This window comes from Rhodococcus sp. OS5, from assembly GCF_056837585.1.
Genome location: NZ_CM166368.1, coordinates 5,729,665 through 5,843,077 on the forward strand (window position 1 = coordinate 5,729,665; position 113,413 = coordinate 5,843,077).

The following is a 113,413-nucleotide window of genomic DNA, read 5'->3' on the forward strand; positions in this document are numbered from 1 at the left end:
ACCCTCGAATGATTCCAGTCCGGGTAGCTGCGGGATGTACGGATTACTCAAGCCCCCTGAGCCGTTGACGACAACGGCCGCCGTCACTGATTCGCCGGATGCGAACTGGATGTTCCACCGGAGCCGGTCCTCGTCGAACCGCATTTCGGAGACCTCGACACCGAAGCGAATGTGCGGCAGCAAATCATACTGCGCAGCAACAGATCTGAGATAGTCGAGCAGTTCCGACCATGGCGGGAAGATACGGGTCCAGTTCGGGTTCTGAGCGAAGGAGTAGGAATACAACACGCTGGGCACATCGCAGGCTGCCCCTGGGTATGTGTTGTCGCGCCAGGTTCCGCCGACATCGTCGGCGCGTTCGTACAGGACGAAGTCGTCGATGCCCTTCTTCTTCAGTTCGATCGCCATGCACAGCCCGGAAAACCCGGTTCCGATGATCGCGATGTGGCCGTCGTTGACCCGTGATGACATGTGCTGTGCCTTTGTTCAGAGATGGATCCACGTCGACTTCGTCGACGTGAATTTGTCGAGTGCATGGATGCTCTTGTCCACACTGTGGCCTGAGAGTTTGCGACCGCCGAAGGGGACGGAGAGATCCCCTTCCTCGTAGCAGTTCACCCAGACAAGACCTGCGTCGATTTCGCGCGTGAGCCGGTGGGCTCGTGTGAGATTCGACGTCCACACCCCCGCTCCGAGACCGAACGGTGTGGCGTTAGCCAACCTGACGGCGTCAGCGTCGTCAGTGAAACGGGTGACTGCGAGGATCGGTCCGAAAACTTCTTCGATGAACAGGCGGTGCTCGGCCTGAACATCGGTGAACACGATCGGATCCAGGTACGCCCCCGAACCTGCTCGTTCCTGCAGCGAACCGTGGGCGAGCGTTGCGCCTTCTGTGTGAGCAGTTCTCGCGTGTTCGAGGACGTCCGCGCGATGCGCCCGACTCGCGACGGGCCCGATGTGGGTATCGGGATCGAAAGGGTCACCGACAGTGCAGCGCTTGATTTCCGAAACCACCTCGGCGACGAATTGATCCGCGATCGTTTCCTCGACCAACAAGCGAGCACCTGCAGTGCACATCTGTCCGGCGTTGAAGGTAATTGCCCACGCCACGGTGCGCGCTGCAACGGCGAGGTCCGGAGCATCGGCGAATACCAACTGTGGGCTCTTGCCGCCGAGTTCGAGATGAACGGGTTTCGCATTCGACTCACCCGCGTAGATCAGCAGCTGTTTGCCGACATCCGGTGATCCGGTGAAGGTGAGACAGTCGACGCCGTTGTGGCGAGCAAGGGCAGCTCCGGCCTGTCCACCGCTACCTGTGACAACTTGCAGCACGCCGTCGGGAAGTCCTGCAGCCGAACCCAGCTGAGCCAAGCGAAGCAAGGACAACGGTGACTGTGTAGCGGGCTTGATGACCATGCTGTTGCCTGCAAGCAACGCAGGGGCGATCTTCCAACTACTGAGAGTGAGTGGGAAGTTCCATGGGGTGATCGCCGCGACCACCCCCACCGGCTCACGGCTCACCAACGCGACCGCATCGATCAGGCCGCGTGGCGACTCGTCGTAGAGTTTGTCAGCCAGTTCTCCATACCAGCGGAAGGTGTTCTCGACGGCGCGCAGCTCGATATCACGTGCCACCTGGATCGGCTTACCCATCTCGAGTGTGATGAGCGCAGCGAGTTCGTCGCGGTGCTCGTAGACGAGCTCTGCCCACCGCTGCAGTACCGCACCACGCTCGTGCGCACTGATCCTCGCCCACCGGCCATCGAGAAACGCCGCGCGAGCACCTTCGACGGCTCTGTCGACGTCGGCGTGAGTGGCCAGCGGGACGCTGGTTACGACGGTGTCGTTATGCGGGGACAAGACATAGTGGCGCTCACTCCCGTCACCGTTGAACCATTGACCGTTCAGCCACATAGCCGATGGTGCTTCGATTGACGTCGCGAATCGTGTCCATTCCTCGCGGGTGTTCATGTGCGTTCCGTTTCCGAGTAGAGGGTCGGCATTTTTTCCGTTTCTGGGAGGAGCGGCTTGCCGGCATGAATCGGTGGGACGCGGCCTGCCCATGGGACGGCTTCCTCGAGTTGCGCGGCCACGGCAAGCAACAGATCGTCACGGCCGGGAGCTGCGGCGAGCTGCACTCCGATCGGCAGTCCGTCACACATTCCTGTGGGGATGGAGATAGCCGGTTGGCCCGTGACGTTGTAGATGGCAGTAAAGGGCGAGTACTTCGCCAAGGTGTCCACCCACTCGCCGGCGGTGATACCCCGCCGGTTGGAGTCGAGTTCGCCGACGTGCCAGGCGGTCGTCGGTGTGGTGGGCGTGAGAGTGAGGTCGAAGAATTCGAAGAAGCTCGCCGTGCCACGGGTCAGGTGATTCTGGTAGCGGCGGGCGCGGGCGATGTCCGCCCATTCCACGGTGAATCCGTGACGAACCATGGCGGCAGTCGAGCTCTCCAGCGAGGAGTACATGTCCTCGATGGCGCGTACTCCGGTCAGTGCGCGCATGGACTCTGCGATCGACGCAGACCAGAAAGTGAGATTGAGATCCCGAAACAGTTCGGGGTCAACATCTGGTGCCGCATTCTCGACGTGGCCGCCGAACTGTTCGAGCAAGCGCGCGATGCGCATCACCTCGGCTGTCACGGCGGGGTCCGCAGCGTGACGACTGCCGGGTGATTCGGTCGACACAGCGATCCGGAGGCCTTTCGGTCGCCGGCCGACTGCTCGGCTGTAGTGGCCGGGGCTTCGACGCGGCTGAAAGTACCGGTCCCCCGGTGCGCTGCCGTGCACTACGTCCATCAACGCGGCGGCGTCGCGAACTGTCCGGGTGACCGCGAACTCAGTCGTGAGGCCGAAGAGCGGTTCATCCGAATCCGGGCCGGGTGGAACGAGCCCGCGGGTCGGTTTGAGTCCCACCACCCCGCACAGTGCGGCAGGGATTCTTATGGATCCGCCGGCGTCGTTGGCGTGCGCCCACGGCAAGGCCCCGGCGGCAACGAGCGCCGCGGAGCCACCGCTGGATCCACCGGCGACCCGCTGTGGGTTCCAGGGGTTGCGGGTAGGACCGTTCACTGCCGATTCCGTCGTTGCGCTGAATCCGAATTCTGGTGTGGCAGTGCGACAGGTCACGGACAGTCCGGCAGCGCGCCACCTAGCCATCAGATCGGAGTCACGTGTGGCGATATAGCCTGCGGTTGCTGCGCTACCGTTCTCGTTCGCTATCCCCGCCGCAGTGCACAGGAGATCTTTGAGCGCGAACGGAACTCCGCTGAAAGGACCGGATGTGGAATACGTCGGTGGTGGGTCGAGTGGAGGACCGACGGTGGCACCGAGGTGCGTGTCGACGTGGGAGATTGCAGCTAGTGCGGCTTCGCGCACTTCAGCAGGGGTTACTTCTTTCCGGTCGAGTCGACATTTCAGATCCGTGGCGTCCATGTCCGAGTATTCATGCAACTCCATCGAGCACTTCCTTTCGCGCGAGAGCGACCTGGACCAACCATGCGAAGACGGGGTCCTTCCGGCGCCATTCCGGATGCCATTGGACGCCGACGATCGGTCTCCCGCGCATCTCCACCGCTTCGACGACACCGTCCGGAGCCCACCCGCTGGGAGTGAGGCCCGGGCCGAGCCGGTCCACTGCTTGGTGGTGCAAGGAGTTGACCTCTACGTGTGCGCCGTATATCTCGAACACCGTCGAATCAGTGGCGATCCGTACGGGGTGGGTCTCCTCGGCTATGCCCAGTCCTGGTGACTTGTGGTTGATGTCTATGGTCGGAAGATCAGGCACGAGCGTGCCTCCCAATGCCACATTCAGCATCTGCATCCCGCGACAGACACCCAGCAGTGGAGTACCGAGTTCTACTGCACCCGATATTAATTCGATCTCATACGCATCTCGACGCGGGTCACTGTCCGGGTCGGTGGGCGCGGCGTCGATACCCAGTGTTTCGGGGTGAACATCCTGCCCACCAGAGATGACTATTCCGTCGAGCCGCTCAATCAGGTCGATTCCGCTTGCCTCATAGGGAATTTGGACGACCAGGGCGCCTTCGGACGACAGCCGGGTGGGAAAATCAGAGTAGTGCATGTCGAACTCGAGAGGGCGGTACCGAGGTTCGACGGCCAGGCGTTCCGCGCTCGAGCGCCGACCGGTCACTCCGATCAATGGGCGACGCGCACGCTCAGGCGAATTCGACGACGACACGATTCACCCCTCCTTCACGAAGCGCTGCGATTCCTGTGTTGATCTCGCCGAAGGGGACTCGCAACGAGATCATCTCGTCGAGTTCGAGTCGGCCCTGGACGTACAGCTCGGCCAATCGCGGAATATCGGTCGGGAATTGGTTCGACCCGAGGAGGGAGCCTTGCAATCGCTTCTCCTGGAAAAACAATTCCGACGCTGTGATCCGCAGCGGCTCGTCATCAGGAACCATGCCGAGGACCGTGGCCACTCCGCCGGGAGCGAGCATCGAGAATGCCTGCTCGACAGTGACTCTGCGGCCGATCGCCTCGAATGAGTAGTCCACCCCACCCGGACACAACGCGCGTACGGCGTCGACTGGTTCGATCTCAGCCGCGTTCACTGACGCAGTCGCCCCGACTCGAAGAGCCTGATCGATACTTCGCTGGTCCACATCGATCGCGATGATCCGGGCCGCGCCGGCTAGCCGGGCGCCCTGAATTACCGAAAGCCCCACGCCTCCACAACCGATGACGGCAACCGACGACCCTGGTTCGATGCGAGCACTGTGCCAGACCGCCCCGACGCCAGTGATGGTGGCGCACCCGAGCAAACTCGCGCGATCGAGAGGTACCGAATCGTCGACGCGGACGACGCTGTTCTCGTGCACGAGCATCTGTTCGGCGAATCCACCGATGCCACCCATTCGTCCCACTGCGCGCCCGGCCTTGGTCGTCAACGCCGGCTGGGGCCGCGAGCGGAGGCGGGAATGATTGGAGCAGAGGGTGAGTCGACCTGCAATGCAGTATCGGCATCGGCCACAAAAAGCTGTCATGCACGTCACGACGTGGTCGCCAGGCGCTACAGCCGTGACGTCTGACCCAACCGATTCGACGATGCCCGATGCCTCGTGACCGAGCACCTCCGGAAGTTCTGTTCGCCAGAGCGCGTCCACGTAGTGCAGATCGGTATGACACAGCCCGACGGCTGCTGTACGTATGCGAACTTCTCGAGGTCCGGCCACGTCGATGTCGAGTTCTTCGAACTCGAGCCGACCAGGGGCAGCGTTCAGTATTGCTGCTTTCATCTTCAGACCTGTCCTCGTTGTCAGACGTGCTCGAAGTAGCGTTCGAGCTCCCAGTCGGAGACTCCTGCGGCCGGGTCTCCCCCAGTGGTGAAGAACTGCAACCATTCCCACCGGCGCGTGCCGATCCAGTACTCCACCAGCTCTCGCCCCAAAACCTCCGTCAGGTTTACATCGCCACTCAATTCCGCGATCGCTCGAGAGAGGCTGGCTGGCAACTTCGGGGTTCCCGGCGGCAATCCCCAGGCCATGACGGTGCATTCGAGGCCAGGATCGCTGTGATCGCGCAGACCGATCAGACCGCCGGCAAGGAACGATGCCATCGACAGATAGATGTTCACGTCCGCCGACGGGACGCGATACTCGACACGAGAGAGCTTCTCGGTCGTGCAGACGGCTCGAACGGCCGCACTCTTGTTGTCAACACCCCACGTGACGGTGGTGGGAGGTCCGTCGAATTCTGCGATTCTGCGGTATGAGTTCACGGTCGGATACTGGAAAGAACTGGCCGCCGCCATTGTGTCGAGGACGCCACCGATGAAGTTCCGCATCGTCTCCGACGGGCGCGAGGGCTCAACTTCATCGAAGAAGGCGTTCCGTCCGTCCTGTTGAAGCGAAAGGTTGATGTGAGCGCCCTGCCCGAACTGGTCCGGCGACCACCGAGCCATGAAGGTGATGGTGCGACCGTGCTCGTAGGCGACTTCCCGCATGATCTGCTTCGTTCGTACGTACCAGTCCGCTGCGGTGAGAATGTCGGTCGGTGGGAGATTTACTTCGATTTGGCCATGCGCGGACTCGTCTGCCCAGCCTTCCCAAGGGATTCCGGCCCGTTCGATGCGGTCAGCTATTGCGTCCATGAGCGTCGTGTAGTCCCGTGATCTGCTCAACAGGTAGATCGCGCCCTGGGTACCGCCGAGTGGATGCAGGTTCGTGAAACGCTGTTCGCGGGCCTGCTCGATCGACTCTTCGAACACCGTGGCCTCGATCTCCACGGCCGCCTTACCTGTAAATCCAAGCTCGGCAAGCTCTTTGACCACACGTGCGAGCGTGGATCGCGAACACACCGGAAGCGGTGCCCCGTGTTGATCGACCAGATCACACATCACCGTGGCGAGACCTGGTAGTGATGCGTCGGTTGACAGAGTCGTAAGGTCGGGACGAAGGAAGACGTCGTGCATCTCACCGCGCCAATCACCGAAATCGAATCCGAGCTGAGCGGTGTTCCCGAGATCGACTGCGAGGGCGATATCAGCGAATCCCCAGCCCGATTGCGCTCCGGACTCAAACTTTTTGGGTGACAGATGTTTTCCGACCAAGGCACCATCCAACGTCACGGTTTGTGCGCGAATCGTGCGAACGGAATTGTTGCCGATCCATTCACCGAGGTTCGTCGTGTCAGACATGGAGGACCGCCTTCATTGATGCTCCCGCGACGACCGACAATTGTCGGTTCGTGCCTTTGATGTAGAACTTCCCTGCGCGCAGGGAATAGACGAACAACTCGAAACCCGCTAGCAGTCGACGTAGATCCATCTCGAGGCCGTGAATTTCATACGCATCCGTTGTCGGCCCCACGTGCACGGCTGCGCCCGTGTCGAGAGCAGCCAATGACAATCCGGGCATTCCAGGCAGGCCCGAAGCTTTCTCCCAGAATTCACACGCTGCGATGTCCAGCGTCGGTGGCTCTGGTTCGATAAGAGGGGTTAACGGGGCAACATTCGCAGTGCCCGCCAGGGGCTGGTCCTCGGATATCGCCAGTTCGTCGACGCTGATTCCGACAACCGGAACTGTCGACCCCTCGGGGCTACTGACGTGCACGCCGGTTGCTGTTCGAGTCAATCGCGCGCTTTGCGGATCACTGGTCGACTGCAGGTCGACCTCGGGGGGCATTGCCTCGAGAGCTTTCCTGCCTGAGTCGGAATCGAGAGCAACGCGCAGGCGGGTCACGACAGCTCGTACCAACGGGGGTGGGTCGAACTCCATCGTGACGGCGACGTCGGGCGCACACCGGGTATGGGATTCATCGGGTCGCGGTGGATCTGTATCCACCCGCTCTCGGATGTCGGTCATGGGGTGGTCCCTCCAGTTTCGGGGCATGGGGCAAGCGATTTGGTTGCGCGTCAGAGAGGCGCGGTTTTGTGCGATGTCGCAGCTCTCGCCCTGGTGTGATCTGCCAAGCGCTATAGTCGAGCAATGAAGTCAGTCACATGACTAACTCATGTGACTGAGATTATGGCGGATCGGAGCTAGCGTCAATAGGCAAACTGCAAGAGATCCCGAAGAGCGGCAACGACGCACCCGGAACGCACCGGGCAGATATAAGGAACGACCAGGGTGTCACGCACGCTGAGTGACATCGATACGCTCGACCCCTGGAGGCCCACGACAACGAGAAGGTGAACGGTAAAGCGAATGGCGTATCTGACAGCATCCGAGCGGCGGACTGCGATCGTCAAGGCCGCCGCCCGAGTCATCATTCGCGACGGACTGGCCGCGGCGACCACCCGCCGCATCGCCGACGAAGCCGGAGTCAACCTCGCTGCGTTGCACTACAGTTTCGACGGCAAAGGAGAGATCTATACCGCCGTGGACGACATGTTTCGTGCCACCACGGTGGGATCACGCCTGGTACCGACAACTGGCTGGACACGTCAAGAGATCATCCGTTCATTGCTCGAACGCTTCCAAGATCTTCTCCACACCGATCGAGACGTCCCGATCGCCCAATACGAGCTGCTGCTGTGGGCGCTGCGCAATCCCGACAAGGCCGAACTCGCCAGAGCCAGCTACACGACGTACATATCCGCCTTCGCCGATGAGCTTCGGCACGCAACCGACATCGCCGGCAGCGACGCCACACTGCTCGCCCGCTACACGATCGGCGCAATCGACGGAATCTACATGCAAAATCTCGCAACTGGCGCGACCGGAGTGAGCGCACCCGAACTCGACGCCATCTCGTCCGCAATCGTCGGCATCATCGATTCGATCCACCCGCCCCGCTAGAGTTTTCCCGTTTCCCACCCGGCGTTGCAATCGACAGCGCCGGGCCACAGTCGTGCCCGTAATCATCCGAATCCCGCAGCTGCATCCAAGGAATTTTCCGGAACTCATTGACGAACAGCAAGGGCGAAGCTAATCTCAGTCGATCGACTCAGTCATGTGACTGACATCACCATCTCCTGAGGGCTATCCCGATCCTCACACGCGCGATCGCGGCCGATCCCGGCATATAGCCCCTGCCCGCACTCGACAGTGCACAAATTCAAGGACGCACATATGAATCACTCGTCGAATAATGCTGTAGCACAGACTGATACGGATTCCATCAACCTTGAATCCGGCCATCTCAGCCGCCTTCAACTGACCTCGCTGGCCATCTCGTCAATGATCCCTGCCGTCGGCATGGCGTCGTTTCCAATGCTGCTGGTACTCAACGCAGGACTCGGTGGTTGGGTCGCTGCTCTGCTCGCAGCGCTGACAGTCATCTGCGTCGGCAGAGCAGTAACCGTCTTCGCTAGCCGGTATGTCGCCTCCGGATCGCTCTACTCCTACGCCGGCGAAGTATTCGGGCGATGGGCACAGTCACTGATCGGAGCCTCGTTGTTCCTCGGGTATCTGGCGATGGTCGCAAGCATTTTGCTGGTCATCGGCGCGTACAGCGGTAGCTTTCTGCAATCTATCGGCATCGACGGCGGCCTCGATCGCCCTGCACAAATCGCGATCTACCTCGCCTCCGCAGCAATTGTCGCGGCGATCACCTGTCGCGGCCTAGATGTTTCGATCGTAATCGCGGTCCTACTCACCGCGATTTGTCTTCCACTGTTGCTGGCCATTACCGGGGCGAGTGCGATTCACACTGGTCTACATCTGCAGGAACAACTGACTCTTCAGGGCGCGTCCGTCAGCGGGATCGTGGCCGGCATCGCATCCGGAACTGCGTTCCTGGTCGGTTTCGAGGGGAGCGCGGCCCTGGCCGCGGAGACCCGCGACCCGAAGAAGAATGTGCCGGCCGCCGTGATGAGTGTTCCCATCGTGCTTGGAACCTTGTACGTGATCGCAACCTTCCTACAGGCACCAGGAATCACGGAGACGTCCGACCAAATCCTTTCCGGCACATCATCCCCCGCCGCCCTGGCCGAGAATGCGGGCTTACCGACCGCAATGGGACAAATGACGGACCTCGTTGTCGCCGTAGCGACCTTCGCCGCACTGATCGGATTCGTCAACTACGGATCCCGCTTCGTCGCCACTCTGTCAGCCGAAAAGCTTCTACCACAAAGGTTCACACGCATACACTCCCGATTTCACAGCCCTGTTTCCGCAATCCTGCTGATCATTCTCGGTGGCCTCTTCGGCATTTGCACTTTGGTGATCGGCGCCACGGGCCCACTTCCTTCCATCTATAACGCAGTGTCAACTCTGGTCGTCTATTTCTGGGTGAGCCCATACGTCGTCATCAGCATCGGCGCCGTGATGCTCCTCTTCCGCGAGCGCGCAGCCACCGCCGTGACAATCGCAGCACTGATCGCCGGTGCCGTCGCAACCTCATGGATCTATCTCAACGGAATCTTCTTCCCCGCACCGTCTCCAGTCAGTGCGATGTCCTACGTTGCGCTCGCAACCATCACGCCGGCCACTATCGCCTTTTACCTGATGGGGCGTCGAAGCCACGCTGACGCCTCCCAGCCGCCACCTCACCTGAACTCGGAACGAGCGACGGCCCGAGAGCAGTAGACGAACCTCAAATTCAAGCACCAAACCGGCTTCCCCGTCGCGAGGCACGGGCCCACCGGTGCATGAAGACCACGCCGCCTAACCTGCACTGGAACTAAAAGCGGAAGCGCCGTCGGCGCCAATTTGCTCGAGTTGGATCAGTGGGCCAAAGACATGGTCCTTGAAGCCGTCGCTACGTCGCGTACGCGTCATCCTTCGGGCACAACCCTTCGGCTACAACGCGTGCGCGGCAGCCAACAACGCTGTGGCGCATGGAATGCCCTTCGACCATGCACTCACTGACGGAGACCTTCGGATTGATACTGAGCGTTCCGGATTCCTGATCAACACCGAATTCGGAGTCCTCGGTATCAGTCCGACATCAGGACCCACATACTCGAACACCGGCCGACCTGGGCGGAAATACACACTATGCCCAGGCCTGCTGCCAGCCCTGGAATCCTGGGTCATGACTGACGCCGACGGCCATGATCCAATGTCGAGGCGTTCGACGCGGCTGATTCCGTACGCGGCAAAAGAATCGCAGGCATGTTCTCAACCGCTCAATATCGGAACGCCCTTTCTGGGAACTCGTGTTCGGGGTCATCGGCTCGCGAATGCTCGAGCGCGGTGCCCACGCCCGACATGCGAACATTCGCATACTCGACTTTGACAATCATTTACATTAAGCAGTAGATCTATACCCATGCACCTCAACACCCGCATGTCGCGGCGCCTCACCCTTGCCACATCAGTAGGCCTCTCACTCGCCCTCGTTACGGGTTGCTCGTCCGACAACAAGGACTCCGCCCAGTCCGAAACCACGACCACGACGTCGGCCGCACCAACCGAACAGGCCTCGGCAACACCACGTCTCGCCGTGTCGTACGACGGCGGCGTCCTGGTGCTGGATGCAACTTCCCTCGACGTGGTCGGCGAGACCGAGATCGCTGGCTTCACCCGACTCAACCCGGCCGGCGACGGTCGCCACGTCATGATCTCTGCCGGCGAAGCATTCAAGGTGCTCGACACCGGCACGTGGTCTTCGGCTCACGGTGATCATTCTCATTACTACACAGCCGATCCCGCGATGTCCGAGGTCGAGTTCGCAGCCAACGAACCCGGACACGTTGTACGCCATGCCGGAAAAACCGTTCTCTTCAACGACGGCTCGGGACTCGTCGAGATCTTCGATCCGGCGCAGTTGGCAAAACGCCAACCCCGCGTCGAGACGTACACCACGCCAGAACCCCATCACGGCGTTGCGGTCGCACTTGCCGATGGCAGCCTGTTGACGACCATCGGAAATTCTGAGTCCCGCAACGGCATTGCCATCCTCGATGCCGACCGCCGGGAAATCCTGCGCAACGAACAGTGCCCCGGTGTCCACGGCGAAGCAGTCGCTGCCGGCGAAGCCATCGTGCTGGGCTGCCAGGACGGGTTGCTCGTGTACAAGAACGGAGCGATCACCAAGGTCCAGAGTCCGGATGCATACGGCCGCATCGGAAATCAGGCAGGCTCGGAGGAGTCGGACATCGTGCTGGGTGATTACAAGACCGACAAGGACGCCGAACTCGAACGTCCGCAACGGGTCTCACTGACCAACACGACGACGTCCGAACTCAAGCTCGTCGACCTCGGCACCAGCTACACCTTCCGCTCACTCGGCCGCGGACCACACGGAGAGGCACTGGTGCTCGGCACCGACGGCGCCATCCACGTCATCGACCCGAACACCGGCGTCGTCACCAAGAAGATCGCCGTCATAGACGCATGGACCGAGCCCACCAAATGGCAAGAGCCCAGGCCCGCGCTCTTCGTAGAAGATCACACCGCTTACGTCACCGACCCAGCGTCGAAGAAGTTGATCGCAGTCGACCTCGAGGACGGCAGCATCCTGACCGAGACCACTCTCGATCACGCCCCCAACGAATTGACCGGTGTCACCGGCTGATTCAGATCCTCACCTCAGGCCCCCATCTCACACCGAGATGAGGGCCTGAGCCGTTCTCGTGCTTCGCCTACTGACCAGGGAATCTCATACCCAGGCAGTCCTCGAGGTGCTACGACGCGCGCCTCAGAGAATCGAAGCCGTTGTCGCCAGCTCTGCTGGAGCTGAGCGATGAGCAGGACCACGATTGACCGCGGCACAAGTCAGCATGGAATAACTCCGTGTGGAGGTTCGTTGGAGATGGTGTCGGTGTTCGGTTCTTTGCCCCGGGTACCACCCCAGAATTGCCACTTCGAGTGGCCACTTGCCGAGAGGCGCAAGACGGGCACCGACGCGCTGGAGCCGCTGGACACCTGCAGGTGTCCGGCGGCTTCGTCGTGTCCGGGGTCGGACCTCGGTCCGTGACGGTCGAGGTCCACGATGTCGACCGCCGAATCTGCAATAACCGAAAACGCGTGGTTTTCCTACCGGAGGGTGGACACTCGATCATGCGCCAAAGCAGCTATGACCGTCCCTCTGCCGACAGGGCACTCCGATGGCTACTGCTGACATGGGGCCTCGGCAACTCTGTGGTGTGGTGGATCCACCTTTCACGGCGAGGCAGTCGCGCAGTCGAGACGTCACCGATACAGCCGGGCCCGTTCGGGGAGGCCAACTGGCTCGATATGGGAGGTTTCCTCGCATATTCCTCGGCCGCAACCTTGTTGATCATCGCGATTTGGTACGTCGCGGCCCGCAGGTGATCCGCACCGATAGAGTCCATGACATGGACGCCCTTTCACAGTCCGAACGGGAGAATTCGCTAGAGACCGACCGACTGCTTCTGCGACCGTTCCGTGTGCCCGATGCCGTTGTCTTGCGGGAGCTCTGGGGTGAGCGCGATCCTCGTGTCCCACCGCATCGTCGGATCGATTCCGATGGTCGACCCTCCATCGGAGACATCGAGGACCAGATTCGCAGTCGCTCACACCAACCCGGTCTACTGGCGGTGGAGCGTAAAGGATCCCATGACGTCATCGGCTACTGCGGCCTGATCGAGACTGAGCACGGACCTGACGGAGAGCCTGAACTGGCATTCGAATTTCTCCGTAGGGCATGGTGTCAGGGATATGCGACTGAGGCCTCATGGGCGGTAATCCAATGGGCGCAGGCATCAGGCTATCGACGTCTGTGGGCCACGGTCCGTGACTGGAACGGCGCTTCTCGCCGTGTGCTGGAAAAACTCGTATTCGTGGCGACCGACCATGCGGAGCCTCACGAAATCCACGGGGACCTGCTGTTCACGACAAAGGCACTGTGACTGCCTCGGCGACACAGGACTCGATGCCGCAATGACGAAGGTGCTGCGACGCGGTGACTCGGAACGCGCGCCGCAGCACGGGGAGTAGCTAGGCCGGGTTTTCGCCGGCAGCGACGTCGAGGATCCACGTCACCCCGAACGCATCGGTGAGCATGCCGAAACCGGGGCTCCACGCCGCGGCGGCAAGACCCTCGATGATCGATGCACCAGCAGAGAGTTTGGCCCAGTAGTTCTGCACCTCTTCGAGGGTTTCACCGCGAACCGAGACGAAGAACGGTTGGTCAGTGATCGTGGTGCCGTTCTCGCGGTGTGTCGAGCCTGCGTTGCCGGCCGAGCCGCCCGACTGTCCAGGGATGTCGTATGCCATCACACAGAAGCCGTCCTCTGTCTCCACCTGGCCGAACACGACGTTCTCAGCGCCGGGCACCTCCTTGGGCATCCCGAAGTCGCCGTAGGTTGCGATCGTGACCTGGCCACCGAAGACGGACTGGTAGAACTCCAGAGCCGCGCGGGCGTCTCCGCGGAAGTTGAGGTGGGTCGTTGTCTTGATGCTCATGTCTGCTCCTGGTGCGAACGTCGCTCGGGTTTTCCCTGACGACGTCGACTCTCACAGCCGTATAGGACTGTTTTCGTCCTAGACTCGTCGTAGTCTCACCGCATGGCGACCACCACTCGACTCTTGAATCTGCTGTCCCTCTTGCAGACGAGACGCGACTGGCCGGGCGCTCTACTCGCCGAGCGGCTCGACATCAGCCATCGCACGGTCCGCCGCGATATCGACCGGCTCAGGGAGATGGGTTACCGCATTGCGGCGACCATGGGCCCGGACGGCGGATACCGACTCGACGCCGGCAGCGAGCTGCCACCCCTGCTGTTCGACGACGATCAGGTCATCGCACTGGCAGTTGCGCTGCAGGCGGCGACGCTGACCGGCGTCGGTATCGAAGAGGATGCGGTTCGAGCGTTGACCACTGTGCGGCAAGTGATGCCTTCGCGTCTGCGCCATCGCCTCGACGCGCTCACGTTCACCACGATTTCGGCCGGTTCCGGCGACGCAGACTCCGTGTCCCCAGAGGTGCTCGTAGCGATTTCCGCTGCAGTCCGCGGTCGCGAGGTGTTCCGCTTCGATTACTCGAACGACCAGTCAAACAACAGCGAAATAACACCCCCGCGCCGAGTGGAGCCGCATCATCTGGTGACCTCCAAGCGTCGCTGGTATCTCGTCGCGTGGGATCTCGCGCGAGACGACTGGCGAATCTTCCGCGCCGATCGCATCACCCCACGCACCCCGAACGGTCCCCGGTTCACGCCGAAGGAAATCCCCGGCGGCGACGTCAGCGAATACGTGTCCGCGCGCTTCAAAGGATCGGAACATATCAACAATTGGCCGTGCCATGGCAAGGTCGTTCTCCATCGACCAGCCAGTTATGTTCTTCCCTTTGTCGGGGAAGGCATCGTCGAAGATCGTGGCCCCGAGCAGTGCAGTCTCGAAGCCGGATCATGGTCTTGGACGGCGCTGGCAGCCTCCTTCAACCGATTCGACACCGACATCGATGTCGTCGGCCCGGCAGAACTTACCCACGCTTTCGCGCAACTCGCCGCCCGCAACGCCGCGACTGCTGAGAGTTAGTCAGTCGTCTCGAATGAGATCCAGGTCTCCAACGCAACCGTGCGCCCGCGGGTTCGTGATAACTTTCAAGTCCTCAGAGGACCTGAGGACTTGAAGACCTGAACGAAGGGATGCCCAAGGAGATGAAGAAGGGGCAAGTTGCATTTCTCACCGGCACACACGTCGTGAACGATCTGTACCAGGGGGCTGTGCCTGCGCTGTTGCCGTTCATGATGCTCGAACGCGGATATTCCTATTCCGCGGTCGCCGGAATCACGCTCGCCGCGACCGGACTATCCAGTGTCGTGCAACCTGCATTCGGCATGCTGGTCGATCGAAAGAGCCGAAACTGGCTGGTACCCACAGGTTTTGTGACGGCCGCAGCAGGCATTGTCGTGGCAGCGATGAGCACCACCTACATCGTCACTTGGCTGGCAATTGCCGTGGCCGGCATCGGCATCGCCGCATACCATCCTCCCGCCACAAATTTGGCACGCGCGGCTGGAGGTCATTCACAGAAAGCCATGAGCGTGTTCTCCGTGGGCGGTACGTTGGGCGCCTCGCTGGCGCCACCGTTTGTCACGCTCGTGGTTGGCTCACTCGGTTTGTCCGGCGGCTATCTACTCGCAGTTCCTGCAGTGGTGGCGGCTATTTGGTGGATGGTCGCCCAGTCGCGATCGGCCAACACGGGTGCGGCCGAGTCAGCCCAGTCGTTGAGTGCGCAACTGGCAGCGAACGGTCCCGTGTCAGACGATTGGCGCTCGTTCACACGACTCGTGCTGGTAACGGTCTGTTGGTCAATTCCGTACGTGACCACTCTGTCGTTGGTCTCACCGTTCGTGCTCAACGCACTGAACGGATCGTCCTCGAGCGCTGCAATCGTGTTGTCCTCCTTCACATTGGCAGGAGCGGCCGGAACGCTACTGGGAGGAGTCCTCGCGGACCGTCGTGGTCGACGCGCATCCATCCGACTCGGCTACCTGCTTGCGGTACCTTCACTGGCACTGCTCGCTGCCGCCCCGCACGTCGCAGTTGCCGAATTGGGAATCGTCTGTCTCGGATTTGCTATGTTCCTGCCCTTCGCGCCACAGGTGACATTGGCGCAGGACTACCTACCGAATCGCCCCGGCACAGCAAGTGGGGTGACGCTCGGACTCGCGATGTCCGTGGGGGGCATCGCATCTCCGCTGTTCGGCTACCTGGCAGATCACTTCGGACCGCGCATGGCGATCGGGGCGACAACTGCAGTGCTGTTCGTCGGCGCCGTCATCGCATTCACCTTGCGCGATCGACGACTCGACCCGGAAGACGAGACGGAGCGCGAACTGGACGTCATCGCCCTTCGATAAACCGAAAGACGGCCCCGTAGTCTGAAGATTCATCGGAGGACATGAAGTATTACTCGGTGAGCCGCTCCATTGCGGTTCACCGAGTCAGTCAGGAGCAGTCACATGGCAGTGCGCCAGATCAAGCAGCAGTCGCTGGTACAGAAAGCCGCGGACGAACTTGCGCGCCTCATCGGCGACGGCGAGTGGCCGGTCGGGACCAAAATCCCGAACGAACAGGCTCTGAGCACACTCCTCGGAGTCGGGCGTTCGACCGGCAGAGAGGCCGTTCGCGCACTGATTGCGTCAGGCCAGCTCTACTCGCATCAAGGGTCCGGCACCTACGTCATGTCCTCGACACCGGTCACAGAACTCGAGCGAGAACTCAAACGCTCGGACCGCCGCGAAGTCTACGAAGTACGCAGACTCCTGGAAGTGGAAGCGGGCCGCCTGGCTGCCATGCGCCGAACTTCGGCCGACGTCGATCTGTTACACGCAGCACTCGAAGCCCGTGAAAATGCCTCGACACCAACAGAATTTGTCGACGCTGACATGGAACTACATCGCGCCGTGGTGAATGCTGCGCACAACAGCGTGTTGTCGATGGTGTTCGATTCATTCATCGAAACGCTCCGCAACTCGGCCCTGGACGTGATCACCGACGTCGCGGCGCGAGACCCCGAATCGATCGACGACGAAGGCGCTGCCCACCGAGATCTAGTAGAAGCCATCGTCGCGGGTGATGCCGACGCCGCCAGCGCGGCAACGCGCAGGAACATGGACGGGCTCGACTGACCCTCTCTATCGTTGTCAGGCATGACGTCCACATCGCTCCCTCCACGGGGTCTCCGGATCGGTCTGTCCGCCATCGCGTGGCTAAACCTGCTCTCTGCGCTCGTAGGAATGGCGGGCCTGACGATCGGCGGCGGGATGGGCCTGCCTCCTGAGTGGATCGAGGGAACCGTCTTCCCTTCATATTTCTGGCCCGGAATCCTCCTCGGCGTTGTCGTCGGAGGCATCCAGGCCGCCGCGCTCTTCGCTCAGCACAACAGGTTCCGTCTGACGTGGGGCCTGCACGCGGCCGCCGGCCTGACCATGATGATCTGGATCTTCGTCGAGATCGCCATCGTTCTCGCCTGGTCGCCGCTGCAGGGCATCTTCTTCACCACCGGACTAGTCCAGACGATCCTCGCCGTTCTCGCACTCGGCGCCTGGCCTCGCCCCTTCCTCCAACGAGTCGAGTAATGACGGAACCTGTTCTCGAACAACAGAATCACGACGACCGGGCCCACCTCACCTTCTCGAAACAGCCCTTGACTCGAAAGCATGTTCGAGTATGATGGAAGGTGGAACGGGGGGTTCTCATGACGATCAACATCACCGAAGATACTGTCACCGACGTGGTCAACAGCTCCGCCGTGGGTGTGCGCGGACGATTGTGGCGGCTTCACCCCAGCGACGTCCGCGAGATCGCCATCACCGCGTCAGCGGAAATCCTTCGCCTGGAAGCCATTCGAGTGGCCGCCGTCGACACCCTGACGTTGAACCCGGACGAACAAGTACTCTGCTACCGCGGCACCGGACAATGGCTCGCGAACCACACCATGCTGCAGATCTCCACCGGCAGAAGAATCGCAGCCCTGGGAAAAGCGCTACGGTCGTTTCCCGAGATCGAAGACCAATTCGATGCCGGTGACCTCACTTTCGAGCACGCAGCACTGATCGTGGCGTTCTGCGAATCCCCACCCAAGGCAATGCCCGACGCCGCACTACCGTACTGCCGCGACACACTCCTCGCCGCAGCATCCGGAACCGAAGCAACCACCGTCAAACTGCGCTACGCCATCAGCGTCCTCGAGCACATGTTCGAATCCGACGACCCACCACCAAGCGAAGACACCGACCGCAACGAACTGCGCATCTCCCCCACCCTCAACGGAAGAGTCGCCGTCCGAGGCGATTTCGACGGAATGACCGGCGAAATGCTTCTCTCCGCCCTCTCCAACCTCTCCATGCCCACCCCCGCCGAAGACGGCACACCCGACAAACGACCCGCCGCCACACGCAACGCAGACGCCATGGCAGAACTCATCCGGCGCTACCTCGACAACGCTGCCACCGGCATCGACGGCGGCCAACGCCCACACCTGAACGTGCACATCAACGCCAAAGACCTGGCCTACCACCGTGAATGCGCCACAACGGGCGATGGCTCAACACCTGTCCCGTCCGAGGACGACGATCCCGGCATGCTCGATCTCGACTTCCAATATCTCGACAAACAAGATCTCGATGTCGGCCACATGCCCTGGATGGGACCACTGAGCATCGGCCGCACCCGCATGATCGCCTGCGACTGCATGCTCTCCAGCGTCCTCCTCGACGAAAACGGTGCCCCACTCGACGTCACCCCACTCAAAAGGCTTGTCACCGCAGCACAACGAACCGCACTGATCGCCCGCGACAAAGGATGCGCCTTCCCCGGCTGCGACTGCGTCCCCGCCTGGACCGACGCCCACCACATCAAACACTGGGCCAAAGGAGGACCAACCGTCATGGACAACCTGGTCCTGCTCTGCCGAACCCACCACACCCTGATGCACCGAAAACCCGGATTCACCGGCAAATGGGAAATCCGAATGGGCACCGATCACCTGCCCTGGTTCATCCCACCACCGGGCATCGACCCCGACCGGAAACCCCGCCGCTCCACCACACGACTCTGAACCCGGAGGTCACCGAGCACACGCCTCGGTGACCCATTCCGGAGTGCTTCGATAGCCGGAAAGGGCGGCACGGTGTCCCCTATTGCTAGCGTTGAGCGTGTGTTTGCACAGGGAACCAACGCGCTGACGGTAGACGGCCGACCGACGCTCGCGCATATCGATTTTGCCCTTATGGATTCCTATCGATTTCCCGACCGGCAGGGCTTCCCCGATTCATATCGCGCATTCATCAGGCACGCAGGTTGGGCGCGGACCTTCGGACTCTGGCTCATCTATCCGCCCGTCCTTCCCGGATTTGCGGACGGCTGGCAAGGGCGCGCCCGCAACCTCACCGCCCATCTTCATTCGGTCTACAGAGAAGGACAGGATGACGAGTTCGATTGGATGATCGAACCCGACGGCGATTGGTCACTCCCCGACTCGCTGCAGGTTTTCGGATGGAGCGAAAACGGTGACGCCCTCCTGTGGGACACAGCATCACGCGACACCGACGGAGAGTTTCCGGTTTGGGAATCACGCTCGTTCAACTCTCTCCACCGCCTCGGCGGGAGCATCCACGAAGCACTACCGTCCATTCGCACCCGGGCTATGGGCCTGTTCGGACCTCGCACCTCCGACATCGAGCCACTCCAGCCCACCCAACTCTGACGCGCGACCCAAATTATCGATAGGCCGCGGACACAGCCACGAATACGAAACCTACGACGACGACCAGGGACAGATAGCCGAGAACGAGTCCGGCCACTGCCAATCCGCGCCCACTTTCGCCGGAACGGCGAATCTGGTTCAACGACACATGCCCCACTGGAATAGCAAGAACTCCACCGAAGATTCCAAGTACAAGTGCGACGATGGCCAAGGCATTCGTGCCGACCGCTGGTCGCGCTGGATAGCGCGCTGCAAGTTGATCTGCAAGTACCGGAATCCCGTCCGATGTGAAGCCCACTTGTGCAAAAACGGGTTGGCCATCGGCGGTGTAGTCGACCACCCCAGGGAGCGGTGCCGCCACCTGCCTGACAGGCCCGAACGTCGAACGAAGGCTCCTCCCTAACAGCAGCGCCGCGGCCATATACAGCAACAGCCCCGCCACAGATCCGGCTATCCAGGCTCCACGAAACGCCGGCCCGTCGACGTCGAGGATCCTCCCCGCCGCCCTCACACCGGATCCTGCTGCACCGACCGCGATACTCAAATTCACTGCGCCAGGAATAACGGCAAGCATGGCAATGGCACCGACACCAAGCGACAATGCCGGGCCACCGCGTCGCCGCCACGCCAACGAACTCATCAGCGCTGCAAACAAAGTCACAGCGGTGCCCAGAAGCCCAGTCACAAATCCGACAACGACTCCCGTCTCGAAGTCCCCACCTAGATGACGAGCAACCCACTGTGCCCAGGCCCGCGCGAATGGCGGCCCGAGCGTCAGCGAGACAACGACCGTTGCAACCGCAGCGCACGCCACGACACTGATGACCCGCAGAATCCACCCCAGATAACCGAAATGCGAATTATTCTGCGCAACAGTAGTTTCCGAGTCAATCACCAGGATTCCTTCGTTCAGAGTGTGAGAACAGAACGGCTCTAGCCGTCACTCCACACAGAACCGTGGCCGGACCGGCTCACTCATCTGATCAAGTTCTGGCGCCTGTGTCTGTAGTTCGTTCGCACGACCAAACCGGCGATAGCAACGATTACATAGTTGTGTTAGCGTTGTTTTTGAGCTCGAGAGCAAAGATTCTGGCCGCGGCAACCGAGCTGCTCAACACCTCCCCCAACGGCGACATATCCACCCGCGCCGTGTGCGAGATGGCCGGCGTCGGCGCCCCCGCGCTCTACCGTCAGTTCGGCGACAAGGACGGTCTGCTCGCAGCCGTCGTCGAGGCGGGCTTCTTCGAATACCTCGAAGGTAAACGCGCTGCGACACCTTCCGATGACCCCGTTGCCGATCTACGGGCCGGCTGGGATGCGCACACCGCCTTCGCGCTCGCGCATCCCGCTCACTACCGCTTGATGCACTCACCTTCCGCCCAGAGCGCCGACACCGCCCTGCAGGCTCAGGCGCTACTTCGATCCGTTCTCCAACGATGCGCTGCGGCAGGTGTTCTGACCGTATCGGTCGACGTGGCTACGCAGATGGTGATGTCCGCCAATGCGGGCGTCGCTCTGATGCTCGTCGTCAGGCCGGAACAGTACCCCGATCCGACGCTGTCACAGCGAGTTCGCGACGGAATCTTCGCGTCCATCATCGACGAATCCGGCGCCCACCCGGAAACCTCACTCAACAGAGTTGCATCTACTCTCGACGCCCAACTGGCCGCCGCAGATTCAACTTCTCTCTCCGCCAACGAAGTCGGCCTACTACGAGAGTGGCTTCGCAAGCTGTCCGATGCAACCGAAACCAGTTCAGGAGTTACATCATGACTGACACCACCACCCGCGTCGCCATCGTCACCGGAGCTTCCGGCGGCATCGGGCGAGCGACTGCCGAGAAGCTCGCCGCCGACGGAATGGCTGTCGCCGTGCACTATTCAGGAAACATTCAACGCGCCCAGGAAACAGCTGACGCCATCGTCGCTGCGGGCGGTCGCGCCATAGCGGTGCATGCGGACGTCGCCGACGAAGGTGAAGTCGCCGCACTGTTCGATACGGTCGAGGAGGAGTTCGGGGGCATCGACGTCGTCGTTCACGCAGCCGGAATCATGATCCTCTCCACCGTCGCAGAACTGAACTTCGACGATTTCGATCGGATGCATCGGACCAACGTCCGAGGGACCTTCGTGGTCGACCAGCAGGCAGCCAGACGTGTCCGGCGCGGTGGTGCGATCATCAATTTCTCCACCTCCGTGAAGAAGCTGGCGTTTCCGACTTATGCCGCGTACGCCGCCACCAAAGGTGCTGTCGACGCGATCACTCTGGTTCTCGCGAAAGAGCTACGGGGACGCGATATCACGGTCAACGCCGTAGCCCCAGGCCCCACGGCCACCAATCTATTCCTTGACGGGAAAGACGAAGCTACAGTGGAGAACCTGTCCAAGCTGGCTCCCCTGGAACGCCTCGGCACACCGGCGGACATCGCGGAGGCTGTCGCGTTTCTCGCCGGCCCAGCTCGTTGGGTCAATGGCCAGGTCATCTACGTCAACGGCGGCGTGATTTAGCAAAACCATCGTCTAAGGAGCACACCTTGGCAATTCCGACAAAACAGTCAAACCAGTCGACTTTGGTTGTAATGTGCAAACAATGGATAACCAGGATCGAGGGTCCGCCCGGACGTCACGACGGCAGTTCATCAGCGTTGCAGGGCTGGCGGCAACCGCGGTCATAACCCTCGCGACCTCCTCGACCGCCGGCGCCGCCGGCCCCACTGCACCCAATCCAGGTTCGCGGGTCGGCGATCCTGCGGAAGCCCAAGCGGTACAGCGCGTCGCAGAGACACTGCTGAACAGCGGAGTCCCCGGTCTTGCCTTCGCCATCGTCAAACCGGATGAGAAGAACCGCAAGGCGAGTGTCACCACTACGTACCACTACGGCCAGGCCGACGTCGAAAACGGCGTGAGAGTCACTCCACGAACGCAATTCGAGATCGCCTCGGAGACCAAGACCTTCACCGCTGCACTACTGGCGAAACTGATCGCTCGGGGAGAAGTCGGATTGGACGACCTGGCGAGCAAGTATTCGGATGGCAACCCGCTGCCGAAAGGCATCGGCGGCGAGGAGATCACGCTTCGCCAACTGGTCACCCACCGTTCCGGCCTGAGCGACGACCCGCCCAATCTTTCGGCGGGGTGTGCCGATCGCACACGATCGTGCACGGACGAGAAGGCGAAGTACACCAGAAATATGCTCTGGAAAGGACTCCAAGACGCCGGCGCCTTGGAGTTCGCCCCCGGTAGCCACTGGCTGTACTCGGACTTCGGGTTCGGACTGCTCGGCACACTGATGGCCGACAAAATCATTCCGGGACAAGAGAAGCCACCATTCGCGGCGGCAGTCGCCCGCGAAATCACCGACCCGCTCGGGATGATGGGTACCGTGATCGAGACCAAAGCAACCGACCTTGCCGTTCCGTACCACCTCGACGGCACACGAGCGCCTCTGTGGAACAACACGGGTGCGATCGCAGGAGGGGGTGGGCTGGTCAGCACCGCCGAGGACATGTCGATTTGGGCTGCAACAACTCTCGGCTACGGAAACAACCCGCTCAAACCAGTCCTGACCTCGATGCTCGAGCAGATCGACACGCAAGCTCCGGAGAATCCTGCATTCGGAATGGGAATGGCGTGGCAGCTCCAACCCCCGACGCCGAACTTCCCACAACGGTTCGCCAAGAAAAACGGAGACAGCTCGGGATCCAACTGCATCACCCTGCTGGTTCCCGACAGCGGCTGGTCGATCACGATTCTGGCGAACGGTGGAAATGCGGCGATGATCGACCCTGCAGCCGTGAACCTGATGCATGATCTGGTTCCGAGACGACCCATATTCGGTAGCTCGACGGGAAGTTCGTCGGGCAGCGACGTCGGCTTCCAGACCGGGTCATTCGGATAGGCCCACTTGCCTACAGGCGCTACATCTTCGTCGAGCGCGCCATCACGAAGCAGTAGAGCCCGTAGGTGATGATGCCCAATCCGGCAAGGATCAGCAGCGCCACTCCGTACGGCTGCGCGCCCAGCGTCTTGAACGCTCCGTCGAGTCCGGAGGACTTGCCGGGTTCGGAACTGTTGACCGCAAGAAGAACCAGAATGCCGACTGCAGCGATGGCCAAGCCCTTGGCGACGTACCCGACGGTTCCGAGTCGGCGCACGAAGTTGCTGGGTGTGCCTTTCAGATCATCGAGGAAGTTCTGGCTCGCGCCCTTGTACACGTGGTACACACCAACGGCGATGATCGCGATCCCGCCGATCACCAATGCGATAGTTCCAAGCGTGTTCTCCATCAAACGCGCCGTGATCCCCGCACTCTGACCGCTGCTGGACTTCCCGCTACCGCGGGCGAATCCGAATGCAGTGAAAGCAAAACCGAAATAGACGAGCGAAATGCCCAGAGCCTTTGCGCGGTTGAAGAACTCTTTCTTCTTGTCGTCAGAGGACGGCGACGACGAGCTTCCCAACGCAGCTTCGGCCAATCTCCACAACGCCATGGCAAGGAAGGCCACGACGCCGACCCACAGAGCGAAGACACCCCCTGGCTTTCCTGCCAACTCGGCCATCGCACCCGATTGGTCCGCAGACCCGGATCCACCGAGAGCAAGGCGGATCGCGATATATCCGATCAGCAGATGAACCACACCGCTGACGACGAATCCGGCACGGGCAAAGCGCTCGAAGACATTGTTCTGTGCGACGTCAGCCGCCGTGGACGCGACGCTCTTCTGGTCGTGCGGTGACGATTCTTTATTCATCATGATCGTCGAACCATATACGGGCAGACGCTTCCCTCGAACGCCTGCATCAAGTGTTTCGAGATCAAGGGTTTCGAGGGTTCTGATCCGGCGTCGACCGCGGTTCTTCGGGGTTGGGAACCTTGGGGTCGATCGTGTCTGCATGATCTCGTTGCTGGTTCAGTTCCTCGCGAGAACTCGTCGCCTCTTTCCGATGCTGCGCTGCATGATGTTGCAGCGCAGACGCTTCCGCCGCTTTGGCGTCGGCCTCTGCCTGCACCATGCGCGCTTTGGCTGCTGTCTCCTCTGCCCGCGCCTCGCGCTCGCCTACTTGCAGTGACTTGTCTGCGACGTCTTCGCGGATCTGTTCTGCCTCGATGTGACGACGCTCGTCACGCCTGTTTCGCGCCACCCACAGGAGTGCGGCCACGATCGCTATCACCACGACCACGGCAACAATTATCCAGATAATGCTGCTGGTACTCATACTGCGAGAGGTACCCACCTGCGACTTTCTCACACGCAGGCAAACAAATACGCTGAAATTACAGGTCGGTCGGATGTGTGTTGGCTCCGCATAGAACCACGCACAGTTCACCGTCGGACGGCGGCGACACCGTTCCGTTCAGAACCGGAGCCAATGCTGCTGCGGTTCCCAACTCCACCAGAATCCGGAACTCCCGCCACAGGAATGCCCGCGCCTGTCGGATCGAATCATCTTCGACCACAACACTGTCTACCGAACTCTCATGCAGTGTCTCCCAGGCGATGGCACCAATTCGTGTAGCCCCCAACGAGTCTCCGGCGATACTGTTTACTTCGATATCCACCGGACGCCCCGCATCGAGCGAGGTGCGCAAGGTGGCAGCCCCGGTCGGCTCGACGGCTACCACGTGATCTTCGGGACGAGCCGCCGCGACGATTCCAGAGACCAATCCGCCGCCGCCGACTGCAACGCAATACGTGATCGGTCCGGATGCGTCGTCTTCGAGCTCGAGAGCGATGGTGCCGGCCCCACTGACGATGTCGGGCAGGTCGTAGGCGTGCAGTTCGAGCGCACCGCTGGTGCGTGCGATGTCCGCCGCAGCGGCAGCAGCGAGTGCATACCGGTCGCCTACCTTGTGAACGGTTGCACCCAACTCTCCGAGAGCCTTCACCTTGGCATCAGGCGCTGTCTCCGGCACCACCACTGTGCAGGTGAGTCCCTGTCGCCGCGCTGCCCACGCGGCCCCGATTGCAGCGTTGCCGCCAGACGCGATCACCACGCCGGCATCGGGCATGGTGCCGTCGGCGACCGCTCGTTCCACTGCATTGAGACTGCCGCGCACTTTGAAGGAACCGCCGTGCTGGAGGTACTCGAGCTTGAACAGAACCGGTACCTCACCCTGTGGCGTCGGTAGCGCAGTGCGAAAGATCGGAGTACGCCGCGCCAGTCCTGCGATACGAGTCCGCGCAGCTTCGACGTCCGAGCGCTCGATTGCCACTGGACCTGCATTGTTGTCGGCGGTGAGAGTCATGTACCAACCCTACGGTTCGCAACTTCGACCCGAAGCAGTCGGCCCATCGTCATCATGATGTCTGTTTTTCACCAAGGAATGCCCGCATCTGACCGAGACTATGCACCTCGGGGTGAATAAATTTACTACTACAAGCACAACGACGACATCAAGGAAAGGCACACCCCATGTCGAAGATCGCAGTATTCGGTGGAAACGGTTTTGCAGGAAGCGCAATCGCGAAAGAAGCCGCTTCACGCGGCCACGAGGTAACCGTCGTCGCTCGCAGCGCGCAGTCCGGAACCGACACGAATGTCGTGCAGGGTTCTGTTCACGACAACACGATCGTGGAGCAGATCACGGCAGACAACGACGTCGTTGTCGTTGCCATCCCCGCTCGCGAGATCGACGGCAAGCGCCTGCTCGACGCCGTCACTCCCCTCGCAGATGCCGCCGCACGCAACGGTGCTCGCATTGCCGTAGTCGGTGGCGCCGGCAGCCTGTTGGTCTCCGAGGGTGGGCCACGCGTCGTCGACACCCCCGACTTCCCGGACGCATACAAGGGTGAGGCACTCGCTCACGCCGACGTCCTCGATGCGCTCCGCGCGACCGACAGCAATGTCGACTGGTTCTACGTGAGCCCGGCCGCAGCGTTCGGTGCCCATGCCGGCGTCGCCCCGAAGGGATCGTTCCAGTTGGGTGGCGACATTCTCCTGACGGACGCCGAGGGCAACTCCGCCATCGCGGGCGAAGACTACGCCCACGCTTTTGTCGACGAGATCGAGACTCCGGCCCACCGTCGCCAGCGTTTCACCGTCGCACACTGAACATGAGCAACCTCCGTAGGCGCGCAGCCTGGATCACTGTTCCCGCTGCCGCCGCTCTCCTGCTCACCGCGTGCTCCAACGACGCGGAATCCGCAACGCCCAGCAGTTCTACGACGTCCACGAGCGTTGTTGCCGAACAGGGCGATCAACTCGAATCCAACAAGACCGTCGTCACGGACTTCTACGAACTGGCGTTCAACGGCCGTCAGGTACAGCAAGCCGCCGACCGGTACCTTGGCGACGTCTACATCCAGCACAACCCCACCGCCGCCGATGGGGCAGCCGGATTTGTCAGCGGCATAGGCGGTTACGTCGAGGCCACACCCGGATTGCATGCCGAGATCACTCGCGTTTTCGCCGAGGGCGATCTGGTTGCCCTCCAGTCCCACACCACGTCTGCACCCGGCGACCGCGGCCAGGCGGTATTCGACATCTTCCGCGTCGACAACGGCAAGATCGTCGAACACTGGGATGCCATTCAAGACGTGCCGGAAACGTCCGCGAATCCGAACACGATGTTCGACGGACCCACCTCGTCGCCGTCCAAGTCGTCAGAAGTCTTGGAGCGCAACACGGCCAACGCGTTGACGTTCCTGCAGCTCGCCTTCAACGAAGGCAAAGCCGCCGAGGCTGCCGACCAGCTGGTCGGTCCGACCTACACCCAGCACAACCCCTCGTTCGCTGACGGCAAGGACGCATTTGTCACCGCACTGGCCGGGATCGGACCCGTTACCGGAGACAAGGCCACCAAGTTTCCACGGACGGTAGCCGAGGGCGACTTCGTCTTTATTCAGACCTTCGCTTCGTCCGGTGAGGGAACGGCCGGCAGCGGCTCGATGGACATCTTCCGATTCGACGAGAACGGCAAAATCGTCGAGCATTGGGACGCCGTCCAGGACTACCCGTCGACGACTGCAAGCGGCAACACCGTGTGGGACGACGGTCGCTGAGACGACAACTCCGAACAGTTCAGAGAGGGATGCGGATCAGCCGACGTTGATTCGTTCTGTGTCGCCGTCGTAGTAGTCCAACAATCTCTGATCCATCACCCGGCGCCAGAGCGGTGGAATCCACGCGATCACGATCATCACTGCGTAGCCGGCCGGAAGTTGCGGCGCTTCGGCCGCGCTACGCAGACTTTGGTACCGCAGCTTCGGGTTGGCGTGGTGATCGCTGTGCCGCTGCAGTTGGTAGAGAAACAGATTGCTCACGACGTGATCGCTGTTCCAACTGTCAGCGGGGCTGCAGCGAACGTACGAGCCGTCGGCACGCTTGCCACGCAGCAGGCCGTAATGCTCGAGGTAGTTCGCGGCTTCGAGGAAGGTGAATCCGGCAACTGCCTGCAGCAGGAGCCAGGGCGCGACCTCCCAACCGAAGATACCGATCAGCGTCGCGAAAAGGACAACGCTTATCGCCCAAGCGTTGAGAATATTGTTCTCGAAGCTCCAGGTTCGTTTGCCTTTCCGCTGGAGTCGAGCGCTCTCGATCCGCCAGGCAGAACGCAGGCCGCCGAACACACTTCGTGGCAAGAACCTCCAGAAGCTCTCACCGAACCGCGAGCTGGCCGGGTCCTGCGGAGTCGCTACACGCACATGGTGGCCGAAATTATGTTCCACGTAGAAGTGCCCGTAGAGAGATTGCGCAAGCGCCACTTTCGCGAGCCACTGTTCGATCTTCTCGCTCTTGTGGCCGAGCTCGTGGGCCGCGTTGATACCGACGCCGGCGACGACGCCCACCGTGAACGACATCGCGATCTTCTCCGCGATTCCCATCGGAGCGTTGATCCAGCACCAGCAGGCGAAGGCCAGACCGGCGTATTGCAAGGGGAGGAACGCGTAAGTGCACCAGCGGTAGTAGCGGTCTTTCTGCAGTCGTGGGATCGCATCGTCCGGCGGACTTTCGCCGTCTTCACCGGCCAACATGTCGATGATCGGGATGACGATGACCAGTAGCCACGCGCCGGTCGCCCAGAACAATCCGAGACGAAGGTTGTCGACGAGAAACCAGGAGAGGAACGGGCTGAGTGGAATCAGCAATCCGAGCGGCCACAGGTACCTCTTGCGGTCGCGCCAGCGCGGATTTTCGCCGGACGGCGAGTCGGTGTTCTGGACAGCGTTCGATTCGGTACGCCGTGCGTCGGAAGTCGCTGTCATTCGCCGATCTCGCCTTTCGTCCCCTCGAACGATTCGTCCCACGCACCGTTCACGCTGAGCAAACCAGAACTATTGTCCGGACGGGTATGGTCCCGAAATCCAGAGCGCCCTGCTCGAAAGACGGCACGAGCGCTTGTACTCACCAAAAACTCCCCCGCACATCACTGCTCACCCCGACAGTAGATACGGACAAAATACCCCACGGATCTGCGGGGATGGCGACCACCTCCGCACGTCGCCGAGGATCGATGATCCCTGCCAAGGCAAGGTCGAACCGCGTCGCCCTCGTCGAAGTAACGGTAACCGGCAGTGACAGAAATCATAAGCAGAGGACAGGATTTCCGCTCGTAGTGGCGACCAAAAAGACTGCGCGCCCTCAACTGGTCAGTTGCGGGCACGCAGTAAAAAGGTGAGCAAGCGTCAGAGCGTTGCAAACACCTTCGTTTTCACTTCGTTCAGCCAACCGTTCGCGGTCACGAAGTCTGTGACGCTCGACTGCAATCCGAAGACGTGCCCGGCCTGCGCCGCCGGCAGCCTCGTGAAGAGGTTGTCGTCGAGGACCGCCTGAACCGCCGCACTGGTCGACCCGTCCGCGTTCAGCGGATACAGCACGACCGTCACGCCGTTCAGGATGTCGGCCAACTGCTCCATCGGATAGGACGCGTATCCGGCATCGGTGTAATTGGTCGGAACACCGGGCCCGTACGCCAATCCGAGTTCGTTGACCACCAAATTGCCGATCGCACCGGTGGGCTGCTGAACCGAGAAAGCGCCGGGCGCGTCTCCGAGTGAAATGTGAATCCACTTGTTGATCGCGATCACGTCGGCGTACTCGCCACGGACACGTTCGAGATTCTCTTCGTAAGCAGTCCGCGTCGACTCGAGCACGTCGGTCTTGCCAATTGCCTCAGCAAGCTCGGTGGTGATCTTCTTCCAGTCGCCTCGGCTCTCTCCCTTGACGATGACGGTGGGTGCAATGCCGGACAGACGGTCGAACGCCGCTTGGTCCACCTCGTCGGCGTCGCCGACAATGATGTCGGGATCCGCCGCAGCGATCGCTTCGAAGTTCATTTCCCCGAAAGGCCCGATGGTCGGGAGCCCGTCGACGAAGGCCTGCTGCTCCGGCGTGAATTCACTGATCCACTTGCCGTAGTCCTGCACAGCAGCCGGTTTCACTCCGAGGGACATGAGCTGCCAAGGAGTGTCGTACGACGCGGCGACGACGCGCTCAGGTGAAACCGGAACCTCGATGTCCCCGTACGCCGACGCGACGGTCCGGACGTCCGTCTGCTCGGAGTCGGCCGACGACGAGGAACAGCCGGTCACCACCATCGCACCTACGACGGCAACCGCCGCCGCTGCGATGACTCTGGAACCGAAAGAAAATGATCGAATTGCGCGCACGCAGAACTCCTACAGGGTGATTGTTTAGCCAACCCTAAGTTCATTCTGCGGCGCGGCACAAGTCCGATCGAGATGCTTTGAGTCGCTGTTCGGACTAGTCCTGTAGCCAATCGGTCATTGGCGCGCGCGGATGATCGATCAGGCTTGCAAACTCCCCCGGTGTCACGCCCATCGTTCGACGAAAAGCCGCACCGAACGCGCTTTCGGAACGAAAACCCGTCTTCCGCGCCACAAACGAGATGCTTCGACCGAGTGCCAGAAGTTGCATCGCGTGATGAGCCCGCAATCGCATACGCCATTCCGAGAAGGTCAATCCGGTCTCGGCCGGAAACCGTCGTGTGAGAGTCCTCGTACTGACTTTTGCGTCGGTGGCCCACTCCTCGACCGATCGGGTGTCGGCCGGGCTGGCAACCAACTGATCTGCGATCTGCCGAAGCCACGGCGTCGTCGGCAGCGGCACATCGAAAATCAGTCGCGGAACGGGTTCGACGAGGTCGATGGCAAACGCCTCGGCTCGTCGACGAGCCGCGTCGGTCAAGTCGTCTCGGGTGAGGTGATCGAGTACTTGTTCGAGCAGCGGAGGGGTGGACAAGGCCACCACACGATCCAACCCGGTCACATCGGATGCCACCAACCACGTGCACGACAATTCTGTGCCGCTACGCGCCGTCACCTCGTGGGGAACATAGGACGGGATCCACAGACTGACCCCGCTCGGCACCGTGTACACAGTCTCCGGAGTACGGACCTCGAGAACACCGTCGATCGCCCACAGCAATTCGTGATCGCTGTGGCGGTGCATCTCCCAGGTGTAGTCGGAATCGACGGCCAGCCGATTGGTCGCCAACCGCAAGTACCCGTCGGCACTGACGCGCAGCGGTCGAACGACGCGTTGCCACTCGGACAGTTCGTCGAGCGGACTGCTGAGCGGGTAGTCGATCTGCTCGCTCACCGCAGCGTCGACAGTTCGGGATGTCCGAACAGGCCAGGCAACCCACCGGTGTGCAGGAAGACCGTTTTTGATCCCGCCGTGATGGCTTTGTCCTTCACGAGTTGGATCAATCCCGCAAAGGCTCGGCCGGTGTACGTCGGGTCGAGGAAGATGCCCTCAGTACGAGCCAAACATCGGATCGCGCCGGCTGATGCTTCCGTGAGCGTCGAATATCCTTGTCCAACTTGGTTTCGCAGGATCTGAAGATCTGCGGCTCGCGCGGCCGGACCAGGCATCTCGTCCAATAACCCAGCGACAGTCGACACCGGGTCGGCAACAGCCCCGACGTCGACGCCCACAACTCTGTCGACGCCCAGATGCGCGACAAGGCCTGCCATCGTTCCGCCCGATCCGAGTGCAACCACGACGCGATCGACGCCGGAGAGTTGGTGCTCGATCTCGCGTGCGCAGTCGACGTAACCCTGCGCGGCCACCGCGCTGGTACCACCGAAGGGAATGACAAAAGGTACACCGCCCGAGTCAGCAACGGCCTGCGCCGCGGCGTCGAGCGCGGATGCCGTGTCCCCACCGGCCCAGACGATCTCAGCGCCCGCGAGTGCATCCAGAACGAGATTTCCCTGCGCGGATTCCGGCTCGGCACCACCGAGCACCAGCACACAACGCAATCCCAAACGGGCTGCTGCCGACGCAGTCAAGCGAGCGTGATTGCTTTGCGGTGCACCGGTAGTGATCAGAGTCGTCGCGCCGACGGCCAAAGCCTGAGCGCAGGTGTACTGCAGCTTTCGGATCTTGTTGCCGCCGCCGCCCAGGCCGGTGACGTCGTCACGTTTGATCCACAGGTCTTCCGGCCCCAATCCGAGTGCCTGCGCGCAACGCGCCAGAGGTTCGACGGGCGTCGGCCAACTGCCCAAGCTGATCGGCTGTACGGCGGAACTCAACATTTGACGAGTCTAGTTCGACGGTCCGTCTACAGGCTGGGCTCGCCTACAGTCTGGATATGGGAACTTTCACGACGACCACACACGACGTGCCGCTGACCGTCAGCCGACCGGATTCGCCAGGAGAACCGAAGCATGCGGTGGTGGTTCTCCAAGAAGCGTGGGGCGTGAACAAGCACATCGAGAGCATCCTCGAGCGTCTCGCCGATGCCGGCTACCTTGCCGTCGCCCCGCATCTCTACCACCGCGGCGCACAGACCTCCTTCACCGACTTCCCGTCCGCGAAGGATGCGCTCATGGCACTCGACAGCACAAGCATCGGCCACGACGTACGTGCCGCCGTCGACTACAGCCGATCCGAGGGAGCAGAGAAAGTCGGCTCCCTCGGATTCTGCATGGGCGGCAGCGCATCCCTGTGGTGTGCCGCCGTACCCCTCGTCGATTCCGCTGTCACGTACTACGGTGGCGGCGTTGCAGAAGCCCGATGGGATGGGATTGCCGCAGGCACTGAACTCGCTGCGCAACTGCAGGTCCCATGGCTCGGCCATTACGGCGACTTGGATCCGAGTATCCCACCCGAGAGCGTCGAGCAATTGCGCGCAACCGCCTGCGATCTCGCTCGGGTGTACCGTTATTCCGACGCCGGCCACGCGTTCAACAACGACACTTCGGCCAGCCACTACGCCCCGAACTCTGCTGCCCTCGCGTGGACCCGCACTATGGAGTTCTTCAACGAAACCCTTTGATTGCCAGCGCGAGTCAGGGCACCCGCTTGACCACCGTGCCGGTGATCTCGTCCTGAACCTGCTCAGCCGTCACCGCTCGACTCTGTGCCCGACGTGAGCGGGTGAAGTAGTAGATGCCGATCACGGCGAGGACAAACGGTACTCCGAACACCAAGGTCATCTTGAAATCCTCGACCCACAACGTCGTGACGAGGATCGCGACCATGAGGACACCTCCCAGTATCGTCCCCACCGGGAAGAACGGAATCGTGAAGGAGAGTGTCCGTCCTTCGCTCGCCATCCGCTTGCGAAAGAACCAGTGCGTCACGAAGATCAGCAGCCACGTCGCCATTGCCCCGAACATCGACAGCGAGATCATCAAGGTGAATGCCTGCTCGGGAAAGAGAACGTAGACGATTGTTGCGACGGCGATACCCGACGTCGACAGCAGCAAGGCATTGACCGGTGAGCCGTTGGCCCTGACCTTGCCGAGAATGGCCGGCGCGTCACCAGCACGGGAGAGCGAGAACATCATTCGCGAAGACACGTACAGCTGACTGTTCATCGCGGACAGCGCGGCAATGATCACCACGAAGTTCAGCACGCTGTCTGCGCCCGGAATCTTCACGACCTGCATCACCGTGACGAAAGGGCTTCCGCCGCTCAATATCTTGTCCATCGGAGCGATTGCCAGAATCAAGGCAAGCGTTGCGATGTAGAAGACGAACAGTCGGACGATCGTCACACGGAATGCCTTCTTCACCGCCACTGCCGGGTTTTCCGCCTCACCGGCCGCAATGGCGATCATCTCGATGCTCAAGTAGCTGAAGATCGATACGATCACGGCAAACCACATGCCGGACAAACCATTCGGGAAGAATCCGCCACCGGCCGTGTAATTGTGGAATCCGTAGTCCGGGTTTCCGCTACCGAACACGACGTACGCTGCCATCACGATGAACGCCACGATCGCGAAGACCTTGATCGTCGAGAACCAGTACTCCATCGTTCCGAAGGCCTTGACGTTGAACATGTTCACGCCGATCAGCACTCCGGAGAACAACACGATCCACAGCCACGACGGTACGTCGGCGAACCAGAACTGCATGTATTCACCGATCGCGGTGACCTCGGTCCCGACCGCGAGGACGATGCATGACCAGTAGAGATAGCGAACGAGGAAGCCGATCAACGGTCCGACGTAGAATTCTGCGTACGCACCGAACGAACCTGATGTCGCATGTGCAACAGTCATTTCGGCGAGGGCACCCATCAGCAGGAGGGCGATCAACCCGCCGATCGCGTAACTGATGATGACGCTCGGGCCGGCAAAGCCGATGGCGAACTTACTGCCGAGGAAGAGTCCGGTGCCGATTGCACCGCCGAGCGCGATCATGCTCATCTGCTTGGGGCCGAGTTCGCGTTTGAGACCTGATTCTCGCTGCTGAATGTTTTTGAAATCACTCATGAAAGCTCCTTGCGAAAGGCGGTACCTCCCGGTCCGCGGAAACTTGGAAGAATCAGGTGACTGCGTCGCGCTCGCGGAATTCGGGGCGATCCCAGGACTTGTTCTCGAGGATGTCTCGCAACACGTCGACGGCGTTCCACACGTCGGCGTATCCGAGATAGAGCGGAGTGATACCGAACCTCAGCACTCCTGGTTCGCGGTAGTCGCCGATGACGCCCCGCGCGATGAGAGCCTTCATGATGGAATAGCCCTCGGGATGAACAAAACTCACGTGCGAGCCACGACGCTCGTGCTCGCGCGGCGTGATCAACTCCAAACCGTAAGCAGCGCAACGCTCCTCGACGAGGCCGATGAAGAGATCGGCCAGCGCGAGCGACTTGCTGCGGATGTCGGCCATGTCAGCTTTGAGCATGATGTCGAGACCACATTCGACGAGTGACAACGACGTGATGGGTTGAGTACCACTCAGAAACCGTCGTATTCCTGCGCCCGGTTCGTAGGCCGACTCCATCGCGAACGGTCGCGCGTGCCCCCACCACCCGGACAGCGGCTGGATTCCGGTGTTCTGATGGCGACGGTTGACCCAGATGAATGCAGGTGAACCCGGACCGCCATTGAGGTACTTGTACGTACACCCGACCGCGAAGTCGGCGTCGGCACCGCTCAGATCGACAGTGACGGCGCCGGCCGAGTGTGCGAGATCCCAGATCATGAGGGCGCCACGTTCCTGCACTGCTGCAGTGACTTCCGTCATCGCATACAGGTTTCCGGTGCGGTAGTTGACGTGCGACAACATCACTACGGCGGTGTCCGGTCCTACTGCTTCGGTGAGGTCGCCCGGTTGGTCGATCAGGCGTAGTTCGTATCCCTGATCGAGCAGCGAGATGATGCCCTCCGCAATGTAGAGGTCAGTGGGGAAATTGTCGCGCTCGGAGACGATCACCTTCCGGCTGGGATCCTGAGCAGCCGCGATGGACAGCGCAGAGGCCAATGCCTTGAACAGGTTGATCGACGTCGAATCCGTCACTACCACTTCGCCTTCACCTGCTCCCAGCAACGGGGCAAGTTTGTCACCGAGGCGGACCGGGAGGTCGAACCATCCAGCCTCGTTCCAACTGCGAACCAAGCCGTTGCCCCACTCGTCGCCGATCACTCTCGCGGCGCATTCCTGCGCGGCAATGGGACGCGCGCCGAGCGAGTTTCCGTCGAAGTAGAGAACGCCCTCCGGAATCGCGAACTCGCGGCGGAACTCCCTCAGGGGATCCACTGCGTCGGCCTTGACGCAGTCTTCCAACGAAAGTGTGGCTGTCGATGTCATGACGATTCTTCTCCTGCATGTGTCGGCGTTGAGGGTGATGAAGGCAGAGTCCGGAGCACGGCCCGTACCGGGCTGGCATCGAGGTCGAGGAACTTCAGCGGCAGTGCGATCAACTCGTAGTAGCCTTCGTCGACGTCGTCGAGGAAAAGTCCTTCGAGGATCGCGACGCTACGATCGCTTGCCGCGTGGTGCCCGTCCATGGTCTTGCTGTCCATCGGATCGAACGAGGCGCCGTCGATTCCGATCAGAACTCCACCGCGGTCGGCGAACCAGTGGGTCAGCTCCGGAGAAACACCGGCGAAGTCGTTGTCCCACTTGCGTGGGTACTTCGGGTACGTCCTCAGAATCAGCCGTTGCGGCAGATGGCCGCCGAGTCGCTCCACCGTCTCTTCGACGGGCCTGATGCAGGCGGCACCGTCGACCCCCGTCATGTCGACCACCAGTGCTTCGCCGAGATAGGGCTCGAGGGGAACGGAACCAATGGTCGCGCCGTCGATGCGAGTGTGCGCCGGCGCATCGGCGTGAGCACCGATATGCGGAGTGGTGGTGATTCGGTTGATGGTGACGGCGTCACTGCCGCCGAGGTCGGACGTGACAGCGCGGGTGAAGGCGGTATCGCCTGGCCACACGGGCGTCGATTCGGAGATCGGCGGGCTGATGTCGATCAACCGCGCCCTCCAGTCGCCCGTGTGTCCGTCGCCCGCGTGTCGGCCGATCCTCGGAAGCATCCAGACCCCTTCGTCGCAACAGTCGACTGTGTAGATCTCGACCGTTTGATAATTCGATGTGTTTGGCAAAAGCTAGGATCATCGACGGGCGCGGTCAACAGATGCTGAATATTTTCGCGACGGCAGGGAGAAATCGGATGATAAATGCGATCGAACGGGCAGCTGCCGCAGCTCGGCCGAATCATGTTCGGCTCGACGACGTCGATACGGCGATTCTCCGCGAACTCGTCCGGGATGCACGCATCCCCAACAACGCACTCGCCGAGAAGGTCGGGATAGCGCCGTCGACCGCTCTGGCGCGGATGCGCGCTCTACGCGAATCGGGCGTCATCAAGGGGTTTCACGCAGACATAGACCTCGAGCTACTCGGCCTCGAGATCTCGGCGATGGTGTCGATTCTGATTCACTCCCACGCCAGAAGTCGGATGACGGAAATTGCCGAGCACCTGAGCGGATTGGATTCCGTTCAGCGAGTGTTCCTGATGAGTGGGGACCGTGATCTCCTGGTGCACGTGTCGTGTGAATCCCCCACTCGGCTTCGCGATTTCGTCAGCGCGCACCTCAACGATCCGGCCATCGCCAATACCCAGACCAACCTGATCTTCAGCGAACTGAGTCAAGGCGGCTGAACTGCAGCTGTCGCCAAGGCGTCTTCGGGTGCTTCCGAGATCGACACCTCGATTCGAACTTCCCCCACTAGAGTCGAACGGCATGTTGCCACTCGGGTTGTCCATGCTCTGGGAGTCGGTGGAGTCGGAAGCCGCTCTGAAGCAGCGATTCGGATTCAACAGCTTCGGCGCAGCCACCCATTGGGTCTCGGCGGTACTCGAGCAGACTTGGGGATTGACGGCCCTCGAGTGCTCGCGAATGGCGATCAGTGACCAGAACGCGATTGTGTGGGTTGCGAGCGACCGAGGTGGGCTGGTGGTGAAGTGGTCGCGCGACACAGAGCGCTTCGCGAACCTGGAGGCGTCGACGCGCCTGCTGAGCGCACTCGCCGCGCAGGGCGTGCCCGTTCCGTCACCAATCACGTCCCTGAACGGATTGGACCGGGAAACACTGTTGGACCGGGAAACACTGGAAGGGCCTTCGTGCGCAGTGTCATTCACCGCACTGCCGGAGTTGGCGGGAGATTGGTTGGACGTGCAGGACCGCGTGGCGGTCCGTTCGGCAGGAGCATGTCTGGCAGAAATACACCGAACGCTCGGCGCCACCCATGTCGACGGATCGGTTTTCTCGTCGCGCAGCACCGGGTTGAAGGAGCGCATCGGTGGTTGGCTCGAGAATTTCGACCGCGGGTTCGCGCCTGAGGCAACGCGTAGGCTCGCGGGCCTCCTGGCGCGTGCGTCCGAGCTCGATGACCAAACTCAACTGGTACACAACGACTTCCGTGCAGCCAACATCTTGACTCGAAACTCTCGGACCACCGGAGTACTCGACTTCGACGACGTGGTGATCGACCACCGGGTGAGCGACCTGGCCAAGGCAAGCGTCTATCTGGGCACCCTGTTCACCGATTGGCGACCGACACCGATCGCGGTACGGCAGAGCCTGCGCGCCGGCTACGAATCCGTCCGTCCCCTCAGCCGATCCGAGACAGAATGGTTCGAGATCCTCGAACTGTGGCACGGCCTGATGGCGATCCCGGGTGAGAACGACACCGCCGGTTGGGCATCAGCGTTGTGACAAGAGTGGGGACGCCGGTACCGGCGTCCCCACTTCGCTTCTGACCACATCAGGATCCGGCGCGGATCCATTCTTCGAGATGCGGCGCCTCGGTACCGATCGTCGTACCGTCGCCGTGACCGGTGTGAACCTTGGTCTCGGCGGGGAGCGCGAACAGCTTGTCGCGAATGGACCCGATGATGGTCGGGAAGTCGGAGTACGACCGCCCCGTTGCGCCGGGTCCACCGGAGAACAAGGTGTCGCCGCTGAACAGTTCCCCCGCCTCGGGCAGGTAGAGGCAGGTCGACCCCGGGGAATGGCCCGGTGTGTGGATGGCCAGAATGTCCGTACCCGCCACAGCAATACGCTGATCATCTTCCAAGCTCAGATGCTTCACCCCGGGGTGAGTCATCTCCCAGAGGACATCGTCGGCCGGGTTCAGGTAGATCGGAGCGTCGAGTTTCTCGGCCAGCTCCGGCGCAACGGTGACGTGGTCGTTGTGGCCGTGGGTGCAGACGATTCCGATCACCTTGCGTCCACCGACAGCGTCGATGATCGGCTGCGCGGTGTGAGCTGCGTCGACGATCACCACTTCGTTGTCGTCACCGATCAGCCAGATGTTGTTGTCGACGTCCCATGTTCCGCCGTCGAGGCTGAACGTGCCCGAGGTGACGACGCGATCGACTCGCAATGTCACAGGACCACCACCGAACGAAGGACCTCGCCGCGGTGCATCGTCTCGAATGCCTTCTCGACCTCGTCGAGCTTGATGCGCTCGCTGACGAACTTCTCGAGCGGCAGACGCCCCTGCTGGTACAGGTCGACCAGAACGGGGAAGTCACGCTCGGGCAGGCAGTCGCCGTACCACGACGACTTGAGGGCTCCGCCGCGCGAGAAGAAGTCCACCAGCGGCATTTCCAGCTTCATGTCCGGCGTCGGAACTCCCACCAGCACTACGGTTCCCGCGAGGTCGCGGGCGTAGAACGCCTGCTTCCAGGTCTCGGGACGGCCGACTGCGTCGACAACCACGTCGGCGCCGAAACCTCCGGTCAGCTCCTGGACCGCTTCGACGACGTCGTCGACCTCGGTGGCATTGATCGTGTGCGTGGCACCAAGTTCCGTGGCCCACTCCAGCTTTCGTGGATCCCGGTCGATGGCGATGATGGTATTGGCACCGGCCAGGCGTGAACCCATGATCGCTGCGTCGCCGACGCCGCCACACCCGATCACAGCCACCGAATCACCGCGTCCGACGTTGCCGGTGTTCATCGCGGCACCCATGCCGGCCATGACGCCGCAACCGAGCAGTCCGACGACAGCCGGATCGGCCGAGGCGTCGACCTTGGTGCACTGGCCTTCGTGAACCAGCGTCTTGTCTGCGAATGCGCCGATGCCGAGTGCCGGCGTCAGTTCGGTGCCGTCTTCGAGCGTCATCTTCTGCTCGGCGTTGAACGTGTCGAAGCAGTACTGCGGGCGGCCACGCTTACACGCACGACACTGCCCGCATACTGCACGCCAGTTGAGGACGACGAAGTCGCCCACCTCGACGTGAGTGACACCGGGGCCGACGCTCTCGACGATGCCCGACGCCTCGTGCCCGAGCAGGAACGGGTACTCGTCGTTGATTCCGCCGTCGCGGTAGGTCAGGTCGGTGTGGCACACACCGCACGCTGCAATGGCGACCACTACCTCGTTGGCGCCGGGATCGGGAATCGTGATGGGGACGATTTCGACGGGGGCACCCTTGGATCGGGCGATGACGCCGCGTACCTGCTGTGGCATGGCTTTGCTCCTGGCTTCGTGCGATTGAGGACGTGTCGTCACATGGCGCCGTGTTTTCACATTGCGATATGTGCACTCGTTGAAAGGTTAGCCCGAAGTAGGTGCCCGCAACCCTGGTCGAACTGACTGACCGACCTGGCCGAAAGGACTAGGGTGCAGGCTTCACGCCGGCCTCGGCGCCCGCGGCGGCCGCCGCACCCCGACTCTCGACGCCCAATTTCCGCAGGACCCCGGCAACATGAAACTTGACTGTGCTCTCACTGACGCCGAGTCGCTCCGAGATTGCCTTGTTGCGCCGTCCGGCCACCAGATGCTCGAGTACCTCGAACTCCCGCGGAGCCAGTTCCGTCAGGACGTCGCGGTTCGGTAGGGCGACGGGCGCGTCGAGCGGGATGGTTGCGCTGATCCGGTTCCCCCACCCGGGCGTCGACTCGGATTCGACGGTTCCACCCAAAGTCTCTACCCTCGAACGTAATTGGCGTTCCACGTCGATCACGTCGGCTTCACCACCACCGTCGTCGCGGATGTCGATCGAGAGCGAAGCCGCGTCGAGGGTCCAGGCCACCCGGATTCGCGAGAGCGTCTGCTGATCCGACAAGGCCAAGACCGCGCCGCGGACGACCGCGCGGGCGCCGTGCGCCACTTCACCGGGTAACCCACGCCCGTCGACGGGTGGCTCCACCAACTCCAACGCGATTTCCCGATGCTTGAGCAGCGAACGCAATTCCCCACGCATCCGCGCAAAAGCGGTGGTGGTCGACTCCTCGGCCAACTCGCGGTGCACGTCGACGGCCGAACGCAGGCCGATCAGGGCCGAAGCCGCAGTCTCCCTGGCCGAGGTTCGAGCACGCGTGTCGTCGAGATCCGCCGAGCGCAGCGTCGCCAGCATCGTCTCGAGGGTGGCCGCATGCACCTCCGTCATCTCTGCCACGGTGCGTGCACGCTCGGACGACGCTGCCCGCGACTCGGCGAGATATGCCGGACTCGCGTTCCGCACCTGGAGCTGAATTCCGGTTGCAGTCACCGCGAACAGTGCCTGGATCAATTCGAGGGATGCCGCCTTCACCGGTCCGGGGTGTGGCGTCAGCACGAGGAGGGTGTCTGTTCGATCGAGCATCGCGAGCACTTCACGGTCTCGGCCGGCGATAGCGCACTTTCCCCGAAATATCTGTCCGACAGTGAGATCCGTACGGATACGGTCGAGTTCGGCGATGGTCACACGATCGACGACAGCTGGATCCCCGGCAACCTTGCGCGGCCTACCGGTGCACTCACGGGTGAAGATCACCAGAGAGGTGTGCGGCGCCATGTCCGCGATCAGCGTCGAAAATCGTCGGCCGATTTCGGGAAGTGGTCCCACCAACACGTCTCGAAGGGCGGTGATCAGTAGCGCATTGTCGGTGGTGCTCACTGTTCAACGATAACCATCCGGTTCACTGGTGCAGCGTGGTCTTCATGAGCATCACGTTGTAGTCGGACCACGTGGTGGCGAGAAAGTAGAGGTCCTGCCCCTGCGACCAGGGGTGCATGTACGCGCCGTAGAGTCCCGGAACCTCGTCGGTGCCGATCACGACGTCCGGTGCGCTCCACGGGCCGGTCAGGTCCGAGGCCGTCCGCAGCACCAGCGCTCCCCACTCGTTGGAGTACATCGCGACGAACTTTCCGAGATAGTTGTTGTACTGCACCGACAGTTCGCTGACATCCCCGTCGAGAACTACTGCAGCGGCAGCGGGATTGTTGGGGACCCATGCCTTTCCGTCCCAGTATTCGTACGCCGCGACGTCCGCGATGGAGGCTTCCTTGACTCGCGAGAGACGCCCCTCGCCAAAGCGTCCGGCGGGGGTGCCGAAGTTGTAGACGTAACCACCGTCCTTGACGAAGGACCCCATCTGGAAGTTGTCGTTACCTGTCAACGGCAGATTGGGCCGGGACGAGGCCGGTTCGATCTGCCAGGTCTCACCGTTGTCGTGCGAGGACGCGATCTGCGAGAAGTTGGTGACCCACTCGCCCGACCCTCCCCACGAACGTATCGACATGTAGTTGACGTACTGAACGCCGCCCACGGAGATACCCGTCGTCGGAATGCTGCTGGTTTCGACGCCGGTGACTTTCAGACTTCCGATGATCTCGCGCGAGTGATTCGGTCGGTCGGTCGGTGAGGAGTCGATGTTCATGCCGTCGGACAGATTTCCGTCGGAGCTACGGAACAGGACGTTGCTGCGCCAGTCGCCGACCACCCCGGAGCACAGAGGATCAGATCCGATACCGACGGTGTCACCGAAAGCTGTCAGGACCTGACCTGCGCCGTTGTCCCACATGATGCCCAGATCCGTGCCGAGAACATTGAACCGCTCGACGGTTTGGTTGGGGCTGAGCGCGCCCGTGATGTACTCGACCGCCGAGGTGCGGCCTTGCAATTCCGGCAGTTTGCCATCCGTGCCGTTGAGCCAGGGAATCGGATTGGTCGGCCCACCTGATTGATCCAAGCTCCCGGTGACATTGCAATCCCACGGGGATGCATGGGCCTGGGTCGCCCCCAAGACCGCGGTCGACGCGAGTACACACGTCACTGCTGCTGTCGATATCTTCCGCATCCGGCGCATCGCTCCCCTTTCGCGGGGGGAGATCCGGACTCTACGAGGTGTGTTGCTCGACCGGATCGGTTCATCCACCCACGAGAACACAAGGTAACAGGTAAATCGGTCAATCAGGACAAAACGGGCTTATTCGGTGGAGATGGATTTCAACCATTTCTCCATCACGGCTGCGGCAATCTCGAGCCCCTGCGACTCGGCTGCACCCAACTGATCCATGAAGATGCGCGGACCGTCCACTCCCAACGAAGCATGCAGCGAATCGCGGTACTCGGCCAGTTCCATCCACTCGCGCGCCACCGCGGAGGACGCTTCGAGGTGAAACTGAACGGCGTAACTCTGCTTGTATCGGAAGAGTTGATTCGGATACTTGGCTGAACCAGCGAGCCTCACCGCGCCGTTCGGTATGTCGAAGGTATCCGAATGCCATTGCATTGCAGGAAATGTGGAGGGCAGATCTCCCCACACGGGATCTTGCCGGCCCTCGACAGTCAAGGTGATCTCCTCAACTCCGACTTCGGGTACCGCTCCCGTGTAGACGCGAGCACCCAGCGCTGCGGCGAGCAACTGCGAACCCAGACACACTCCCCACACCGGGACGTCGCTCTCGACCAGATCGCGAATGTATTCGATCTCGGATGCCAACCACTCGACCTCGCCCTGATCGCCGACGCCCATCGGCCCGCCCATCACGATCACGGCGTCGAACCGTCGATGTGCTGGAAGCGGGTCGGTGCCCAGAAGAACAGTCTGCACGTCTCCGTAGCTCTCCAGGACAGGCGAATACGCCGCTGGGGGTTCACACTGCGCGTGTCGTAGTTCCAGAAAATGCATGTAGGCAATTCCTCTCGAATCCGGTGCCGAAAGCCTATGGTTCTATTCGACATAAGGCACATCGACGGCGTCGGATGTGCTCTGCGCTCGAATCTCCGCTTTCATCGCCCCTTTACCGACAAGGAACGTCTGTGCGCGCACCACACCTCTTTTCGACATCGATTCGCCCGCCCTCAACTGCCGTTCGCATCGGACTCAGCGCATTCGCCTTGGCGTCACTTGCCGCGTGCTCAGGAACAAGCACCGACAGCGAGGCCGAATCAACATCCACCGCGACCACCACTGCAACCTCGACAACTCAACCCACGACGACTCGGGCTCCATTGACCACCTCGGTGATCGGTACGACGAATTCTCCACTGGCCACGACCCCAGTCGCCGCGGAAGTGACGCCCGCTGCAGCTCCCGCGATCATGCCCAACGTCGTGTGCATGAATCTTCAAGACGCGCAGGACACCATTCAGTCGGCCGGAGTCTTCTTCTCCAGAAGTGCTGACGCAACCGGCGCGGGTCGACGCCAACTGGTCGATTCCAACTGGATTGTCGTCGATCAGACACCCTCTGCCGGAAGTCCTTTCGGGGAAATCGAAGCCGTGCTCTCGGCCGTGAAGATCGGCGAACCGAACCCCTGCTGATCGACTGAGTTTTCGAACTTCGCAATTCCGGGAACGCTGCGCCTTACTTGACAACCACCTCCGATCTCCTTCACTGTAGTCAACATTACGAGTATCCAATATATTGGATGCGAAAGGTTGGATTGCAATATGAAGGTGCAACGAATACGGCAGAGCGTCAACTCTCCGGCGGCCATGAGCGACCCCGTCATCGGAATACTCGGAGGCATGGGGCCCGCCGCTACTGCCGACTTCTACTCCAAACTCGTTGCGCTGACACCAGGTTCGACGGATCAGGAGCACCCCAAAGTTGTCATCTGGGCCGATCCCACCGTTCCCGACCGGACATTGGCACTCACCGAGAACGGCCCTGACCCCACCCCCTGGCTGATCCGCGGTGCGCGCGTTCTCCGAGAGTCGGGCGCGACGACGCTCGCCATCCCATGCAATACCGCCCACGCCTTCCTGCCCGCCATCTCGTCCCAACTGGGACTTCCCGTCGTCCACATGATCGACGAAGTCGCTCGGCACATCCGGACGCTCTCACCCGCCGTCACATCCGTCGGACTATTGGCCACCACGGGGACGGTCCGCACCGGGTTGTATCAACAATGGCTGTCGGAATACTCGATTGACGTCCTGGTGCCCGGACCTGCGATCCAGGACGAACTGGTGATGCCGGCGATCCGAGCAATCAAGAGCGGCAACGTCGGAGACGAGACCACCGACAAGCTCGTCAGGGCCGCTGATCTTCTCGTCGAATCGGGCGCGCAGGTCGTCGTGGCCGGATGCACCGAGATTCCGCTCGGACTGCCCGCCGACGCCACAACCTGTCAGATCATCGATCCGGCAACAATTCTCGCCCGCGCTCTGCTCCGGCGGGTTGCAGATGCCCGGAGACACCCTTCGATGGTCGTTTCGGGCTGACCTGCAGCAGGGAGGCTGCAGAGTACGATATCCAGTATGTTGCGTGGCGGTAAACCGGTTGAGCGAGCACGAATGAGCGACATCGCTCTCGAACGCATTCGCGAAGCGATCGTCACCGGTGAACTGGCGCCGGGCTCGAAGATCAAGGACAGCGAACTCGCCGAGTATCTGGGCTTGAGCAGAACTCCGGTCCGCGAAGCGCTCGCAAGGCTGGTCGACACCGGACTCGTGGAAGCGAAACCCGGTGCGTACACGCGCATCACCACCCTCGACCGCGGCGACGTCGAGGCAACACTCGCAGTCATCGAGGCTCTCGACCAACTGGCCGTCGTCACCGCTGTACCGAATCTCACCGACGAGATGATCGGGGCGATGCGTTCGGCCAACAAGGACTTCGCTGCCGCCGTCAAACGAAACGACATAGGCCGAGCCCTGACCGCAGACGATCGCCTACACAGCGTCATCATCGATGCTGCGGCGAATCCGCTGTTGAAGAAGCTGATTCACCAGGTTCACCCACAAATTCACCGCATCTACTACCGCAAGTTCTCGAGCCTCCTCGGGAGCCAGGACTCCGTCGATCATCACAACAGGCTGATCAAGCTGTGCGCAGACCACGATGCCGAGGCGGCAGCGACGCTGTCAGCCGAACATCGACGCCATCTCGGCGGGCTGATCGGCGAACTTTTCGACGCCGACGAGTTCGCGCTCTCGGACTGACCGAGTCCGGGTACAAGTTTCGGCGCTTGCCTATATTGGTCATTGCCGATATAAATGACTGGTGCATGCATTCGACGTTCTCGGAGACCCAGTGCGGCGACGAATCATGGAACTCCTGTCCGGCGGCGAGCGCTCGGCGGGTCAGATCGCCGAAGTCGTGGCAGCGGAGTTCGGAATCTCGCAACCGACCGCGTCCGGACACCTGCGAGTACTCCGAGAAAACGGATTCGCCACCGTCCGCAGCGAAGGCACCAGGCGTCTCTATGCCGTCGAGCCCGCGCCATTGCAAGAAGTGGACCAATGGCTCGACGGATTCCGGCAGTTCTGGAGCGGCCCTCTCGACGCATTGGCCACAGAACTCGCACGCGGGAAACGACGCGGCTCGAAGCGGAGCAGATCTTCACAATCGAATTCTTCCGACGAAGGAGACTCACAATGACCGAGATCGCGAACCAGGACACCAGCCTCACCGCGGTGGAGCGGAGCATGGGTAACCGCGACATCGCAGAAGGTTCGGCTCGAACTGCCGTACTCAAGCGCCGCTACAACGCGTCGGTCGACGACGTCTGGGATGCCATCACGACCCCTGACCGCATCAACCGTTTCTTCCTTCCGGTGAGCGGAGACTTCCAGGTGGGCGGCTCGTACGCCTTCGAAGGCCAGGCAAGTGGCGAGATCCTGGCCTGCGACGCCCCACACCTGCTGCGACTGCAGTGGACACCGCCCGGCGATCGCGGATACAGCGATCAGGTCGAGATCCGGCTGACTGCCGACGGCCCCGACGCCACCTGGCTCGAGTTGGAGCACGCCTCCGTCGCCGATGTCTTCCGTAACGACCCGGACACCGGCTGCTACGGCGTCGGAACCGGCTGGGAAGGCCCACTTCACTACCTGGGCGAATACTTGCGCGGCACTCTCCCTGATGCGCCGAGCACCGAGTGGTACACCTTCGACGAAGCAGAGGAGCTTCGTCTGGCCAACTTCCGAGGGTGGGAGTGGGCAAAGATCGAGGCAGAGCACGGCGGCCGATAACGCCCAATTCTTCGAAAACGGTCACAGGATGGCCGTTAGCTTTGTATCGTGACCGAGCTGGACGTATGTCCAGCAGTTTTGGTGGCTTCCTTTCGTGCCACACCTGCTTCGGTCCACGAGAAGAGAGCTCCACATGGCGCCACAACCCGTAGTCGACAACGCGGCCACGACGCGACGCACGCACATCATCCGGACAGTTCTCGCTGTCCTCGTCATCGCACCGCTGTCGATTGCGGCGTTCTACATGTGGGCACTGTGGGATCCGGGCGACACGGTCAACCGCTTGCCCGTCGCCATCGTCAACGCCGATGCGGGCACAGAACTCGACGGAACACGTCTGCAAGCCGGCGATGAAGTTGTTGCCGCGCTCGTCGAGAGCGGAGACGTTGCATGGAAGGTCGTCTCGGAACAGGAAGCCGCCGACGGCGTCAACGACGGCACCTATTACTTTTCGGTCGTCATTCCGAAAACTTTCAGCGCGGATGTGGCCAGTGCCGCATCGGGTTCGGGCCGCAAGGCCGAACTCGACGTCTTGTACAACGACTACAACAGTCTGGTCGCCGGCCCGGTCGGTGAAAGCATCATCGCTCAGGTGCGCTCGGCGGTCTCCGAGTCGATCGGCGAGCAGTCCATCGACCAGGTGCTGGTCGGGTTGGGTGAACTCGGAACAGGATTCGGTGAAGCAGCAGCAGGAGCGCAACAGCTGTCCGACGGATCCTCCGAAGCGCTTGCCGGAACCAACGAGCTCTACGCTGGAAGCAAGGAACTCGCCACCGGCATGGGCGAAGCAAATCAGGGCGGCAAGGAGCTGGCCGCCGGAGCCGGCGAGCTGGCTGCCGGAGCTGGCGAAGCTGCTGCCGGCTCGGGCGAGCTGAGCAGCGGACTCAACCAGTTGGTCGGGGGCACCGACGAACTCGGCGCAGGCGCCCGACAGATCAGCGAAGTGGTCGACATGGTCACCACCCCGGTACTCGACCTCGCGGGGTCCTCGGACGCCGTCGTCGGTCAGATCGACGCCCTCACGTCGATGCTTCGAAACTCGGCCGATCCGGTCTCCGCCGGACTCGTCGAAGCCCTGGGTGGACTGCGGGCTTCCCTGACCGCACAACCGTCGGACGACGACGTGATCGGTCAGCTCGGTCAGCTTCGCGACGGCGCGCGGGAAATCTCGCGGCAGCTCACTGATCCGAGCAGCGACTACCGTGGTGGGCTCCTTGCCGCCGCGGCCGGTGCAGGTGAACTCAACACCGGCCTGGGCCAACTGTCCGACGGTGCAGGCCAACTCGCTACCGGTGCACAGGAACTTTCCACCGGGCTGGGGCAGTTGGACACTGGAAGTATTGCGCTCCGTGACGGTCTCGGGCAGCTATCGGCCGGCGTCGGCGAGCTCGACGCGGGTAGCGCGGAACTCGCCACCGGTTTGTCCGACGGTGCCGCCCAGGTGCCGCAGTTCACGGACGACGAGCGCGCCACCACGGCCAATCTGCTCTCGTCCCCGGTTGCCGTCGACGCGCGGAACAACTATCCCGCAGCCGGTTTCGGACCGGGAGCCGTCCCTGCCGTGATCTCGGTGGCACTGTTCCTGTGCGGAATTCTCACGTGGTTCGTCGTCCGCCCACGACGCGGACGTTCACTGAACTCGCACACCAGCGTGGTGCGTGAGGGGCTGCGCCGCTACCGCATTCCCGCCCTGGTCACCTTGGTCGCGGCGCTCGTGTTGTCGGTGGTGTCACTGACCGTGGCAAACGTCGAACCACCCAGTGTCCTGGCGATGATCGCAGTGATGATCCTGGTGGGTGCCGCCGCGGTCAGCTCGGGCAGGCTCTTCACCGTTGTGTTCGGAGCCGTCAACGGAACCTTCATCGCTCTGGGCGCCTTGATGATTCAGATCTTCGCCTTCGGCGCGGTATACCCCATCGAACAGATGCCGACGGTTCTGCAGTGGCTGCACGCCCTGATGCCACTCACGTGGGCGCGCAACGCCATGCGCATGGTCCTTGTCGGATACTACGGCCCGAAATTCTGGGTGGCGGTAATCGCTCTGGCTGCCTTGGTGATCGGAGCCGTCCTGTTCACCATCTGGTGGCGCCGCCGACAAGAACCGCCGACCGACGCCGATGACGACGCGCCGATCACCGAGGAGATCGTGTACCTCCAGCAAACGCAAGCGTGAGTCGGATCAGCGAACGAGCGTCGTACGCATCAACATGACGTTGTAGTCGGCCCACGTGGTGGCAAGGAAGTACAGATCCGAACCGCTCGACCACGGGTGGATGTATGCGGCGTAGATACCGGGAACCTCGACCAGATTGACCAATGTTTCCGGTGCCGTCCACGGACCGACCGGACTGGGAGCGGTTCGCATCACGATCGAACTGAACGCGTCGGCGTACATCGCCACGAACTTGCCGAGGAACTCGTTGTACTGAACGGAGACCTCACCGATGCGGCCGTCCATGACGGGTACGGCCGCAGCGGGATCGGCACGGACCCAGCCACTTCCGTTCCAGTACTCGTAGGCGGAAAGATCGAGGATCGAACCCTCGGACGCGCGAGAAAGTCGAACCTCGCCAGATCGTCCCGCGGGAGTTCCGTAGTTGTAGACGAACCCGCCGTCCTTCACCATCGAGCTCATCTGGAAGTTCTCGCTACCGGCGACGGGGGCGACACCCGCGGGAAGAACCCCACCGATGTTGGGGCGCAGCGTTTCCGGACGAGTGGTCCACGTTTCGCCGTTGTCCGAGGAGGTGGCAATCTGCGAGTAGTTCGTGCTCCACTGCCCGGCCTCGCCCCAGTTACGCACCGACATGTAGCTCAGATACTGCACACCGTTCACTGCGATGCCGCTCGTGGGGATGCTGGAGGCCTCGACACCCGGAATCTTCAGACCGGAAATGATCTCACGCGCCTGAGCTGTGCCGTCCATCGGCGCACTGTCGATGCGCATACCGTCGGCCAGTACCCGATCCGAGCTGCGGAAGAGTACATTGCTTCGCCACTCGCCCACCAAACCGTCGCAGCCGGGGTTACGACTGAGCCCGGTGGTATCGCCGAAAGCGGTCAGAATCTGCCCCGCACCGTTGTCCCACATGATGCCCAGGTCGGTACCCAGGACATTGAAGCGATCAACGGTCTTGTTTGGACTGTATGTCCCGGTGACCTTTTCGATCACGGCAGTACGACCGGACAGACCTGGCAACCCTCCGGTGTTGCCGTTGAGCCACGGCGCCGCATTGGCCGGACCACCGCTACTGCCGACGCCACTGACTCCGACGCATCCCGGCGCAGCCATCGCCGGCGAAGCCACCGCCGTGAAGGCAGCAGCTGCCAGAGCGGCAACTACCCCGAACACCCCCAACGATCTCCCCGCGCGAAACATGACTCCCCCATGGCCGGGATTGTTGGTGTTGTCGTCGTTCCCCCCGAACCTCGGACAATCTAGCAACTGCAGTCACAGATAACCCAATCAGACAAAGACGCGAAAAGTCCTGAAAGTCATAGTAGTTCAGACTTTCAGGCCTTTTCGGACAGAGAAGATCAGTCAGTAGGTCAGCGCGCTCCGCTCGCACCGCCGTCGAGTGGAATCACCGCGCCGGTCAGATAAGCCCCGGCACGTGAAGCCAGGAAAATGGCAAGACCTGCAGCATCCTGGGGAGTTCCGACCCTGCCCAACGGGACCGAGTCCGCCACAGCCTTTGCACTTTGCTCGTCCTCGAGGAGGAATGCCATCATCTTCGACGGGAACGGGCCCGGCGCAATGGCATTGACCGTGATCTGTTCCCCCGCAAGCGTTGCCGCGAGCTTGCGCGTCAACATGTGCACCGCAGCCTTACTGGCTCCGTACGAGAAGTTCTCCGAACCCGACACCACGAGTCCGTCGATCGATCCGATATTGATCACGCGCGCGGGATCTTCCGCCGTGGCTGCAGACCGCAACTGCGGCAACAGCTTCTGCGTCAGTAGGAAGATTGCCTTGACATTGATGTCGAAAATCTTGTCGAAGCCTGCGGCCGGAAAATCGTCGACGGGAGCGCCCCACGTGGCACCGGCGTTGTTGACCAGTACGTCGAGCGTCGGCGAAATCTCGGCGACCTTCGCAGCGAGGCTCTCGACCCCCTCGTCCGTGGACAGATCGGCCGGATGCGAAATGCAGGTGCCGAACTCCGAAAGCTCTCGCGCGGCTTCGTCACAGGCTTCGGCTTTTCGGGCCGAAATGACGACCGTCGCTCCGCCTTCGACAAACCCGCGAGCGATCATGTATCCGATGCCGCGTGATCCACCGGTGACCACAACGGTCTTGCCACTGACGTCGAACAGTCCCTCGATCAAGCTCATGCGACCTCGAAAAGCCCGGCAGCACCCATACCGCCGCCGATGCACATGGTCACCACCACGAGCTTGGCTCCGCGCCGTTTTCCTTCAAGAAGAGCATGGCCGACCAGACGAGCCCCCGTCATTCCGTACGGATGGCCGACGGAGATACCGCCACCGTCGACGTTGTACTTCTCGGGATCGATCCCGAGCTTGTCGCGGCAGTACAGGGCCTGAGAGGCGAAGGCCTCGTTGAGTTCCCAGAGATCGATGTCGTCGACCTTCAGGCCGTGAAGATCCAGCAGACGCGGAATCGCGAACACCGGTCCGATGCCCATCTCGTCGGGAGCGCAACCCGCGACAGCCATGCCACGGTAGATACCGAGAGGCGCCAACCCGCGGCGTTCCGCCTCGCCTGCCTCCATCAGCACCGACGCCGAAGCGCCGTCGGAGAGCTGAGACGAGTTGCCCGCAGTGATGGACGAATGAGCACTGACAGTCCCGTCGGCCAGAACCGGTCGCAGACTCGACAGCCCTTCCAACGTGGTGGAAGCGCGGTTGCCTTCGTCGCGGGTCAGCGTCACGGACTCGCTGCGGATCTCACCCGTCTCCTTGTCCTGCACCTGCTTGATCGAGGGCAGCGGGACGATCTCGAGATCGAACCGACCTGCGTCCTGGGCCGCTGCGGTCCGCTGCTGGGAGACGAGCGCGAACTCGTCCTGCTGCTCGCGGGTGACTCCGTAGCGCTCGGCGACGATCTCGGCCGTATGCAGCATCGGCATGTAGATCGACGGCTTGTTTTCCTTCAGCCACGGATCAGCCGCGCGGAAGTTGTTCATGTGATCGTTCTGGACCAACGAGATCGATTCGACTCCGCCGCCGACCGCGATCTGCATTCCGTCGTCCACGATCTGCTTGGCTGCGGTTGCGATGGCCATGAGACCGGACGAGCACTGACGGTCGATCGTCATTCCGGAAACCGAGTCCGGAAGCCCGGCCCGCAGTACCGCTTGCCGCGCGACGTTGCCGCCGGAAGAGCCCTGCTGCAGCGCGGCGCCGAGGATGACGTCCTCGACCTCGCCGCCCTCGAGGCCCGCGCGCTGAACTGCATTCGAAATGGCATGTGCAGCAAGCTCTTGAGCCTGAGTGTTGTTGAACGCGCCGCGGTACGCCTTACCGATCGGGGTACGGGCGGTGGAAACGATGACAGCTTGCCTCATCGGGGAATCCTTTCGTCGAACACGAAGTGCTGTGCGCCTTTATTAACCGCCGGGGGTTAATAAAGGCGCACAGCAAGAATCAGGGCTGGAACACGACGCGACCGACCGTGGTGCCGTCGCCGAGGCGACCGATACCGTCGGCAACGTCCGTCAACGACAGCCGCTCACTGATCAGTGGTTTGACCAAGCCGGCATCGGCGAGCCTGGTGAGCTCGACGTGGCAGTCGTCGATGGCCTGCTGGTTGTAGGCCTTGTACAGCCCCCAGTGCAGTCCGATGATCGAATAGTTCTTGATGAGAGCGTGATTGAGTGCCGGCTGCGGGATCGTGCCACCGGCGAAGCCGATGATGACGATCCGTCCCTCGAAGGCGATGCACTTGGTGGACTTCGCGTATGCGTCGCCGCCGACCGGATCGAAGACCACGTCGGCGCCCTTGCCGCCGGTGAACTCCTTGACCGCTGCCACGAAGTCCTCACTGTGACGGTCTACGACGAGGTCGGCGCCGAGCTTGCGCGCGTACTCGGCCTTGTCCGGGCCGCCGACGACACCGATCACCTTGGCGCCTGCCGCCTTGCCGAGTTGCACTGCCGCACTACCGACACCACCCGCAGCAGCGTGGACCAACAACGTCTCACCCTCGAGCAGTTGGGTGCGGCGATGCAGAGCGAACCACGCTGTCTGATAGCCGATGCTCAGAGCGGATGCTTCCGCGTCGTCGAGAGCCGACGGCGCCGGGAACGTGTTGTTCTGATCCAGTACCGAGTACTCGGCGAATCCGCCGGACGGCAGACTCGGATTACCGATCACCCGGTCCCCCACTGCGAATTTGGTCACCGATTCACCGACCGAGACCACTTCACCACACAGTTCGACACCGGGTGTGAAGGGCAGCGGCGGCTTGATCTGGTACTCACCGCGGCACATGAGGACGTCGGGGAAGTTGGCCGGAGCCGCCAGCACCTTGACCAACATCTCCGTCGCATTCGGGGTGGGATCCGCGGTCTCCTCCAACGCGAGCACATCGCGGGGTTGACCGAGTTCGTTGACGCGCCAAGCCTTCACAGCAATTCTCCAGACAGATAGTGGGTGAGTTTCAGGACGAGATCGGGAGGTCGACCAACTCGGCGAGGCGTGCCCGATGCTGATACGCGGTTCCCAGCGACAGCTGATCGCTCTTCGCCCGTTTGAGGTACAGGTGCGCCGGATACTCCCACGTCATTCCGATACCACCATGAAGTTGGACGCACTCCTCCGCAGCATGAACCGCGACGCCGCTGCAGAATGCCTGGGCCACCGTCGCTGCGATCGCCGCATCGGCGTCGCCGCGTGCATAGGTGTCCGCCGCATAGCGTGCTGCCGCGCCCGAAGAGCTGACTTCGAGCCAGAGATCGGCGAGGCGGTGCTTGATCGCCTGGTACGAACCGATCGCCCGGCCGAACTGCTTGCGCTCCTTCACATACGCGAGAGTCGTTTCGAGGCACCACTGAGCTACAGCGAACTGTTCGGACGCCAGAAGTGCGCTTCCGCAGAGGAACGCTTCCTCAACCGCTTGCGCCGCATTGCCGCTGTCGACACGGACCGACGACGAACCCGAGAACTCGACGTCCGCCAATCGGCGCGTCATGTCCAGGGACAGAACCGGCGTGACGGTAGCGTCGGCGATCCGAACGGTGTGCAGCTCCAGGCCGCTCTCACCGGCAACCGGAACAACAAGAACATCGGACTCGGCGACGCCGGCAACCGTCGTGACGCTGCCGACGAGTCCACTCGCCGTTGCCTTGACAGTAGGTGTGAAAGTTCCTGGTGCAGTGGACAACGGGACGACCAGAGCAGCCGTCGAATCCCCCGCTGCCAATTGACCGAGCACCTCGGTCTCGCCGGCCTTCAGCAACGCCGTCGTCGCCAGCACCGCGCTGGTGAAGAACGGAACGGGAGCGACCGCACGTCCGATCTCCTCCATCACGACCGCCGCCTCACGCGTCGACGCACCTGCCCCGCCCAACTCCTCGGGTACCAGCAGTCCCGCCAAACCGAGTTCCGACGCCAGCGACTTCCACAGCCCGGTGAAGTCGGCGGACACGTCGTCGTACGCCGTGACCACGGTGTCGGCACCGGCACGCTCGCTCAGCAGTCGTCTGACGCTGGCTCGCAGATCTTGTTCGGTCTCGGAGTACAACAGATCGGCGCTCATCGGGGTAAGTCCTTCCAGGCGATGTCCTTGTCGACGCGATGCTCGGGCGGCAGCCCGAGTACACGTTCTGCGATGACGTTGCGCAGGATCTCCGACGTTCCGCCCTCGATCGAATTGCCCTTGGCTCGCAGGTACCGGTATCCGGGTTCACGCCCGGTGAAGTCGACGGAATCCGGTCGACGCAGCGTCCAGTCGTCGTAGCGCAGACCGGCTTCGCCGTGCAGCTCGAGGTCGAAACCCGAAATCTGCTGAGCCAAACCGGCAAACGCGAGCTTCATTCCCGAGCCTTCGGGGCCGGGCTGGCCGGCGGCGAGCTGCTGGCGCAGTCGCTCACCGGTCAGACGCGCAACTTCGGATTCGGTCCAGAGTCGCATCAACTCGTCGTGCATCGCCGGGTTACGCAGCTCGGGCTCGTCACGCCAGGCCTGAGCGACCTTTCCGATCATGCCTCCCTCACGCGGTGCGCCCGAACCGATGGCAACACGCTCGTTGTTCAGGGTGGTGGTCGCAACCTTCCACCCCTGGCCTTCGGCTCCGAGGCGATTGGCGTCCGGAATCCTGACGTCCGTGAGGAATACCTCGTTGAATTCGGCCTCGCCGGTGATCTGACGCAGCGGCCGGACATCGACGCCCGGATCGGTCATGTCGCAGATGAAGTAGCTCAGACCCGCATGCTTGGAACGTGACGGATCGGTCCTGGCCACGAGAATCGCCAGCTGCGCATTCTGCGCGCCCGACGTCCATACCTTCTGCCCGTTGACTATCCAGTCGTCGCCGTCGCGGACGGCGCGGGTAGCGACGGCCGCGAGGTCCGAACCTGCGCCCGGTTCACTGAACAGCTGGCAGTAGACCGTCTCCGCAGTCCACAACGGGCGCAGGAACTTCTGCTTCTGCTCCTCGGTGCCGAAGGCAGCGATGGTCGGTGCCGCCATGCCCAGTCCGATCCCGTTCTTGCCGGTGGCCGGGCCCGGTGCACCGGCGGCCTCCAGCTGAGCGTTCACCTGACGCTGAAAGCTCTGCGGTACACCGAGTCCCCCATGACCTTCGGGGAAATGAACCCACGCCAGTCCGGCGTCGAATCGTGCGCCGAGGAAGTCCGATACCGACACGCTGTTCGGATCATTCTCCGCGAGAAGCGTGTTCACCTTTTCGGTGAGATCACGCGATACTGCCTCTTCGTCGAAAGCCATGCCCATTCCTTCGGTTCGAGCGGTGAGCGGACGGTCAGTCCTTCGGTCCACCGGCGACGTAGACGACCTGACCGGAAACGAAGCCCGCGCCTTCGCTGACGAAGAACGACGCGGTGTGCGCGATGTCCTCGGGCTGACCGACACGGTTGACCGGGATCTGCGAAGCGGCAGCGGTCTTGAAGTCGTCGAAGCCGACGCCCATGCGCTCGGCCGTTGCGGCGGTCATCTCGGTTTCGATGAATCCGGGTGCAATGGCGTTGGCGGTGACGCCGAACTTGCCCAGCTCGAAGGCCAATGTCTTGGTGAAGCCCTGCATTCCGGCCTTCGCAGCGGAGTAGTTGACCTGTCCACGATTACCGAGAGCCGACGTGCTCGAGAGGTTCACGATGCGGCCGAACTTCGCTTCCACCATGTACTTCTGCACCGCACGCGACATGAGGAACGCTCCGCGCAGGTGGACGTTCATCACCGAATCCCACTCGGCAACGCTCATCTTGAACAGAAGGTTGTCGCGAGTGATGCCGGCATTGTTGATCAGCACGGTAGGTGCACCCAGTTCTGCGGCAACACGATCCACTGCTGCAGCGACCGAAGCCTCGTCGGAGACGTCAGCGCCGACGGCCAGTGCCTGTCCGCCTGCGGCCTTGATCGCGTCGACGGTTCCGGCACACGCCGCTTCGTCGAGGTCGAGCACGGCGACGGCAAAACCGTCTTCCGACAGTCGCTTCGCTACTGCCGCACCGATTCCGCGTGCTGCACCCGTGACAATTGCGGTTCTACGTTCCTGGCTCACTGGCCCTCCATACTTTCGTGATTCGACGGACACCGGACGATCTCGTCAGATCCCGGCCTGATCTGCAATTTCCCTGGCTTTGGCGACCAAGGCGTCAATACGTTCCACGGTGGGAGTTCCGCTCTCGGCGGCATTCTGCGGTTCGTCGCGGGCGCGACGCATCACGCCCTCGGCGATCACGGCAATCTTCCACAGTCCCAACGTGTGCCAGAACTTCAGCGCAGCAGGATCCCGTCCGGTGGCCTCGAGATAGATCCGGGAGATCTCCTCTCGCGAGGGGAATCCCGGGAGTGCCGACGCCGGGAAATCGCCGCCGGTATTCTCACCAGCCGCCGGCCAGTACGCCAACAAGCTTCCGACGTCCGCCAACGGATCACCGAGAGTGCACAGTTCCCAGTCGAGGGCCGCGACAACTTCGCCGTTGCTCGCCGAGGTGATCACATTGCGTAGGTGAAAGTCGCCGTGCACCAACGTGGTTTCAGTGTGATCCGGCTGGGCTGCAATCAGGCGTCGGGTGAGATCGTCCAGATCAGGGCATTCCCGCGTCTTCGACTGTTCCCACTGACCACCCCACCGCTTCAGCTGTCGCGCGGCGTAGGGCTTGTGACTTGCCAAGTCGTCGAGACCTGCCTGCTCGAGGTCGACGGCGTGTATCTTCGCCAGCGTCGGAGCGAGCGAGATTCCGATTGCCCGGCGACGATCTTCCGACAACGCCTCCGCAAGAGGCATTCGGTCCACCACTTCGCCGTCCACGAATTCCATGAGGAGCAGCGGAACTTCGGTGACGGCAGGATCCTCGGTCAACCCGAATACTCGCGGCGAAGGCACGTCGGTGGATTCGAGAGCGCTCAGGATTCGAGCCTCACGCGCCACGTCGTGAGCCGAGGCCAGCAGATGCCCCAGCGGTGGGCGTCGTAGCACCCAGCGATTGCCGTCCTGATCGCGAACCAGGTACGTGAGATTCGACTGCCCCAAGCCGATTCGATCGAAGGACAACGGCCCGGAAAAGTCGATCCCCAGGCCTGCGATCCACCCGGTGACCGCTTCGGTATCGAGTCCCACTACTCCGACGCTAGCCACCGACGGACGCTCCCTGTCGGAACGGGAGTGCGTCACCCAACAACTGGCCACCGTCGATGGTCATGATCTCGCCGGTGATCCACTGGGCTGCATCCGAAACCAGGAAGGCAATGGCAGCGGCCACGTCCTCGGGTTCACCGATGCGTCCGAGAGCAGTCGACGCGGACACCGCTTCTTCGTGTTCTTTCCACAGAGCTTCGGCGAGTTTGGTTCTCACCACTCCCGGCGCAACGGCGTTGACACGAATCTTCGGTGACAACTCGAGCGCCAACTGCTTGGTGATGTGGATCAGAGCAGCCTTCGACGCGTTGTACGTACCGATTCCCGCCTCGAACGCCATGCCGCCGATCGAAGCGGTGTTGACCACGGAACCACCGTGCTCGCCCATCCAGGCCCGCGCTGCGAGGCCGGTCCACAGGACTGGAGCCCACACGTTGACGTCGAAAGTCTTGGCGAAGCGCGAGTGATCCTGGTTGATGATCGGCCCGAACGACGGGTTGGTGCCCGCGTTGTTCACCAAGATGTCGAGACTGCCGAAACGCTCGATCGTCTGCTCGACGCACTTGCGTGCAGCATCCTCGTCCGTCGCGTGAGCGCCGACGCCGATCGCGTTGCCGTTCACCTGCGCGGCAGCCGCATCTGCGGATTCCTGTGAGCGCGAAGTCAGTACGACGTTTCCGCCCGCCGCCGCAATCGCCTGCGCGGTCGCGAGGCCGATGCCCCGCGATGCGCCTGTGACGATTGCCGTCTTACCTGTGAGATCCAGTCCTGCCATGTCAGTTCGCCTTGACTTCGCGGTACTTGCGCAGTTCCTGCTTGGCGATGGCGCGCTTGTGCACCTCGTCCGGGCCGTCGGCCAGGCGAAGGGTGCGCATGTGGGCGTAAGCCATCGCGAGCGGGAAGTCGTCGGTGACGCCGCCACCGCCGTGAACCTGGATGGCGCGGTCGATGATCTTGAGCGCGATGTTCGGTGCCGCAACCTTGATGGCTGCGATCTCGGTGCGCGCTTCCTTGTTGCCCACCGTGTCCATCATGTGTGCGGCCTTGAGCGTGAGGAGTCGAACCATCTCGATGTCGATACGAGCCTCGGCGATCCAGTCCTGGATATTCGCGTTGTCACTGACGGGCTTCCCGAAGGTGATGCGGGTGGATGCGCGCTTGCACATCAGTTCCAGTGCGCGCTCGGCCATTCCGATTGCACGCATGCAGTGGTGGATGCGGCCGGGGCCGAGGCGGGCCTGGCTGATCGCGAATCCTTCACCCTCACCGGCGAGAATGTCCTTGGCCGGGACGCGCACGTCCTCGAAAGTGATCTCGCCGTGTCCTTCGCGGTCCTGGTAGCCGAAAACCGGCAGGTTGCGCAGGATCGTGACGCCGGGAGCATCGATCGGCACGACCATCATCGACTGCTGACGGTGGGTGGCGGCATTGAAGTCGGTCTTACCCATGACGATCAGAACCTTGCAGTTCTGGTGCAAGGCGTTGGAAGCGAACCACTTACGGCCGTTCAGCACGTACTCGTCGCCGTCACGGTCCATACGGAGCTGGATGTTGGTGGCGTCGGAGCTGGCAACCTCGGGCTCGGTCATCGCGAAAGCGGAACGAATTTCGCCTTCGAGAAGCGGCTTGAGGTACTTCTCCTTGTGCTCGTCGGTGCCGAAGAGCGTGAGCACCTCCATGTTTCCCGTGTCCGGAGCGGCGCAGTTGGTGGCCTCGGAGGCCAGGTGGCTGCGGCCCATGATCTCCGCGAGCGGTGCGTATTCCAGGTTGGTCAGGCCGGGGCCCCATTCGGGATGGGGATGGAAGAGGTTCCACAGCCCGCGGGCCTTGGCTTCCTTCTTCAAGTCGTCGATGATCGGCGGCTGAAAGTGCGGGTTACCGGACTCACGCATCTGCTCTTCGTAGACCGCTTCGGCCGGGTAAACGTGCTTGTCCATGAAATCGAGCAGTTCGGCCTGGTACTTCTTGGTGCGATCCGAGAACTCAAACACTGACATGTGAACTCCTGACAGAGAGGGAAGGAAAATTGGGGGCTCGATGTTCGAGATGGCTGTTGACACCCTCGACGACATCCGGGCCGTGAAATGCGTTCAGCATCAGCGATTCCGCATGCCTGGCGGAATCAGTGAAGGTCGAGTGCGCGTCGGCACTCATCTGAGATTTGATGACGGAGAGGGACGTCGGCGAGCAGTTCGCCGCGATGTCCTCGGCGTAAGCAATCGCCGCATCCAGAACGTCACCGCCGGTGACCAGGTGGTCGATCAGACCGATGCGGTACGCCTCGTCGGCGTCCACCATCCGGCTGGAAAGCAGAAGATCGACTGCTCGACTGTGCCCGACCAAGCGGGGCAACATCCAGGAGATGCCGTACTCCGCAATCAGGCCTCGACGCGCGAACGCGGTAGTGAATCGTGTTGCGCTCGAACCGAAACGAACGTCGCAGTACAGAGCCTCGACCATTCCGAGCCCGGCAGCGACGCCGTTGACGGCGGCGATCAGCGGCTTGCGGATGGTGGTCGGGAAATGACGGTCTCGCGGCCGGACAAGATCACTTTCGGAGACTTCGCCGACGTTCTTCAAATTGCCGAGGTCAGCCCCCGAGCAGAATCCTCGGCCGGAGCCGGTGACAACAATTGCTCGGACACTGGGATCTTCGTCTGCCACGGCCAGAAAGTCGTAGTACTGATCTTCGAGCTCGTTGGTCCACGCGTTGAGAACGCGGGGCCGATTGAATGTCAGAACCAGCACCGCTCCTCTCTGCTCGGAGAGGACGAGTTCCTCGGTCATCGTGTTCCCGCGAGGAGCGACGCCTGGTACCGGCGCATCCCGCGCAGCCAACGGTCGTAGTCGGCGCCCTTCTGCCGGTACATGTCCAGCACGTTCTTGTGCGGAAGGATGAGAAACTCTTCGGCATCCACTGCCGCAAGAACGATTTCGGCGCATTCGGCAGGCTCGAGAACATTGCCTGCCGCAAGCACGGCTCCGGTTGCGGCCTTGCCGACCGGATCGCCGGAATTCTCACCTTCGTAGAGAAGCTTGGTGTTGACGCCCATCGGGCACAGGCAACTGACGCGAACACCCTGATCTCCGTAGGTGATCGAGAGCCACTCGGCAAACGCGACCGCGGCATGTTTGGTCACCGAGTACGCGGCGGACCCGACCTGACTGAGCAAGCCGGCCGCAGAGGCCGTGCTGATGAAGTAGCCCTCCCCGCGCTCCGTCCAGCCGGGGACGAGGAGCCTGGCAGCGCGAATGTGGGCGCGAACGTTGACGTCGATCGTCGTGTCCCAGACGTCTTCACTGATGTCGAGGCCCATGCCACCGGTAACGCCGGCATTGGCGAAGTAGAGGTCGACCGGGCCGAATTCCTTTTCCGCCTGCGCGATCAGGCCCGCAATGACCGTCTCGTCGGAGACGTCGCCACCGGCAGACACGGCCGCTCCGGGACGCTCCGCGTTGATCGCCTCCGCTACTGCCGAAGCTGCTGCCCCGTCCAGGTCAGCCACTACGACGCGAGCACCCTCGGCAGCCAGTCGCTCGGCCAGTGCACCGCCGATTCCCCCGCCGCCACCGGTGACAATTGCTACCTTCTGGGCAACCTTCATGAGCGATTCCTCTCGCTTGCGTCATACCTACGCGCTGACAGTGATCCACGTCTCCCCTCATGTATAGTTGAATCCGGCGTCAGTTTCAACCGTCGAATCGCGACGGTCACCCGAACGGCCCGTTCCGTCCTCCTGAACTGCGAGTAAAGGGATAACGATGACTGAAAACCAATTGCCCGTCCGCCCGTCCACCTTCGCCGAGCTCGAGAAGCTCATCGGCCAGGAACTTGGCCCGACGGAGTGGTACGACATCACCCAGGAGCGCATCAACGCGTTCGCCGAAGCCACAAACGATCATCAGTGGATTCATGTCGACCCGGAACGAGCCGCATCGAGCCCGCTCGGCAGCACGATCGCGCACGGACTCTTCAGCCTCTCACTGGGACCCCAGTTCTCCTACCAACTCATCCACTTCGACGGCTTCGCCCACAGCCTCAATTACGGCTACGACAAGGTTCGCTTCCCCGCTCCCGTTCCCGTGGGATCCCGGGTCCGCATGCGCGCAACCGTCGTGTCCGCGGAGCAGTTGCCCGGCGGAATCCAAGTGAAGATGAGCCAGGTGGTCGAGCGCGAGGGTTCCGACAAGCCCGTCGTGGTCGCCGAATCCGTCGCTCGCGTCGTCGAAAAGAGCTGAACCGAAAAGAGCTGAACCGAGACTGGGACGCCCGGCCGCTCGAACATCGATGCAGCCGGGGCGGCCCACCTCGTCAGAGACGGTCGGGGAACTTCAGAGCGTTCGCCCACAGATCGGTCACAGTGGCGACAATCTGATCGAACTCCGGTGAACGCCCGTCCACCTCACCCTCACGAAGGGTGAACAGACTGTAGGCGAGTCGACTCACCATGCCGGACAGAGCAATCGACGCCGTCATCGGATCCAGCGTCGTGTCCGCGATGCCGCGGGACTGCAGATCTGCAATCCCGCGGGCATTACGGCGTATGAACGCATTGGCACGCTCGCTGCGGAACTTCCGGAACTCCGGGTCGATGTGAGCTACCTGCTCCATGAGCCCCATCAACTTCGCATTGCGTTGATACGCGGCCAGATACGCTCGATTACTTGCCTCGAGCACGGCGTACGGATCGTCCGCGCTCGCAACGCGTCCCATGCCCGGGTGCATCATGTCGTCTCGCGCGACCTCGAGGACGGCGGCGAACACCTCTTCCTTGTTCGCGAAGTACGTGTAGAACGATCCCGTCGCGCAACCGGCTTCTTTTGCGATGTCGATCAAACGTGCATCGAGATAGCCACTGCGCTCGAAAACCTTACGGGCAGCAGCAACCAATGCCGCACGCGTGCGTGTCCCCCGCTCGGTGGTCGGTCGATCCCGGAGCAGCGCGGGCGGAGCCACCGGTAAGGCGGCAATTCGCGATTCGTCGTCGAGCACGGTGCGCTCCTCATCCTTCCGATCAACATCATTTTCGGGACAATCCCAGCAGACTCGATGTTGACGCCGGATTCAAGTGTACGCTCTGGTGAGACCCAGGACACACAATCGGTCGATTCCTCCCGAAAGGCAGAACCATGGTTAGCGTTCTCGACCCGGTGACCCGTCACGCGGAAGCCACTCCGGAAAATATTGCAATTCGCGGCACGGATAATCATTGGACATACCGACAGCTCCACGACGCGTCTCTGGCGTTTGCCGGCCGCATTCGCGACGAAGGGTTGAGCATCGGCGACCGGGTTCTGCTCGCGGCGCCGTCGGTGCCTGAATTCATCGTGGCGTACATGGGGATTCAGGCTGCAGGTTGTGTCGTGGTGCCCATCAACACGATGTCGGCGCAACCCGAAGTCGAGTACGTACTGGACGACGCCGAGATTTCGCTGGCGATCGCCTGGCACCAGCTCGGTCCCGCAGTTCAGGATGCAGGGAGTGCGCGCGGCGTCCCGGTGTGGACGCTCACCGAAGAATCGGCGAAGGCCGACCATCCACCGGCAACGGTGGTCGACCGCGACACAGCGGACACCACGGCGATTCTCTACACCTCCGGTACCACCGGACGTCCGAAGGGCGCTCAGCTGACGGTCGGGAATCTGTTGTCTGCCGGTGAGATCGGCGCCGAGAGCAGCCGCGGAAATCCCTCGGACCGCACCGGTACCGGACTGCCGCTCTTTCACATCTTCGGCCAGGGTTCGGTCATGATGGCAACCTTCACCGGCGGCGGATCACTATCCCTGCTCGCCCGGTTCGACCCGGCCGCCATGCTCGATCTGGTGCGTCGGGACAAGCTCACCATCATGGCCGGCGTCCCCACCATGTGGAATGCCATGCTGCACGCCGCAGCCGACGTGGACAGCTCCGACTTCGAACAACTGCGGATCGCAATCTCCGGTGGCGCATCACTTCCCGGTGAAGTCGCTCGCGCCTTCGAAGCACGGTTCAACTGCACAATCCTCGAGGGCTACGGCCTGACCGAGACGAGCGCATTCGGAACTTTCAACAGCATCGACCGCGTCGCAAAGATCGGATACACCGGCCGCGCCGTACCGCGCACCGAGGTCGAGGTCCGTGATCACGACGGAAATGTCTGCCAGGCAGGCACAGTGGGCGAGGTATTCATCAAAGGACCGACGGTCATGAAGGGCTACTGGAAGCGCCCGGCCGACACGGCCGCCGTCCTGTCCGACGACGGATGGTTCCGCACCGGAGACCTCGGCGAGACCGACGCCGACGGTGACCTTCGCATCGTCGACCGCGTCAAGGACCTCATCATCCGCGGTGGATACAACGTCTATCCAGGCGAGGTCGAAGAGGTGCTCTACCAGCACCCCGACATCATCGAGGCCGCGGTGATCGGTATACCCGACGACTACTACGGCGAGGAGGTTGCGGCGGTGGTGGCCGTTCGCCCAGGCTCCGACCTCGAAGCAGATGACGTCACCTCGTGGGCTCGGGAACGTCTGTCCGCCTACAAGATTCCGCGGGTGGTCCAGTTCATCGACGCGCTCCCGAAGGGTTCGACGGGAAAGATCCTCAAGCGATCGATCGACCGCACCGAACTCCTCGCCCAGAAGCAGAACTGAAAACACAGGTGAACCCCGGCGAGATTTCGCCGGGGTTCACCTGTCCATGCGCTCAGAGTGCCCTGTCCATACGCTCAGAGTGCGTCGAAGTACTCGATCTGCGGGGCGCCTGCGAGGAAGGGCGCCATCGCCTTTCCCGCGGCCTGGAAATGCTCGGACGATCCATGGGCCTTGATCGCAGCACCGTCTTGATACAGCTCCATGAACTTGTAGGAATTCGTATCCGTCTTCGAGCGGATCAGTTGATACAGAACCGTTCCGGGCTCTTCCGTGCGCACCTTCTCGGCAAGTTCGGCGACTACGGCTTCGAACTGTTCGCCGCTTCCGTCTTTGACGGTGATATCCGCGATGACAGCAATCATTCATTCCTCCAAAAGTGTTCCAGCAGTATTCGAGTGTTACCGAGAACCTACAGTTTCACTGCATGGGCAGTAGTCCGAACGTCGATTCCAACTGACTGCGAGTGCTTTCCGCATCGGTGTGGAGAATGCCGGCGATCCCCAATCGTGCCGCGCCGTCGAGGTTCTGTTGCAGGTCGTCGATCATCACGGCGCCTTCGGGCGCAACACCCAGCCGCTCGCACGCGATGGTGTAGATCTGACGAGAGGGCTTACGAATCCCGACTTCCGAGGAGATCACCACTTCGTCGGCGAGGTCCTCGAGCACAAAACCCGCGTAGCAATCACGCCCGAAAGCATTGGACACGAGCGCAACAGGGTGACCCGCCGCCCGCACGTCCGCGAGCAGACGCACCATCTCCTCGTCTCGAATCAGCCCGGCTTGCATACGGTCGACCAATCCAACGCTGTCGACGACTGCGCCGTGCGCTCGTAGCCGTTCCCCGAATCCTGCTTCGAAGGCCTCCTGGTCGATCTTTCCGGATTCGTGATCGGAGAGCAGTCTCTTCGAGACGTCGTCGCGGGAGAGCAGGGTCAACGGAAGTCGTGGGTCGCCCCCAAGCGAGGCCCCGAAGTCTTCGAAGGCCTGAAGAACACTGGAGGTGAGAACTCCACCGAAATCGACGAGCACTGCCGTACGCGTAGGTGTCATTGCTCCATCAGACACCAAACATGAACCCGGCGTCAACATCAGTTTTGGCGCAGCGAGAATTGTAAAGTGTTGATCCACAACCGGTTGACCGTATCGAGCAGACCGTCGAAGGTCACTCCGGCGGCGCCGTCCTCGCCGCCGCGGGATACGAAGTACCCGAACGCAAGTCGACTGATCATCCCGGAGAGTGCCCGAGACGTCAGTAGCGGATCCAGATTCGCGTCCGCCAGTCCGGCTTTCTGCAGCTTCTCGATACTGCGCGCGTTGCGTCGAACAAACGCGTCAGCACGCTCGAGGCGGAGAACCCGGAACTCCGGATCGATGCTTGCTACCTGCTCGAGCAGTCCCATCAGCTTCGCGTTCCGTCGGTACGCCTCGAGGTACGCGCGGTTACTCGCCGCGATGACCTCAGCAGGATCCGCGCCTTTCGGAGTGTGCGGCATACCCGGATGCATCATGTCTTCGCGTGCCAACTCCATCACTGCCGCGAAGATCTCTTCTTTGCTCGCGAAGTAGGTGTAGAAGGTACCGGCCGAGCACTGCGCCTCCACAGTGATGTCGATCAGCCGCGAGTCCAGATAGCCGGACCGTTCGAAAACGGTGCGGGCCGCATCGATCAACGCTCGACGCGTACGCAAACCACGCTGAGTGGAGGGGAGTTCCCGTGACGCTGTCGACGAAGCATCTTCGGAGCCTGTGCGTGCTGCAGCCATGCTCCAGTTATACGTCAGACGCCCGCTACCGGTGACCGATAGCGGGCGTCTGCTCGAAACCGAAAGAGTTACTTGGCGTACAGGTGCGCGCCCGGAATTGCGTTCGGATCATCCCGAACTTCCTTCGGGTTGGTCTCTTTCAGCACCCAGGCACTGAAGAAGGTCACCAGACCCATGAGGGCTACGAACACGGCAACCCATGTAGTGGTCCCGGTCTTCGCGATGAGTGCCGTCATGATGAACGGAGTACCACCGCTGACCGTGATCGCCGCCAGCTGGTACGCCAACGATGCTGCCGAGTAACGCACGTTGGGCGCGAACAGCTCACCCATGTACGCAGCGATCGGCCCGTAGGTCATCGACTGGAACACGCTGCCGACTGTCACCGCGATGAAGAACAGCGGCAGGGACTTGGTGTTGATCAACCAGAAGTACGGGAATGCCCAGACCACGATCGCCGCGGCGCCGATCAGGATCATCGGACGACGACCGATCTTGTCGGACATCTTCCCGGACCACAGCACCACGCCGACTGTCAGCAACGCACTCAGGAGCGAGATGATGAGCAGTGAGTTCCGCTTCAACCCCAGTTCGGTTGTGCCGTAGCTGAGCACGCCGGCGATGCTGATGTAGAACAGTGCATTGGTGGCGGCCAGAAGTCCGCAACCGAGCAGAATCTTGCGCCAGTGATCCTTGAGCGCCTGCGCCAGTGGAGCCTGAACGACGACGTCCTTTTGGTTCTTCTTGGCGTCTTCCTGCAACTCGAGGAATTCCGGCGTGTCCTCGACCTTCGTCTGGATGTACAGAACCACGGGGAAGAGCAGCGCGCTGGCGAAGAACGGAACTCGCCAACCCCAGCTCAGGAATGCATCATTGGAAATGGTCGCGGTCGCGACGAGGAAGACCAGGTTGCCCAGCACTACACCGAACGAGACACCCATCTGACCGAAAGTGCCTGAGAATCCGCGCTTCTTGGGACTCGCGGATTCGGTGAGGAGAAGGACGATTCCGCCCCACTGGCCACCGCAGGCGAGACCTTGGATGAATCGCAGTGTCACCAGAAGAATCGGAGCGACGACGCCGATTGCCGACGCACTCGGGATCGCGCCGATCAGGAACGTCGCGACGGCCATCAGCAACAGGCAGGTGACGACAGCGGGCTTACGCCCATACTTGTCGCCGAAGTGTCCGGCGACCAAACCGCCGATGGGGCGGGCAACGAAGCCGGCCCAGAACGTACTGAACGAGAGCAATGTGCCCATCAGTGCGGATGAATCGGGGAAGAACACATGCGGAAAGACCAGTGCCGCAGCCGTTCCGTACAAGAAGAAGTCGTACCACTCGATGGAACTGCCGAGCAGTCCCGCGCCGAGAAGTTTGCGGTGCGCTTTCTTCTTCTTCCGTTCCTGATCGGACAGACCCCCTGCCTGCGTGTTCGAATCCACTGCCGATCTCGTCATGGGTTACTCCTCGATGGGTCGGACGCTCGTCGCGCCGGGAGTTGAGAAGCGGAACCGGGCCAGAAGTAGAAACTGACACCAACTTCAACTCTGTGGCGTTGCGATCAGTCTGCGATACAAAAAGAGTGATGTCAATCACTGAAATGCATTGCCGCATAGGGGACTAAATCCCCTACCGATGCTCGTCAGCCACCACGACGAATGGCCGGCTCACCTTGTCGGCGGCCGGCAATTCGTTTGTCAGGTAGATCTAGTTCGGTACCCGCAGTTCACGACGAAGAATCTTGCCGCTCACTGTTTTCGGCAGGTCGTTCATTACCTCGACGATGCGTGGATACTTGTATGCTGCAAGCCTTTCCTTGCAGAACTCGACCAGATCCTCGGTGGTCGCCTCGAAACCATCCTTGAAAGACACGAAGGCCTTCACGGTTTCGCCCCGATACGGATCCATGACACCGACGACGGCAGCTTCTCGTACGGCGGGGTGTTCGTAGAGAACATCTTCCACTTCGCGTGGCCACACTTTGAAGCCCGACGCATTGATCTGATCCTTCATCCGGTCGACGATGTAGAACCAACCGTCGCCGTCCATGAATCCGATGTCGCCGGTGTGAAAACGCCCGTCCGGCATGGCATGCGCGGTTTCGGCTGGCTTGTTCCAGTAACCGAGTGCAACCTGAGGCCCGGAGACCACGATCTCGCCGTACTCCCCGACCTGTACCGGCTTGTCGTTCTCGTCCACCACCTCGGCGTACGTATTCGATACCGGTACGCCGACAGCAACGGCCCCCGACGCCGGATCTACCGGCGCTTCACGCGAATTCGGCACCACGATTGCCGGGCTGTTCGTCTCGGTCAGCCCGTAGCCGTTGTGAATGTAGTGACCGAACTTCGACCGGAACGCTTCCAACGCCGCGTGCGGGATCGGCGCGCCACCTGAATACACCGACTCGAGAGAGCTCAAAGATTCCTTCGAGACTGCGGCGCTGTCCGTCCACGCGATGAATACCGTGATCGCTCCGATGATCGCGGTAGCCCGATGCTCCGAAATTGACTCCGCTGCAACGATGGGATGGAATCGGCAGGTCAGAATCGTGGGCGCGCCGGCCAGGAGTGGAGCCGCGACGTGCCCGATCAACCCGGTGATATGGAACAGTGGCGCCACCGCGAACATCGCGCCGCCGGGGCGCAACCCCAGCCAGTCCCGATAGATCTGCGCTGCGAACACGACATTTGAGTGCGTGTTCATCGACCCCTTCGGCGGGCCGGTCGTCCCCGACGTATAAGGAAGGTAGGCAAGGTCTTCCGGAGACAGATCGACCTTCTCGGGCTTCTGTCCTCGATGAGCCTCGATCAGTTCCAGTAGGTCCGGAAATCCATCATGACGAATCCTGGACGCCGAACCGAAGATCCGTTCATCGTCGCGCGACTGAAAATCCCGTTCCGACGTAGTGATGACCCGTCGCACTTCGGTGCCCTCGGACGCAGTCGCCACGGTCTCGGCCGAGGACTCGAGACAGATGACTGCTACCGCTCCGCTGTCGGCCAGTACGGTGGACAGCTCACGGTCGCGGTACATTGGATTGACCGGAACGACGACGGCACCGAGCTTCCAGACCGCGACTGTCGCGATCACGAACTGCGGAACATTCTGCAGGACAAAGGAAACTCTGTCGCCGAACCCGATTCCGTCCACGGCGAGGGCTACCGCAAGCGCGTCCGACATCTCGTCGAGTTCAGCAAAGCTGACGGTCCTGTCGAAGTACCTGATGATCGGGGCGGTGCGATCGCGCTCCAGCGAAGCACGGAACATCGCGAGGGCGTTGGCATGCTCGATGTCCACGTTCGGCGGAGTGTCGGCGTCGTAATTGGCGAGCCAGGGCTTGCTCTCGTACACGTTGGTCATATCTCAGCTCTCGAAGTACCGACGTGGGTTGTCCACCAGCATCGCCTTGACCTGGTCTTCGGTGACACCACGTTCGAGCAGCGCCGGAATGACATCATCACTGATATGGGTGTAGTTCCAGTTCGGAAGTGCCACTTCTCTTGCCGCGCTGGGGAAGTAGTCGATGAAACACGACGCGTCATGTGCCAGAACCATCTTCTCCGCGTAACCGCGACGGGCCATCTCCACCACGGTGTTGACACGATCCTCGAACGACAGGAACGGTTCGAGACCAAAACGGTCCATCCCCAGTAGCGAACCGGCATCGGCCAGCGCACACAGGTAATCGAGATCGGTGGTGTCGCCGGAGTGACCGATGACCACCTTGGTCAGATCCGCACCCTCTTCGGCCAGAACCTTCTGCGCGACCAGCCCGGATTCAGTGTGCGGGTTGGTGTGCACGGTGATCGGCACTCCCGTTTCCACCTGCGACTGTCCGACCGCGCGCATGACCCGCTCGACGCCGGGGGTAAGGCCCGGCTCCTCGATGGCGCACTTCAGGAAGGAGGCTCGGACACCGGTTCCGGCGATTCCTTCCCTGATGTCCTTGACGAACAGTTCGACCATCGGCTCGGGGCCGTCGAACAGCAATCCCGGTCCGGTGTAATGGAATTGGAAGGGAATGTCGTTGTAGGTGTAGATGCCGGTAGCAACGATGATGTTGAGATCGACCTGCTCGTTGATCCGGACGATTCGCGGAATGTACCGGCCGAGGCCGATCACTGTGGGATCGACGATCGTGCTGATTCCGCGGGACTTCACCTCGGTCAGCTTTGCTACTGCGTCCGCTACCCGCACTTCCTCGTCCCAGGGTTCGGGGTAGTCGGGGTAGTTCTGGCGCAACTCCTCACCCAGAACGAAGACATGCTCGTGCATCAACACCTTTCCCAGATCGGCTGTATCCACCGGCCCACGAACGGTTTGTACTGAACTCATCGATCGAACCCCTGACTGTGATCGCCATCACTAACATGAGACAATGAGCTAGTGTGTCTCACGTGGCCAGGTTCGTCAATAGGCTCGATCCCCCGAGGCTCACCATTTTTCAACGGCCGAAATTGTGCAGTACCGGACAACCGGAGAGAATGTCCCGATGCCTACCGACCTCGAACGCCGACGCGCGATCGACACCGCCGCGAGCATGTACCTCGCGGAGGAACCACTCGACATGTCACTGCTCGCCGAACGTCTCGGCGTAGGCCGCGCGACGCTGTACCGCTGGGTCGGCAACCGCGACGAGCTGCTCGGAACAGTGCTGGCCGAGGCCACCGAACGGACATACCGAAAGGCGATGTCACAGGCGTCGGGGCAAGGTCCGGAGTACATTCTCGACGTCTTCGGCCGCGTTATGCGATCGGTGGAATCGTCAACAGAACTGCGCGCGCTGACCAAACGCGAACCGATGGTGTTCATCAAACTCGCGATGATGCCCGGCTCCATCGAATCGATCTCCGCCTCCATCACCGCCGAAATCTTGCAGTCCCAGGTCGACGCCGGCCAACTGACGATCACGCTCTCGCCGCAAGTGCTGGGCGAAGCCCTCGTTCGCATCTGCGACGTACACCTCTACGCCCCCCTGCTCGGCCGAGAAAAGGCCGAGATCGAGACGGCCCTCGACCTGATCGCACTGCTCCTCGGCGTCACCCGCAACTGACACGCTTCGACCGCGTGAACACTACGGCGACACACCGGCCACCCGAGTCCTCAGACGTCTGATGAGTTGTTACTCTTTCGGTACCCACCCGAGAGGCGAGCCGTGTCCGACGACCACACAGGATTCACACTTCGCAGTGGTCCGCTGGTACCGCAACTCGAACAGTTGCTGCGCGGGCGAATCATGCATGGAACGTGGGCGCCGTCCGAGCGCATACCGAGCGAGGCGGCCCTCGCCGTCGAACTCGGCGTCGGGCGTTCCTCGATTCGCGAGGCAATCCGCCTCCTCGCTCGCGACGGACTACTCGAAGTCCGACACGGCGTCGGAACCTTCGTGGCTGCCGCGTCCGAACTCGAGCACGTCGACGAATTCACCAAACTTCTTCGACGCTCGAGGATCCTCGAGGTCTTCGAAGTCCGTCGCGCACTCGAGATCGAGGCCGCCAGACTGGCCGCGGAGCGGGTACAACCCGAGGACCTCGACGGCCTGCGGCGGCGACTGACCATGCGACACAGTCATTTCGAGGGTGATGTCGAGAAGTTCGTCGACGTCGACCTCGACTTCCACACCGAAGTCGTTCGACTGTCAGGAAACGCAGTTCTGCTCTCGCTTTTCACGTCGGTGCGTCCACTCCTTCGTGAATCCCTCGTCGAGATGATGGCCCACGAGGCCGGCGTCCCCGACACCTCACATGCCCATGATCAGTTGGTCGAGGCCCTTCAAGACGCCGACCCAGAAGCCGCGGTAGCGGCAACTCGAGCAAACATCGACACCGTCCTACGACGACTGCGTGTGCTCGACGCCTAAGAGAGGTTAGTTCTCGTGCAACACCCCACCGGCACAGTTCTGTCGACCGAACACGTGGATCTCGTCCGCGACGGCCGATACTTGTTGAAAGACATCAACATTTCGATCGAACCCGGACAACACTGGGTCCTCCTCGGCGCGAACGGCGCGGGCAAGAGCACGCTTCTGAGCCTGCTCGGAGCAACCGCCCACCCGACTCGCGGTTCCGTTTACGTCCTCGGCCACAAGTTGGGCCGCGTCGACATGAGGGAACTGCGGATGGACATCGGGCACGTGAACCCTCGTCACACGATCGGAATTCCGATCACCGTCCGCAACGTCGTGATCACCGGCCTCACCAACACCACCGAGGTGATGCCGCGCTGGTCACCGACGCCGGAGCAAGAGGCTCACGCCGACGCACTGATCGATCTACTCGGAATGAGTCCGCGTTCGGACGCACTGTGGCCCAACTTGTCCCAAGGCGAACGGGGACGAGCCCTGATCGCCCGCGCACTCATGGTCGAACCGCGCCTGCTTCTGCTCGACGAACCGGCGACCGGGCTCGATCTTGCTGCACGCGAACAACTCTTGACGGCACTGGACGACCTCCGCAATCAGAACCCGTCACTTGCCAGCATCCTCGTGACGCACCACATCGAGGAGATCCCCAGCACCACCACACATGCTCTTCTGATCAAGGACGGCGTCGTGACCGCCAGCGGCCTCGCCGAGGATGTGATCACCACCCAGAACATCAGCGAGTGCTTCTCGCATCCCATCGAGATCGAGCGTCGTGGTGGTCGGTGGAATGCCCAGTCGCGGCCACGCGAAAGAGTGTGACCGACAGTAGTTTCAGAGACGCCTGGCGCCGGGTCCCTCCCGGCCCAGTTCGTCTCCAGGGTTGAGCAGGTTGCATGTTTTCAGTGACAGACACCCGCAGCCGATACAGCCCGTCAGTTCGTCCTGCATCCGGTTGATGGCCTGCTTGCGATCCTCGAGGCGCTGATTCCACTCCGTGGAAATCTTGCGCCAGTCCTTCTTCGTCGGAGTTCGACCCTGCGGCAACGATCCGAATACTTCGGCAACTTCGGCCAGAGGTATCCCGAACCTGACTGCCAACTGGATCAGCGACACCCGCCGGATCGAGTGCCGCGGGAACTTCCTCATATTTCCTGCCGTCCGCTCCGCAGGAACCAGACCGAGTGTTTCGTAGTAGCGCACAGCCGACACGGCGACGCCAGTGCGCTCCGATACCTCACCGATCGAGAGAAGTTCGTCACTCTTACGGATCATTCTGCCTCCCAATGGCTGCGCGACATTGACCTGAAGCGCACTCGAGATTCTACCTTCGACAACATGCACTCCCCCACCGATGCTCCCGCCGGAACCTGGCGGCAACTCCTGAGCGGTCGATACCTCGGCACCGCTACCGTCCTCGCAGGCGGCGTTGCGCTGTACGCGACCAACGTCTACCTGACGACCAGCCTGCTTCCGACTGCCATCGACGACATCGGCGGTCAGCAGTACTACGCCTGGACCGCGACGGTCTTCCTCATTGCTTCCGTCATCTCTTCGATGTTGGTCACCAACGTCCTCGCTGCCAGGGGACCGCGCGGGGCCTACCTGATCGGCCTCGCGATCTTCGCGCTCGGCACCGTTGTCTGTGCGGTCAGCCCGACGATGGAATTGCTGTTGGTCGGCCGCACGATCCAGGGTTCGGGCGGTGGCCTGCTGGCCGGTCTCGGTTACGCCGTCATCAATGCCGCGCTCCCCAGACATCTGTGGACTCGCGGGGCCGCGCTGGTTTCGGCGATGTGGGGAGTCGGCACCTTCGCCGGCCCTGCAATCGGCGGTGTCTTTGCTCAGTTCGGAGCCTGGCGATGGGCTTTCGGCGTCCTGGTCATCGCGACGATCGCAGTCGCCGCTCTCGTCCCCAGCGCGCTACCGGCACATGAACCGGGCAGCACCACCAGTAGCCCGGTGCCGGTCCTCTCGCTGGCATTGCTGACTGCGGCAGCTTTGCTGGTCAGCGTTGCCGGAATTCTGTCCAACCTCGCCGTGACCGCCGCAATGGTTCTCGCCGCTGTGCTGCTACTGATCGCCTTTGTCGCCGCTGACCGTCGCTCGCGCCACGGCGTACTACCGCCGTCGACGTTCAACGCGTCGTCCCTCAAATGGGTGTACCTGACCATCGTCGTCCTCGCTGTCGCGTCGACCGTCGAGACGTTCATTCCACTCTTCGGGCAACGACTTGCCGGCCTGGCGCCTCTCGCGGCCGGATTCCTCGGGGCCGCACTCGCTCTCGGCTGGACTCTCGGCGAAATCCCGAGCGCCTCGGCCACGACCCCTCGTATCGTGCGACGAATCGTTGTCAGCGGTCCGATCCTCGTCGCGATCGGGTTGGGCATCATGGCAGCATTTCTCACCGAACACGCCGGCGCCGGTGCGATGGTCGCGTGGGTGATCGGACTGCTGTTCGCCGGCGTCGGAATCGGCATCGCCTGGCCTCATCTTGCAGTCGGGGCGATGACCTCGGTCACCGATCCCGGAGAAGGTGCGCGTGCCTCGGCTGCCATCAACACCGTTCAGCTGATCGCCAATGCCTTCGGTGCAGCCCTGGCCGGAGTGCTGGTCAACATCGGCGAACCGTCGACGCTTCGTTCTGCGCAATTGCTTCTCTTCACCTTCGCCGCTGTCTCGATCATCGGCATTGCCGTGGCAGCTCGCGCACTTCCGCGAACGCCCGACAAAATCGGCAGCCCCGAAATCGTTCACGACGCTCGCTAAACTGTGAGAAACCCACACGGAGGAGTTGGCCAGTGACAGAACCGGATCCGGGCACAGTGGAAACCGACTTCCCGAAGACGGGAGCTCCCGCACAGCGCGCGCTGATCGCAGCGGGTTACACCCATCTCGCGCAGCTGACGTCCGTGTCCGAGAAGGAACTCGGCGCTTTGCACGGGATGGGACCGAAGGCCTTGAGGATTCTGCGCGAAGCACTCGCCGAACGTGGTCTGAGCTTCGCCGACTGAGCTCTCACATCAGACCAGGCTCGCCCGCACCTGGTTGCCACCTTCGCGCTTCGCTTCGTACATCACCGAGTCCGCGACGCGGAAGAGTTCGGCAAAAGCAGCGTCGACTGACTCACCCGGATTCCGGGGCGCGGTGCGGACCGCCATTCCGATGCTCGCGCTCGTCGGAGGGTCATCGTTCGCTCCGTCCATCGCGGAGCGGATCTGTCCTTCCAGCCTGGAGATCACGCTGACCGGTACCCGTTCGACCACGACGAACTCGTCACCGCCCATACGAGCAGTCAAGGCGGACTGGGTTGTCCACAAACGGATGCGCAGTGCAGTTCGCATGATCGTGCTGTCTCCTACGTCATGGCCGTGAACGTCGTTGATCGTCTTGAAGCGATCGAGGTCGATCACCACTACGAGCAGTGCATCCGCTTCGGTGACCGGAGCGCCCATCAAGTCGTTCACCCGACGCGCCAATCCGCGACGGTTGAGCAGTCCGGTCAACGGGTCGATGTCGGAGGTAGTGGCATCCGAACCCAGGACCGCCAGAACAATCTGTGACACAACAGGAATCACGATGATCGTAGCCAGCACAACCGAGATCTTCGCCAGTCCCAAGCCGACGTCCGCTGCTGGCCCGAACAACAAAGTCCACCCCGAAAGCACCGTGACGGTCGAGGCGAAGACCAAGTGACCGACTTGGAGTTTCGGATTGTGGAAGAACGCGATGTAGCCGCCGATCGACGCGAAAACGACGCACGCGATGAGTCGTCCCAGCGGTTCCGAGTCGGTTGCGGCCGCCGCCGCAATCGCGACGTCGGAACCCACGACAAAGGTGTACGACCACAGCGGCGTAGGCGGAAACAGCCACCAGATCAGGGCCGCGCCGAGGCACAGCGCGATGACCGCCAGATTGACCGCTCGCCAGAACGTACCTTGCGGACCGACGTCACTGAATCGCGCCGACAGCAACACCAGCCCCATCCAGAATGCTGTTCCGCCGACCAGCGCCCGGCAGGAAGTCAAGAACCCGCGGTCCTGGAGGTACCTGCTGAAACTGTGGAACTGGTCCGGCAACTGCCACCAGCGCATGACGACGTCGACCAAACCGTTCATCGCCGATCAGCCGATGCAGCTCCGCAACTTTTGGGCGTACTTCGACGAAACGGACTCGCTGATTTCCCCCCGGAGCACACTGGCATATCCGGCAGCATAGTCAGCGGCGACAGACAAAAACCGTTCTGCCGGATTTGAATCGGTCGATCAACTCAAAGCGTCGTAGGCCGCCGATACGTACTGCGCCGATCTCTCGGAACCGAGCAGACCCGGCCCCATCTTGTTCATCACGTACGAGAACGTCATGCGCTTCTCGGTGTCGATGATGATCTGCGAGCCACCCCAACCTCCCCAGAAGCAGATTCGCCCCTCCGGAATGAACGGGGCGGACTCGGGCGTCGGCAATCCGAATCCGACGCCGAAGCGGACCGGCACGCCGAGGACGAGGTCGACCCCGTACGACTGCTCCTCGAAGATCTTGTCGATCGTTTCCTCCGACAGCAAGCGAACGTCACCGACCTTGCCACCGCACGCGATCACCGATTGGATCCTTGCGAGTGCCCTCGCATTCGAATGACCGTTGGCCGCACCGATCTCGGCGGCGCGCCACCCGTCGGTCCACGAACCTGTAGCGTCAGCGGGCGGCGCGGTGAATGTCTTCACCATGATGTTGTCCATCCCGAGTGCCGCGATGTCGATCGGCAACGGCGGTGGCGCAATCACATTCGAGACTCGCCCGTATTCCGACTTCGGCAAGCCCAGGCGGAAATCAGCATCGAGTGGGCCGGCGATTTCCTCGTCGATGAAGCGGCCGAGGGTTCGTCCGTCGATGCGCCTGACGACCTCGCCGATCAGGTGGCCGTAGTTGAGGGCGTGGTATCCGGATGCCGTACCCGGTTCCCACCACGGAGCCTGCGTCGCCAACCTGGCGGTGGCATATTCGTCGTCGCAAATGTTCTCGAGGGTGAACGGTTGATCCCACCCCGACACACCCGAGGTGTGCGACAACAGTTGCCGGACCCGAATTCGGTCCTTGCCCGCTGCTGCGAATTCCGGCCAGTACTGCGCGACCGGGGCGTCGAGATCAAGCAACCCGCGGTCGACGAGCATGAGCGCGGCCAGTGCGGTCACGGTCTTGCTGCAGGACCAGACATTGGTAACGGTGTCGCGAGACCAAGGAGCAGTGTGCTCGACGTCGACCCAACCGCCCCACATGTCGACGACGGATTCGCCGTCGATCGTCAGTGCGATCGCTGCCCCGACGTCCTCGCCGGAATCGAGATTGCGTGCCAGCGCCTCCTTCAAGCCAGAGAATCGCTGGTCACATACGCCTTCGATGTTCGCCACTGACAGCCTCCACAGGAATGATGAAACTTGACGTCAACTTCAACTATGTCGAGTATGTGTCCGATTCACCTGTGGTGTCAATCACTTCAAGTGCCAGAGTCGGCTCAGACCAACGGGATTCCCTTGGCGATGCGCCGACGCAGATCCCAGAGATAGAAGTTGTAGGGAAACATCCGCAGAATCTTCGGACTGAACCGATTGACCAGCGCGGCGACGCGCATGGATCGGTCGAAGTTACGCTGCTGACGCACTGACCACGGGAGCCGCATTTCGTCACGAAAGGCTTGGGGCAGGAACCCGGTGGTGACAAATCGGTTGAGCGGACCGACCACGGGATGCAACAACTTCGGAGTGAAGGTCGCCGACGCGATCCCGTAGAGATGCTCACGAATCGTCTCGTCGATCGCCACCTTGTCGAGGTTCTCGTTCCAGTAGACCTCGAACGCATCCCGGTCCGCCGGCCACATGTCGCGTCGCATCTGAAGGGTTGTACCGAACGTGGCGCTGCGCTGATAGAACGCATCCCGGGTGACCGGATCGAGATCCCCGTACAAGATTTTGTAGACGTCCTCGAAGCCTCGGTACAGGCAGGCGGCTACCCACAACTGCAGTTCGGGATCGAACGCGTTGTATTCGACCGCGCTGTTCTCATCGGAGCGAACGTGCTTGTGAGAGCCGTTGACTGCGCGTCGGTACAGCTTCTTTTCTTCGTCCGTCGCCAGGCTTGCGACGGCGAGATACGTCAGCGTCGTCCGGGTTCGCTTCACCGGATGCCGATCCAACCGACCCGTCTCGACCTTGCTCTCATACACGCCGTACCCCACCGCCGGGCGCGCCAACTGCATGATGACGTTGGCGCCTGCGGCCAACAGTCCGAGCCCGGACATCGCCTTTTCAACCTCGGCGTCGATGTCGACCGCCTGGACGCCGACCGCTCCGATGCCGCCTGCCACCGCTTCCTCGCGCCCGTCCATCGAATCCCTACTCACCGTCATGGCAGAACCCCTTCGAGTCGATATCTGCGAACGCATGTTCTCAGATGAGTGAAACGCCGAAATGCCGAGATGTCAAGCAATCTCTGGATGCAAAGATGGTCTTCATGAATGACCAACCGCGTTCGTACGGTGGCGTCGACGGCGCGCTCCGCGTAGCCCAACGACGGGAGGCGCTGATCGAGGCCGGTCTGGAACTCATGGGCTCCGCCGAGCCCGAACTGACGGTCCGCGGAGTGTGCAAGAAGGCCGGTGTCGCGGCGCGGTACTTCTACGAGAGCTTCACCGATCGTGATGCTCTGATGTCGGCCGTCTACGACACCGTCATCACGGACATCGCCGTTTCAACCCAGGCTGCAGTGGACGCCGCCGAGACCGAACGCGGCAAGGCGCTCGCTGGAATCGCGAATATCGTCCGCACTATCGCGAACGATCCCCGTCGCGGACGTCTACTGTTCTCCAGCGCCCTGACGAGCCCTGTCCTGGCCGAGAAACGCCAAGCGTCGACGACGATATTCATCGGCCTCCTGGCCGCCAACGCGAAGACCTTCTACCGATTGAACGACAGCGGTCATCTGACCCTGACGGCCACGTTCCTGGTCGGCGGCCTGGCGCAGACCCTCAGTGCATGGCTCGACGGGTACATCGACGTGACGGAAGAAGAACTGGTCGCCGAATGTGCGGCGATCCTGCTCGCACCCGCCCTGCCGCCGTCTTGAGCTCCTGCATTCAGTCCCAGATCCCGATGTTGTCGAGGTGAGCGAGAAGTCGAGCAGCGCCGTCGGAGAACTGCAGACTCATCTGCGCGTCCACCTGTTCTCGATCGTGCTTCTCGAACGCCGCGATCAAAGCATCGTGGCTCGATACCGCAAGCTCACCCCAGCCTGGATCCGTCGCGTAGAGACGAGCAGGGGTGTACCGAATCGCGCCGAACAGGAACCATGCCAACTTCGCACCACCCGCAGCGCGATTGATCAGGCGATGGAACTCGAATTCGCACTGCTCGATCGCAGCTGCATCCGAAGCGTCGACCGCCGCTCGCAAATCGGCATTGAGTTCCGCGAGTTCCGCGAGTTGATCAGCGGTGATGCTGTCCATCGCCCGCAACGCCAGCTTGACCGCGATCTGCCCCTGCAACCAGAAGATGTCTTCGATGTCCTGGCGACTGAGGGGCGAGACGAGATAGCCGCGATGCGGAACCAACTCGACCATCCCCTCGCCGCGTAATGCGACGAGGGCTTCTCGCACCGGCGTGACGCTGACCCCGAGGTCGGCCGCGGTTTCGTCCAGCCTGACGAACTCGCCCGGACGGACCGAGCCGGACATGATCAGGTTGCGAACGTGGTTGGCCACGTCCTCCGACAACTGTGGCCGTCTCCTCAGCTCAGATGTCGCCCTCCGAGTGCGTGCAGACGTTGCCACAACCGATCCTCACAGTCCGTACGTTTTGCCGATGATGTCTCGCTGAATCTCGTTGGTACCACCATAAATGGAGGACACAAGAGTCTTTCGCACATGGTGCTCCATGTCGAACTCAGTCGCGTAACCGTACCCACCCATCATCTGCATCCCCTCGAGCGCGACCTTCTTGGCGGTCTCGGTCAGCTTGAGCTTGGCCATCGACGCTTCCCGCGGGAACATCTTGGTCGGGTTGGCGTCGACCATCCTGGCCACGCTGTAGACCAGCAGACGGCCGCATTCGATCTCCGTGGCGAGATCCGCGATCCGATGGCGAAGCGCCTGAAACGATCCGACCGGACGGCCGAACTGCTTACGCGTGGTTACGAATTCGAGGGTGTCGTCGAAAGCGCGCTGCGCGGTCCCGAGCATCATCGCCGCGAGGATGAGGCGTTCTATGTTGAGTCCGGCCATGAGTTGACGCCAGCCGTTGCCTACTTCCCCAACCACCGCGTCCTCGGGCAGAAATGTGTCGGTGAAGTAGAGATCGTTGACCTCCTTGCCGCCCATGGTGTCGATTCCACTGATCTTCAATCCGGAGATGTCGGCCGGGACATGGAACATCGTCAGGCCCTCATGCTTGCCTTCACCTCGGGATGTGCGAGCCACCAGAAGGATGTTCTCGGCGAAGTGCGCGTTGGAGCACCACGTCTTCTGGCCGTTGATCAGCCACCCACCGTCGACCTTCTCGGCGCGGCAACTCAGATTTCCCACGTCGGAGCCCGCTTCGGGTTCGGACATCGAGATCGACTGAGACGCGCCACGGACGATCCCGCCGAGCACTGCCTCCTTCTGGGCCGGACTGCCGAACTTCTCGTATGCAGCCCCGGTGATGACGGTCGGGCCGAGTCCACCGATCGGCGCCATGCCCTTGGCGGCTTCCTCCAGAAAGATGCACAGGTCGACCGTGCTTCCGGCGGATCCGCCGTATTCCTCCGGGACAGTCAGCCCGAGCCATCCCAATTCCGCCATCTTCTCGTAGAACGCCTGGTTGTGGTTATGGGCGCCGTGATCGGTCAGCAGGTCTCGCTGCTCACGGGTACCACTTTCCTTCTTGCAGAACGACGCTACCGACTTGGCGAAATCAGACTGCTCCTGCGTGAAATCCATGTACATCGAAAACTCCCGAGTGAGATGAGGCTGGAGGCTTGTCGGAGCTCGGCCCGACGCATACTGTGACTACCAGCACAGTAAATCACATCACATATATGTGATGCACCGACATGTGGAGGATCTGAAGAACATGACAGAACAGCTCGGCCGCCAGAGCACGTCCACGTCGACAGATCCGAGATCGGACGATCACACTTTCGCGAGCCTCGACCCTCGCAATGATTCCGTGGTCGCGCAGCACCCCATTGCAGACCAGCAGGAGATCGAGAAAGCGGTCGCCGCAGCACGCACGGCGTCGAAGTGGTGGGATCAACTCGGATTCCAAGGCCGCCGGAAGGTGCTCGGCAATTTCCGCGCCGCGATCGCCACTCACGCCGAATCGATGGCGGCGATCATTTCCGCCGAGACCGGAAAACCCAGCGACGACGCACTACTCGAAGTCATGCTGGCCGTCGAACATCTCGACTGGGCGGCACGCAACGCACAGAAAGTGTTGCGCCGCAGACGCGTCGGTGCAGGACTGATCAGCGCCAACCAGTCTGCATCCGTTGGCTACCGGCCGATGGGCGTCGTCGGCGTGATCGGCCCCTGGAACTATCCGCTGTACACACCGATGGGGTCGATCGGCTACGCACTGGCCGCCGGCAACGCCGTAGTCTTCAAACCGAGCGAACTCTCACCAGGCGTCGGCGTCGAATTGGCCCGGCTGTGGAACATCGCCGCACCCGGACACCCTGTCCTGCAGACCATTACCGGTGACGGAAAAACCGGTGCACTTCTGTGTTCGTCCGGTGTCGACAAGATCGCATTCACCGGTTCGACCGCTACCGCAAAGCGCGTAATGGCCGCCTGCGCGGACACCCTCACCCCCCTGGTCGCCGAATGCGGCGGCAAGGACGCCATGCTGGTGGACTCCGACGCCAACCTCGATGCGGCCGTGAGCTTCGCGGCATTCGGGGCAGTGGGCAACGGCGGACAAACCTGTGCCGGCGTCGAACGAATCTACGTCGCAGCGCCCGTGTACGACGCCTTCCTGTCCAAGCTCACCGCCGCGCTACGAGACGCCCACGCCGGCGCCACCGACAGCTCGACCTACGGGCCGATGACGCTGGGAAAGCAGACTGGGATAGTCCGGGGCCAGATCGAAGACGCTCTCAGTCGCGGCGCGAAAGCTGTACTCGGCGGACTTGATTCGTTCAACGGTCCGTTCATCGATCCGATCATCCTGACGGATGTTCCGGAGGATTCCACGGCGATCACCGAGGAGACGTTCGGCCCGAGCGTCGTGGTGAACAAGGTCGCCGACATGAACGAGGGGATCGAGCGCGCCAATGCATCGAAGTACGGCTTGGGCGCCTCGGTGTTCACCAAGAGTTCGTCGAAGGGCCGAGCGATTGCCGAAAAGCTCGAATGCGGTGTCGTAACGGTCAATTCGGTTCTCGGATTCGCCGGAATCGCCGCCCTGCCGTTCGGCGGGGTCGGCGATTCCGGATTCGGCCGTATCCACGGAGCCGATGGGCTGCGTGAGTTCAGCAGTGTGAAATCACTGGCCGTTCAGAAGTTCAACGCTCCGCTGGACCTGCTGACCATCGAGCGAAAAGCCAGGGACATGAAGATCTCACGTTGGATGCTGGCGAAACGCCACGCGAAGTCCTGAGAGATCAGGCGATCAGCCGGCGGTGACGAGCACCTGCTCGTCGCTGTCGGCTGCTTCGAGTTCACGAACCAGCGGAAGCACCTTGGCCCCGAAGTATTCGATCTCCTCCTGGAAATGCAGGAATCCGCCGAGAATCAGATCGACACCGCGACGGCGATATTCGACGATCCGATGCGCGATTTGTTCCGGCGTGCCGATCAGTTGCGAGCGGAAACCGTCGTTGTACTGAACCAAGTCCTCGAACGTCGAATCCGCCCACATCCCGTCCTTGGACGCGGTCGACGCGCCGGCCTGTTGGACTGCATTCTTGAATCCCTCGACCGCAGGGCGGTTGGCCTTGGCGATGATCTCGCGCAGTGTGTCCTTTGCTTCCGCCTCGGTGTCGCGGGCGATGATGAATCCGTTGAGCCCGAACTTGACCTCCCGATCGTTCTCACGAGCAACACGGCGAACGTCGACCAACTGTTCGGTGACGCCGTCGTAGTCCTTGCCGTTACTGAAGTACCAATCCGAATACCGGCCAGCGTTCTCACGGGCTGCCGCCGAGTTACCACCTTGGAACAGTTCGGGATTGGGGCGCTCCGGAGTGTTGAGAGGCTTCGGCTTCAACGTGAAGTCGTGGATGCGGTAGAAGTCGCCACGGAAATCGACGTCGTCCTCCGTCCAGATCTTACGAAGAACCTGAAGGAACTCGGCGCTCCGCCGATAGCGCTCGTCGTGCTCGAGCCACGGCTCGCCTAGATGTGTGAACTCGTCCTTGAACCAACCACTGACGACGTTGACGGCAAATCGACCGTTCGACAGGTGATCGGCGGTAGCGCCCAGTTTCGCCAACACTGCCGGCTGCCAGAGTCCCGGATGCACCGCGGCGATCACCTTGAGCTTCTCGGTGGCCAGGAGAAGCGCAAGGCTGAAGCTCGTGGATTCGTGCTGGAATTCGGCCCCGTAGCTCGCCTCGTAACGTACCTGGCTCAGGGCGTACTCGAAGCCGTTGTTCTCGGCGGTCTGTGCCAGCTTCTTGTTGTACTCGTAGTCCCAGCTGGTCCGCTGCTCGATGTCGGAGGTGACCAGACCACCACTGACATTGGGCACCCAGTAGGCGAACTTGATCTCGTCGGCGATACGTTCAGTAGACATGAAACCCAGCAAACATGCAGTTCCCAGTGGTTTCCAGGGTAGCGATCACACAGGTTGTAAGTGTTGGGTGGGTGCTGCGACTGTGAAACGGTGGCAGCATGACTGCTGTGGACATTCAGGAGATCGCGCACCGCATCACCAGCGAGGACGAGGCGCTCTCGGTGGCGTCACAGCTGTCCGACGAGTTCGCGGCAGGTGCCGGAGTCCGCGATGCGCAGCGCCTCCTTCCCCACGACGAGGTTCGCACCCTGGCGCGGTCCGGCTTGCTCGGACTCTCGGTGCCGAAGGAGTTCGGTGGCATCGACGCAAGCACCGAGACGTTGGCCGAGGTCTTCCGCCTACTCGCCGAGGGCGATCCCAGCATCGCGCAGATTCCGCACAGCCACTTCACTTTCCTGGAAGCGCTCCGGTACCAGGGGTCTAATGAGCAGAAGCAGTTCTTCTACGCCGAAGCATTGTCGGGCAAGCAGTTCGCCAACGCCCAGAGCGAGCGCGGCAACCAGACCATCGACATCGACGGCACCACTCTCACCCCCGACGGGGAAGACTTTGTGCTCGAAGGTCGAAAATTCTATTGCACCGGAGCGCTTTTCGCAGATTGGATCGTGGTGCGTGCCGCCAATGCGGATCAATTCACCGAGACCGGCGCACAGGTGAAATCCGCGGTCTACCTACCCCGGAATACTCCCGGACTGTCGATCGTCGACGACTGGGACGGCATGGGACAGAAGACAACTGCAAGCGGAACCGTGACCCTGGAATCCGTTTCGGTACCGCAGTTCAATGTCGTACCCTTCACGTCGCTCTTCACTCACCCGACCACCTACGGAGCACAGGCCCAGATCCTGCACGCCGCGATCGACACCGGCATCGCGTCGGCTGCACTGCGTGAATCCGTGAAACTCGCGGCAAAGGCGCGTCCCTTCTTCGAGGCGAAAGTCGATACAGCGGTGGAGGATCCACTGCTCGTTCAACTCACCGGCGAAGCGGCAATCGAGGTTCGCGCTGCCAGATCCCTCTTGGCGGAAGCAGCGCGATCGATCGACGTGGCGCGTCGTGATCCCACCGAGGACTCCACGGCCCGAGCATCCATCGACGCTGCAACTGCCAAAGTGGTCGGCGCCAGGGCGTCATTGGCGGCCACGAGCACTTTGTTCGAGATCGGTGGCACCAGAAGCGCGGGCGAATCGGCGAACCTCTCCCGATTCTGGCGTGACGCGCGCACGCACACCCTGCACGATCCGACGAGGTGGAAGGTCCAGCACATCGGCCGGTGGACACTGTCCGGGACAATCCCACCGCGGCACGGACTGCTGTGAACACACTCAGTCGGAGTTCATATATCCGCTGATCAAGACTTCCAGTCCTTCCAAGTAGCTCTCAGTCGTCGTCCCTCCCGGCCAGTCCTCGAGCACCTCACTGAGCACCGGCAGTTTCTCGGGCCCGATTTCTCGGATCTTGACCGTGAGAGGTGACACGCTGCCTTCCGGTCGCGTAGTGGTGTCGTAGATGTTGAGCAATGCGCCGAGTGTGTAGTTCCACAGCGCTCGATAGACCAACAGTGCGCGACGAGGTGACATACCGAGTTCGACACACGCGGCCATCGCCCGATCGACCAAGACCACAGCGCCGCTCCCACCACGGCCACCGCGCTGAAGCAACTCGATGATCCAGCGCTCCGACGCCAGCGTTTCGAAGATCGCGGTGAAGATCGTGCGAAGCCGTTCGACCTGATCCTGCGGCAGGACCAGCGCGCCGAGATCTTGTGAGTACACATCGAGCACCGCGCTGATCAGCTGTTCCTTGTCGCCCACGTGCCGGTACAGCGCCATCGGCGTGGTGCCGAGCGACTTCGCCAACGCTCGCATGCTCAACGCGTCGGCGCCGCCGGTCTGTAGCTGCCGTTTCGCCTCGTCGACTATCTGCTCCGACGTGATCGTCGGGGGACGTCCGAGCCGCGGTGATCTCGGTTCCATCTTTTCGGCCATCCGTCGATTGTGCGCGCCCCTGCTACGACGCTCTCGCCCGGGGAACCCCTTGCATCTCAGTCGCCAGCAAGGTAAACCTAACTACTTATGAGAACGCGTATACAAATTAGGTACCTGCAATGACAACAACAACTCGAGCGGTAGCCGCACCGGCTCTGGTCCTCACAGCCGCCGCGGCAGCGCAGTTCCTGGTGGCCTTCGACATGTCGGTCATCAACGTCGCGCTGCCAGACATCCAGGAATCGCTGAACTTTTCCGACGCCGGGTTGTCCTGGGTCGTCAACGCGTACGCCCTCGCCTTCGGCGGACTGCTGCTTCTCGGCGGTCGTCTGTGCGACGTGATGGGCACTCGTCGAGTTCTGGTTTCCGGGCTTCTGCTGTTCGCCCTCGTCAGCATCGTCGGCACCTTCTCCGTGTCCGCCGAAATGCTTGTCGGAGCGCGGGCGCTTCAAGGCGTCGGCGCTGCACTGATCGCGCCTGCCGGGCTCGCCGCACTCAGTCAGGCCTTTCCCACCGGACGCGCCAGGGCCAAGGCATTCGGCATCGGCGCAATGTCGTCAGCACTGGGCGGCGCACTCGGTGTCGTCCTGAGCGGCATTTTGACCGAAGGGCTCAGTTGGCGATGGGTGATGTTCGCCGGCGCACCAGTGGCCCTGATCGCCGCAGTTGCCGGTGCCCGTGGCCTGCCGGCCGGCCAAGCCGCCAGAGGCGGCTCCCTCGATCTCCCCGGAGCCATCTTGGCGACGGCCGGAATCACCGCCCTTGTCGGCACAGTGATCGCCACGGAATCACATTCCTGGACTTCGGGTTACGTGCTGGGTGGATTCGCGCTCACGATCGCGCTGCTCACTGCGTTCGTTGTGGTCGAAAGCCGCTGCGCCACACCACTGGTAAGACTGTCCACCCTGCTTCGACCCCGAATCGGACTGGCCAACGCCATCATGTGCCTGGTGTGCGCGGCACAGTTCAGCGCGTTCTTCTTCGTCTCACTCTTCCTGCAACGCGGGCTGAGCTATTCACCGACCACCACCGGTCTGGCTTTCCTGCCCTTCTGCTTCGGCCTGGTGATCGGCATCCTCGCGTCCACCAAACTCCTTCCGCGCTACGGAGTTCGACCGCTGCTCGTAGTCGGAACAGCGGTCGCCGCAATCGGAACTTTCATGTTTTCGACCATGAACCTCGACAGTCCCTTCTGGGCCGTCATCCTGGTGCCTTCGCTTCTGGCGAGCATCGGCATCGGTCTGTCGTTCATGCCGCTCAGTAACGTCGCCACCGCCGACGCTCCCCCCGAAGAAGTCGGCATGGCATCCGGGCTACTGAGTACATCGCGTCAGATCGGCGGTTCACTCGGACTAGCCGTTCTCGTGAGCGTCGCCGCTTCCTCGACGGCACGTTCGGACAGCGCGCCGACCGAAGCACTGGTTTCCGGATACTCCCAAGCCCTCTTCGTCTGCTCCGGCCTACTGCTGGCCGGTACCCTCCTGTCCTTCTTCTTCCCACGAATGGATCGTTGACCTCAGATGTTCACCACCCGAACCGCATTCGGCATCGTCTCGGCGCTTCTCCTGACCGTCGCCGGCGCAAGCGCGTGCAGCAGCTCCGCCGAGTCCGACACCGCCTCTGCAACTCGCTCCGTCACCCACGAACTCGGCACCGTCGAAGTTCCGGCCTCACCGCAGCGCATTCTCGCGCTCGACGAGTACGCGGGGTTGAGTGCACTCGCACTCGGCGTGAAGCCCACCGTCGTCTACAGCACCCTGCGATCGGACGTCGCCAAGTCGATCCTGCGCGAGCAGGGCGTCGAAGTTCTCGACAAGCCGACCTTCTTCGCCAACCCCGCCGTCGAGGAGATCGCGTCCGTCGAACCCGATGAAATCTTGATGAGCAATGCCGGTCCATTACCGAGCCTGTTCGCTCAGATCAACGCCGTGGCGCCAACCTTGGTCCTCCCGTACTCGGCGCCGTGGCGTGACGTGCTCGAACAAGCTGGGGCACAGCTCGATCGAGGCAGCGAAGCTACCGCCATGATCGGAAAGCTGGAATCCGGCCTCGAAGGCGTCAAGTCCGCGGCTGCCGGCCAGAGCCTTGCGATCCTTCTCGGCTACAGCGGAAACCTGTTCACCGTGCCACCGACCACTCCCATCTCCACACTGGTCACCGAGGCCGGATTCACCAGGCCGGCATCGGAAGTCAACGCGACCAACAATCAAGTCACCGGCACGATTTCCCCCGTCTCGCCGGAACTCCTACCCGAGCATGCGGCGCAGACCGTCGCCGTACTTTCCGGGCAGCAGTACGACGCATCCATCGTGCGAAACACTCCACTGTTCGACAACCTGACACCCGATCCGGCGCACGCTCTGGACGTCAGCGGTGATCTCTGGTTCGGCAGCCATCCTTTTGCCATCTACTGGATCATCCAGGATCTGGACGGCATCGCACATGGCAAGGGGCAGAACAGTATCGGAACCCTCGACAGCGCCGACGCGCGATGGGCGGCATTCAGCGCGCTCTGACGTCCTGACGGAAGGTCAGCGGAGAAACACCCACCCGGGTGGCGAAGAACTTCGTGAAGTTCGCAGAATCGTCGAACCCCAACTTCGACGCCACCTGGGTGACCGTGTCCGTGCCGAAAGACAGCAGACGTTTCGCTTCGAGAACCACACGCTGATCGATGTACTGCTTTGCCGTCATCCCAGCAGCGGCTCGGGTAGCCCGCAGCACAGTCTTCTCGGAGTACCCGATCTTGTTGGCGTACTCCGAAACCGAACGGACCGTGGCGAAGTCACGTTCGACAACGGCATGAAACCTTTCGAACACGTCATTGTGCGCCAGCACGGAACTCTGTTCCTGTCCACCGAGATGGGTCAGTTTCAACAGAATTGCTGTCAGCGTGTGCCGCAGAATGGCCGCGCGAACGACCGGCGCGGAAGTATCCGGGCAGCCGTAGTTCAGGTTCAGGTGTTTCATACCCGTGCTGATGGTCTCGAGGTTCTCACCGGACAACTGCCACGCTGCCTGCCGACTGCGAGCGTTCCCGTCCAACAACTGCTGACTGACGGCATCGAGCGACGAGGGCGTGAACAGAACAACCGTCGCCTCGAAATCCTGGATTCGCCCCCACTGTTGCACCTGCCCCGGTCTGACCCAGAACACGGTCCCCGGGCTCACCGCGTAGTTCACGAAGTCGATGGTGTGTAGCGCCGAGCCCTCGGTCACCAGAGCGAGCAAGTGAAATTGCGGACGTTGGGGGCCGACGAACTCTGCGCTTCCCCCGTTGATGCGAATGGTGTCCAGGCTGAGTACTTCGATCTCGGTCGCATCTGCCACCGACGATGCGTACCCGACGTCCCGGACGGGTACTTGTCTGTTTTTCACTAGTTCGGGACTCATCTTCACCGTGACCGAATACCCGAATGCGACATACCGTCAGAGTATCAATCAGTTCACGCTCGGATAGGAATCTTCCAGTGCAGACATCACGCTCGGAAACAGCAGGCAAGACGCAACTCACCTACGTCTTCGACGCCTATTGCGGGTGGTGTTTCGGCTTCGGCCCTGCGTTGACGGAGTTCGTCCGTCAAAATGCCGATTCCATCGACTTGTCCGTGGTCAGCGGCGGACTGTTCACCGGTGAGCGCGTCGCGCCCATGTCTTCGGCTCCGTACCTGAAATCAGCCAACGCGACCATCGCCGCCCAGACCGGCGCTGTCTTCGGTGACGGATATTCACAACTGGTGACTGATGGGCGGTTCGTCATGGATTCGACGGATGCAGCGATCGGACTCGCCGCACTGCGCGCGCAAGATCCGACACGCGCCCTCGACATCGCGGAGGCCATGCAGATCGCGTTCTACCGAGACGGTCGCAGCCTTTCCGATCCCGAGACGTACCGATCCATCGCGGAATCCCTCCAACTCGACCCATCTGCCGCGGTGTCTTCCCTGTTCACCGCCGCCTCGAAGGATGCTGCCCGCGCTGATTTCGTCCGAGCACGCAGGCTCGGCGCCACTTCGTTTCCGACGCTGTTGTTCCACGGGAGCGACGGGTCCGTCGTGAAATTCGGTTCTCCGACCAGTACCGCGGCCGATCTCACCCGCGACCTGAACACGTGTGTGCGGGCGTATGCGGTGGCTTGACCCACGCACTTTTGCGAGCGAAAGGTACGCCCGGCGCCTTCAGTACGCCGAACGTACCTTTCGCTCAGCGTGACTTCACCCAAATCACTTCGGCCCCCCTTCTGGTTTGATGAACACCGAACGAATCGCACCAAAGGGGAAACGACAGTGGTTTCAGATCCGATCACGGGCCTGGAGATGGAACTTGCCGACATGTGGCAACGAGGACGCGCCCAGGCGCGCACCTATGCGCGCGCAATTCATCCCAAACTCGATCCGGCGCTCTACCCGGTTCTGGTCATCCTGAACCGTTCGGATGCGGTGCGGATGTCCGACCTGATCTGCACCCTCGATATCGAGAAGTCCACCTTGACCAGGCAAATCGACGCCGCAGCTCGACTCGGCCTGGTGGAACGAATCCCCGATCCCGACGACGCTCGCGCCAAGTTGGTAGCTCTGACCCCTGAGGCGCGAACGAAGCTCACGACCATCCGCAATCACCAAATAGATCGCTGGCGCGCCCGACTCGCGAAATGGGATACGGACGACATCACCACGCTGACAGCGCTGCTTCACCGACTGGGCAGTTCCGAGGACTGACGACAAATTAGTCGTGATGGGCAGCCCACTCGAACAGCCGGACGATTTACGCCGTCACGACAATTCTGCAGCAGCACGCAGGATCAACTGGGTGACCTCGTGCGGGTGGGACGCCAAGGATGCATGGCCTGCGTCGAGTTCCTCGATCTCGCGGGCACCGATACGCTCTGCCATCCATCGCTCGGTTTCCGGCGGAATCATTCGGTCCTGCCCTGAAACCTGATACCAACTGGGCTTCCCACGCCATGCCGGCGGCCCTGATGGGTCCGAGAAGCACTGACCCGCAATGGGTTTCTGCGTCAGCGCCATGACCAATGCTTCGGTGTCGTCGAGATCCTGACTGAAACTCTCCTGAAACTTGTCCGGGGCGATCCACAAGAAGCCCTCGGCGTCCGGCGCGATGTTCGCCGCGCCCGCCGGCTGATCCGTGCGGGCGAAGATACTTCCCAGGCTGTCACCCTCGTCCGGCGCAAAGGCAGCGATATATACCAGTCCCACAACGTTTTCCGCATGACCCGCGCCTGTGATCACCGCGCCGCCGTACGAGTGTCCGACCAGCAGGGTCGGGCCGTCCATCGATTCGGCCAACTTCCTGGTCCGGTCCACGTCGTCGGCGAGCGAAGTAAGTGGATTCTGGACCGCAACCACTCGATGCCCGGCGTTGTGCAGGGCGGGTATGACGTGACGCCAATGAGAACCGTCTCCCCAGGCTCCATGCACCAGAACGATGTTTACCTTCTCGGTCATGACCAACTCCTCCAGATACGCAGTGCGACGAATACTCCGACGATCGGCAAGCCTTCGAAACCCAGACCTTGCCTGTTACCCACGTTAAGGGGATCCTGGATCAATAACCATGACCAGATTGCCAAGTTTTTGTGCAGAAACGCCGAATGCTCGAGACATCGGAGTGATCGATCCATGAGGACAACATCATCACAGCGGTACGTACCCACCACCGACGAGACTCGAACCCGGGACACCCTCTCGCACGTTCTCGAAGTCGTCCACCTTCGCGGTGATCAGATTCATCGCTGCGTCCACGGCGAGAACTTCACCGTGGAGGTACCCACGGGGGTGCGAGCACTTCACATTGCCGAGCACGGTGACATCGTGATCAGAACGCAGGGCAAAGCCCCGATCGAACTCGGCCCCGGGGAACTCGTACTGTTACCCCATGGGCTTGCTCATACGATCGAGAATGCGATGCCGATGCACACGAAAAACGAAACATGTTGGCTTTTCGGTACTTTCACACTCGACGACGTCGCAGCGCAGCGACTGCTGTCCGTTCTGCCGGACTTCGTCGAACTGCGCGCGACACAAGGAACCCCGGTCGAGTGGCTCGAGGTGAGCAGCCGACTGTTGGGCGCCGAGGTGGACGATCCGAAACCTGGTTCCTCCGTGATGGTTTCCCGGATTCTCGACCTTCTCTTCGTCCAGATCCTCAGAGCGTGGGCTCGAGCGGACGGATCGAACGGCGGATGGTTGACCGCAGCAATGGATCCACGAATCGGGCAGGCCCTCGAGGCCGTCCACAACGACCCGTCACGCAACTGGACCATCGACGAACTGGCGACGCTGTCCACCCTGTCGAGATCGTCTTTTGCGGAGCGCTTCTCGCGACTGGTCGGCCAGACGCCCGGCGCTTACATCACCGAGCGCCGACTCGACCGTGCCGCCGAACTACTCGTGCAAACCACCGAGCCGGTCGGAACCATTGCGATAACTGTCGGCTACGAATCCGATGCCGCGTTCAGCCGCGCCTTCCGTCGACGATTCGACGCCTCGCCGTTGAACTGGCGAAAGTCCAACTCCCACAATCACTGACGTCAGGTCGCAGCGATTACGCCTGCGACCGGGATCCGGCCGAGAACTGCAACGCGGAAGTCCACCATCGCGCGCTCCACGTGATTGGCGCTCGAGACCACAACCACGCCGGTCGCGCCTCGATCGGCGAGAATCCGCGCAGAGTTGATCGCATTCTCGACCGTCGACCACGAAGTTCCCTCTTCGGTGATCCGGCCCGGGTTGACGCCGTTGGCAACGAGCCATTCGCGCATCGCCCTGGCTTCCGTTACTCCGGCCTTCGGAGCCCCACCGCTTGTGATGATCGGAGACTGCGGGTACTGACGGGCCAGCTGGAGCGCCGCCTGAAGCCGGTCGACCAACATCGGACGCATCGTGCCGTCGTCGAAGAGGCCGGCACCCAAGACGACGATGTTCGTGCCCACGGGGTTGAGGTCGAGCAGCACGGGCGACTGGCGTGTCAGCGTCTCAGCACTCGTGCACGCGAGAATGAGAGACCGCACCGGTGTTTGGCAGCCGCCCACCGTCGACAGGATGCCGTTGACGACCGTCGTCGGAGTGATGTCGGCACTCGCTGTCGCCGGCGTCAATCCCACTCCGGCTGCGGCGATTACCGAAGCAGCAATCAATCCCTTCGTCAGAGACCTACGAACATTTGCCATGTAGCCGAACCCCCAGATTGTCGATTGTCCAGCCCACGGTAACGAACATTTCGTCGCGATTGCATCATTTGACTCAAATTTACTGTTCACTGACCGTCACACAGATTAAACATAAATATTGGGCAACAATTCGGGTTCGAAACCGTCATCTACCAGCATCTCGAATCGACGCGCCTGCCGCGTTACCGATCTGAGCTGCAGCATCCCCGAGCAGGTCGGCGACACTGAACGGCAACAATTCGTTGTTGCAGATCACGATGTTGCATCCGGGTGTTCCTGCTCGCCCCGTCCCGACCATCGTGTCGAAGATCAATTCGGGGTTCGCGAAGCCGACGAGCTGTGACGGATCGTCGATGAGCGGACCACCCGACCCATGCACGGGAGGCCCGACGTACGGCGGCGGTGGAACGTCCACGATCGAAGCGACGACAAGCCGCAAGAACTCCTGGAGATAGAGATCCCGAGGCGCGTTCTGCCACACCGGATGCGAAACATACTTGCTCACCGGCGCATTCACGGAGTAGAAGTCCTCGCCCGCGTTCACCCAGGTCAAGAAGCCGTACCCCCCATTGGACGGAGAGGGCGCGGACAACTCGTCGAGGTAGGCGGAGTCGATCAACGTCTGATCACGCCACGCGCCTCGTTGCACCATCAGCTGACCCAGTCTGGCCATGTCTCCCGGCCGGATTGCCAATCCGAGAATCAGGCACGTTCACAGAGAACCACAGACCCATCACGTTTGGGAAGAGTCCGCCTCCATTCCGAGCGCGCGACGCGCTCCCAGCGCCATGGTGACCTGTACAAGATCTTTCGGTGACGACAGGTCAAGTCCCGTCAGGGAACTCGCTTTACGCAGGCGGTACACGACCGTGTTCGGGTGTACGTGCAACTGCCGAGCGGTGGTAGCTCGATCGAATCCGGAGTCGATGAAAGATTCGAGCGTCTCGAGCACGGCAGGATCGGACTCCAACGGCGACAACACATCTGCGAGGATCGGCAGCGCAGCGCTCGGGCGGGTCAGTTGATACTCGACTGCAAGATCCTCGAGACGCACGACCCCACTTGTACGGCCGTACTTTCGGGCAACGTTCAGCACCTCGCGCGCCTGCGACACCGCTGCGGGAATTGCCGGCGGTGCCGCGACATGTACGGCGGCAACCGTCGATGCACCGATGACCTTCTCGAGATCACCCAATCGTCGACACAATGAAAGATACTGCGGACTTGACGCCCAGTTCCCCTCAACGGGTTCCGATTCCACAATAGGAATCAGTACGGCTCCGCCATTGCTCCCGAGCACCCCGAGCGCTTTGTCACGCCCCACCTGATCGAGCTCTCGTTGCAGGTGGCGCACCTTTCTCCGCTCGGCGACGGCAGTGTCCACCTCGGTCGAGGACTCGTCGTCATTCCGTTCGACGTGCAGCGCCACCACCCAGTACAGGCGCGCCAACCTGATGCCCACATCGTCGGAGACCCGATCAACATCGACACCCGTCGAAAGTGCTACGAACAATGACCTTCGCGCAGAATCCTCGTCCGTCTGGGTGGCGTGGTCGGAACCGTAGCCGGCAAGAACCGCCGACGCGGAGGCCGCGGTGTATGCATTCAAGAGTCGTCCGGTGCGGGCAAGTGCGACACCGTCTTCCGGGACCGCCCATTCGCTGATGGTCTCCCACCACAGCCCGGCAGCCAGGTGATATGCCCGCAGCACCTCACCGAGCGGAACCAATTCCTGAGCCCGTTGGCGAGCCGATTCGCTGATGTCGGCGAGCAACTCGGGCGTCAGATCGGCGCCGGTCCGCAGCATCGAAATGAACAGTTCCAGATTGCGCCTCACGATGGTGGTGACGTCGTTACGCAATGCCTCGTCAGGGAGCAACCGGTAGAAGGTGACGTCGCGGTGGACCAGATCGACTGTCTCAATGACCAGTGGATGGGTGCGTTGCGCCAGTCGGTCGGCCAGAGATCTGCCACCAACCAGGATCGGCTCGAACGGCAGATTTTTGTTTCCTGACACAAAACCCTCCACAGAATTGAATTGCCACCACAAGGCCGACCTGCCTTTTTCCTATCACTATGTAACCCACGCCACTCACGAATTCACAATCAGCGGCGTAACTGGAAGTCCCACCTTCGACCAAGAGGAGCCTCGAGTGACGTGGAAAACGCGCAGCGCAGCCATTCTGGCAGGCGTCGTGGCTGCCGGTTCGATCGCGGCTCTCGGGACCGGTGTGTCGAGTGCCGAGACACCGGTCAGCACTATCCAGTACGTCGCACTCGGCGATTCCGCGGCGGCCGGCCCACTGGTCACCGCGCAGGACTCGTCGTCACCGGGCTGTCTACGATCACTCGACAACTACCCGTCCGTGGTGGCGCGAGAACTCGGCGCTCAACTCACGGATATGACCTGCTCGTCGGCGCGATCCGCCAACGTCACGGACACCGCACAATCGACGTTCTCCGGTCAAGTATCACCGCAGGCAACAGCATTGGGGCCTGATACCGACCTCGTCACCATCACCATCGGTGCCAACGACATCTCGTTGTTCCCGACAGTTCTGAGTTGCGTCAATCCACTCCCCGAACCCGCCGGAACGTCCTGCCGTGACAAGTTCACCTCCGGTGGCGTCGATCAACAGCGACAAATGATCGAAAATGCGTCCACAGGTTGGAGTTCTATGATCGAAGTCGCGCAGGATCGAGCACCTTCGGCGCGCATCGTCGTGGTCGGATACGGAACATACATCCGTGGTGGCGGCTGCCCCGGCACTCAGCCGTTCTGGCCGCGCGACGCCGACTATCTCCAGAGTGTGATCGACTACGGCAACACGGTCATGGCAGCAACTGCGGCCCGTCACGGCGTCGAGTACATCGACATCACCGAAACCACTGCCGGACATGACATCTGCACGGACTCTGCCACTGCTTACTACACGGGAATCGTCCCTAGCCAGCCGGCGGTTCCACTGCATCCCACTGCGGCCGGGATGCAGGCGATCGGCAAAACCGTCGCCGACGCTCTGTCCTGAGCTTCTCCCCCAACACAATTCATTCAGCACTCGCGAAAAGGGTGGAACAATCATGTCAATTCAACGAGACGCTCCGCCGCTGCCGTCCGTCGACGGCGCCCCTGTCGGAACACGCGACAAACTTCTCGGCGGCACACTCGTCGCACTATTTCTCGCAAACATGCTCAACTTCTTCGACCGGGCGATCCCCTCGGTCGTTGCCGAGCCGATCAAGAACGAGTTTTCGCTCAGCGACTTGCAATTGGGATTGATCACCTCTGCATTCACCCTCGTCTACGCAGTCGCAGGACTGCCTCTGGGCCGGTTGGCCGACACGAAGAACCGTCCCAAGATCATCGGGATCGGACTCCTGGTGTGGAGCGGACTGACGGCAGCAACCGGTGCCGCCGGCAGCTATGTGCTGTTCATCCTCGCGCGTCTAGGCGTCGGTGTGGGCGAAGCGACCTTCACACCTGCAGCCAACTCGATGATCGGCGATATCTACCCGGCAGAACGACGCTCACGCGCACTTGGTGTCTTCATGCTCGGTTTGCCGATTGGCCTCATGCTCGCCTACTTCACCGTCGGCAAGATCGCCGAGGCATTCGACAGCTGGCGTGCACCGTTCTTCCTCGCGGCGATTCCCGGTGTCCTGCTGGCAGTCGTGCTCTACCGCATGGCAGATCCGGTTCGTGGTGGTTCCGAAAGTCCGGAGGCCCGCGCAGCCGCTGTTTCACAGGCACCGATCACCCGTCCGATCCGTCGTCTGCTCGCAATTCCCACGCTTCGTTGGCTCATCCTTGCCGGACTGACGTTCAACTTCGCCGCCTACGCAGTGAATTCGTTTGTCGTCCCGCTTCTGATGCGCCAGTACCACCTGAAACTGACTGCTGCGGCATCGGTCACCGGCATCATCGTCGGAATCACGGGCCTGATCGGATTGCTTCTCGGCGCTCGCTACGCTGACAAGGCCAGCGCACGCTCACCGCGCGCACGGTTGATGATCGGTGTCGGAACCTCGGCATTGGCGGCACCTTTGACGGCGCTGGCACTGTTGCAACACGGCGGGAACGTCGTGATGTTCACGCTCTTGTTCTCGGCCGGGTGGCTTCTGGCCTACGGCTTCTACATCAGCGTCTACCCCGCCATTCACGACGTCGTGGTTCCCAGGCTCCGCGGCACTGCGACGGCGCTGTTCTTCGCTGCCATGTACCTTCTCGGCGGATTCTCCGGACCGGTTGCCGTTGGAGCGATCTCGGACTGGTTCGCCAAGCGTGCACTTGCAGATGCAGGTACCGGGAAGTTGGCTCAGTACGCCGGCGACGGGTTGAACTCGGCCATGTATCTCGTGCCGATCATGTTGGCACTCACCGCGGTATTCATCTACCTGGCTACCCGCACTGTCGGCAAGGACTCCGCGCGCATGCAAGCGGAGCTGAGCCAGGCCTGACCGACAAGTTCACGGGCGGTGGCGGGACCCTGAGGCCCCGCCACCGCCGAGTTCAGTTGACCGTAATCGCCAGAGTCGACAACATGGACCGCAACATGTCCGGCAAGCGAGCGATCATTCGCTGCTCGGTTATCCGAACGGAGACGGGCGCGGCCAGCGTCGCTCGCCACAGTTCCGGTTGATTGTTCATCAGGTTGTTGTAGACCGGGAGCAGCTGACCGTTGATGTAGGTCCAACGACCGTCCCGGTCCGCCCAGTTGAAGTCCGGAAGCGGCGTTTGCACAACAGCATTGCCCACCTCGAACGAGAGCGGGTTCGACTCGCGTGGCGGCACGACGCCAGGCATCGACGGTGATGCGGCGAAGGTGGTCAGGTAGGTCAACGAGCGACCAACACTGCCGCGGTAGGCCTTCGCCTCGTCCCACTGATCACCCACCGACTGGTACTGCTCCCTTCGCAGCAGACGCACATTGCCGTCGAAGACCGATTCCGGTGTCCCCGAGGCAATGTTGTTCCACGCGATACGGGCGTTCTCGTCGAGCAGCCCTGCGCGATCGAGTTCGGCGATGCCGTCGACACCGTCGTGAACCCACGCCATGTGCATGGGAATCAGGTCCGAGAAGATGTGTTTGCTCATCGCAATCACTTTCCCCTGGAACCACATCACGTCCTCGGGGCGAATCTCGTGGCCTACCTTGAGAAGTGCCGCAATGTCCTCGGGGGCTCCCATCGACGATGCAACCGGCGCCCCGATGCGGTCGATCTCTCGCCACACCAGTGCCATCGCCTCGCTGATCGCTTGGACTTCCAGCACAACTCGCCCGTAGTCCAAGTCGAGGAGTCCACCGGCGAAAGCGGGCCCGACCATTCCTCCCATACCTGCCCACTGCAGTTCTCGATGCTCGAGCTGGAGTCGCTCGTAGAACTGGAAAGTGTTGGTGAGGTTTCCGAGATTCGCGTGCACACCGTCGAACGGAGTCCACGTAGCGAGATCGATACCTGCCGACTCCGTCCCGACCGCGAGCCAGTACTGCTTGAGCAGTGTCTGATAGCGATGCGGATCCACTCCCGAGGCTCGGGCGGTATCCACCAAAGACCGCAGGGTCGCGGAATCCGATGGCAGAGAAGGATGCAGACCGCCCGTGGCTTCGGCGTTTGCGTTCACTGCTTCCAGGTCGAGGTACCTGTCGAGCTCACCAGTACCCGCGGACGCCCTGCCTCCCAGTACGACGGCACCGCCGATACTTGCCGAAGCAACGAGAACCGTGCGCGCAAAATCCCTGCGCGTCAGAGACTTCCGCAAGCTCATCGCCCCTCGGCTTCGTCGAACGTCTTTGCCAGCCAGGCGATGTCCTGCATACCCAGCTGATCGGTCACCGTCTTGTACAGGTTGGTCACGTAATCGAGCGGCCCGCACTGCGACGGGAGCAGGTCCACGTTGCCGCCGTCTGCTCGATATGTCTGCGCCAATTGCTCTGCCTCACTGAAGGGAACGAGAAAGTCGTCCTCACAGGAAGAAATCAGAAGCTTGGAAGCCGGCGCCTGCTTTCCCAACGTGTTGTCCGCGTACGCCGCGGCCAGCGCAGGGATCGTTCGGGGCGAAGGGTTGGTGAGTAGGACGTCGAATGGAACGAATGGGAGTCCGAGGTAGAGCGCCTGGCAGGACGCGCGGAAGGCTGCGGCGACGTTGTGACCGATCGGAGTCAGATGATCGTCGAGCCGAACGTCGGGGTAGCCCGCGTCGAATCCGAGAATGCTCGAGAAGACGAATCCGGAACCGATCCCACCGGCCGCTGTTTCCTCGAACGTTGCGGGGTCGATCATCATCGCCTGAATGGCACTGGCCTGGACGTTCAGTTCCGGCGCATAATCATGGGCTTGTTCCGCGGCAAAGCCCGCTGCGACACCGCCTCCGGCGACACCGTAGATGCCGACAGGGGTGTCTGATTCGAGGCCGCCTTCCGGAAGCGCGAGTGCTGCCCGAACGCCGTCGAGCGTTGCCTTCCCTGAGAACTGTCCGATCGAGAACGGATGGGGAGCAGTGTCGCCGTCGTTGCCGACGTCGCTCATCATCACTGCCCAGCCGTGGCCGAACATCTGAGCCACCGGGCCGAGCGCCGAGAACATCGCCGGGTCGCTCTGATTGCCGCCGGTCCACTGGTGACTTGGTGCGCAGTTCACGCCGAGGCTGTCGTTCGCCTCGGCGTATCCGATGATCTTGCGATCACCTGGCGCAGTTCCGTCCTCGGGAATCATCAGAATTCCGGTGCTGATCACCTGCCGACCGAAGTGATCAGTGGTGGTGTACATGAGTTGGTGAGCCGAGACCACGTCGGGACGGACCTGGTAGACCTGCACGCTGACCGGACGCGCTTTGAGAAGTGTGCCGGGGGCGGTACCCGGCTCGATTTCAGGTTCGTCGAACCACGGATCATCGGACGAGAGCCCGAGTGGAGTCAATTCGGTGGAAATGTCAGCGCCTTGGAGTGCCTTCACGACCAACGGGTTGAACACGTCGGCCAACTCGACGGTCTCCTGCGCACCAGCCGGCGACCCCACCGCAAACAAGGCCACTGCCAGGGCCGATGCCGTTCCGGCGCGCCATGACCACCGTCGCCACGTCGAGTCAAACATCGTTCACGAGTTCCTTACTTTCGGGTAATGAGCACCCCTACACTCCCATTCACCTGCATTAACAGACAAGTCGGGCACCCATCCGTTGGCCGAAAACCTCGATCGGGCTTAGGCTGACGGCACCTGTCCGGCAAGTCTGGCGTGGGAGGTTTGTCTGTGAGTGCTCCGACCCGTGTATCGCGAGCTACCGGCGATTCACTCCAAGCTCGACCGCGGCCGTCCAACATCACGTGCAAGATTCTGATGGCCGTGACAGGACTGATCTTCGCCGCTTTCGTTCTCGTCCACATGATCGGAAACCTGAAGGTCTACACCGGTGCCGATCACTTCGACGACTACGCACACTGGCTACGAACGGTGTTCGAACCCTTCCTGCCCTACGAGGGACTTCTGTGGATTCTTCGCATCGTCTTGCTCGCGTCATTGGTCGCACACGTCTGGTGTGCCTGGCTGCTCACCGTCCGCGGACGCCGAGCTCGAGGAAAATTTCGACGTAAAGGTCTGGGAATCAAGTCCTTTACAGCGCGCACGATGCCCGTCACCGGAGCTGTGCTGCTGCTGTTCGTCTTTTTCCACATACTCGACCTCACGACCGGAACCCGACCTATCGGCAGCAGCGAGTACGAAGCGGCCACGCGCACACAGAGTTACGCATACGACAATCTGATTGCCAGCTTCGAGCGTCCGCTGGTGGCAGCGTTCTACATCGTCGCGATGGCTCTGCTGGCAATGCACCTCGCGCACGGACTCTGGAGCGCGGTCAACGATCTCGGCGTGACCGGCCAACGACTGCGCCAGATTGGCGTTGCACTCTCCGGAATCTTTGCGCTCGTCGTGATGGTCGGAAACATGTCGATCCCCATCGCGGTCATGACCGGCGCCATCTCGAAGACAGGAGCGTCATAAGTGAACAGCTTCGAACTCGACGATCTGCGCAGCATCGGGACACCGGTGGACGGTAAGGTCCCGGCCGGCGATCCGGCGACGGCCTGGCCCACTCGCAAACTCGACTACAAGCTCGTCAGCCCACTCAACCGGCGCAAGTTCACGGTCATCGTCGTCGGTACCGGCCTCGCCGGCGCGGCCTGCGCCGCCTCCCTCGGTGAACTGGGCTACCACGTCGAGTCCTTCACCTTCCACGATGCACCCCGCCGTGCACACAGTGTCGCCGCGCAAGGAGGCATCAACGCTGCTCGCGCTCGAAAAGTGGACAACGACAGTCTCGCCCGCTTCGTGAAGGACACCGTCAAGGGCGGTGATTTCCGGGGCCGTGAGGCCGACTGTTTCCGTCTCGCCGAAGAATCCGTACGCGTCATCGATCACATGAATGCCATCGGGGCACCGTTTGCTCGCGAGTACGGCGGCACTCTGGCCACCCGATCCTTCGGCGGCGTTCAGGTGTCGCGCACGTACTACACGCGCGGGCAGACAGGCCAGCAGTTGCAGATAGCGTCGTCGCAGGCACTGCAACGTCAGATCGCAGCCGGAACGGTCAACCTACACACCCGAACCGAGATGCTCGATCTCATCGTTTCGGACGGGCGAGCACAAGGGATAGTCACACGCGATCTCGTGACCGGTGAGATCGGCGCCACCACAGGCCATGCCGTCGTACTGGCATCCGGCGGCTACGGAACCGTATTCCACAAGTCCACACTTGCGAAGAATTCCAACGCCACGGCCGCCTGGCGAGCGCACCGACGCGGTGCGTTGATGGCTTCACCCTCGTTCATCCAATTCCATCCGACGGCACTTCCCGTCAACTCCGAGTGGCAGTCGAAAACCATTCTGATGAGCGAATCCCTGCGCAACGACGGCCGGATCTGGGTACCGGCCAAGCCCGGAGACGATCGTGAGCCCGGCGACATTCCCGAAAACGAACGCGACTACTACCTCGAGCGCAAATATCCGGCGTTCGGGAACCTCTCTCCCCGCGACGTCTCTTCACGGGCCGCCCGCGAGCAAATCGACTCCGGTCACGGCGTCGGCCCTCTGAAAAACAGTGTGTACCTGGATTTCCGCGATGCGTTGGCACGGCTCGGCCGCAAGACCATCGAGGAGCGATACGGAAATCTGTTCTCGATGTATCGCGACGCCACCAGCGAAGACCCCTATACGGTGCCGATGCGCATCGCCCCCGGAGCCCACTTCACCATGGGAGGACTGTGGAACGACTACGACCAGATGACCTCCATCCCCGGCTTGTTCGTCGGTGGTGAGGCAGGCTGGGGATACCACGGGGCCAACCGCCTCGGCGCCAATTCGTTGCTCTCGGCATGCGTCGACGGCTGGTTCACCCTCCCGTACGCGATTCCGAATTATCTTGCACCGCTACTCGGATCCACTCCACTCGAACTGTCCGATCCCGCTGTGACGTCGACGCTCACTGACGTGAGGGGTCGGGTGGACCTGCTGCTCTCGGTCGGCGGAACACACGGCCCCGACAGGTTCCATCGACAACTGGGCGAGATCCTCTATGCGGGTTGCGGTGTCACCCGAACGGCCGAGGGCTTGACCAAGGCGATCGCCGAAATCCGCGCACTGCGAACCGATTTCTGGTCGAACCTGCGAGTTGCCGGCAGCGGAAACCAGTTCAACCAGGAGTTGGAAAGGGCCGGCAGGGTAGCCGATTTCCTCGAGCTCGCCGAACTGATGTGCGTCGATGCTCTCGATCGTGACGAGTCCTGTGGAGCGCACTTTCGTGCCGAACATCAGACTCCCGACGGCGAAGCGCAGCGAAACGATCAGGACTGGTGCTTCGTCTCCGCGTGGGAAACCGCCCAGGACGGCAGACACGTTCGACACGACGAGCCGTTGTCCTTCACCGCTGTTCCACTGCAGACGAGGAACTACGTATGAAAATCACCGTGGACGTGTGGCGCCAATCCGGACCTGAGTCGTCCGGCGCATTCGACACCTACCAAATAGACGACGCGACGGTGGAGATGTCGCTGCTGGAGCTCCTCGACCGACTCAACGACCAACTCGTGGAAAGCGGCAACGAACCCATCGCCTTCGATTCCGACTGCCGAGAAGGGATCTGCGGGTCCTGTGGCATCACCGTCGATGACGTTCCCCATGGGCCGGTTGCGAACACTCCCACGTGCCGTCAGCACCTGCGCAGCTTCTCCGACGGTGACCGAATCAAACTGGAGCCATTCCGCTCCGCAGCCTTTCCAGTGGTCCGCGACCTCGTCGTCGATCGCTCTGCGCTCGACCGGGTGCTCGAAGCCGGTGGATACGTTTCGGTCAATGCAGGAACCGCGCCGGACGCAGACAGTCAGCCGCTCTCGCATCAAAGTGCCGAAGCTGCACTGGACTTCGCCGCGTGCATCGGCTGCGGCGCTTGCGTGGCAGCCTGCCCGAACGGTGCCGCGCACCTCTTCACCGGGTCCAAACTGACCCACCTGTCTCTCGTCACGCAGGGCCGCAACGAACGTGGCAAGCGGGCCCGAGCGATGTCGCACCAGATGGAGGCCGATTTCGGGCCGTGCTCGACCTACGGTGAATGTGCGCAGGTGTGTCCCGCGGAGATACCGCTGACCGCGATTGCCGCTGTCAACAAGGAATCGATGCGATTCGGATTGCGGCGCAAGGACAACTGATCGTCACCAGGCGCCGATCAGCTTCATCCACGCGCCGCCGATGATCGTCCAGATCAGGATGATCACGACGCTCATCACGAAACCGATTCGGAACCATTCCGAGGTCTTGATGTATCCGGAACCGTAGATCACTCCGGCCGGACCGGACGCGTAGTGCGAGATACCGCCGAACAGGCTGCCGATGGAGCCGAACACCAGGGCTGAGAACAGCGGCGGTGCACCGGTTGCCACCGCCGCGCCGAGAAACACCGCGTACATCGCGACGATCTGCGCGGTGTTCGACGCAAACAGATAGTGCGCGTAGAAGTACACCAAGGTCAGGATCGCAAAAGCCCAGATCCACGGCAAACCGTCGACGCTCGAGGAGACCTGGGTTCCGATCCACGAGATCACGCCGAGTTCTTCGAGATGGCTTGCCATACCGACCAGAACGGCAAAGAACACGAGCGTCTGCCACGCCCCGGTATCGTGGACCAGGTTGTTCCACGTCAGCACCTTGGTCACCAACAGGATGCCGATTCCGACAAACGCTGTTGTAGTGGCGTTGACGTTGAGCTGCGAGCCCAGGCACCAGAGCACCAGCAGCAGAACGAAGGTGGCGGCCATGATCTTCTCGTTGCGGCTGATCGGACCTGCCTTGCGCAGTTCCTCCCTGGCTTGCTCGGGTGCTTTCGGAGTCTTCAACATCGTGGGCGGGAAGATCTTCGACATCACCCACGGGATCGCGATGAGACTCGCAATTCCCGGAACCGATGCTGCCAGCGCCCATTTGCCCCACGAGATGTCGATGCCGATCTTGGCAGCCGCATCGACGGCGACGGGGTTACCCGCCATGGCGGTGATGAACATCGCGGAGGTCACGACGTTGACTTGCAGCGACGTGAGCAGCAGATATGCTCCGAGCTTCTTGCGAGAGTCCTCGGGCTCGGGATTGGAGTCCTCCAACTTGCTCAGCGAGACGATGATCGGATAGACGACGCCACCAGCGCGGGCGGTGTTCGACGGCGTCGCCGGAGCAAGTATCAAGTCCGTCAACGCCATTCCGTAGGACAAACCGAGGCTCGACTTGCCGAGCTTGGTCACGAACATGAGTGCAACCCGTTTGCCGAGTCCGGTGACCAGGAAGCCCTCGGCAATGAAGAACGATGCGACGATCAGCCAGATCGTGGTGTTACTGAAGCCGGACAACGCTTCCGTCGGCGTCTCGGTCTGGGTGATCATGGCGATCGACAGGCCTACCAGCGCCACAGAACCCGTCGGCAGAGGCTGCAAGATCAACGCCACGATGGTGCCGACGAAGATTCCGAGCATGTGCATGCCCTTGGGATCCACACCGTCCGGAACAGGCATGAAATAGATGATCAGGCCGAGGATGACGGGCACCGCAGCCGGGTAGTACCGCCTGAGCACCGATTGTTTCGACGGCTCCGCCGGCGGTGTCGTCTCAGAAAAAGACTCAGTGCTTTCGGATTTGGCCTCGGACATTTGCATCTCCTCGACTTGTCGCCCCAGGTGATCGCCCCAGATGATTGTCCCCCAAACATCAGGTTTTCGTGCGGTCAATCCAAGTTCGAGAGAAATTGCCCGGAAGTACAGTCGTCCTTACGAGGCGCTGTCTCGCACCGACGCTTCAGTGGGAGAATGCCCATCTCTCGCAAAAGATTGTGCCAATCGATCAACAGAGGCGCCGGCGTGCTGCACGCTTGAATCTCGGAGAGTTGTTCAACCTGCTTCTGCGAAAGGTATTCGTCGGCACGATGTTTGGGTCAGGACTGCGCGGATTGCCGATCTCGACCGGATCTTCGCGCGTGATGTGATCCAATTCCGAAGCATGTCAGCCGACAGACAGACCCACGAACCGAGAAGATTCGTATCGGGCCGACGACTGGTTGCGCCATCTATTGTCGGGAGTGTGACGGAATCCGACGCCCACGAGGACTCGACCGACTCCACTGAATCGGCAGTGGCCGATCACCCGAGAAAACGTCCACTGTGGCGTGAGATTCTGATCCTCGTTGTCGTCGCACTTGTCCTGAGTGTTGTCATTCAGAACTTCGTCGGACGCATCTTTCTGATCCCGTCGGAGTCCATGGAACCGACACTTCACGGATGCACCGGCTGCACGGGAGACAAGATCCTCGTCGACAGAATCAGCTATCGATTCGGGGATCCGCAACCTGGGGATGTGGTCGTGTTCAAGGGACCCGAGTCCTGGAACGACGAGTACAAATCCATTCGATCCGACAATTCGATTGTTCGCGCATTTCAGGGACTCGGGTCCATCGTCGGCTTGGTCCCGCCGGACGAAAACGACCTCGTGAAGCGGGTAGTCGCGGTCGGTGGCCAAACCGTACAGTGCCTGTCCGAGGAAGAGGGGCTTCGAGTGAACGGCAAGCCGCTGACCGAGCCGTACATCGACAAGCGCATTCCGGGCAACGGTACCTCTTGCCAAGGAAGGTATTTCGGGCCGGTCACGGTTCCCGACGGGAACCTGTGGGTGATGGGCGACAACCGCGCCCATTCGAAGGATTCACGTTTCCATCTCGATGACGAACACAGTGGAACGGTGCCGATCGACAATGTCATCGGCAAGGTTCAATTGATCGTCCTTCCCTTCTCACGGTGGGGAACTGTGAGCTCGTTCGATCCGCAGTGACAGATCGAATCAACCAGGCGGCCTGCATCTTCGGACGGCACAGTCGACATGGATCCGCTTTCGGACGATCATCGAGCGCATCTGTTGCCGAAGGTAGGAGAACCACATGCGCGCTCGACGCATCACCGCCAATCTCAAAGTCGCCGATATCGGAACCGCCAAGAGCTTCTACTCCGACTTTCTCGGCCTGAGCACCGAAGAGTTCAACATGGGGTGGGTCGCTCGCTACACCTCTCCCGACACCGGCGCGAACGTACAGCTCGTCACGCACGACGCCACTGCGGCCGAGGACTCCGTCATCTCAGTCCACACGGACGACATCGACGGCGCCTACGAAGAGGCCCGCAGGCTCGGCTACGAAATCGTGCACCCCATAACGACCGAAGAGTGGGGTGTTCGCCGATTCCTCGTCCGGGCACCCGATGGCAACGTCGTCAACATCGTGCGACACCGGGACTGAGCAGCGGAAAGAACCCCATTCGACGTTTTAGGTCATTTGACCTAGAGTTACGTGCATGACCGATTCATTGCAGTATTCAGCCGACGGCCCGATCCTCGTGGCCGGCGGATACGGAACCGTGGGCAGCGCCCTGACTGCGTTGCTCGCCCCCGACTTCCCACTACTCCTCACCGGACGCACCCCCGAGCGAGGCAACGAACTGGCCGGCCGTCACGGCGCTTCCGTCCGCCGCTGGGACCTCCTCGACCCGACACCCTTCGACGCGTCCGTACGCGCGGTCGTGTCGACGGTCAACGATCCCCACGATCGTGTCTTGTCCGCCGCCGTCGAGGCCGGCATTCCGTACGTGGACATCACCCGCTGGACAACCCGCGTCGCTCGCGCCGCCACTCTGGCGGGTCAGAAGTCGCCGAGCGCACCGGTGTACCTGTCGTCCGGATGGATGGGCGGAGTCACCAATATCGTCGCCGCAGCGCTGGCCGAGGAACTGGGTGGCGCGAGCACGATCGACGTCTCGATTCGCTACGACGTCAACGACATTGCCGGGCTGGACTCCGTCGACTTCATCGATCGGCTCGGGCAGGATTTCGAGGTGATGCAGCAAGGAAACCCGATCACCGTCAGCCCGTTGACGGATACACGCTGGGTCGACTTCCCCGGATCGCGCACCAAGGTCGGAAGAATCGACACTCCGGAACAATTCACGTTCCCCATGACCTTGGGCGCCGAAACTGCCAGCACTCGAATAGGTTTCAGTTCGAATGCATCCACAACTGCGCTGCTCGCCGCCAAGAAGGTGGGTCTGTTCCGTTGGGGTCGCGGCGACCGCTTCACACCGCTACGACGCGGACTCCTGTACTCGCCGGGCAAGGGCGGGAGCGCGCAAGTACGCATCGATGTCACCGGCCCGAGCGGCACGACAAGCGCGACAATCGTCGACCGGCAGGGCCAGGCTCACCTCACCGCGGTGGGCGGCGCGTTGGCCGTCAGACGAGCCTTGGCCGACGATGCCCGGCCTGGAGTCACTTTCCCCGAATCGCTTCCGAACCCTCGCCGCACCGTCTCCGAGTTGGAGAGCTTCGGGGTGGCAGTATTGCGACCATGACCCTCTCCAAGGGCGCCGCCCGTGCGGCAGCACTTCTCGACGCAGCAGAACAGGTCCTCACTACTCAGGGCAATGCCAACTCGGCAATGCGCGATTTCGCAGCCGCGGCCGGAGTGCGGGTAGGACATCTGCAGCACTACTACCCCACCCGTGCAGATCTGATACGCGCAGTGATGTCACGTGCATTGACCCGCTCACTGGATCGCCTTGCCGTCGTCCCCGATACGGATCAGAGCCTCTCCCGCGAGGAATCCGAACACTTCATCGGAGTCCTGCTCGGAGAACAGGACGACCAGGCCACGGTGCGTCTGTACGTCGAAGTATGGGCCATTGCAGCGGCGGACCAAGAAGTCGCGGTCGTGCTTCGAGACTTCTACGCCCAGTACATCGCACACGTAGAGCGCGCAGTCGCGTGTGCACAACCGGAGCTGGATGCGGCGGAACTTGGCGCGACAGCGCAGACCATCGTGAGCCTGCTCGAGGGTTCCGCAATTCTCCGATCGGGAATCACCGGCCGAAAGTCCGAGGCTTCGGACCGAAAGCTCGTGGACACACTGCAGTACCTGATTCACGGGTCCTGACTCGGACGTATCGTAAAGCCCATGAGCGTTGCAAACGAATGGAGCCGAATCGAAGCGTGGTGCCGTACAAACGCACCGGTGACGGCTGCAGCGTTTCAACCAGGACTCGGTGACGCCGTTATCGAGGAATTCGAAGCCTCGACCGGCGTCACGTGGCCCCAGGAACTTCGCGACCTGTATCGGGTCCACAACGGCAGCCTGACCCACGACGACCGGACCGGCCTCTTTCTCGGCAGCGTGCTCCCGGACAAGTTCTTCTACCCCATAGACGTCGCAACCGAAGTTCGTCTCACTCTGCTCGAAACGTGGGACGAGACGATCTACGAGAATCCAGACCTCTACGCCGAGGACGAGATGGATCGACACGATCAACGCGACGCAGGCACTGCCGCAACCATGTTCATCCCCTCGTTCGTTCCCTTTGCCGGACTGGACGAGTACCACTACTTCGTGGACACCCGTAGCGGCGCACTCCACCATTGTGTGACCGAGTATGCCTCGGACGCCACTGACAACGGCGGTCCGATCTGGGCGTCCATCTCGGTAATGCTGGCCGCCCATGCCGTAGCGCTGGAAACAGGATCAACGATCGGAGTGTGGAAACCCGTTGTCAGCAAGGGTGTTCTGGAATGGGAAGTCGACGCATGACACCCAAGCAGGATCCGACCCGTCGCACCCTCGCCGACGGGCGTCAGATCTTCTACTTCGACGATGCCGGCAGTGCCCGCGCCCACTCTGCGCGAGATTCCCGCGAATTGCCGGCTCTCGACCACTCGTCTCGGATGAGATTCGACGTTCTCACCGGGGAGTGGATCACCATGGCTTCGCATCGCATGACACGGACACATCTCCCCTCCGCCGCCGAATGTCCATTGTGCCCGACCGACGAAACACGCACGCCCACAGAGATACCCGACGGAGACTACGACGTCGCGGTGTTCGAGAATCGGTTTCCGAGCTTTGCCGCGGCGCCTGAGGAAGCCATTGACAGTCCCGGAGACGGTGTGGGCGATCGCCCAGCGGCCGGCCACTGCGAAGTGATGTGCTTCTCGAGCGATCACACGGCGGCCGTCGCCAAGCTTCCACTCGAACGCATGCGCACGATTGTGGGTGCCTGGATTTCTCGGACCGAAGAGTTGTCGGCGGATCCGCTTGTGGAACAAGTGTTCTGCTTCGAGAACCGCGGCGAAGAAATCGGGGTGACACTCACCCATCCACACGGACAGATCTACGCATACCCGTATGTCACGCCGCGCACCCGATCGATGCTGACGCAGGCGCACAAACACTTCGAGCGCACCGGTCGCTCACTACTCGCCGATGTTCTGGCGTTCGAGCGCGAGGACAAGGCCCGGTTGATCTACGACGGCGATCACTGGAGCGCCTACGTCCCGACCGCCGCACGATGGCCCATCGAGATTCACCTGGCACCGCACCGAGACGTCCCGGACCTTCCCTCGCTGAACGACCAAGAGCGCGAAGAGCTTGCGGTCGTCTACCAAGATCTCCTACGCCGTATCGATCGCTTCTATCCGGGCGTCGACCGGGTACCGTACATCGCGGCCTGGCACCAAGCTCCCGTCCGCATCAACCGACCTCTGGGCCGACTGCATCTTCAGCTGTTCTCGATCTTGCGCGCACCGGGCAAACTCAAATACCTCGCCGGGTCCGAGTCCGCCATGGGCGCCTGGGTGAACGACACCGTTCCCGAGGCAGTCTCGGCCCGCCTACGGGAGTTGAAATAGTGGATACGGTCTCGAACAATTCTGTGCTCCAACAGTTTCACGCCACCTACGGCTATCCGGCAACCGGAGTGTGGGCGGCACCCGGTCGAGTCAACCTGATCGGTGAACACACGGACTACAACGGTGGATTGTGCCTACCGGTCGCTCTCGAGCAGCGAACACTGGTTGCCGTCGCACTGCGCAGCGACGGGGTCGTCCGCGTGCACAGTCGGCAATCCGCCGAGACGTACACCGGGCCCGTCGGCGACATCGCCACAGGGTGGGCCGCCTACCCCACAGCCGTTCTGTGGTCTCTTGCGCGCAGAGGCCTCCCGACCGAAGGAATCGATCTTGCCGTCGACTCGTCGGTACCGGTCGGGGCCGGGCTGTCGAGCTCCGCTGCCCTCACCTGTTCGGTTGCGTTGGCCGTCAACGAACTTCATGATTCACCTTTCGCCCGCGATGAGCTGGTACAGGTGTGCATCCAGGCGGAGAACGACGGCGTCGGCGCACCGACCGGAGGAATGGATCAAACCATTGCCCTCTTTGCTCAGCCCTCGACTGCGCTCCTGCTGGACTGTCTGGACGGATCCACCGAACCCATACCTTTCGAACTCCACGGTGCAGGGTACGAACTGATCGTCATCGACACCCGGGTCAAACACTCGCTCGCAGACGGACAGTACGGAATGCGGCGCTCTCAATGCGTCGCTGCAGCAGCAGCTCTCGGCGTCGGCAGCTTGCGAGAGGCTACAGCAGACCAGGCCGAGACAGTGCGAGACCCGATCCTCCGGGCGCGGGCACGGCACGTCGTGACCGAGATCGAGAGGACGCGGAAGACCGCAGAACTTCTGCGCAGCAGCAGATTCAGTGACGTCGGCGAGCTGTTCGACAACTCGCACGCCTCGTTGCGCGACGACTTCGAGGTCTCGTGCGATGAACTCGACGTCGCCGTTGCCGCAGCACGACGCGGCGGCGCGATCGGTGCGCGGATGACCGGCGGCGGATTCGGAGGCTCGGCCATCGCGCTGGTTCCGGAAGGAAGCGGAGCGGAGGTCATCGCGTCGGTGAGCCGCGACTTTGCGGCGCGAGGTTGGCGAGCACCACACTTTCTCGGCGTCGTTGCCGGGGGTTCGGCCGCCCGTCTCTGAGCGAACGGCACGTTCAGCGCACTGGAGGCGCCGAACGTACCGTTCGCCCTGGTTGGGGCACCTCGAGATCCCCCTCACATAAATAGTCATCTCAGATGCGAATTATGTAGGTTCAGATCATGCAACTGACGCAGTTCACCGATCTGGGATTGCGCGTCGTCATGCGGTTGGCCGTACTCGACGCGGATGCCTCCCCCAGCACTCGGGATGTTGCGCAGCAGCTCAACGTGTCGTATTCCCATGCCACCAAGGTGGTTACACGGCTCGGTGAGCTCGGCATCGTGACAACCAGGCGCGGCCGCGGCGGTGGGCTTTCCATCACCGAACTCGGCCGCACCGCCACCATCGGCTGGCTGGCCAGACGCCTCGAAGGCCCGGGTGAAGTCGTCGACTGCGAAGGCGACAAACCGTGCCCATTGCGCGGAGGTTGCCTCCTTCGAAGTGCGTTGCGCGAAGCACAGGAAGCGTTTTTCGTTTCACTCGACGCGGTCACGATCGAAGACGTCATCCGGCAGCCGTCCAAAACTGTCCTGCTACGCCTCACCACCCGGAGCGACGAAGCAGGCTGATCAATCGAATTTCGACCGAACGGAGCAGCTCATGCTTTCCCCACAGTCAACCGAGGTCATTCGCGCCACCCTTCCCGTGGTCGGCGCTGCCATCGGCGATATCACAACCCTGTTCTACCGCAAGATGTTCGACGCACATCCTGAACTCGAACGTGATTTGTTCAATCGCGGCAATCAGAAACAGGGCGAACAGCAGAAGGCTCTCGCCGGTGCCATCGCGGCATTCGCGACGCTTCAGCTCGAGCCGGACAGCGCCAAGGTCGATCTCATACTCTCACGCATCGCGCACAAGCATGCGTCGCTGGGAATCACGCCCGACCAGTACGCAATCGTGCACGAACACCTCTTTGCCGCGATCGTCGAAATACTCGGCGATGCAGTCACTCCCGACGTCGCGGCAGCCTGGGACGAGGTCTACTGGCTGATGGCGGAAACCCTCATCACGATGGAGCGTGGCCTCTACCAACTCGCCGGCGTCGACGCCGGTGACGTCTGGCGCACGGTAAGGATCAGCGAACGAGTTCTTCAGTCCGCCGACACCGTCTCACTGACGCTCACCTCGCTCGACGGTAGCGCACTCCCCACCTTCGCTCCCGGACAGTACCTTTCGGTCGGGGTTACGCTGCCCGACGGCGCCCGCCAGATCCGCCAATACAGCCTGTGTTCGATACCGAGCAGCGCAGACTGGCGGATCAGCGTCAAGCGAATCTCCGGAACTCCCGATGGCGAAGTGTCGAACTTCCTCTACAACAACGTATTCGAAGGTCAAGAACTCTCCGTCACCACACCTTTCGGCGATCTCACCATGCCGGACGACAACTCACCGCTCCTGCTCGCGTCGGCCGGAATCGGTTGCACACCGATGATCGGGATGCTCAATCATCTCGTGGACACCGGCGCTGACCGTTCGGTATCTGTCATCCATGCGGATCGATCCATTGCGGATCACGCGCACCGCGCAGAACTCAGCACACTCGTCGACCAGATTCCCGCCGCAACCCTGCACCGTTGGTACGAGGATCTCGGCACGCACGTTGCGTTCGGATCGGTTCACGAAGGACGGGCGGATTTGCAAGGTATTGCAGTGGAGCCCGATACCCAAGCCTTCCTTTGCGGGCCGATGCCGTTCATGTTGGCGATGCGCGCATCGTTGCTCGAAAGGGACGTCCCGGCACAGAATATCCACTACGAGGTCTTCGGGCCCGACAGCTGGGCCAACACCTGAGCGGACCACTGCCTGCGAACTGGACCTTGGCGCGCGACTGCAAACCCTTGTGTACTCGACGAAACATACGCATCGAGTAGTGGGAGACCGACATGATCACGTCAGCGTCGATGACGGGAGTCGCGCTGATCGCCCTGGCGATGGTTCTGACACCGGGCCCCAACATGATCTATCTGGTGTCCCGCAGCATCAGCCAGGGCCGCCGGGCGGGTTTGATCTCGCTCGGCGGAGTCGCAACCGGTTTCCTGGTCTACCTCACCGCCACGTGTGCAGGGCTGACGGCGGTTCTCTTCGCCGTACCAACGGTGTTCACCGCGGTGAAAATCGGTGGTGCCCTGTACCTGGCCTATCTCGCCTGGTCGACACTCCGACCAGGTGGGAAGTCCGCTTTCGAGGTGGGCGAGGTCGACCGCCACGGTAGCGGCCGTCTGTTCGGGATGGGGTTGACCACCAATCTGCTCAATCCCAAGATTGCGCTGATGTACGCGGCCCTGATCCCCCAGTTCGTCGATCCCACTGCGGGTCCGGTCTGGCAACAGGCACTCGTACTCGGCGGCGTGCAGATCCTGGTCGCAGTCACCGTCAACGCGTTGATCGTGTGCTGTGCGGCAGCCGTGTCGACCTTCCTCATGGCGCGTCCGGTGTGGATGCGGGCTCAGAAATGGCTAGCTGGTGGCATTCTCGGAATCTTCGCCACCCGCATGGCCCTGGAGTAGTTTCAGTCCTTCGGACGTTGGTCGATCAGACGACGCGCTTTGCCGATCGAGCGTTCGAGTCCGCCGGGTTCGAGAACGCTCACCTCGACCGTGACACC

115 protein-coding genes (2 of these 115 running past the window's edge) are annotated in these 113,413 nt (G+C 61.8%); 54 read left to right on the top strand and 61 right to left on the bottom strand.

Annotated features, from left to right (window positions below):
• The 7 genes in view from ACVZUB_RS26845 to ACVZUB_RS26875 are tightly spaced (at most 20 nt apart) and all read right to left on the bottom strand, a layout consistent with a single transcriptional unit that may run on beyond the window.
• Positions 1-471 carry the beginning of a flavin-containing monooxygenase gene (locus ACVZUB_RS26845; RefSeq protein ID WP_029256439.1) on the bottom strand. 1,011 nt of this gene lie to the left of the window's left edge, so only the first 471 of its 1,482 coding nucleotides appear in the window; the start codon lies at positions 469-471; its stop codon lies off the left edge, out of view.
• Between the two features lie 15 nt (positions 472-486).
• Entirely contained in the window at positions 487-1,971 is a 1,485-nt protein-coding gene (locus ACVZUB_RS26850) for an aldehyde dehydrogenase family protein (RefSeq protein ID WP_030536461.1), read from the bottom strand.
• On the bottom strand, positions 1,968-3,458 hold the full coding sequence (locus tag ACVZUB_RS26855; RefSeq protein WP_064688363.1) for an amidase: 1,491 nt from the start codon (positions 3,456-3,458) through the stop codon (positions 1,968-1,970). Before ACVZUB_RS26855 ends, ACVZUB_RS26850 begins: the two co-directional genes overlap by 4 nt.
• Positions 3,445-4,203, bottom strand: a complete 759-nt coding sequence (locus tag ACVZUB_RS26860) for a gamma-glutamyl-gamma-aminobutyrate hydrolase family protein (protein ID WP_244993401.1) — start codon at positions 4,201-4,203, stop codon at positions 3,445-3,447. Before ACVZUB_RS26860 ends, ACVZUB_RS26855 begins: the two co-directional genes overlap by 14 nt.
• A complete protein-coding gene (locus ACVZUB_RS26865; RefSeq protein WP_019745639.1) occupies positions 4,181-5,266 on the bottom strand; it encodes a Zn-dependent alcohol dehydrogenase in 1,086 nt (361 codons plus the stop codon). The genes ACVZUB_RS26860 and ACVZUB_RS26865 overlap by 23 nt, the downstream gene beginning before the upstream one ends.
• A 20-nt stretch (positions 5,267-5,286) precedes the next feature.
• Complete coding sequence (locus ACVZUB_RS26870; RefSeq protein WP_019745640.1) at positions 5,287-6,666, bottom strand: glutamine synthetase family protein; 1,380 nt, start codon at positions 6,664-6,666, stop codon at positions 5,287-5,289.
• Positions 6,659-7,333, bottom strand: a complete 675-nt coding sequence (locus tag ACVZUB_RS26875) for a hypothetical protein (protein ID WP_064688361.1) — start codon at positions 7,331-7,333, stop codon at positions 6,659-6,661. The genes ACVZUB_RS26870 and ACVZUB_RS26875 overlap by 8 nt, the downstream gene beginning before the upstream one ends.
• 342 nt (positions 7,334-7,675) lie before the next feature.
• Here ACVZUB_RS26875 and ACVZUB_RS26880 point away from each other — a divergent pair, with 342 nt between their 5' ends.
• The 4 genes from ACVZUB_RS26880 to ACVZUB_RS26895 all read left to right on the top strand — a co-directional run bounded on the left by ACVZUB_RS26880 (position 7,676) and on the right by ACVZUB_RS26895 (position 13,230).
• Positions 7,676-8,269, top strand: coding sequence for a TetR/AcrR family transcriptional regulator (locus tag ACVZUB_RS26880; protein WP_165638380.1), 594 nt, complete (start codon positions 7,676-7,678; stop codon positions 8,267-8,269).
• A 273-nt stretch (positions 8,270-8,542) separates the two neighbouring features.
• Positions 8,543-10,000, top strand: a complete 1,458-nt coding sequence (locus tag ACVZUB_RS26885) for an APC family permease (RefSeq protein WP_315873498.1) — start codon at positions 8,543-8,545, stop codon at positions 9,998-10,000.
• 685 nt (positions 10,001-10,685) lie between these two features.
• Positions 10,686-11,933, top strand: a complete 1,248-nt coding sequence (gene aztD, locus ACVZUB_RS26890) for a zinc metallochaperone AztD (RefSeq protein ID WP_482627911.1) — start codon at positions 10,686-10,688, stop codon at positions 11,931-11,933.
• A 763-nt stretch (positions 11,934-12,696) separates the two neighbouring features.
• A complete protein-coding gene (locus ACVZUB_RS26895) occupies positions 12,697-13,230 on the top strand; it encodes a GNAT family N-acetyltransferase (protein WP_007729791.1) in 534 nt (177 codons plus the stop codon).
• A gap of 88 nt (positions 13,231-13,318) precedes the next feature.
• Here ACVZUB_RS26895 and ACVZUB_RS26900 read toward each other — a convergent pair whose 3' ends face one another.
• A complete protein-coding gene (locus ACVZUB_RS26900; RefSeq protein WP_007729793.1) occupies positions 13,319-13,786 on the bottom strand; it encodes a VOC family protein in 468 nt (155 codons plus the stop codon).
• Between the two features lie 102 nt (positions 13,787-13,888).
• On the opposite strand from ACVZUB_RS26900, the gene ACVZUB_RS26905 reads away from it, so the two are divergent.
• The 6 genes from ACVZUB_RS26905 to ACVZUB_RS26930 all read left to right on the top strand — a co-directional run bounded on the left by ACVZUB_RS26905 (position 13,889) and on the right by ACVZUB_RS26930 (position 19,538).
• Positions 13,889-14,860, top strand: a complete 972-nt coding sequence (locus ACVZUB_RS26905) for a helix-turn-helix transcriptional regulator (protein WP_482627912.1) — start codon at positions 13,889-13,891, stop codon at positions 14,858-14,860.
• 122 nt (positions 14,861-14,982) lie between these two features.
• The gene (locus tag ACVZUB_RS26910) at positions 14,983-16,188 is read left to right on the top strand and encodes an MFS transporter (RefSeq protein ID WP_042447245.1); all 1,206 of its coding nucleotides are present in this window, start codon (positions 14,983-14,985) and stop codon (positions 16,186-16,188) included.
• Between the two features lie 102 nt (positions 16,189-16,290).
• On the top strand, positions 16,291-16,959 hold the full coding sequence (locus ACVZUB_RS26915) for a FadR/GntR family transcriptional regulator (RefSeq protein WP_482627913.1): 669 nt from the start codon (positions 16,291-16,293) through the stop codon (positions 16,957-16,959).
• A gap of 21 nt (positions 16,960-16,980) precedes the next feature.
• Positions 16,981-17,409, top strand: a complete 429-nt coding sequence (locus tag ACVZUB_RS26920) for a hypothetical protein (RefSeq protein ID WP_225320164.1) — start codon at positions 16,981-16,983, stop codon at positions 17,407-17,409.
• A gap of 119 nt (positions 17,410-17,528) precedes the next feature.
• The gene (locus tag ACVZUB_RS26925; protein WP_482627914.1) at positions 17,529-18,890 is read left to right on the top strand and encodes an HNH endonuclease signature motif containing protein; all 1,362 of its coding nucleotides are present in this window, start codon (positions 17,529-17,531) and stop codon (positions 18,888-18,890) included.
• A 99-nt stretch (positions 18,891-18,989) separates the two neighbouring features.
• Positions 18,990-19,538, top strand: a complete 549-nt coding sequence (locus tag ACVZUB_RS26930; RefSeq protein WP_228401412.1) for an SMI1/KNR4 family protein — start codon at positions 18,990-18,992, stop codon at positions 19,536-19,538.
• A 13-nt stretch (positions 19,539-19,551) separates the two neighbouring features.
• Here ACVZUB_RS26930 and ACVZUB_RS26935 read toward each other — a convergent pair whose 3' ends face one another.
• Entirely contained in the window at positions 19,552-20,433 is an 882-nt protein-coding gene (locus ACVZUB_RS26935; RefSeq protein ID WP_482627915.1) for a DUF4190 domain-containing protein, read from the bottom strand.
• A gap of 173 nt (positions 20,434-20,606) precedes the next feature.
• Between ACVZUB_RS26935 and ACVZUB_RS26940 the strand changes: the two genes are divergently transcribed.
• The 3 genes from ACVZUB_RS26940 (at position 20,607) to ACVZUB_RS26950 (ending at position 23,435) form a co-directional block, all read left to right on the top strand.
• Positions 20,607-21,311, top strand: coding sequence for a TetR/AcrR family transcriptional regulator (locus ACVZUB_RS26940; protein ID WP_050655986.1), 705 nt, complete (start codon positions 20,607-20,609; stop codon positions 21,309-21,311).
• Entirely contained in the window at positions 21,308-22,045 is a 738-nt protein-coding gene (locus ACVZUB_RS26945; protein ID WP_042925208.1) for an SDR family oxidoreductase, read from the top strand. Before ACVZUB_RS26940 ends, ACVZUB_RS26945 begins: the two co-directional genes overlap by 4 nt.
• A gap of 82 nt (positions 22,046-22,127) precedes the next feature.
• Positions 22,128-23,435 (top strand): serine hydrolase domain-containing protein, encoded by a 1,308-nt coding sequence (locus ACVZUB_RS26950; protein ID WP_482627916.1) that lies wholly within the window; start codon positions 22,128-22,130, stop codon positions 23,433-23,435.
• A 19-nt stretch (positions 23,436-23,454) separates the two neighbouring features.
• Here ACVZUB_RS26950 and ACVZUB_RS26955 read toward each other — a convergent pair whose 3' ends face one another.
• The 3 genes from ACVZUB_RS26955 to ACVZUB_RS26965 form a co-directional block, all read right to left on the bottom strand.
• Positions 23,455-24,291: a DUF1206 domain-containing protein gene (locus ACVZUB_RS26955; RefSeq protein WP_003943056.1), complete on the bottom strand. Its 837-nt coding sequence runs from the start codon at positions 24,289-24,291 to the stop codon at positions 23,455-23,457.
• Between the two features lie 61 nt (positions 24,292-24,352).
• On the bottom strand, positions 24,353-24,754 hold the full coding sequence (locus tag ACVZUB_RS26960) for a hypothetical protein (protein ID WP_020971062.1): 402 nt from the start codon (positions 24,752-24,754) through the stop codon (positions 24,353-24,355).
• 58 nt (positions 24,755-24,812) lie between these two features.
• Entirely contained in the window at positions 24,813-25,784 is a 972-nt protein-coding gene (locus ACVZUB_RS26965; RefSeq protein WP_482627917.1) for a serine/threonine dehydratase, read from the bottom strand.
• A gap of 167 nt (positions 25,785-25,951) precedes the next feature.
• On the opposite strand from ACVZUB_RS26965, the gene ACVZUB_RS26970 reads away from it, so the two are divergent.
• Both ACVZUB_RS26970 and ACVZUB_RS26975 read left to right on the top strand, forming a co-directional pair.
• A complete protein-coding gene (locus ACVZUB_RS26970; RefSeq protein ID WP_030536013.1) occupies positions 25,952-26,590 on the top strand; it encodes an NAD(P)-dependent oxidoreductase in 639 nt (212 codons plus the stop codon).
• Positions 26,591-26,592: 2 nt separating this feature from the next.
• Positions 26,593-27,540: a nuclear transport factor 2 family protein gene (locus tag ACVZUB_RS26975; RefSeq protein ID WP_482627918.1), complete on the top strand. Its 948-nt coding sequence runs from the start codon at positions 26,593-26,595 to the stop codon at positions 27,538-27,540.
• A 36-nt stretch (positions 27,541-27,576) separates the two neighbouring features.
• On the opposite strand, the gene ACVZUB_RS26980 is transcribed toward ACVZUB_RS26975, so the two are convergent.
• The 4 genes from ACVZUB_RS26980 to ACVZUB_RS26995 all read right to left on the bottom strand — a co-directional run bounded on the left by ACVZUB_RS26980 (position 27,577) and on the right by ACVZUB_RS26995 (position 32,040).
• Entirely contained in the window at positions 27,577-28,743 is a 1,167-nt protein-coding gene (locus ACVZUB_RS26980) for an alkane 1-monooxygenase (RefSeq protein ID WP_482627919.1), read from the bottom strand.
• Positions 28,744-29,163: 420 nt separating this feature from the next.
• Positions 29,164-30,147 carry an ABC transporter substrate-binding protein gene (locus tag ACVZUB_RS26985; RefSeq protein WP_482627920.1) on the bottom strand — a complete coding sequence of 328 codons (984 nt, stop codon included), beginning with the start codon at positions 30,145-30,147 and terminating at the stop codon, positions 29,164-29,166.
• A gap of 94 nt (positions 30,148-30,241) precedes the next feature.
• Positions 30,242-31,099, bottom strand: a complete 858-nt coding sequence (locus ACVZUB_RS26990; RefSeq protein ID WP_030536017.1) for a helix-turn-helix transcriptional regulator — start codon at positions 31,097-31,099, stop codon at positions 30,242-30,244.
• Positions 31,096-32,040: a D-cysteine desulfhydrase family protein gene (locus ACVZUB_RS26995; RefSeq protein WP_482627921.1), complete on the bottom strand. Its 945-nt coding sequence runs from the start codon at positions 32,038-32,040 to the stop codon at positions 31,096-31,098. The genes ACVZUB_RS26990 and ACVZUB_RS26995 overlap by 4 nt, the downstream gene beginning before the upstream one ends.
• 56 nt (positions 32,041-32,096) lie before the next feature.
• Here ACVZUB_RS26995 and ACVZUB_RS27000 point away from each other — a divergent pair, with 56 nt between their 5' ends.
• Entirely contained in the window at positions 32,097-32,783 is a 687-nt protein-coding gene (locus ACVZUB_RS27000) for a dienelactone hydrolase family protein (protein WP_482627922.1), read from the top strand.
• Positions 32,784-32,796: 13 nt separating this feature from the next.
• Here the strand turns inward: ACVZUB_RS27000 and ACVZUB_RS27005 are convergent, their stop codons facing one another.
• Genes ACVZUB_RS27005 through kynB form a run of 3 tightly spaced genes read right to left on the bottom strand, consistent with a single transcriptional unit; the run spans position 32,797 to position 36,276 of the window.
• The gene (locus tag ACVZUB_RS27005; RefSeq protein WP_003943087.1) at positions 32,797-34,230 is read right to left on the bottom strand and encodes an amino acid permease; all 1,434 of its coding nucleotides are present in this window, start codon (positions 34,228-34,230) and stop codon (positions 32,797-32,799) included.
• 52 nt (positions 34,231-34,282) lie between these two features.
• Positions 34,283-35,548, bottom strand: a complete 1,266-nt coding sequence (gene kynU, locus ACVZUB_RS27010) for a kynureninase (RefSeq protein WP_058226910.1) — start codon at positions 35,546-35,548, stop codon at positions 34,283-34,285.
• On the bottom strand, positions 35,545-36,276 hold the full coding sequence (gene kynB / locus ACVZUB_RS27015) for an arylformamidase (RefSeq protein ID WP_482627923.1): 732 nt from the start codon (positions 36,274-36,276) through the stop codon (positions 35,545-35,547). Before kynB ends, kynU begins: the two co-directional genes overlap by 4 nt.
• Positions 36,277-36,413: 137 nt before the next feature.
• Here kynB and ACVZUB_RS27020 point away from each other — a divergent pair, with 137 nt between their 5' ends.
• Positions 36,414-36,905, top strand: coding sequence for an Lrp/AsnC family transcriptional regulator (locus ACVZUB_RS27020; RefSeq protein WP_007730865.1), 492 nt, complete (start codon positions 36,414-36,416; stop codon positions 36,903-36,905).
• An 82-nt stretch (positions 36,906-36,987) separates the two neighbouring features.
• Positions 36,988-37,962, top strand: a complete 975-nt coding sequence (locus ACVZUB_RS27025) for a phosphotransferase enzyme family protein (RefSeq protein ID WP_482627924.1) — start codon at positions 36,988-36,990, stop codon at positions 37,960-37,962.
• A 49-nt stretch (positions 37,963-38,011) separates the two neighbouring features.
• Here the strand turns inward: ACVZUB_RS27025 and ACVZUB_RS27030 are convergent, their stop codons facing one another.
• The 5 genes from ACVZUB_RS27030 to ACVZUB_RS27050 form a co-directional block, all read right to left on the bottom strand.
• Positions 38,012-38,638: an MBL fold metallo-hydrolase gene (locus tag ACVZUB_RS27030; protein WP_007730862.1), complete on the bottom strand. Its 627-nt coding sequence runs from the start codon at positions 38,636-38,638 to the stop codon at positions 38,012-38,014.
• Positions 38,635-39,723 (bottom strand): S-(hydroxymethyl)mycothiol dehydrogenase, encoded by a 1,089-nt coding sequence (locus tag ACVZUB_RS27035; RefSeq protein WP_007730860.1) that lies wholly within the window; start codon positions 39,721-39,723, stop codon positions 38,635-38,637. The genes ACVZUB_RS27030 and ACVZUB_RS27035 overlap by 4 nt, the downstream gene beginning before the upstream one ends.
• A gap of 148 nt (positions 39,724-39,871) precedes the next feature.
• Positions 39,872-41,134, bottom strand: coding sequence for a helix-turn-helix transcriptional regulator (locus ACVZUB_RS27040; protein WP_003943037.1), 1,263 nt, complete (start codon positions 41,132-41,134; stop codon positions 39,872-39,874).
• A gap of 22 nt (positions 41,135-41,156) precedes the next feature.
• A complete protein-coding gene (locus ACVZUB_RS27045) occupies positions 41,157-42,326 on the bottom strand; it encodes a DUF4185 domain-containing protein (protein WP_482627925.1) in 1,170 nt (389 codons plus the stop codon).
• Positions 42,327-42,446: 120 nt separating this feature from the next.
• The gene (locus tag ACVZUB_RS27050; protein WP_054827220.1) at positions 42,447-43,151 is read right to left on the bottom strand and encodes a type 1 glutamine amidotransferase; all 705 of its coding nucleotides are present in this window, start codon (positions 43,149-43,151) and stop codon (positions 42,447-42,449) included.
• Between the two features lie 131 nt (positions 43,152-43,282).
• On the opposite strand from ACVZUB_RS27050, the gene ACVZUB_RS27055 reads away from it, so the two are divergent.
• The 6 genes from ACVZUB_RS27055 to ACVZUB_RS27080 all read left to right on the top strand — a co-directional run bounded on the left by ACVZUB_RS27055 (position 43,283) and on the right by ACVZUB_RS27080 (position 48,617).
• Positions 43,283-43,786 (top strand): PASTA domain-containing protein, encoded by a 504-nt coding sequence (locus ACVZUB_RS27055; protein ID WP_054827219.1) that lies wholly within the window; start codon positions 43,283-43,285, stop codon positions 43,784-43,786.
• A 174-nt stretch (positions 43,787-43,960) separates the two neighbouring features.
• Positions 43,961-44,692, top strand: a complete 732-nt coding sequence (gene cuyB / locus ACVZUB_RS27060) for a cysteate racemase (RefSeq protein WP_050655975.1) — start codon at positions 43,961-43,963, stop codon at positions 44,690-44,692.
• Positions 44,693-44,728: 36 nt separating this feature from the next.
• The gene (locus ACVZUB_RS27065; protein ID WP_003942830.1) at positions 44,729-45,412 is read left to right on the top strand and encodes a GntR family transcriptional regulator; all 684 of its coding nucleotides are present in this window, start codon (positions 44,729-44,731) and stop codon (positions 45,410-45,412) included.
• Positions 45,413-45,473: 61 nt separating this feature from the next.
• Positions 45,474-45,851, top strand: a complete 378-nt coding sequence (locus tag ACVZUB_RS27070; RefSeq protein WP_003942971.1) for an ArsR/SmtB family transcription factor — start codon at positions 45,474-45,476, stop codon at positions 45,849-45,851.
• A complete protein-coding gene (locus ACVZUB_RS27075) occupies positions 45,848-46,444 on the top strand; it encodes an SRPBCC domain-containing protein (protein ID WP_047269425.1) in 597 nt (198 codons plus the stop codon). Before ACVZUB_RS27070 ends, ACVZUB_RS27075 begins: the two co-directional genes overlap by 4 nt.
• 133 nt (positions 46,445-46,577) lie before the next feature.
• Positions 46,578-48,617, top strand: coding sequence for a YhgE/Pip domain-containing protein (locus ACVZUB_RS27080; RefSeq protein ID WP_065455008.1), 2,040 nt, complete (start codon positions 46,578-46,580; stop codon positions 48,615-48,617).
• Positions 48,618-48,623: 6 nt separating this feature from the next.
• Here ACVZUB_RS27080 and ACVZUB_RS27085 read toward each other — a convergent pair whose 3' ends face one another.
• From ACVZUB_RS27085 to ACVZUB_RS27140, 12 genes are all read right to left on the bottom strand, one after another.
• On the bottom strand, positions 48,624-49,823 hold the full coding sequence (locus tag ACVZUB_RS27085; RefSeq protein ID WP_482627926.1) for a DUF4185 domain-containing protein: 1,200 nt from the start codon (positions 49,821-49,823) through the stop codon (positions 48,624-48,626).
• 170 nt (positions 49,824-49,993) lie between these two features.
• Positions 49,994-50,779, bottom strand: coding sequence for a RhlG family 3-oxoacyl-ACP reductase (locus tag ACVZUB_RS27090; protein ID WP_007730838.1), 786 nt, complete (start codon positions 50,777-50,779; stop codon positions 49,994-49,996).
• Positions 50,776-51,975 carry an acetyl-CoA C-acyltransferase gene (locus ACVZUB_RS27095; RefSeq protein WP_007730836.1) on the bottom strand — a complete coding sequence of 400 codons (1,200 nt, stop codon included), beginning with the start codon at positions 51,973-51,975 and terminating at the stop codon, positions 50,776-50,778. The genes ACVZUB_RS27090 and ACVZUB_RS27095 overlap by 4 nt, the downstream gene beginning before the upstream one ends.
• 79 nt (positions 51,976-52,054) lie before the next feature.
• Positions 52,055-53,038 carry an NADPH:quinone oxidoreductase family protein gene (locus ACVZUB_RS27100; protein ID WP_003943088.1) on the bottom strand — a complete coding sequence of 328 codons (984 nt, stop codon included), beginning with the start codon at positions 53,036-53,038 and terminating at the stop codon, positions 52,055-52,057.
• A gap of 31 nt (positions 53,039-53,069) precedes the next feature.
• On the bottom strand, positions 53,070-54,167 hold the full coding sequence (locus tag ACVZUB_RS27105; protein ID WP_482627927.1) for an acyl-CoA dehydrogenase family protein: 1,098 nt from the start codon (positions 54,165-54,167) through the stop codon (positions 53,070-53,072).
• Entirely contained in the window at positions 54,164-55,357 is a 1,194-nt protein-coding gene (locus ACVZUB_RS27110; protein ID WP_003943047.1) for an acyl-CoA dehydrogenase family protein, read from the bottom strand. The genes ACVZUB_RS27105 and ACVZUB_RS27110 overlap by 4 nt, the downstream gene beginning before the upstream one ends.
• Before the next feature lie 34 nt (positions 55,358-55,391).
• A complete protein-coding gene (gene fabG, locus ACVZUB_RS27115) occupies positions 55,392-56,150 on the bottom strand; it encodes a 3-oxoacyl-ACP reductase FabG (RefSeq protein ID WP_083056388.1) in 759 nt (252 codons plus the stop codon).
• Positions 56,151-56,195: 45 nt separating this feature from the next.
• Positions 56,196-57,230, bottom strand: a complete 1,035-nt coding sequence (locus tag ACVZUB_RS27120; RefSeq protein WP_482627928.1) for a phosphotransferase family protein — start codon at positions 57,228-57,230, stop codon at positions 56,196-56,198.
• The gene (locus ACVZUB_RS27125) at positions 57,223-58,005 is read right to left on the bottom strand and encodes an SDR family oxidoreductase (protein WP_007730827.1); all 783 of its coding nucleotides are present in this window, start codon (positions 58,003-58,005) and stop codon (positions 57,223-57,225) included. Before ACVZUB_RS27125 ends, ACVZUB_RS27120 begins: the two co-directional genes overlap by 8 nt.
• Position 58,006: 1 nt before the next feature.
• Positions 58,007-59,227: an acyl-CoA dehydrogenase family protein gene (locus tag ACVZUB_RS27130; protein WP_019745701.1), complete on the bottom strand. Its 1,221-nt coding sequence runs from the start codon at positions 59,225-59,227 to the stop codon at positions 58,007-58,009.
• Complete coding sequence (locus tag ACVZUB_RS27135) at positions 59,214-60,017, bottom strand: enoyl-CoA hydratase-related protein (RefSeq protein WP_050656976.1); 804 nt, start codon at positions 60,015-60,017, stop codon at positions 59,214-59,216. Before ACVZUB_RS27135 ends, ACVZUB_RS27130 begins: the two co-directional genes overlap by 14 nt.
• Entirely contained in the window at positions 60,014-60,835 is an 822-nt protein-coding gene (locus ACVZUB_RS27140) for an SDR family oxidoreductase (RefSeq protein WP_003942864.1), read from the bottom strand. Before ACVZUB_RS27140 ends, ACVZUB_RS27135 begins: the two co-directional genes overlap by 4 nt.
• Before the next feature lie 157 nt (positions 60,836-60,992).
• On the opposite strand from ACVZUB_RS27140, the gene ACVZUB_RS27145 reads away from it, so the two are divergent.
• On the top strand, positions 60,993-61,469 hold the full coding sequence (locus tag ACVZUB_RS27145) for a MaoC family dehydratase (RefSeq protein ID WP_003942878.1): 477 nt from the start codon (positions 60,993-60,995) through the stop codon (positions 61,467-61,469).
• A gap of 73 nt (positions 61,470-61,542) precedes the next feature.
• Here ACVZUB_RS27145 and ACVZUB_RS27150 read toward each other — a convergent pair whose 3' ends face one another.
• Positions 61,543-62,223, bottom strand: coding sequence for a TetR/AcrR family transcriptional regulator (locus ACVZUB_RS27150; RefSeq protein ID WP_007730821.1), 681 nt, complete (start codon positions 62,221-62,223; stop codon positions 61,543-61,545).
• 137 nt (positions 62,224-62,360) lie between these two features.
• On the opposite strand from ACVZUB_RS27150, the gene ACVZUB_RS27155 reads away from it, so the two are divergent.
• Positions 62,361-63,863 (top strand): class I adenylate-forming enzyme family protein, encoded by a 1,503-nt coding sequence (locus ACVZUB_RS27155; RefSeq protein WP_007730820.1) that lies wholly within the window; start codon positions 62,361-62,363, stop codon positions 63,861-63,863.
• Between the two features lie 74 nt (positions 63,864-63,937).
• Here ACVZUB_RS27155 and ACVZUB_RS27160 read toward each other — a convergent pair whose 3' ends face one another.
• The 6 genes from ACVZUB_RS27160 to ACVZUB_RS27185 all read right to left on the bottom strand — a co-directional run bounded on the left by ACVZUB_RS27160 (position 63,938) and on the right by ACVZUB_RS27185 (position 69,967).
• Complete coding sequence (locus ACVZUB_RS27160) at positions 63,938-64,225, bottom strand: putative quinol monooxygenase (protein WP_042446304.1); 288 nt, start codon at positions 64,223-64,225, stop codon at positions 63,938-63,940.
• A 55-nt stretch (positions 64,226-64,280) separates the two neighbouring features.
• Entirely contained in the window at positions 64,281-64,913 is a 633-nt protein-coding gene (locus tag ACVZUB_RS27165) for an HAD family hydrolase (protein ID WP_065351528.1), read from the bottom strand.
• A 38-nt stretch (positions 64,914-64,951) separates the two neighbouring features.
• Positions 64,952-65,626, bottom strand: coding sequence for a TetR/AcrR family transcriptional regulator (locus ACVZUB_RS27170; protein WP_054187504.1), 675 nt, complete (start codon positions 65,624-65,626; stop codon positions 64,952-64,954).
• Between the two features lie 68 nt (positions 65,627-65,694).
• On the bottom strand, positions 65,695-67,086 hold the full coding sequence (locus ACVZUB_RS27175) for an MFS transporter (RefSeq protein ID WP_058038323.1): 1,392 nt from the start codon (positions 67,084-67,086) through the stop codon (positions 65,695-65,697).
• Positions 67,087-67,336: 250 nt separating this feature from the next.
• Positions 67,337-68,992 (bottom strand): AMP-binding protein, encoded by a 1,656-nt coding sequence (locus ACVZUB_RS27180; RefSeq protein WP_065351530.1) that lies wholly within the window; start codon positions 68,990-68,992, stop codon positions 67,337-67,339.
• Positions 68,993-68,995: 3 nt separating this feature from the next.
• Positions 68,996-69,967 carry a phosphotriesterase family protein gene (locus ACVZUB_RS27185; protein WP_003943005.1) on the bottom strand — a complete coding sequence of 324 codons (972 nt, stop codon included), beginning with the start codon at positions 69,965-69,967 and terminating at the stop codon, positions 68,996-68,998.
• Positions 69,968-70,124: 157 nt separating this feature from the next.
• On the opposite strand from ACVZUB_RS27185, the gene ACVZUB_RS27190 reads away from it, so the two are divergent.
• From ACVZUB_RS27190 to ACVZUB_RS27200, 3 genes are all read left to right on the top strand, one after another.
• Positions 70,125-70,685: a TetR/AcrR family transcriptional regulator gene (locus ACVZUB_RS27190; protein ID WP_003943195.1), complete on the top strand. Its 561-nt coding sequence runs from the start codon at positions 70,125-70,127 to the stop codon at positions 70,683-70,685.
• Between the two features lie 102 nt (positions 70,686-70,787).
• Positions 70,788-71,492 carry a FadR/GntR family transcriptional regulator gene (locus tag ACVZUB_RS27195; RefSeq protein WP_003943086.1) on the top strand — a complete coding sequence of 235 codons (705 nt, stop codon included), beginning with the start codon at positions 70,788-70,790 and terminating at the stop codon, positions 71,490-71,492.
• A gap of 15 nt (positions 71,493-71,507) precedes the next feature.
• Positions 71,508-72,314 (top strand): ABC transporter ATP-binding protein, encoded by an 807-nt coding sequence (locus tag ACVZUB_RS27200; RefSeq protein ID WP_003943111.1) that lies wholly within the window; start codon positions 71,508-71,510, stop codon positions 72,312-72,314.
• 12 nt (positions 72,315-72,326) lie between these two features.
• Here ACVZUB_RS27200 and soxR read toward each other — a convergent pair whose 3' ends face one another.
• Positions 72,327-72,767, bottom strand: coding sequence for a redox-sensitive transcriptional activator SoxR (soxR, locus tag ACVZUB_RS27205; RefSeq protein ID WP_003943238.1), 441 nt, complete (start codon positions 72,765-72,767; stop codon positions 72,327-72,329).
• 63 nt (positions 72,768-72,830) lie between these two features.
• Between soxR and ACVZUB_RS27210 the strand changes: the two genes are divergently transcribed.
• The gene (locus tag ACVZUB_RS27210; protein WP_042446339.1) at positions 72,831-74,261 is read left to right on the top strand and encodes an MFS transporter; all 1,431 of its coding nucleotides are present in this window, start codon (positions 72,831-72,833) and stop codon (positions 74,259-74,261) included.
• A gap of 32 nt (positions 74,262-74,293) precedes the next feature.
• The gene (locus ACVZUB_RS27215; RefSeq protein ID WP_007730800.1) at positions 74,294-74,506 is read left to right on the top strand and encodes a helix-hairpin-helix domain-containing protein; all 213 of its coding nucleotides are present in this window, start codon (positions 74,294-74,296) and stop codon (positions 74,504-74,506) included.
• 9 nt (positions 74,507-74,515) lie between these two features.
• On the opposite strand, the gene ACVZUB_RS27220 is transcribed toward ACVZUB_RS27215, so the two are convergent.
• The 3 genes from ACVZUB_RS27220 to ACVZUB_RS27230 form a co-directional block, all read right to left on the bottom strand.
• Complete coding sequence (locus ACVZUB_RS27220) at positions 74,516-75,610, bottom strand: GGDEF domain-containing protein (protein WP_042446343.1); 1,095 nt, start codon at positions 75,608-75,610, stop codon at positions 74,516-74,518.
• 147 nt (positions 75,611-75,757) lie between these two features.
• Positions 75,758-76,897 (bottom strand): serine hydrolase domain-containing protein, encoded by a 1,140-nt coding sequence (locus ACVZUB_RS27225; protein WP_058226892.1) that lies wholly within the window; start codon positions 76,895-76,897, stop codon positions 75,758-75,760.
• 104 nt (positions 76,898-77,001) lie between these two features.
• Positions 77,002-77,871, bottom strand: coding sequence for an oxygenase MpaB family protein (locus ACVZUB_RS27230; RefSeq protein WP_047269413.1), 870 nt, complete (start codon positions 77,869-77,871; stop codon positions 77,002-77,004).
• A gap of 116 nt (positions 77,872-77,987) precedes the next feature.
• On the opposite strand from ACVZUB_RS27230, the gene ACVZUB_RS27235 reads away from it, so the two are divergent.
• Positions 77,988-78,608, top strand: coding sequence for a TetR/AcrR family transcriptional regulator (locus ACVZUB_RS27235; RefSeq protein WP_007730794.1), 621 nt, complete (start codon positions 77,988-77,990; stop codon positions 78,606-78,608).
• 10 nt (positions 78,609-78,618) lie between these two features.
• On the opposite strand, the gene ACVZUB_RS27240 is transcribed toward ACVZUB_RS27235, so the two are convergent.
• Together ACVZUB_RS27240 and ACVZUB_RS27245 are read right to left on the bottom strand one after the other, a co-directional pair.
• Positions 78,619-79,311 (bottom strand): GntR family transcriptional regulator, encoded by a 693-nt coding sequence (locus tag ACVZUB_RS27240; protein ID WP_054781111.1) that lies wholly within the window; start codon positions 79,309-79,311, stop codon positions 78,619-78,621.
• A 9-nt stretch (positions 79,312-79,320) separates the two neighbouring features.
• The gene (locus tag ACVZUB_RS27245; RefSeq protein ID WP_007730792.1) at positions 79,321-80,463 is read right to left on the bottom strand and encodes an acyl-CoA dehydrogenase family protein; all 1,143 of its coding nucleotides are present in this window, start codon (positions 80,461-80,463) and stop codon (positions 79,321-79,323) included.
• A gap of 127 nt (positions 80,464-80,590) precedes the next feature.
• Here ACVZUB_RS27245 and ACVZUB_RS27250 point away from each other — a divergent pair, with 127 nt between their 5' ends.
• Positions 80,591-82,117 (top strand): aldehyde dehydrogenase family protein, encoded by a 1,527-nt coding sequence (locus tag ACVZUB_RS27250; RefSeq protein WP_050656790.1) that lies wholly within the window; start codon positions 80,591-80,593, stop codon positions 82,115-82,117.
• Positions 82,118-82,129: 12 nt separating this feature from the next.
• On the opposite strand, the gene sfnG is transcribed toward ACVZUB_RS27250, so the two are convergent.
• Positions 82,130-83,254: a dimethylsulfone monooxygenase SfnG gene (sfnG, locus tag ACVZUB_RS27255; RefSeq protein WP_007730790.1), complete on the bottom strand. Its 1,125-nt coding sequence runs from the start codon at positions 83,252-83,254 to the stop codon at positions 82,130-82,132.
• Between the two features lie 98 nt (positions 83,255-83,352).
• Between sfnG and ACVZUB_RS27260 the strand changes: the two genes are divergently transcribed.
• A complete protein-coding gene (locus ACVZUB_RS27260) occupies positions 83,353-84,573 on the top strand; it encodes an SfnB family sulfur acquisition oxidoreductase (RefSeq protein WP_054781112.1) in 1,221 nt (406 codons plus the stop codon).
• Positions 84,574-84,579: 6 nt separating this feature from the next.
• Here ACVZUB_RS27260 and ACVZUB_RS27265 read toward each other — a convergent pair whose 3' ends face one another.
• Positions 84,580-85,242 carry a TetR/AcrR family transcriptional regulator gene (locus ACVZUB_RS27265; protein ID WP_054781113.1) on the bottom strand — a complete coding sequence of 221 codons (663 nt, stop codon included), beginning with the start codon at positions 85,240-85,242 and terminating at the stop codon, positions 84,580-84,582.
• 119 nt (positions 85,243-85,361) lie between these two features.
• Here ACVZUB_RS27265 and ACVZUB_RS27270 point away from each other — a divergent pair, with 119 nt between their 5' ends.
• Positions 85,362-86,756 carry an MFS transporter gene (locus tag ACVZUB_RS27270; RefSeq protein WP_082845719.1) on the top strand — a complete coding sequence of 465 codons (1,395 nt, stop codon included), beginning with the start codon at positions 85,362-85,364 and terminating at the stop codon, positions 86,754-86,756.
• Positions 86,757-86,762: 6 nt separating this feature from the next.
• Positions 86,763-87,758: an ABC transporter substrate-binding protein gene (locus tag ACVZUB_RS27275; RefSeq protein WP_054781018.1), complete on the top strand. Its 996-nt coding sequence runs from the start codon at positions 86,763-86,765 to the stop codon at positions 87,756-87,758.
• On the opposite strand, the gene ACVZUB_RS27280 is transcribed toward ACVZUB_RS27275, so the two are convergent.
• On the bottom strand, positions 87,745-88,572 hold the full coding sequence (locus tag ACVZUB_RS27280) for a helix-turn-helix domain-containing protein (RefSeq protein ID WP_030536057.1): 828 nt from the start codon (positions 88,570-88,572) through the stop codon (positions 87,745-87,747). The genes ACVZUB_RS27275 and ACVZUB_RS27280 overlap by 14 nt on opposite strands.
• Positions 88,573-88,712: 140 nt before the next feature.
• Between ACVZUB_RS27280 and ACVZUB_RS27285 the strand changes: the two genes are divergently transcribed.
• On the top strand, positions 88,713-89,381 hold the full coding sequence (locus tag ACVZUB_RS27285) for a DsbA family protein (protein WP_007730785.1): 669 nt from the start codon (positions 88,713-88,715) through the stop codon (positions 89,379-89,381).
• A 147-nt stretch (positions 89,382-89,528) separates the two neighbouring features.
• A complete protein-coding gene (locus ACVZUB_RS27290; RefSeq protein ID WP_003942924.1) occupies positions 89,529-89,960 on the top strand; it encodes a MarR family winged helix-turn-helix transcriptional regulator in 432 nt (143 codons plus the stop codon).
• A 54-nt stretch (positions 89,961-90,014) separates the two neighbouring features.
• On the opposite strand, the gene ACVZUB_RS27295 is transcribed toward ACVZUB_RS27290, so the two are convergent.
• Together ACVZUB_RS27295 and ACVZUB_RS27300 are read right to left on the bottom strand one after the other, a co-directional pair.
• Entirely contained in the window at positions 90,015-90,707 is a 693-nt protein-coding gene (locus tag ACVZUB_RS27295) for an alpha/beta hydrolase (RefSeq protein WP_099697143.1), read from the bottom strand.
• A gap of 189 nt (positions 90,708-90,896) precedes the next feature.
• On the bottom strand, positions 90,897-91,064 hold the full coding sequence (locus ACVZUB_RS27300; RefSeq protein WP_231783601.1) for a hypothetical protein: 168 nt from the start codon (positions 91,062-91,064) through the stop codon (positions 90,897-90,899).
• Here ACVZUB_RS27300 and ACVZUB_RS27305 point away from each other — a divergent pair.
• The gene (locus ACVZUB_RS27305) at positions 90,987-91,790 is read left to right on the top strand and encodes an AraC family transcriptional regulator (RefSeq protein ID WP_238704705.1); all 804 of its coding nucleotides are present in this window, start codon (positions 90,987-90,989) and stop codon (positions 91,788-91,790) included. The genes ACVZUB_RS27300 and ACVZUB_RS27305 overlap by 78 nt on opposite strands.
• 2 nt (positions 91,791-91,792) lie before the next feature.
• On the opposite strand, the gene ACVZUB_RS27310 is transcribed toward ACVZUB_RS27305, so the two are convergent.
• From ACVZUB_RS27310 to ACVZUB_RS27320, 3 genes are read right to left on the bottom strand one after another with little or no spacing between them, the layout of a single operon-like run.
• Positions 91,793-92,521 carry a YdcF family protein gene (locus tag ACVZUB_RS27310; RefSeq protein ID WP_054781017.1) on the bottom strand — a complete coding sequence of 243 codons (729 nt, stop codon included), beginning with the start codon at positions 92,519-92,521 and terminating at the stop codon, positions 91,793-91,795.
• A gap of 55 nt (positions 92,522-92,576) precedes the next feature.
• Positions 92,577-93,104, bottom strand: coding sequence for a hypothetical protein (locus tag ACVZUB_RS27315; RefSeq protein ID WP_054781016.1), 528 nt, complete (start codon positions 93,102-93,104; stop codon positions 92,577-92,579).
• Between the two features lie 60 nt (positions 93,105-93,164).
• Entirely contained in the window at positions 93,165-94,448 is a 1,284-nt protein-coding gene (locus ACVZUB_RS27320) for a PucR family transcriptional regulator (protein ID WP_218695701.1), read from the bottom strand.
• A 136-nt stretch (positions 94,449-94,584) separates the two neighbouring features.
• Between ACVZUB_RS27320 and ACVZUB_RS27325 the strand changes: the two genes are divergently transcribed.
• Positions 94,585-95,460, top strand: coding sequence for an SGNH/GDSL hydrolase family protein (locus ACVZUB_RS27325; RefSeq protein WP_218695700.1), 876 nt, complete (start codon positions 94,585-94,587; stop codon positions 95,458-95,460).
• A gap of 52 nt (positions 95,461-95,512) precedes the next feature.
• Positions 95,513-96,889, top strand: a complete 1,377-nt coding sequence (locus ACVZUB_RS27330; protein WP_003942962.1) for a spinster family MFS transporter — start codon at positions 95,513-95,515, stop codon at positions 96,887-96,889.
• Positions 96,890-96,941: 52 nt separating this feature from the next.
• On the opposite strand, the gene ACVZUB_RS27335 is transcribed toward ACVZUB_RS27330, so the two are convergent.
• Both ACVZUB_RS27335 and ACVZUB_RS27340 read right to left on the bottom strand, forming a co-directional pair.
• On the bottom strand, positions 96,942-98,198 hold the full coding sequence (locus tag ACVZUB_RS27335; RefSeq protein ID WP_218695699.1) for a Tat pathway signal protein: 1,257 nt from the start codon (positions 98,196-98,198) through the stop codon (positions 96,942-96,944).
• Positions 98,195-99,523 (bottom strand): lipase family protein, encoded by a 1,329-nt coding sequence (locus ACVZUB_RS27340; protein WP_482627929.1) that lies wholly within the window; start codon positions 99,521-99,523, stop codon positions 98,195-98,197. The genes ACVZUB_RS27335 and ACVZUB_RS27340 overlap by 4 nt, the downstream gene beginning before the upstream one ends.
• A 156-nt stretch (positions 99,524-99,679) precedes the next feature.
• Here ACVZUB_RS27340 and ACVZUB_RS27345 point away from each other — a divergent pair, with 156 nt between their 5' ends.
• From ACVZUB_RS27345 to ACVZUB_RS27355, 3 genes are read left to right on the top strand one after another with little or no spacing between them, the layout of a single operon-like run.
• A complete protein-coding gene (locus ACVZUB_RS27345; protein ID WP_166502754.1) occupies positions 99,680-100,429 on the top strand; it encodes a succinate dehydrogenase cytochrome b subunit in 750 nt (249 codons plus the stop codon).
• Entirely contained in the window at positions 100,430-102,382 is a 1,953-nt protein-coding gene (locus tag ACVZUB_RS27350; RefSeq protein WP_007730764.1) for a fumarate reductase/succinate dehydrogenase flavoprotein subunit, read from the top strand. It begins immediately after the preceding gene.
• Positions 102,379-103,128: a succinate dehydrogenase/fumarate reductase iron-sulfur subunit gene (locus tag ACVZUB_RS27355; protein ID WP_042921559.1), complete on the top strand. Its 750-nt coding sequence runs from the start codon at positions 102,379-102,381 to the stop codon at positions 103,126-103,128. The genes ACVZUB_RS27350 and ACVZUB_RS27355 overlap by 4 nt, the downstream gene beginning before the upstream one ends.
• Before the next feature lie 3 nt (positions 103,129-103,131).
• On the opposite strand, the gene ACVZUB_RS27360 is transcribed toward ACVZUB_RS27355, so the two are convergent.
• A complete protein-coding gene (locus ACVZUB_RS27360; RefSeq protein WP_482627930.1) occupies positions 103,132-104,613 on the bottom strand; it encodes an anion permease in 1,482 nt (493 codons plus the stop codon).
• A gap of 427 nt (positions 104,614-105,040) precedes the next feature.
• On the opposite strand from ACVZUB_RS27360, the gene lepB reads away from it, so the two are divergent.
• The 10 genes from lepB (at position 105,041) to ACVZUB_RS27410 (ending at position 113,315) form a co-directional block, all read left to right on the top strand.
• Positions 105,041-105,784 carry a signal peptidase I gene (gene lepB, locus ACVZUB_RS27365; RefSeq protein ID WP_003942848.1) on the top strand — a complete coding sequence of 248 codons (744 nt, stop codon included), beginning with the start codon at positions 105,041-105,043 and terminating at the stop codon, positions 105,782-105,784.
• Between the two features lie 106 nt (positions 105,785-105,890).
• Complete coding sequence (locus ACVZUB_RS27370) at positions 105,891-106,244, top strand: glyoxalase superfamily protein (RefSeq protein ID WP_030536066.1); 354 nt, start codon at positions 105,891-105,893, stop codon at positions 106,242-106,244.
• Positions 106,245-106,299: 55 nt separating this feature from the next.
• On the top strand, positions 106,300-107,349 hold the full coding sequence (locus tag ACVZUB_RS27375) for a saccharopine dehydrogenase family protein (protein WP_058038337.1): 1,050 nt from the start codon (positions 106,300-106,302) through the stop codon (positions 107,347-107,349).
• A complete protein-coding gene (locus ACVZUB_RS27380; protein WP_003943180.1) occupies positions 107,346-107,930 on the top strand; it encodes a TetR family transcriptional regulator in 585 nt (194 codons plus the stop codon). Before ACVZUB_RS27375 ends, ACVZUB_RS27380 begins: the two co-directional genes overlap by 4 nt.
• Positions 107,931-107,951: 21 nt before the next feature.
• Entirely contained in the window at positions 107,952-108,578 is a 627-nt protein-coding gene (locus ACVZUB_RS27385; RefSeq protein ID WP_054187516.1) for an SMI1/KNR4 family protein, read from the top strand.
• Positions 108,575-109,675, top strand: a complete 1,101-nt coding sequence (gene galT / locus ACVZUB_RS27390) for a galactose-1-phosphate uridylyltransferase (protein ID WP_482627931.1) — start codon at positions 108,575-108,577, stop codon at positions 109,673-109,675. The genes ACVZUB_RS27385 and galT overlap by 4 nt, the downstream gene beginning before the upstream one ends.
• Positions 109,675-110,805 carry a galactokinase gene (galK, locus tag ACVZUB_RS27395; RefSeq protein WP_230359167.1) on the top strand — a complete coding sequence of 377 codons (1,131 nt, stop codon included), beginning with the start codon at positions 109,675-109,677 and terminating at the stop codon, positions 110,803-110,805. Before galT ends, galK begins: the two co-directional genes overlap by 1 nt.
• Before the next feature lie 119 nt (positions 110,806-110,924).
• A complete protein-coding gene (locus ACVZUB_RS27400; RefSeq protein ID WP_003943059.1) occupies positions 110,925-111,374 on the top strand; it encodes an RrF2 family transcriptional regulator in 450 nt (149 codons plus the stop codon).
• Between the two features lie 31 nt (positions 111,375-111,405).
• On the top strand, positions 111,406-112,599 hold the full coding sequence (locus ACVZUB_RS27405; protein WP_064075004.1) for a globin domain-containing protein: 1,194 nt from the start codon (positions 111,406-111,408) through the stop codon (positions 112,597-112,599).
• A gap of 92 nt (positions 112,600-112,691) precedes the next feature.
• Positions 112,692-113,315 (top strand): LysE family translocator, encoded by a 624-nt coding sequence (locus tag ACVZUB_RS27410; RefSeq protein WP_007730629.1) that lies wholly within the window; start codon positions 112,692-112,694, stop codon positions 113,313-113,315.
• Between the two features lie 2 nt (positions 113,316-113,317).
• On the opposite strand, the gene paaK is transcribed toward ACVZUB_RS27410, so the two are convergent.
• Positions 113,318-113,413 carry the final stretch of a phenylacetate--CoA ligase PaaK gene (gene paaK / locus ACVZUB_RS27415; protein ID WP_007730627.1) on the bottom strand. The gene runs 1,206 nt beyond the window's last position, so the window shows 96 of its 1,302 coding nt (coding positions 1,207-1,302); the start codon falls outside the window, past its right edge; its stop codon occupies positions 113,318-113,320.

Bases quoted from the DNA above. Each gene is read 5' to 3' on its own strand.
- ACVZUB_RS26850 (WP_030536461.1), bottom strand. From the start codon at position 1,971: ATGAACACCCGCGAGGAATGGACACGATTCGCGACGTCAATCGAAGCA.
- ACVZUB_RS26855 (WP_064688363.1), bottom strand. From the start codon at position 3,458: ATGGAGTTGCATGAATACTCGGACATGGACGCCACGGATCTGAAATGT.
- ACVZUB_RS26865 (WP_019745639.1), bottom strand. From the start codon at position 5,266: ATGAAAGCAGCAATACTGAACGCTGCCCCTGGTCGGCTCGAGTTCGAA.
- ACVZUB_RS26870 (WP_019745640.1), bottom strand. From the start codon at position 6,666: ATGTCTGACACGACGAACCTCGGTGAATGGATCGGCAACAATTCCGTT.
- ACVZUB_RS26875 (WP_064688361.1), bottom strand. From the start codon at position 7,333: ATGACCGACATCCGAGAGCGGGTGGATACAGATCCACCGCGACCCGAT.
- ACVZUB_RS26880 (WP_165638380.1), top strand. From the start codon at position 7,676: ATGGCGTATCTGACAGCATCCGAGCGGCGGACTGCGATCGTCAAGGCC.
- ACVZUB_RS26885 (WP_315873498.1), top strand. From the start codon at position 8,543: ATGAATCACTCGTCGAATAATGCTGTAGCACAGACTGATACGGATTCC.
- aztD (WP_482627911.1), top strand. From the start codon at position 10,686: ATGCACCTCAACACCCGCATGTCGCGGCGCCTCACCCTTGCCACATCA.
- ACVZUB_RS26895 (WP_007729791.1), top strand. From the start codon at position 12,697: ATGGACGCCCTTTCACAGTCCGAACGGGAGAATTCGCTAGAGACCGAC.
- ACVZUB_RS26900 (WP_007729793.1), bottom strand. From the start codon at position 13,786: ATGAGCATCAAGACAACGACCCACCTCAACTTCCGCGGAGACGCCCGC.
- ACVZUB_RS26905 (WP_482627912.1), top strand. From the start codon at position 13,889: ATGGCGACCACCACTCGACTCTTGAATCTGCTGTCCCTCTTGCAGACG.
- ACVZUB_RS26910 (WP_042447245.1), top strand. From the start codon at position 14,983: ATGAAGAAGGGGCAAGTTGCATTTCTCACCGGCACACACGTCGTGAAC.
- ACVZUB_RS26915 (WP_482627913.1), top strand. From the start codon at position 16,291: ATGGCAGTGCGCCAGATCAAGCAGCAGTCGCTGGTACAGAAAGCCGCG.
- ACVZUB_RS26920 (WP_225320164.1), top strand. From the start codon at position 16,981: ATGACGTCCACATCGCTCCCTCCACGGGGTCTCCGGATCGGTCTGTCC.
- ACVZUB_RS26925 (WP_482627914.1), top strand. From the start codon at position 17,529: ATGACGATCAACATCACCGAAGATACTGTCACCGACGTGGTCAACAGC.
- ACVZUB_RS26945 (WP_042925208.1), top strand. From the start codon at position 21,308: ATGACTGACACCACCACCCGCGTCGCCATCGTCACCGGAGCTTCCGGC.
- ACVZUB_RS26950 (WP_482627916.1), top strand. From the start codon at position 22,128: ATGGATAACCAGGATCGAGGGTCCGCCCGGACGTCACGACGGCAGTTC.
- ACVZUB_RS26955 (WP_003943056.1), bottom strand. From the start codon at position 24,291: ATGATGAATAAAGAATCGTCACCGCACGACCAGAAGAGCGTCGCGTCC.
- ACVZUB_RS26960 (WP_020971062.1), bottom strand. From the start codon at position 24,754: ATGAGTACCAGCAGCATTATCTGGATAATTGTTGCCGTGGTCGTGGTG.
- ACVZUB_RS26965 (WP_482627917.1), bottom strand. From the start codon at position 25,784: ATGACTCTCACCGCCGACAACAATGCAGGTCCAGTGGCAATCGAGCGC.
- ACVZUB_RS26970 (WP_030536013.1), top strand. From the start codon at position 25,952: ATGTCGAAGATCGCAGTATTCGGTGGAAACGGTTTTGCAGGAAGCGCA.
- ACVZUB_RS26975 (WP_482627918.1), top strand. From the start codon at position 26,593: ATGAGCAACCTCCGTAGGCGCGCAGCCTGGATCACTGTTCCCGCTGCC.
- ACVZUB_RS26980 (WP_482627919.1), bottom strand. From the start codon at position 28,743: ATGACAGCGACTTCCGACGCACGGCGTACCGAATCGAACGCTGTCCAG.
- ACVZUB_RS26995 (WP_482627921.1), bottom strand. From the start codon at position 32,040: ATGTTGAGTTCCGCCGTACAGCCGATCAGCTTGGGCAGTTGGCCGACG.
- ACVZUB_RS27000 (WP_482627922.1), top strand. From the start codon at position 32,097: ATGGGAACTTTCACGACGACCACACACGACGTGCCGCTGACCGTCAGC.
- ACVZUB_RS27005 (WP_003943087.1), bottom strand. From the start codon at position 34,230: ATGAGTGATTTCAAAAACATTCAGCAGCGAGAATCAGGTCTCAAACGC.
- kynU (WP_058226910.1), bottom strand. From the start codon at position 35,548: ATGACATCGACAGCCACACTTTCGTTGGAAGACTGCGTCAAGGCCGAC.
- kynB (WP_482627923.1), bottom strand. From the start codon at position 36,276: ATGCTTCCGAGGATCGGCCGACACGCGGGCGACGGACACACGGGCGAC.
- ACVZUB_RS27020 (WP_007730865.1), top strand. From the start codon at position 36,414: ATGATAAATGCGATCGAACGGGCAGCTGCCGCAGCTCGGCCGAATCAT.
- ACVZUB_RS27025 (WP_482627924.1), top strand. From the start codon at position 36,988: ATGTTGCCACTCGGGTTGTCCATGCTCTGGGAGTCGGTGGAGTCGGAA.
- ACVZUB_RS27035 (WP_007730860.1), bottom strand. From the start codon at position 39,723: ATGCCACAGCAGGTACGCGGCGTCATCGCCCGATCCAAGGGTGCCCCC.
- ACVZUB_RS27045 (WP_482627925.1), bottom strand. From the start codon at position 42,326: ATGCGCCGGATGCGGAAGATATCGACAGCAGCAGTGACGTGTGTACTC.
- ACVZUB_RS27050 (WP_054827220.1), bottom strand. From the start codon at position 43,151: ATGCATTTTCTGGAACTACGACACGCGCAGTGTGAACCCCCAGCGGCG.
- cuyB (WP_050655975.1), top strand. From the start codon at position 43,961: ATGAGCGACCCCGTCATCGGAATACTCGGAGGCATGGGGCCCGCCGCT.
- ACVZUB_RS27065 (WP_003942830.1), top strand. From the start codon at position 44,729: ATGTTGCGTGGCGGTAAACCGGTTGAGCGAGCACGAATGAGCGACATC.
- ACVZUB_RS27075 (WP_047269425.1), top strand. From the start codon at position 45,848: ATGACCGAGATCGCGAACCAGGACACCAGCCTCACCGCGGTGGAGCGG.
- ACVZUB_RS27080 (WP_065455008.1), top strand. From the start codon at position 46,578: ATGGCGCCACAACCCGTAGTCGACAACGCGGCCACGACGCGACGCACG.
- ACVZUB_RS27085 (WP_482627926.1), bottom strand. From the start codon at position 49,823: ATGTTTCGCGCGGGGAGATCGTTGGGGGTGTTCGGGGTAGTTGCCGCT.
- ACVZUB_RS27090 (WP_007730838.1), bottom strand. From the start codon at position 50,779: ATGAGCTTGATCGAGGGACTGTTCGACGTCAGTGGCAAGACCGTTGTG.
- ACVZUB_RS27095 (WP_007730836.1), bottom strand. From the start codon at position 51,975: ATGAGGCAAGCTGTCATCGTTTCCACCGCCCGTACCCCGATCGGTAAG.
- ACVZUB_RS27105 (WP_482627927.1), bottom strand. From the start codon at position 54,167: ATGAGCGCCGATCTGTTGTACTCCGAGACCGAACAAGATCTGCGAGCC.
- ACVZUB_RS27110 (WP_003943047.1), bottom strand. From the start codon at position 55,357: ATGGCTTTCGACGAAGAGGCAGTATCGCGTGATCTCACCGAAAAGGTG.
- ACVZUB_RS27125 (WP_007730827.1), bottom strand. From the start codon at position 58,005: ATGGCAGGACTGGATCTCACAGGTAAGACGGCAATCGTCACAGGCGCA.
- ACVZUB_RS27130 (WP_019745701.1), bottom strand. From the start codon at position 59,227: ATGTCAGTGTTTGAGTTCTCGGATCGCACCAAGAAGTACCAGGCCGAA.
- ACVZUB_RS27135 (WP_050656976.1), bottom strand. From the start codon at position 60,017: ATGACCGAGGAACTCGTCCTCTCCGAGCAGAGAGGAGCGGTGCTGGTT.
- ACVZUB_RS27140 (WP_003942864.1), bottom strand. From the start codon at position 60,835: ATGAAGGTTGCCCAGAAGGTAGCAATTGTCACCGGTGGCGGCGGGGGA.
- ACVZUB_RS27145 (WP_003942878.1), top strand. From the start codon at position 60,993: ATGACTGAAAACCAATTGCCCGTCCGCCCGTCCACCTTCGCCGAGCTC.
- ACVZUB_RS27155 (WP_007730820.1), top strand. From the start codon at position 62,361: ATGGTTAGCGTTCTCGACCCGGTGACCCGTCACGCGGAAGCCACTCCG.
- ACVZUB_RS27160 (WP_042446304.1), bottom strand. From the start codon at position 64,225: ATGATTGCTGTCATCGCGGATATCACCGTCAAAGACGGAAGCGGCGAA.
- ACVZUB_RS27165 (WP_065351528.1), bottom strand. From the start codon at position 64,913: ATGACACCTACGCGTACGGCAGTGCTCGTCGATTTCGGTGGAGTTCTC.
- ACVZUB_RS27170 (WP_054187504.1), bottom strand. From the start codon at position 65,626: ATGGCTGCAGCACGCACAGGCTCCGAAGATGCTTCGTCGACAGCGTCA.
- ACVZUB_RS27175 (WP_058038323.1), bottom strand. From the start codon at position 67,086: ATGACGAGATCGGCAGTGGATTCGAACACGCAGGCAGGGGGTCTGTCC.
- ACVZUB_RS27180 (WP_065351530.1), bottom strand. From the start codon at position 68,992: ATGACCAACGTGTACGAGAGCAAGCCCTGGCTCGCCAATTACGACGCC.
- ACVZUB_RS27185 (WP_003943005.1), bottom strand. From the start codon at position 69,967: ATGAGTTCAGTACAAACCGTTCGTGGGCCGGTGGATACAGCCGATCTG.
- ACVZUB_RS27190 (WP_003943195.1), top strand. From the start codon at position 70,125: ATGCCTACCGACCTCGAACGCCGACGCGCGATCGACACCGCCGCGAGC.
- soxR (WP_003943238.1), bottom strand. From the start codon at position 72,767: ATGATCCGTAAGAGTGACGAACTTCTCTCGATCGGTGAGGTATCGGAG.
- ACVZUB_RS27210 (WP_042446339.1), top strand. From the start codon at position 72,831: ATGCACTCCCCCACCGATGCTCCCGCCGGAACCTGGCGGCAACTCCTG.
- ACVZUB_RS27220 (WP_042446343.1), bottom strand. From the start codon at position 75,610: ATGAACGGTTTGGTCGACGTCGTCATGCGCTGGTGGCAGTTGCCGGAC.
- ACVZUB_RS27230 (WP_047269413.1), bottom strand. From the start codon at position 77,871: ATGGACGGGCGCGAGGAAGCGGTGGCAGGCGGCATCGGAGCGGTCGGC.
- ACVZUB_RS27235 (WP_007730794.1), top strand. From the start codon at position 77,988: ATGGTCTTCATGAATGACCAACCGCGTTCGTACGGTGGCGTCGACGGC.
- ACVZUB_RS27245 (WP_007730792.1), bottom strand. From the start codon at position 80,463: ATGTACATGGATTTCACGCAGGAGCAGTCTGATTTCGCCAAGTCGGTA.
- ACVZUB_RS27250 (WP_050656790.1), top strand. From the start codon at position 80,591: ATGACAGAACAGCTCGGCCGCCAGAGCACGTCCACGTCGACAGATCCG.
- sfnG (WP_007730790.1), bottom strand. From the start codon at position 83,254: ATGTCTACTGAACGTATCGCCGACGAGATCAAGTTCGCCTACTGGGTG.
- ACVZUB_RS27260 (WP_054781112.1), top strand. From the start codon at position 83,353: ATGACTGCTGTGGACATTCAGGAGATCGCGCACCGCATCACCAGCGAG.
- ACVZUB_RS27265 (WP_054781113.1), bottom strand. From the start codon at position 85,242: ATGGCCGAAAAGATGGAACCGAGATCACCGCGGCTCGGACGTCCCCCG.
- ACVZUB_RS27270 (WP_082845719.1), top strand. From the start codon at position 85,362: ATGACAACAACAACTCGAGCGGTAGCCGCACCGGCTCTGGTCCTCACA.
- ACVZUB_RS27275 (WP_054781018.1), top strand. From the start codon at position 86,763: ATGTTCACCACCCGAACCGCATTCGGCATCGTCTCGGCGCTTCTCCTG.
- ACVZUB_RS27295 (WP_099697143.1), bottom strand. From the start codon at position 90,707: ATGACCGAGAAGGTAAACATCGTTCTGGTGCATGGAGCCTGGGGAGAC.
- ACVZUB_RS27315 (WP_054781016.1), bottom strand. From the start codon at position 93,104: ATGGCCAGACTGGGTCAGCTGATGGTGCAACGAGGCGCGTGGCGTGAT.
- ACVZUB_RS27330 (WP_003942962.1), top strand. From the start codon at position 95,513: ATGTCAATTCAACGAGACGCTCCGCCGCTGCCGTCCGTCGACGGCGCC.
- ACVZUB_RS27335 (WP_218695699.1), bottom strand. From the start codon at position 98,198: ATGAGCTTGCGGAAGTCTCTGACGCGCAGGGATTTTGCGCGCACGGTT.
- ACVZUB_RS27340 (WP_482627929.1), bottom strand. From the start codon at position 99,523: ATGTTTGACTCGACGTGGCGACGGTGGTCATGGCGCGCCGGAACGGCA.
- ACVZUB_RS27355 (WP_042921559.1), top strand. From the start codon at position 102,379: ATGAAAATCACCGTGGACGTGTGGCGCCAATCCGGACCTGAGTCGTCC.
- ACVZUB_RS27360 (WP_482627930.1), bottom strand. From the start codon at position 104,613: ATGTCCGAGGCCAAATCCGAAAGCACTGAGTCTTTTTCTGAGACGACA.
- ACVZUB_RS27370 (WP_030536066.1), top strand. From the start codon at position 105,891: ATGCGCGCTCGACGCATCACCGCCAATCTCAAAGTCGCCGATATCGGA.
- ACVZUB_RS27375 (WP_058038337.1), top strand. From the start codon at position 106,300: ATGACCGATTCATTGCAGTATTCAGCCGACGGCCCGATCCTCGTGGCC.
- ACVZUB_RS27380 (WP_003943180.1), top strand. From the start codon at position 107,346: ATGACCCTCTCCAAGGGCGCCGCCCGTGCGGCAGCACTTCTCGACGCA.
- ACVZUB_RS27385 (WP_054187516.1), top strand. From the start codon at position 107,952: ATGAGCGTTGCAAACGAATGGAGCCGAATCGAAGCGTGGTGCCGTACA.
- galT (WP_482627931.1), top strand. From the start codon at position 108,575: ATGACACCCAAGCAGGATCCGACCCGTCGCACCCTCGCCGACGGGCGT.
- ACVZUB_RS27400 (WP_003943059.1), top strand. From the start codon at position 110,925: ATGCAACTGACGCAGTTCACCGATCTGGGATTGCGCGTCGTCATGCGG.
- ACVZUB_RS27405 (WP_064075004.1), top strand. From the start codon at position 111,406: ATGCTTTCCCCACAGTCAACCGAGGTCATTCGCGCCACCCTTCCCGTG.
- ACVZUB_RS27410 (WP_007730629.1), top strand. From the start codon at position 112,692: ATGATCACGTCAGCGTCGATGACGGGAGTCGCGCTGATCGCCCTGGCG.